Source organism: Candidatus Nitrosopumilus sp. bin_6a (assembly GCF_054095695.1).
Window position 1 is genome coordinate 57672 of record NZ_JBSWSR010000002.1, and the last position, 111851, is coordinate 169522.

Consider the following 111851-nt stretch of genomic DNA (forward strand, 5'->3'; position numbering starts at 1 on the left):
AGTTCCTGCAGGGGTAATATCAAAGATGTATGAAACTAAAATTCCTACAATAACTGAAAATATTGAAAAACTCATTGATATAATTGCAGTTTGTTTGAATCCTTTGCCATACATTATTGCAGTAACATTTGGAATTACAAACAAAGCCGAAATTAATAATACTCCTACTAGTTGAATAGATGTAACTACAGTGATTCCTGCCATAAACACAATCAAATAATTTATTTTTTCTACAGGAATTCCACTAACCTTAGCTTGTTCTTCATTAAATGTAGAATAGAGAATTTGTCTATAGAGTATCAAAATTACAATTAAGATTATACCAGTTAATGCCAAGATCAGTATTGTATCATCTACGCTAACAAGCAGAATACTTCCAAAGAGAAAACTAAAGATATCAATTGTAAAACCTCCAGATAACCCGATAATTACAAGGCCAACTGCTATGCCTGAAGATAACAATACTGCAATAGATGCATCTCCAGAAATATTGTATCTATCTTTGATTTTTGTTATAATTAATGCACTAGCTATTGAAACTCCATATGCTGTCCATAGTGGATATACACCTGCAAGTAATCCTAATGCAATTCCACCAAATGAGGAATGAGCAATTGCATCACCAAATAATGAATAACGTCTCAAAACTAGAAACAATCCAACTACTGAGCAAAGAATTGCAATGGCAATACCAGAAATTAATGCTCTATGCATAAAACTAAAAGTTAGAATTTCAAAAGACATGATCAGTGATGATGCATGTGTTCCTGCATCGAGGCCTCAGAATATTGTTTAACTAATTTATCATCAGAAAAGAATTTTTCAGATTCACCATGAAAAAATAAAGTTCGATTCAAACAGGCTACATGATTTGCTAGTTGATTTACTGCATCCAAATCATGAGATGACCAGATAATCGTAATTTTTTGTTTAGAGTTTAATTCTCTAAGAATACTGTAAAACAAATCAATGCTTTGTTGATCAATTCCTGTTACTGGTTCATCTAAGATCAAAATTTTGGGATTATTTACCAAAGCCTTTGCTATAAAGACACGTTGTTGTTGGCCCCCAGACAATTCCCCTATTCGTCTATTACGTAATTCATGAATCCATAACTGTTGTAAAATCTCATCAATTTTATTTTCATCAGATTCTTTTCTTAATCCCATTCTAACTACATCATTTACAGTGACAGGGAAATTTTTTTCAAAGATTGGTTTTTGTGGAACATACCCAAGTTCTTTTAGATAATTTTTTGATTTTCTTATATCTTTATCAAAGAATTTGATTTTTCCTTTGTATTTTGTATTTAGTCCAAGCATCGAAGCAAAAAGAGTAGATTTTCCAGCGCCATTAGGTCCAATTATGCCTAAAAAATCACCTTGATTGACAACTAAGCTTACATCATCAAGAGCCTTTACGTCTGGATATTGAACAGTCAAGTTATTGATTTCGACTATTTTCAACACAATGCCTCCTTGAGATTTTCAAGATTTTGAGTCATTTTTGAAATATAGTTATCTTCAGATACAATCTCAAGTGGAGATAAAACTAAGACTTTACCACCAATTTCATTTGCAATTATTTGTGAAGTTTTTGTGTTAACTGTTTCTTCGCTAAAAATTACTTTGATGTTTAATGTTCTAGCTTTTGAGATTACATTTTCTAATGTTTTTGCAGTTACTTCACCATGAGAATCAGTTGTTTGAACAATAGTATGTTGATTCAAACCATATTCATCTGCAAAATATGAAAATGCATCATGAAATGCAATGAAATCTTTACTACATGCAGATAACTCATTTCGTATTTTTAAATCAAGCTCATGTAATTCTTCACTATATTTTGCCGCATTGATCATATAGAATTCCCTATTTTCAGGATCTGTATTAGAAAAAGATAATGCAATGTTCTCAACTTGTTTTTTTGCATATACAGGATTTAGCCAGATATGTGGATCACCTGATTCATGTGAATCGTTTTCATCATGAACTGATTTTATAATTACAATTCCTTTACTAGTATCAACTATAGTTCCTTGATAATCATTTTCTGTTAAATCATCAACCCAACTTTCAAAACCAATTCCATTAATTACAATCAGATCTGATTTTTGCATCTGTTGCACATCTTTTATGGTAGGTTCCCAATCATGAGGTTCTACTCCAACTGGAACCAACAATGTTGCATCAATTTTTTCTTGGCCTACTATTTGTGAAAATTCATGTAGTGGATTAAAAGATGAGATAACTTTGAGCTTAGAATTATCATTATTTGTAAACAGTTGATTGGTATTAGTCGTATAAACAAAAACAGAAGTTAATGGAATTGCTATCAGAATTGCAATAATTGCCATCTTGGATTGAATGTTCACGCAGCAATTCAATCCAAATTATTAATAAATTTATAAAATCTTAATAAGATTAATTGCTAAACTTATAAGATAATTAATAACATTATGCATATGCCAATAGTCTCCATCTCATTAAATGATGAGATTCTATCAGAACTAGACAAACTCCAAACTTCCATGGGATTTTCCGGAAGATCTGAAGCAATTAGAGCAGGGATTAGAGCATTTGTTTCAGAAGAGAAACAAAAGGCTGATTTGGCAGGAAATATTCATGCAATTCTTTTAGTTGTACATAATGATGAGTTTGATCATGTTGTTTCAGGAATTACTCATAATTTTGAAGATCTGATTACGACACATCTTCATAGTAAAATTGAGAAAGAAAAATGCATGGAGCTTTTTCTAATTGATGGTGATGCTGAAAAAGTATCTACCATGACAAAAGATTTTCAGATAAACAAAAACATGGATACTGTTAAACTAGTAGCACTTTAGATATTAAGTAAAGATTTTCTTGTTACAAAAATTATACTTGTTATAGAAATCACTAAAACAAGTAGAGCAACACTTCCAAATTCAGGCACCACAACAAGTGCAAATTCAGTTTCCTGTCCAGTATTTCTAATATTTTCAAACTTGATTATTGTTGGGCCTGTTTGCTCTTCAGAGAATGTAAATTTCTCAAATTCACCACCAACTTGTGCCATTCCAGATACTCGATGAATCTCTTTGCCATTTTGAATGATTACAAATGTGTAATCTGAGCTTCTCAGAGGATCATTTGTTCTTCCATCTCTAATAGTAAAAATAAAATTCGTAGGAACCTCAGGTTCAACAATCAATGGATCCCAAGATAAATTTATTTTGAAATCTTCACTTTTTGTATAAGCTTCTAAAGGAAATGCTATATCTTCACTTGTTGATATTCTAAATACCATGTTATCAGGTAGAGGGTCACCAGATTTTTTCATTTCATTTTTCAAAAATCGTAAATGATCTTGTAATAAGACAAGATGAACTATTCTTTCATCGTCTTCTGTATAATCATCAACTGATATAGAGGAATTGAAAAGTTCAATTCCGTTTGCAAAAGCTGAATAGCTGGGAGGTAGGAATTCAACAAAATCTTTAGGAAAATGAGTTTCTACGTGAACTACATTCACATGAGACATTTGTTTTTCACTCCAGTCAAAAGGCATTTCAAATCTAACTTCTTTGGCATTAGGATCATATACGAAATTAATTACAGTGTCAAAATATGATTTAGATCGAAATTTAACATCATTATTTTCAAGATCTTTTTGCATGAAAGTGATAGTCTCAATTAGGCTCAAATCTGCATTATAGACGCCAGAATTTTCTATGATATTGGTAGGCTCATCAAGGGTTCGGACTTCAATCTCAAAATTGTACAAGCCACCTGTTTTGAACAAAGGCCCTGAAATTTCTACAGGGTTTGTTTCAGTTCCATGCCAAGCCCCAAGCAATGAATCTTGTTTACCATGAATTGTTATTTCAGGATCTTCAGTAGGAGTGAGAATTATTGGTAAAATACCATTTTCGGCAAAGAAATAGTTTCTAAAAATCATTTCATCTTTATGAAATAAACCAATAAGAAAAGTCACATTTTTTGCATTTTCCTTGGATTCATCTTCAATTGCAGTAATTGTAATTTGATCCTGTTGGTTTTCAAAATACATTGGCATTTCTACCATGATTGATAGTTTTTTTCCCTGAATATCTACTGCAGATATTGTATCAACACCAAATCCATGTCCATAAACATTACTTGCAGGAAACAACAAACATGCAATCATTACAAAGATTCCAAAATTTTTCAAAGACATCATTTTACTGCTAATAATTCCTCGACTCGTTTAATTAGTTCATCCATTGATCTGGCCTCTAAAACAGGTTGAAGTTCATTTGGATCCTTGGCGCCCAGTGCAGATAATGAATAAATGTAATCAATCGTCGGAGTATCAGTATTCAAATAGTATTGTTCCAGTACATGATCCAATGAATGTGAGTCAACAACTTGAGGCAAAGCTTGTTTGATGATTTTCTTTTTCCATAGTTCAACTAGAGACTCCCATTTTTCAAGAGAAATATTCTCATCGATTTCTGGAATCATTTCAACTTCAGCCTGGATATACATTTTTTCTCCTATTCCAATTTTCTCATGTAATTCAGAAATTTCTTGGTGTCCCTCTACTGAAAGAGGATCATAATTTTGAGGTTGAGAAATTGATGGTGGAATAATTCTTTTGATTTTAAACGAATTTCTTCCCAGAGTTTCAATGTGTAGTTGTAATCCATCCAGTTCTACATCTTCGCATTTTGAAATTTTAGCAATCGTACCTACCAATTTAGGTGAATTCCAACCATTGACAGAATTATTTTCATCAATCAAACATACGCCAAATTGACCATCACCAAGCATACAATCATCAACTAGTTGCTTGTATCTAGGCTCAAAAATTCGAAGTGGTAATTCTTGTCTTGGAAATAACACCAAGTCTAACGGAAAAATAGGAATAATTTTTGTTTCAGTCAACTAGTATTATTGGAATGTCTCTAGATATATGGAATACGGATATTCTTAAAAAAATTAAAATCCATTCTTATTGAGAATCATACCTAACAGAGCAGAACGAGTATGTTTTCCATATTCAGCTTGTTCAAAATATTTTGCATTTTTTGTTTTATCAACATCAGCTGAAATTTCATCTATTCTTGGCAATGGATGTAAAATTATGGCATCATCTTTCATTCGTTTTAGCATATCCAACCCAACAACATAACTTCCTTTAACTTTGAGATATTCTTCTTCATCAGGGAATCTCTCTTTTTGGATTCTTGTAACATACAAAACATCAAGATCATCTAAGTGCTCTTCAATGTCAGTAGTTTCAGTCAAGTCCAATTTCTTTTTGATTTCATAAGTTGAGTCTGATCTTATTCTTAGCGATTCAGGGGAAATCAATCTTACATCGACATCATAATTTCCTAGTCCATGTAATAGAGAATATACCGTACGTCCATACTTTAGATCACCGACTATTCCAATCTTTAGGCCATCAATCTTTTTCTTTTCTTTTTTGATTGTAAACAAATCTTGAATTGCTTGTGTTGGATGTTCTTCAGTCCCACTTCCTGCATTAATAACAGGTTTATCAGAAACTTCAGCTGCAAATCTACTTGAGCCATCTAAAGGATGACGCAAAACAAGGACATCTGAATAAATCGACATTATCCTAACAGTATCTGCAAGGCTTTCACCTTTCTGAGTTGATGAAGATGTAATATCAGAAATTCCCAAGGAGTTGCCACCAATTGAGGCCATGGCAGAGTCAAAACTCAAACGTGTTCTAGTACTTGGCTCATAAAACAGATATCCCAGAGTCTTTCCTTTACAAATCTCTCTTCTTTCAGAAGGACTTGATTGTATGATTTTATCAGTCGACGTAAAGATGGTTTCAAGTTGTTCTTTGGTATAGTCTTTAATTGAGAGGATATCTTTTTGGTAGAAATCGTTCATTCTTTCAATAATATATACAGGTGACTATACAAAGTATTCTGATGGAGCAGTCCGACCTTATGGTTCGACGAATTAAGGAGGGTACTGTAATTGACCATATAGATGAAGGTAAAGGTCTTCAAGTCCTCAATGCATTAAGAATTGACGGAAAAGATGGCAGTCTTATCACTATAGCACTAAATGTTCCAAGTGGTAAATTTAAGAAAAAAGACATTATCAAAGTTGAAAATAAATTTCTAAAAGATGATGATACCAACAAGCTAGCAGTAATTGCTCCAACTGCAACAATTAACATGATAAAAGAGTACAAGCTTGTTGAGAAGAGAAGAGTAGCATTACCTAACGAGATTGACAGAATTTTCAGATGCTCAAATCCTGATTGTATAACAAACAGTGCAGAACACATAGAATCAGTCATGGACGTAATTGACAAGGAAGGAAGAGTTCTCAAATGCAGATATTGTGCCAGAGTGCTAGATGTTAACAAGCTAAAATACAATTAAATAAAAATCTAAAAATTTGAAAAATTTGTAGTTTGGACTATTGTCCTAAGATGATAAACATCATAACTATACCGTAGATTGCGATTGATTCAACCATACCTACGAAGATGAATACCTTTGACTGTAATGCTGGATTCTCACTAATTACTGCAAGACCTGCTGCACCTACTTGACCAAGACCAATGCCTGCGCCAAATGCTGCAAGACCAAATGCTAAGCCTGCACCAAGAATTTTCAGTGAATCAGAACTAGCTGCTGCATCACCTTCTGCAGCATATGCAATTCCAGTGGATCCAGAGATGGATATTACTGCTGCTGCCAAAAGTAGTAAAACGATAGGTTTCATTTTATGATCACGCTTTCTCAAATCCTTATTTAAATCATGATAATAAAAAATCAGATTAACCTAATGTTTTCTTTTTGAAAGAGGCTAGATCGCTCTTGATAGATTTTGAGAAATCTTCATGATCTTGTTGTATTACTTTTTTAGAATTTTCAAGTAATTTCTTAATTTCGTCTTTAGCCATTATTTTCCACTTTCCATCTTTTCTTTCACTTTTTTTAACTTTGCGAATTCTTCTCTTTCTCTCTCTTCAAGAGTAGAGAGAATAAATCTAATATTTTCCTTGTATTGAGGAATAATCACATTTTCAAGAGCATTTAGTAATTTTTGTGTCTTTTCTAATGCTTTTGCAAGACTAAAGATGGAATTTTCATATTCTGCTGCTTTACAAATTTTTGGCATTAATTCTTTGATTTGTTTTGCAGCTCTATCAATTGATGAATTGGTATCTGCAAATCCATAAGGCATTGATTTAGTATCTTTTTCAGTAACTGTAAGTGCTGGAATTTTCACATCTACAACTCTTCTAACATGCACATCTACTTCCATTACAGGGGGAGTGGATTCTGCAACAGAATCAACAGTATTTGTTCCTAATGCAAGATAAGCTTCGTTTACTGATTTGTAAATATCTTGTAAAGGATCCCAAATTCCACCTCTTGCTTTAGATGCCTCTTGAATCATTTCCTCAATATTTTTTAAAAGAACTTTACGTTTGTCATCTAAAATTTGTTGAACCATTACGGCTATTTGGCTTGATTTTTTATATTTGAAAAGTTCAATTTTTGTTGCTGCAACGTTTTGTCCAAATGACATTTAGTTACTCTTCCTTGTAATATTGTTCTACGTACTTGTCTTTGATTTTGGTAATCTCATTTCTTGGGAGTTTTGATACAATCTTCCACATTAGACCAAGTGTTTCTTCGATAGTTCTATTTTCATCAGTTGCTTGTGTAAGGAATTCTTTTTCAAATGTATCTCCAAGTTCCAAGTATTTGAGGTCAATTTCAGTCAATCCTGCCTTACCTACAATACCAGCTAGTGCTCTTACTTCTTGTGCTCTAGAATATGCATCATAAACTTGGTTAGAAACTTCACTGTGATCTTCTCTAGTACTTCCTTCACCAATACCGTCTTTCATCAATCTACTAAGACTCATCAAAATATTGATTGGTGGATAAACTCCTTGTCTGAATAAATCTCTACCAACTACTATTTGCCCTTCTGTAATGTAACCAGTAAGGTCAGGAATTGGATGAGTGATATCATCAGAAGGCATTGATAAGATTGGAACTTGTGTAACACTTCCTTTTCGTCCATTGAGTTTTCCTGCTCTTTCATAAAGTGTTGAAAGGTCAGTGTATAGATAACCAGGATATCCTTTTCTTCCAGGAACTTCTTCTCTTGCTGCACTAATTTCTCTTAGTGCCTCTGCATAGTTTGTCATATCAGTAATTACTACTAGAACATGCATTCCTAAGTCAAATGCGAGATATTCTGCTACAGTTAAAGCTACACGAGGTGTGATAATTCTTTCAATTGCAGGATCATCTGCAGTATTTAGAAATAGAACACTTCTTTTGAGTGCGCCAGATTCTTCAAGACTTCTTCTGAAATATTCTGCTTCACTGTATTGCACACCAATTGCTGCAAATACTACCGCAAAGTCATCTTGTGTTCCAACAACACTTGCTTGTCTTGCGATTTGTGCTGCTAGAAGATTGTGAGACATACCAGAACCTGAAAAGATTGGTAGTTTTTGTCCTCTAACTAAAGTCATCAATCCATCAATTACAGATACGCCAGTTTGAATGAAATCTTTTGGATATTCACGTTGTTCTGGATTCATTGGTTCACCGTTAATGTCTACAAATTTATCAGCAATTGGATCTGGGAGGCCATCTTTTGGTCTTCCTAATCCATCAAATACTCTACCAAGTACCTCTTTTGATACTGGCATTTCCATTACTTTACCTACAAATTTTGCTTTAGTTCCAGATATTGATAATCCAGTTGTTCCCTCAAAGACTTGAACAATTGCTTTACCATTTCCTACTTCGAGAACTTTACCTAATCTTCTTTCACCTTCAGTAGTTTCAATTTCAACTAATTCATCAAATGCTGCATTTTCAACATCATCTACAACAACTAGAGGTCCTTTGATTTCTGCAATCTTACTATATTGTACTCCACCTTCTACTGTCAATTTGATACTTTCACTCCTGAAATTGATTTGAATTGTTCTTGCATATCTTTTTCTAATTGATCTAATTTTGGCATTTCGTCATCTTTGACATCCATTCTTGCTTTGAGTAAACTGCTTACCACACCTAATTCACGGATATCAGATAATGATGCACCCTCTTTGAGTGCTTGTTGTCCTTTATTGTAAAAGTCAACACATAATTTCATTAATTTGAATTGTTTTTCTGGGCTACAATAAGTATCAACATCATCAAATGAGTTTTGTTGTAGTAAAGCAATCTTTACCATTCTTGCAACTTCAAGAATTAATTTTTCTTCATCAGGTAATGCCTCTGGACCTAAGAGTCTGACAATTTCTTTGAGTGTATCTTCTCTTTGTAAGACACCATAAGTTTGACTTCTAATGCTAAACCAATCTTCACTAATGTTTTCACTCCACCATTTTGCAATATCTGCAAGATAACCAGAATAGCTATTCATCCAATTAATTGATGGATAATGTCTAGAGTATGCAAGTTTTGCATCCAAAGCCCAGAAAGTTTTGATGAATCTCATTGTGTGAGTTGTAACTGGTTCTGTAAAGTCACCACCAGATGGAGATACAGCACCAATCAAAGTAACTGAACCGTCACGTTCTGGACTTCCAGCTGCCTGAACACGACCTGCTCTTTCATAAAATTCTGCTAATCTTGATGCAAGATATGATGGATAACCTTCTTCTGCGGGCATCTCTTCTAATCTGCCACTCATTTCTCTAAGTGATTCAGCCCATCTACTTGTTGAATCTGCTACAAGTACAACATCTTTACCCATATCTCTGTAATATTCTGCAATTGTGACACCAGTGTAGATGCTTGCTTCTCTTGCTGCTACTGGCATGTTACTTGTATTTGCAACAAGAACAGTTCTATCCATCAATGGTTTTCCACTACGTGGATCTTTAAGATGTGGAAATTCAACTAATACTTCAGTCATTTCATTTCCTCTTTCACCACAACCAATGTAAACAACAACTTGAGAGTCAGCCCATTTTGCAATTTGGTGTAAAGTGACTGTTTTTCCAGTTCCAAATGCTCCTGGAATTGAACCAGTTCCTCCTTTTGCAATTGGGAAGAATGTATCAATTACACGTTGTCCTGTAAGTAAAGGCACAGTTGGATCATATCTTTTGTGATATGGACGTGGTTTTCTTACAGGCCATTTATGATACATTTTGATTGGAATTGATTGTCCGTCTTTCTCAGTATTTGCCAGAACAGTTTCTAAATCATAATCTCCTTCGGATACAATATTTGAAATTTTTCCACCTGCATGATCTGGTGGAAGCATAATAGCATGCTCGATAAGATCAGTTTCTTGAACAGTACCAATAATATTTCCTGCAGTAACTTCATCTCCATTACTAACAGTTGGGACGAAGTGATATTTTTTTGTCATATCTACAGCAGATGTTGTGATACCCCTTCCGATGAAGGAACCAGATGCTTTAGATAATTCTCTTAGAGGTCTTTGAATTCCGTCATAGAGTTGTCCAATAATTCCTGGACCTAATAATACACTCAATGGGTTTCCTGTACCAACTACAGGTTCACCAGGTTTTAGACCACTTGTTGATTCGTATACTTGGATAAATGCTACATCTCCTGTTAATCTGATTACTTCACCTACTAATTTTGAATTTCCTACGGTTACAGTTTCATACATTTTTGCATCAGACATTCCATTTGCTTTTACTGCAGGGCCACTCACCCAAACAATTGTACCTTGTGCTGCCATCTTAATTGTTCACTCCGAATTTTGCTGCAATATCTTTCCTAATTAAAGGCTTCAGACGTTCAATTCTTGCATCTAAAGTATTATCAAAAGTCATGGCACCGTCCTTTGATTTGATTTTTACACCACCAAGACATTCGATTGTTTCTGAAGATAACTCAGATCCCGGAAATCCTGACAGTGATGATTGAACTACGTCCTTATCTTTAGAATTTGTGAATACTATAATCTCAGATGTACCTAAAATTTTGGTTGATTCTTCTAATAATGATTTAATGAGATTGGCATAATCACCAGAGCGATCAGCGTTTGCAATTTGATCGAGGGCACTTTTAAAGACCTTATCAACTGACTCTTCTAAAGCCAAAAGTTGTTTGTTTCTTGCTTCAATATCAGCACCACCAGTAATCTGTTTTTCGATTTTATCGGCTTCTTTCTTGCCATCTGCTATAATTTTATCATATTCACGTTCAAGATTAGGAAGAGCATCATCAAGGGTTTTTTGAGAATCAGATAAAGCGGAACTGATATTGGATTCGATCTCTTTTTCTGTTTGACTTAGTATTTTATCAATAGTTTGTTCAAGAGAAGAATTCGCCAATAGTTGGAATTTATCCATAATAGATTTTAATGTTTGGGAACAAAAAAGCAAATTCAGAAAGATATTAAAATCAAAGAAATTACGAATGGATTATCTTGGTAGTAGCAGATCTAAAGCTCGGAAGTATAATTTTACCAAGAAGTGATTCTCCAAGGGCAATTTCAAGATTGACTGAATTTGAATGGTTTCATAAAATTGATACTGAAAGTGATCTAGTCACACCAGAAATTGATGATTTGTTGTTAGATGCTCAGCAAACATACCAATCCATTGATGATGTTGTCAAAGGGTTAGGAGTTCCACCAATGGTTGGAATTTTAGAAATCATGTTCAAAGGAACCACCATCAAAAAGAAAGACTATGAAATTGATGAAATTGAGGACATGATAAAAGACCTCAAGAAAAGGGCACCATCAATAATTGAAGAACCATCAAAATTATTAGAAGAACAAGCAACAACAAAACGTTCATTGGAAGAATATACATCTCTTAAAGAGACATTAGAGATAGCCAAAAAATTGAACATAGATATTTCAGGATTTGGATTAATGAAATATTTTTACGCAAATCTATTTGTGATAAACTCTGCAGACTATGAAGAAATTGCCAGAGCATTAGAAGGCATTACATTTTACAAATATGATCTTTCAAGTAAAGACAAAGCAGCTATTCTTGTAATTTCAAGCATTTCTGATTCGGATAAAACTCTCAAAATTCTAAGAGGATTCAATGCAAATCCATTTGTCATTCCAGAAGGAATTTCTCAAATTCCTTCAGAGGCTTATGCATTAGCAGAATCAAAAATTAAAGAATTAACTGAAAAACAAAAATCTAATTCTAAAAAATTGGCAGCAATAACTAAAAAAATTAGAAGAGATATTTTAGCAATTCATGAAGAAGCTTTGGTAGCAAAAGATGTTCTTGAAACAATCAGAAAACCAGGCGGAACAAAGCATTTCGCAGTAATTCAAGGATTTATCCCAACCAAGATGGAAGAGAAATTTAAAAATTCAACTAAACAATGGACATCAGTAGTAGAGGATATTACTGATCCGAAATTAAAAGAACAGGTTCCAACATTATTTGATAATAAAAAATTTGTACGTACTTTTGAAGTAATTACAGAAAGTCAGGGCATTCCAAAACATGGTGAAGCAGATCCTACGCCTATGATTGCTCTAATGTGGCCAATTTTCTATGGAATAATGTTTGCAGATATGGGTCACGGTTTATTGCTTATGGGAATGGGATTACTATTCAAAGTCAAAGGACAGGGTTCCCTTTCAAGATGGGGCATGTTAATTGCAATTTCTGGTGCCGCATCTGCAATAGCAGGTGTAGGTGCAGGTGAAGCGTTTGGATTCCACCTAGATCATATGGGACCACTAGAGGGTTTGCTAGAAAAAGGCGGAGCATTACATTCTGTAAGTTGGATTGTAGGTATTCTCAGTGTTGCAGAACTAACATTTGATCAAGTCATAAACATTCTCAAAGTTTCGTTATTCATTGGAATTATTCATTTAGTTTGGGCCATGGTACTTCGAGTAAAGAGATTAGCTGCTGAAGGTCACAAGTTTGTTATGTTTATGGAAGCAATTCCAAATATCACACTCTATGGAGGAATTGTAGTAATCATGATGTGTGCAATAGGTGCAAACTATGATGTGATGAATATGTATTCCAAAGTTCACACTGAAGCAGTTCCTTGGGTTACAATGTTCTTAGGCGAGTGGGCCGAAGTGTGGATTATTACAAGAATTGCAGTCGTGATAATCATTGCATCAATGGTATTGATGATGGTCGGTGGTGTAATGCATGCAAAAAGACATCCAGAAGAAGGAGGTTCTGCAGCAAATGTTGTCATGGAAGTATTCCTTGGAAAAACAGTTGAAAGTTTAGCACATACAATCAGTTATGCACGATTAGGAATTATGTTATTGGTTCACGCAGCATTGTTAATGACAGTAAACAATGCATATCATTCACTTGGTGGTGCTGAATCAGGTGGTGCAATGGCAATGATTATTGGAGGTAACTTAGGAATTATGATGATTGAAGGGTTAATTGTATACATTCAGTCTCTCAGATTGCACTTGTACGAATTCTTTACGAAATGGTATGATGGTGGTGCACAACCATTTAGACAAATTAGACCAGAATTGATTTACAATCAATTCATTTGGAAGAAAAAATAAAAAAGAAAATTTAATTATTTTTTAGCTTTGTCGTGTCCTTTTTTGGCAGCATCCTTAGTACCCTCATAACCTTTGGTTCCTAATTCAGTGCCTTTTTCAACACCCTTTTCAGCGGTATCTTTTATTTTCTTTAAAAATCCCATAAAATCACTTTAGTGTTATTGTAAATAAATGATCTATTTCTTTTCATAGAGATTTACTGTGACTTTGGTAGTCCATGGTTTTAGTTCATCAGGAAATATCACTAGTAAGCCACCATCTTTTTTGATGTTGCTACATGTGCCACTGTAACTTTGTTTGTTTTGTCCAAAACAACCAGGTTCTACATAATAATCAAATTTAGAATTTCCAAAGTTTTCACGTTGAACATATGAAGAAACAAAGTATACATCAAAACCCAAGTCTTTGTTATCAGTTTTAACACTATAATCATAGGATGTAATATTTTTTGATGTACAAATAGGGAAAAACTGTGCAAATCCATTTTTGATTTTTAATTGTTGATCTAAATTATCATAATTTCTGTTCTCTACATTTGGATAAACTGAAACACTAGGATCTGTGCTTAGTTGTTGCCCTTGAACATATTCTATCTCATGTCTAACTGTATCTACAGCTTTTCTATACAGCATTGGTTGCCATTCTTCTTCACAATTACTAAATTCGTGTTTTAATTCAACATATGATTTTCCATTTATTTCATGAAGTTGATTTATGTTGTATTCTTTAGATTCTGCATCAAAAACATGGTTGACATTACTAATTTTATCTGATTTGTGCCAAGAATTTGTTACATCAAAAATAATGTTCTTTGAATCACTTTCCCATTCTGATAACAAGTGAACATATACAGAATACTTGTTTGTCACCTCCTGAGTCTCTGTTGAAAAAATCATATGACCAAAAAATGCATTGATAAAAATTGTAGAAAATGCAATAATTGGAATAATTACATATAGAATTTTTTTCATTTCTTTTCTACTGGTAGTTCTAATTTATTTCCCCATTCTCCCCAAGAGCCAAGATAAACTCTAACATTTTTGAAACCCAATTTTTTCAAAACTAAAAAGGAGTTGGCGGCCCTATATGCGCCTTGACAATATGTCACAATTTCAGAATCTTTAGGGAAATCATACATTTTAGATAATTCTTCATCATTTTTGAAAGTCCCATCTTCTGAGATGTTTTGACTCCAATCAATATTGATAGCATTTGGAATATGACCGGATTGAGCGGCTCTAACTACACTTCCATCATATTCTCCGGGGGAACGGGCATCAAGAATTTTCACATTTTCAAGATTGTTTTCAACATACTCAAATCCTGAAATAACATCAGGATTGATTTTTCCTGAAAATACTGATGGTTTGAAGCCATTTGGTTTTGTTTCAAGGGATAAATTTTCTTTTTTCCATTTTGTAATTCCTCCATCAAGCATTGAAACATTTTGATGTGAGAAATACATCAACATCCAAACACCTCTGGCTGCTAGCATTCCAGAAACTGAATCATAAAATACGATTTTTTTCTCAGGTGTTACTCCAAGAAATGAAAGTAAATTTTGAGTTTGTTTATTAAAATTTTCAATTCCTTCTGATGTAGTATCAATCCAATGAAATGCAAAAAGATCAAGATGTACTGCTCCTGAAATATGACCTTCAGAATATTCTTTGAATGAACGAGTATCAGCAATAATGAGATTAGGATCATTTAGAATTGAATCGAGTTCTTTGGTAGTGATTAACACGATTTAGATAAAATGATCAAATGTAAATTTATTTGGATCAAAATAAAAAGAAGAAAAAAGGATTTTCTTATTCGTTAACGTATGCTCTTTCACCATGCTGTGCCAAATCGAGACCAATCTCCTCTTCTTTAGGAGTGACTCTGATTCCGCCAGGCCATACGGCATCCATTACCTTAAGGATTACAATTGTTACACCAAAGGCATAGCCTATTGATATAGCAGCACCAATGATGCTGATTGCTTGCTGTTCCATTCCTTCTGCAGTACCAGTCCATGCTCCGATACCGTCTCCAGTATCCCAAACGTGTGGGCTAGCTAATGTACCAGTCAAAATTGCACCTGTAAGACCACCCATTCCGTGTACTCCCCATACATCTAATGCGTCGTCCCATTTGCGTGCACTCTTGAATGCTATTGCTGCATAACAAATTGTACCAGCTGCAATACCGATTATAATCGCAGCCATTGGACCTACCCAACCTGAAGCTGGTGTGATTGCGACCAATCCTGCTACTGCTCCTGATGCAGCTCCTACAACACTTGGTTTTCCTGTATGTGCCCAAGACATGAGCACCCAAGTGATTGCAGCCATACCAGTTGCTGTATTTGTAACAGTCCATGCGCTGACGGTAATGCCGTCTACCATAACTTCACTTCCTGCATTGAAACCAAACCATCCAAACCAGAGTATTCCTGCTCCGAGGACTACCATTGGGATGTTATGTGGTTCCATTGGCACTTTACCGTATCCAAGACGTCTGCCAAGGACTAAGGCTCCAGCCAATGCTGCAAATCCTGAAGTAATGTGTACTACAGTACCACCTGCAAAGTCTAATGCATAAGATGGCGATAAGTCTGGATCAAGATCTATTGATCCTCCTCCTATGTAACCTCCTCCCCATACCCAGTGTGCTACTGGATCATAAACGAAGGTTGCCCATAAGAGTACGAATATGATTAATGCGCTGAATTTGATTCTGTCAATCAAGCCACCAATAATTAGAACTGGTGTAATGATTGCGAAGGTTGCTTGGAACATAGCAAAGAGTTGGTGAGGTACTGTACCTGGCCATCCTTGACTACACATATCGCCTTCCTTAAATTCATTCATCTGGTAAGCTGCAGACCATGTATCGTGACAAGGACCAACTTCACCTAAAGGTGCCCAAGCTGATACCATGTTAAATCCAACATAATCCAGGTTACCCATGAACAAATTTGCATCAGAATCTATTCCGCCAAATGCTAGTGAGTATCCCCATAGAACCCATTGTACTGACATCAGACCCATTACAATCAAGGTCATACCAAGTACGTTGACGATGTTCTTTGATCTGGCTAATCCGCCATAAAAGAAACCGACTCCGGGAGACATGAAGAGTACCAATGATGTTGCAGTTAGCATCCATGCTGTATCACCTGTGTCTATAAGACAAGGTAGCATGCCGCCTTCGCCATCATCATACCAACATTCGTTAGGATTGCCAGTGTAAATTCCACTGGTTCCTTTAACATATCCGTCCATACCATCTTCAACACTTTGTGCATATGCCTGAGACATTGCACCAGTTGCTGTGATAGATACTGCGGCTACAAGTAATAGAGCATACTTGTAGTTCCTAGAATTCATTAAATTAATCGAAATTGAAAATTATTTAAGCATTGAAGACTCTAAAGCATACAAAAAAGTAAATTCTTATATTTTACTATATCCTGATATCAACATAAAATATGAATATTGTGATAAAGGTGTCTAAATGAAAGTCAAATCAGATACCAAATTAGCAATTTTTGATACATTCAAAACAAAAGGGAATGATCTAACAGGAGAAGCAAATAGACAGAGAGCAATAATCGCCATACTTGGAAGTAATGCAAATCCTACAGAAAGAACAAGAACAGGCATATCTCAAAGAATTGCAAAAAAACATGACATTGCCTGGAAGAATATCTATTCTGGAATATTTCGAGATCTGGATGAAATCCTACTTCCCTTGAATATTGCTGAAGAGGATGGGAGATTGCCTTTGAAACGAGGTCCAAAAGCACTTCAGGAGAAAGGGATCCCATATTATCATCTGACCAAAGAGGGAATTTTAGTGGCATTATCAATATCAGAAGTGAAAAACAAAGAGAATCTATTGAAAGAATTTTTTTCATTAGCTGATGCTAGTGAAAAAGAGTTTGAAGGAATTCTTTCTAGTCTGATTATATCAAGTCCAAACTTTACTAATTCAATTTTTCAGAAATATGTAAAGGCATATTGTGAAAATGAAATTACCAAATTATTGCCATTTGAACTTTCAAAACTAAGTCAAATTTCAGATGAATCATTGGTTATCCAAAGAGAGATTTTGGAGGCATTTTTGAAATTTTCTAAACAGGATAAAGATGAGGCACTCAAATTCATAAATAAAATTATTCCAGAAAGGCAGTAGATCGCCAAACATTAAAATCCGTTGCTCATTAGGATTTTTCTTATGGGAAAGAATGTTTACGCATCCGTAAAATCATACAGCCAAAGGGGAAAATTACTCAAAAAGGATGATTTTCAGACTTTGGCAGAATCAAGAGATCTTGAGGAATTAATGACTAGAGTCAAAAATACAATTTATGGTGATGCGATTTCAGATGTTCAAAAACCATATACTTCACAAGGAATTGAATCCGCTTTGAGAGGCCATTTAGCAGATGTTCATTATTCAATTGCAAAGACAGCAGGAGATTCACCAATTTTAGATGCGTATTATATGAAATTCATTATTTCAAATTTGAAACAAATTCTCAAAGGAAAGGTTTTAGGAAAATCCCAAGAGGAAATTGAAACTCATATTAATCTTCATGCAGAGGAATTAATCAAACAGAGAGACATAATCATTAAAGCATTAGTTGCAAAGGATTTAGAAGAAACAGTTGCAAGTCTAAATTCTGTTCAATTCGGTGACGAAATATCAAAGGCATCTTCATTGTATAATGAAACAAAAAATATTCAAATTTTTGATACATATTTTGATAAAATTTTGTATCAACAATTAGGACGTGCGTTGAAGAATACTAGAGATAGAGAAGTAATAAAATTAGTTGGAATGGATGTTGATTTTTATAATTTACTGAGTGTGATAAGAGGAAAGTTTTGGGGATTAGATGATGCACAAATTGAAGACTTGATTGTTGCACAAACACCAACAATTCCAAAAGAATTACTTTCTAGAATGATGTCTGCAGCAACAGTCAGAGATGCATTTAGTGAATTAACAAATACAAAATACAAAAATTTGATTCCAGATACTGAAAATGAATTAGATGCTGTTGCTCAATTTGAAAGATCTTTTGAAATGATGCTTTACAATTCATCAGCAAGATCATTTACGAAAATGTTTAGTTTTGCAACAATCATAGGAATTACAAAATTGACTGGCTTTGAAGTAAGAAATTTGGCAGCAATTGCTTATGCAGTTGAGCAAAAAATTTCCACAGAAATTACAATGTCAAAATTGATTTTGGAAGAATAGTTTTCAAAATGATTAGATTTCCAAAGAAAAAACAAGATATTTCTACAGAAACAGTCATCAACACTATCTGGGTAAGTGCATTTTTGGCAATGATTTTTTCATTGCCCCCATTAGGAATATTTTTAGGGATTTATTTTGGTACTGGGAATCTAATTGTAGGTGCAGTTTTGGGATTTTCAGTGCATTTTGTGACTCTGGCATTTTCAGCAAGAATTTCAAAATTTTTGACTTTGATATTGAGCTAAAGTATAAGTGATCATACAAAAAAGATAATTCATCATGATGGGAGATAGAGATTTTCGAAGTATTGTTGAAAATGCATTAGATTCCATTGGAAAAGAATTAGAAATTGATATTGATGCAGCAGATATTCAGACTATACATCTGCATGAGGTTGTCAAGTGTCTAAGACGTTCATACTATGATAGAATTGATCCTCAAGAGGTTCAAAGAAGGGGATTTAATGAGCTTCTATCAGGATTACTGAGAAAGTTACAGTATGGAAGTGAGCCAAAAGAATTTGCCATAGATGATATCAAACTGAAAGGTCAAGTTGACATGTTAATTGATGATTCAATTTTCTTGTTCAGAGGAGCTACAAATGAGTTAGAAAATCCTCAATCAAATGATGTTCTTTATCTTAATGCATGTATGTGGATTTATGATAAACCAGATGGAATTATTGTTTACATCACTGGAGATCGAAAAGAGACAACATTTTCAATCTCACGAAATAAAAAAATGTTTGAAGAGGTGATTAGAAGAGTCAGGGTTCTAAATGATCTTCTCAAAGAACAAAAGACGCCCATCTTAGAACCTTCTACCGAATGCTCTGAATGTCAATATTATGAAAGATGTTTCATGAAGAAGAAAAATACTAAACAATTAGATCTTGCAGAAATGCTAGGATTTGGCAAGAAAGATTAGAAAAATCAGAAAAATGTTGTAAAGGAAAAATTCCTTTGTTTAATCTAGTGGTTCTGGATGTCCTTTACCACGAAGAGCGAAACACACTACTGCAAGTGCAATTGCGACTCCTGCTGCTGCGCCATATGCGGCCATACCTGCTTCTGCCATTTGATAAAAAACAATGAAACGGGCTTTTATAACTTTGCCAATATTTTTTCTCTAAAAACATATTATCATAATTTTAAAATATTATGATACATTAAGATTATTTTGTAAATTCAAAATGAAGTTCGTTTTCTTGACCGCTAGTCATTGAACTGAGATTGTAAAATACATCACCTGAAACTCTCCAGGTATTGGTATCGTCTTCAAATGCTTCCCATAAATCAGCAGTATTTCCAGAATTTTTGATTGTCTGAGAATCTCTTAGAATTATTGAATTTTCTCCAAGCAGAGTATAATAATTTGAACCAAACTCAACCATTCCTTGAGGCCTGCTACCAATCTGACCACCAGTGATCTGCTCAGTTTCTGAATAACCTGTTTCAAATAATTGATAATCCATAGTTTGTACAATCATTGCTCTAGGATTTGGATTAGAGAGTTTGAATGCTAAGTCAATGGTAACTGATCGCTCAGATATTTTTGATATTGAGATATCTTCTAATTCAATCTGAAGAGGTTTTACTTGAGGCATATTTTGAATTTCAGTATTTCCTTCCTGTGAAGATATCATGATTGTAGGACCTGATAAAAGAATCCCACCTAAAATTAAAGCTAATCCAGCAACTGCAGCACCAACAAAAATTTTAGGATTCATAGTGTTTGCATAACCTCTTGATATCTTAAATGTTGAGATAGTTATTATACCATTCCCGATTGAAAAAATTGTGCAATATTTTCAAGCAGTACAGCAAGGAAAACAAAGAGCAAGTAAATCACAGATGAAAATGTTCGAAGTTGCTGGATTTGGTATGCTTACTTTGACAACTAAAAAGATCGATGGTAAATTTCATCCAGTAGGAGAAGAAGAGTTTGCTGCAGTGATTAGTTCTCCAGATGGTCATGTTGCAGTGATTGTTGATAAAGATGGTTTTACAAAAGCTCAGTCCAAGGCTGTTGAGAAAGAAGAAGCCATATCAATTTACAAGAAGCTCAGAGAAACTGGAATTTTGGAATATCCTGAAAAAGAGATTCAGATATGGTCAGAAACAAGACCTACTATTCAGAACGATATAGAATAATTATTTTGAAGAGAGAATAATTTCGGTTCCCACATCGCTACCCTTTATTGCCTTTTCAATAGTTTTTGTATTAGCTTTTAAAATGCGTGTTTTAATTTTAGAACGTTCAATAATTTTTAGAGCGACAATATCCATCAGATCATAACCACCAGCCACAGAATCTTCATGGACTAACATATTTTTCAAATTTTTCATTTCGATTCGTTTGAATTTTTTGGCATTTTTGAATTTATTTGGATCCTTATCATAAACTCCATCAACATCAGTGGCATTAAGAAATTGTTCAGCTTGTACTTTTTCTGCAATCAATGCAGCAGTACCATTTGTACTTTGACCTGGATGTAGACCTCCTGTAACAACAATTAATCCATCATCTACTGCGTGTTTTACTTCTTGCAAAGTGGTTGGGGGATGTGAGTATGCCTTGTTTTTTAGTGCATAAATCAACAATTTTGCATTTAGTCTTGAAATTTCAATTCCCAATTCATCAAGTGTGGATTCATCAGCACCAGAAGATCTTGCATGAGAAATATAATGTCGTGCAATTGTACCTCCACCAGCAATAACAATAGGTTGACAAATCTTGCTGATTTTTACTAGAAATGCTGCATAGTCTTTTAGAGATTTGACATTATCCATGCCAAAAACTCTTCCTGATAATTTGATGACAATTCGTTTTTTCATTTTAGATCACCAATGATTGATTTTGCGGCAATTTCAACTTTTTTTCTGTTTTTTTGATGTGTATAGATTCTAAGTATGTTCATAAAGCCAGAAATAGCTGAAACTACAGGTATTTTAGAAATTGGCATCTCTTGTGCAGATGATTTTCCATCTTCGTTAGAAGTTAAAACTATTGATTTTGACTCATTTTTTGATGGTGCAAGTGGAATAGATGGAGTAACAGAACTATCTACAAAAATTTCATCTTCATTGATTTTAGATTTCTTGGAAAGTTCGATTCTAAGTTCATCGGTACGAGTTTTTTTCAAATTTGTCTGACTTGTAAGTATTCTCTCAAATACACATTTTAGTAATTTTCTATTTTGATAATCTTCAGCTAATTGCCTCGCTCGTTTTAGTTTAGTAGATTTTGAGGAAATTAGAGATGACAGGACAAATTCATCAGTTAGTTTCACAAATTCATTTAGGTTAAAAGATGTAAAACCAAATTCATCATCAGATAGTCTTAGTGCCTGAATGAGCATAACTTCTGCTGCACGTACAGTTTTATGAAAATATACTGCTTTGAACATTTGGTATCTGGAATGCATCATTGATTCAAAAGAGTATAATGCTGAACGCTCCAAAGCAAGTTTTTTCTTGTAAACATCAAGTGATTGTGTTATTCTTTTATGATCTACTTTTGCATGTTCAGCCCCTGTAAAATAACCATCTCTTAGTAAATAATCCATCATGTCTGCACTCAGAGCACCTGAAACAATTTCATTAAGATATTGAAATTTTGATTCTCCAAATGCGATTTTTGTGATTAATTTTTTGTCAAATCCAGTTTTTGATAAAACATCACCAATCTCAGAATTTAAAATAATTTTTTTTCCATAATCTTCATGTGAAATTTTTTTTTCTTGAATTACTTCTTCGAACAGATGAGAAAAAGGTCCATGACCAATATCATGCAACAATCCTGCAAGACGTAACATTTGAACATCATCTGAATTTAGAAATCCTTTTTCATTTAATGCAAATCCAGCTTGACTAGCAATATGCATCACTCCAAGAGAATGTTCAAATCTACTATGCTGAGCTGCAGGATAAGTCAAATGGGCACCAGAAAGCTGTTTTATTCGTCTTAATCTTTGAAAAATAGGACTGTCAATAATGGGAAGTTCGTAATCATATACACGAATAAAGTCATGTATTGGATCTATGATGTCAAGGTAATTTTTTTTCATATCCCAAGTTTCTTTGAAAATGTCTTTAGTATTTCTTCATGAATTTCAAGTTTAGATTTTGATGCATCGATAATTTTCCAATGCTTTTTCTTTGCAGTAGTACGATAGATTTGGGATATTTTCCTTGAAAATTGTTCATTTTTCTCAAATTTGTCTCTTTTCATAATTTTTCCCTTTTCATTCCTAGGTGATCTTGAAAAAGATTCTTTTTGTGTAACGTCAAGTAATACTACAAGATCAGCTTTTGGTAGACCATGATCAAGATTTTCAAGCCATTTTTGTTTTAAACCATTTGCTAAACCATATACCAAATTAGAATGATAATATCTATTCATAATCAAAACAGAATTTTTTTCTTTGGCTTCTAAAATTTCATCTAGTTTTTCCCATCTATTTGCTGCCAAAAGACAGTGAATTACTTGTGGTGGAAATTTTCGTTTTCCGTCTAAATATTTTCGAATTTCTTTGCCTATTGGAGTATCATAATCTGGAAAATGAAATAGTTTGGTTTTGATCTTTTGTTTTTTCAATGTTTTTTCCAACAGTGTTGATTGTGTTAATTTTCCTGCCTGATCTCCTCCTTCAATTACAATAATCATAAGTTAACAAAACTGGGAAATTAATTGATTAAAAATCTATCAAAGTTTATATCTAAAAATTGAGCATGTAACACAAAATGGGACTGGTAAAAGAGGTAATCAAAGAAATTGGAAACAAATCAAGAGAATTCTATGAATTTGTTTTACCTCCAATTGACATGTATCTTAATGCAGATAATCTAAAAATTGTTATTGATATTCCAGGATTTGCCAAAAAAGATATTGAATTATCTTTATGTGGAGATATTTTATCTATCAACGCCAAAAAGATTATTGATGAAAAAGAATCTGAATCTCTGATTTCAAATCAAAGACCAAACATAATTGATAAAAAAATCAGGCTCCCAATTGAAATTAAACAAGGTGAAGAGAAAATTGAATCTGCAAAATACGAAAATGGCATTCTAACACTAATTATCCCTGTAATAAAAAAAGGAAAAGATATCACTATAGAGTAATTTAGTATTTTTTAAACAATCCTGAAGTTACCATTACAATACCAGAACTAATCATTCCAATAATTCCAAGAGATTCATTTGATTGATACAAAAATACAGATCCCATAAATATTGCAGATGCAAATATGCTTCCACTTAGTAAAACCATTGGTTTTCTTTTTTTCATAAAAATTTGAGCTTCATCCATTAATTTTTGCATCTCAGGTCCTAAACGAATTGCAGAATCAATAGATTTTGAAAAATTTTCAAATGATATTTTTAATTCTTGTACATATGCTTGTGGAATAAGATTTTCTTCTTCAAGAATATTTTTTAAAACTTTAACAAATTTAAAATCAACGTCATGTGTTTTGTAAATTCCTTCAATGATTGATGCCATTCTCATATATAGCGCTAAATTTTTGGGCAACACAAATGGAAATTTGCTCATGGTTTGGTTTGCAAGTTCCATCAAACTTTGCACTTCCATTTCATCAGGTTTATTTCCATGCATTGCACGTATTGAAAGTTCAATTCCCTTTTCGATTACAGTTCTATTGTATCCAGGAGTAAGCATTGAAAGTTCATTCATGGCATTTACTACTCTTGGAGGATTTCTTTCGACTAGTGCAAGATAAAGTCGAATTAGTTTGAATCTTGTTTCATTATTTATTCTTCCCACCATTCCATAATCATATAAAATGAGTTTTCCATCATCAGTAACTGAAATGTTACCAGGGTGAGGATCAGCATGAAAAACAGAATGTTTGAGAAGCATTGTAAAAAAGATCTTGTGAACATCTATGACTAGTTGTTCTCTATCGATACCCTTCTCATCAAGAGCTTGTACGTTTGTTACCTTAATTCCTGGCAAATACTCCATTGTGAGTACATTTTTTGAAGATAAATTATCATATACAGATGGTATAACAACTTTATCTGAATTTGCCATATCATTTTTGATTGTTTTTAGGTTCTGTAATTCATTAGTGTAATCCATTTCTTCGTGTATTGTTTCAATGAATTGAGAAAGCATTGCTTTTGCAGAATAGCGTAAATTTGGATCAACAAATCTTAATGCTAGTGGAAGAACTTTTTTCAAAACACTAAGATCTTTTACTACAATTTTTTCTATCCCAGGTCTTTTTACTTTTACAACGATTTGTTGGCCAGAAACAGAGCCACGATAAACTTGTCCTAACGAAGCACCTGAGATAGAATTAGGATCAATTTCATCAAATTTTTTATCAATTGGGCCAAGTTCTTTTTCAATGATGGGTTTTACTTGATCAAATGGAACAGAAGGCACACTGTCTTGAAGTTTTGAAAGCTCTTCCAAGTATGGTTGAGGTAAAATATCCGCTCTTGAAGAAAGCCATTGTCCAAGTTTTATGTAGACAGGGCCTAGTGAGATAAAGGTAGTAAGGATCTTACGAGCATTTTTTCTAAATTGTTCTGAATCTATTTGATTTTTTTCTTGATTAATCCATTTCTTTCTATCTTTACGTAATGCAATAATAGACGGCAAAAGTTTAATGAGCACTTGGACGGTTCTAATAGTTGACATGATATTTACTCCAAATAATTTTTAATTTTTTTAGTAGCTAGATATCCTACATATCCGGAAATCATTGATGAAAGTAATCCAGAAGTAACAGTAAATTTTTTTGAATCTTTATTCATTATTTTTTTTGTAATTTCTGAACCTCCAAAGATTGCACATGCTAAACCAACCAAAACTTCAGGTGCATCATAAACCAAATGGCCTATTGGATCTTTTCTAGGATCTATTTTGTCATTATGAATTAAGAATTTATCATCATATTCTCTAATGTGTAAATTTCCATAACGGTATTGTTTTTTTGCACCATTTTTTTGTCCAAGGAATGTTTCTTCAGCATCTTCTAGCATAAATTCACGTAATTCCTTTGGAACTTCAATCTCATCTCCAGGCATGATCGCATGATCAAGTAATTGCTTATAATTCTACGGCAGCCACTAGCAACAGTGCAAAGCCAAAAACAGATCATGTTTTGATTATAAGAAAAGTATTTTGTAAACTAGTATGGTCTTACCGATTTCTGCATGTCTTTTTTAGAAAATATAATTTTTAGATAAAAATTAGAAAGAGAATTTTTGTATTCATTTATTGTCTAATAATTATAAATCAAAATTATTTTAGTTGGTTTTTTGTAAACATTATAAAACTAATTGAAAATGCAATTAGCATTACAATTCCTGGAACATATGCATAATTAAACCCGATGCCAGGATGATTTTCTTGATGATAGTAATTAATCAAAAAAGTTACAACCAACAAAACTAATCCAACAATTGTTAATTTTTGATGTATTTCCAACAACAATGACATTGTTAGTAACTATATGAATTTAGGAAGATTACTTGTTGCAATTACAGTAAAGGTGTAGTGATAAATCCTACAATACTACCCGCTAGAAATAGAAAGATGCCCTTTGCCATACCCAATAATATTCCCTTAAGATATGATATAATTATGATGTAAATTTCCCAAAAATGGAAATTAGAATTATTATGGATCAGATTCCATTTGAGACAATTTCGCAATTACTTGTTCAAGTTCTTCTTTATTTTCTTTAATTACTTGTTTTATTATTTTGATTTCTGTATTAATCTGATCAAGATGAACATCGTCAGAATTTTTTATTTGTTCTTCAAGATCTTTTAGTACTTGTTGATTATGTTGATTGATTTTTTCCAGTTCGTTCTTGTACTTTTCTAATTTTTCATATTGATTAGAAATTTCAGGAACGTCAATGTATTTTTGAGATGTTAGAAACCCTAGAGAAATTATTGTACTGCCTACAGACAAAACTACAATGAGAACAATAATGGTTAATCTCAATTTTGTTATTCCTTATTTCTCCATTTTAGATTCAAATTATATTCTTAACTTGCCTTAATTGCAGTTTTTTTACGCCTGCGAATTATGTAAATTGTGATTCCTACTATCAAAATAATTGGAATTACGATTATTGCAGGATTAGTTTCATTTTCATCATCATTTGATGGCTTGAGAACATTTATTGTTTGATCTTGAGTTAGAAATATCTCATCTCTAGTACTATCTTTGTATCTAACTGTAATTGTAATCTCATGTTCCCCATATCTTGGTTGACCGTCAAATTCGATTGGAACATTAAATGGTACAGGTGCATCAACTTCAATTTCATCAATGAATTGAGTACTTTGTTTAATATTAGAATCGCCTTTTGGTTTGATAGAGACAAAACCAAATAATCCATCTTCATTTCCTTCATTAATAATTTCTCCAACCACCATTTGTGTACCAGATAATTCGATCACTTCAACATTGAAAATTGTTAAATCAATTAGTCCTTTGATGTAAAAATCAACAATTTTTGAAATTGTTTGAAGATCTCCATGTGCATTATAATATGAAATAGATAATGGTATTCTTAATGTATCACCCTTTAGTGTTTCAGGAACGTATACGGTTGCAGTAAGATATCTTGATGATTTTGGATTAATATTTCCAATATCCCAGCTTGATTCTAAAATTACAACATTTTCAACATTAGTTGTTGATGATGAAGTAGATGCCAATTCTGTAGATGTATTTGTTGCAACAATATCTACACTAGAGATTGGTGCAGTTCCATCATTAGCAATCTCAATAACAACATTATTTGTTGTTAAAGATGTAAGAAAAGGTTCTTGTGCTTTAACATTTATCACACTATCTCCAGTGACCTTAAAATCAAAATCAGCAAATGCTGTTCTGACTCCAGATTCTCTTAATCTAGAATAATCAACTTTTACAGTTCCTGGATATTGTTGTATCTTAACATTGTTATCAATATTCACAAAAAATGTGATGTGAAAATTTTCTCCAGCCAATGAATTTGAATCACTGTCAGCACGAATAATTGATCTAGGACCATCAGATGCGGAAAAACCCATAGGTAAAGATAACTGACCTCTAATTCCCGTAATATCCTGAGTTCCAACATTTGCCAATACTACAGTAAACGGAACATTTTCATCTCCTGCTTCAACTTCAATTTTTTCATTGATTGTACCAAAGTACGCATCTAAAAATTTGACATCACCGAAATCTCTTTCAAATGGAGATTGACCAAATCCTCCAGAGGTAATTTGTGCAAAAGAATTATCAAAAACAAGTGGTAAAAGTCCAATTAAAAATAATAATAAAATAATTTTAGAACTCATTTTGTAACAATCTCCATTTCTGATGGTTGATCACCCTCAAATGCTTTACCATCTTTAATTGTAATTACTCTGTCAACATTACCAAAATGTTCTCTATCGTGTGTAACGATAATGAATGTTTGATTGAGTTTTTTTGCCATTGATTTCATTAATTCTACTATAGTTTGAGAGGTTATTGAATCAAGATTGCCAGTTGGTTCATCTGCTAATATTATAGAGGGTTTATTGATTAATCCTCTTGCAATAGCAACTCTTTGAGCTTGACCCCCAGATATTTTATTTGCACGTTTGTTGATTTGGTCTTCTAGTCCAACTGCTTTTAACAAATCTCTAGCATCTTTTTCAGCAGTGCTACTTGAACCTGCAATCTGGATTGGTAGTAATACATTTTCTAAAACTGAAAGATCAGTAAGTAAATTAGAAAATTGAAAAATAAATCCTAATTTTTTATTTCTAAATGAAGAAATTTGATCATCTCCAAGTGATGTGGTGTTTGTTCCATCAATGAAAATTTCTCCATTACTTGGAGAATCTAATAATCCAATCATGTTTAGTAACGTGGATTTACCAGAACCAGAACTTCCAACAATTAATACAAATTCTCCTTGTTTAATTGTAAATGAAACATTATCAAGAGCTTTTACTTGATTATCACCTTCTCCGTAAATTTTACTGAGATTATTTACCTCAAGTACACTAGACAGTTCTCATCGCCTCCACAGGTAACAACTTTGTAGCTCTATACGACGGATATAGTGATGCAATGATGGCTAAAGCAAATGAAGTTAAGGCAGTTTGGATGATTTTTTCCCAATTGTAACTAACTTCTAGAGGCAGACTATTGTTAAATGACATCTTTGTCTCTTTTGCATATACAGTATAACCTAAACCTGCAGCTGTTCCTACTCCAGCTCCGATTGCTCCGATTATCATACCTTGAAAAATAAAGATAATTAGAATGTCTTTTCTTTTAGCCCCGATTGCTCTCATTACACCAATTTCTTTTGTTTTTCCATTAACTAACATCATCTGAATTGTTACAATTGCAAATGCAGATGACATCATTCCAAAATATCCAATCATGTTAATCATTGCAATTCCAGATCTGAAACCAGCAAGCTGTTGTTCTGCTGATTCTTCTATTGTTTCTGCAAGAAAATCATCATTTGGAAATGAACGTAAAAAGAATTCTTTTACCTCAAATGCTTTAGAAGGATCATTTAGTTTTACCATAAATGAACCTGTGTCCCCATGTCTATTCATCATATCACGTAAAGTATCAATATGTACAACTGCAGTGTAATCAAATCCTTGACCTCCAGGAGATTTAGCAATTCCAGAAACAGTGAATCTCCTAATTTGATCTTGTCCCCATCTATCAACTACAAGAACTTTGACACTATCTCCAACTTGAGCTCCTCCAAGATCTTCTGCTACAGAGGTTCCTAAAACAATTGAATTTCTTGAAAATACATAACTTCCTTCAGAAACTGTTTCATGTACAGTTGATGCTAATATATCACGAAATGGATCAACTCCAACTATTGGAATTCTTGTTTCTTCGATTAATTTCCCGTTTTTAGTCATATTCATTTCAGCCGTCGATGAAAGCCGAGGTGTCGCCGCATCAACATATGGAATTCTTTCAAACCAGTTTACAATTGACAAATCGGATTTATCTATGAAGTCAGCTTCGTCAGTTACAAGAATATCACCATTTCTATAATCACTGATGTCTCTAACTATTGCATCAAACAATCCTTGAAAAATTACAAAGTTTACATGAATAACTAAAATTCCAATTGTTACCGCTAATACAGCCCCAATCAAACTGCCTTTTTTATTGAAGAGCATTCGTTTTGCTAGTTTTAATCGGTAATCCATAAAATAAGTCAAATAGTCTAATATTTAATGTCTATTATGTATAGTGCTAACAGTATAGACAATTTTATATCATATTAGTAATTTTTATAGTCATAGGAGTCATTATAGGTGATAAAATGGACAATTTAGATATGAAAATCTTCACTAGATTATTAAATAATTGTAGAGAATCAGACAGGCAAATAGGCATAGAATTAGGAATTTCCGGAGGAGCAGTAAGAGCCAGAATTAGAAAAATGCAGGCAAAGAAGATTATTGAAGAATTTTTCATCAAAGTTGAACCTCCTGTTTTGGGTTATGGTGTCTTGTACTTTGTTGTATCAGGTGAAAATACAAAAGAAATTTTAGAGCAAGCTAGTCTTGTAGGAGAACCGTATTTTGTTGTTCCATGTGTTGGAGGAATAACGGTTTGTGGCATTTCTGTAAAAGAGAACATGGAACAAAAAATAGAGTTAGCAAAAAAATTAATGAAAGATGTTAGAGTTTTATCAATTTTTGAAGCAGAGAATCCAGGATATGATTCAAATCTTACAAAAACAGATTTAGAGATTTTAGAAGAGCTAATCAAAGATCCTAGACAAAGAATAGAACAAATTGCAAGAAATACAGGAATGTCAACAAAAACAATAACAAGATGTATTGAAAAATTGCATGGAAATGATGGAATTCAATTCACATTAGTTTATGACCCTAAAAAAATTGAAGATTTTATTCCTCATGCCATATTAACATGGATAGAAGGAGACCTTAAAGAAACTTTAGAAAATCTCAATAATTCATTTTCTGAATCATACTTGCAAATTCCCTTTGTAGCAAAAAATCAAATTGTTCTGTTTATGTATAGTAATAATATTTACAAAATGGATGAATTAACACAAAAAGTAAGGAATATTCAAAATATAAAATCAGCTGATTTGTTCATTCCGAAAAAGATTTCATTTTATGTAAAATGGATTGAAGAAGCTATTAATAATTTTAGAAAATCTCCAAAATTACATTTAACATATCAAACAAATTAAATAATAACAATTTTCAGCATACTATATGAAAGAAACAAAGATCTATGAAGGAAAAATATTAGGTCTTAGTGTTTATGATGGAAAAATAGAAGGTAGAAAAGTTAAACGAGAATATATCAAACATAGAGGTGCTGCAGCAATGCTAGCTTTTGATGAAGAAAAAAAAGTAATACTAGTAAAACAACACAGATATCCACATGGTTATGTTTTAGAAATTCCTGCAGGAACATTAGAGAAAAAAGAAGAGCCAATAAAATGTGCATTTAGAGAATTAGAAGAAGAAACAGGATATAGAGCAAAAAAAATGACTCCTCTCATTACATATTATCCCTCAATTGGGTATAATGCCGAGATTATTCATTGCTTCGTAGCCTCAGGATTAAAAAAAATATCGGATTTAAAACTTGATGAGGATGAAATTTTATCAGTAGTAAAAATGGATTTCAAAAAAGCCCTGTCAATGATAAAGTCAGGTAAAATTCAAGATTCAAAAACAATATGTGCGATTTTAGCATATGCTGCAAAGAAAAAATTATACTAATTATTTATTGTAAATAGGTTGTACAAGATCGGCAACATCTGCCCAAGACTGTGCAATTCTTTCAAACATATATATCAAATCTAGAAAATCTAATGGGATTTGTTTTTTATTTCCTAATGAAGTTCGTAATAAACTAAGTTTTTCTTCATATTGTTTATGCATAGATATAGCTTCGATAGCCAATAATCTATCTGGTTTTGTAAATGCAATAATGGATTTTTCAGCAACTTTATTGAAATCTATTACTACATCATAGATTTTTTTTGAATATTCTTCTGATAAAGAAAAATTGAAAATAAACTCAGATAACTCTACAATAGAATCACCAGCATTTTCAAGGACATTTGCTGCAACTCTATAATCTAATACATCAATATTTTCTAAATTAAATACATTGGATAATCTCTTATCAACTAAAGTACTTCGAATTAAACGTACAAGTAGAAAATATTGTCTATTTACTTCAACATCACGTTTTGATAATGTTTGTAAATTTGATTTATCATCTGAAATTAATCCATTTAATACATCATCATACATTCCTAGTGCTATAGAGCTCATTCGTTTTAGAATTTTTGCTGGATTAAGAGTTGTTGCATCCAAAAGAAACTGCATGTTAATATGAGATGCATCCTCTTCAATTATTTCCATGCCAACCAAACGTCTCATAGAATTACGGATCTCTTCTCTGTCTTTACCAGGAATAATTGATTTTGAATTAATTACTATAACATCATATCCCAAAAGATAAGCCCCTGTGATATTAGCTACAATATTTTCTTCTTTAGGTAATGGATACGAGATTACAAGTTCTTTTGTAGGTCTAGTTTCTTTGTTTGCAGAGATTGAAATACTGTCTTGACCAGTTTCAATTTCAACTTGACTGCTTTTATCCAAATTGTTTGCATCTACCCATTCCTTAGGTAAAGAAACTAAGATACTACTTCCAATTCTTTGTAGGCGTCGAATGAATTTAGTCAATTTATACTAATATAATTAATTTAAGCCATATTCTTATATTTTGTGTAAAATTTAAACTCAGATCAATGGAAGCAACAGCATTTTGTCCTGCACATATCACAGGTTTTTTCAAAGCACATTTGGAAGATGAGCAGGGGGATTTAGAGAATTTGGGTTCTATGGGAGCAGGATTTTCAATTAAAGAGGGAGTTACTACTACAGTTAATGTTCAAGAAATAGAAAATCAAGAATCAAATTTTGAAATCACAACAAAAGGATATCAGGCAGACAAGACAGATGTTTCAGAATATGTATTAAATGAGTTTTTAAAATTAGGAGAATTTTCAACAAAGTTTTTTGATATTAAACATGAAATATCAATTCCAGTAGGATTCGGTTTAGGATCTAGCAGTGCAGTTGCATTATCATTGTCATTTGCATTAGATAAAGCACTTAATACAAAATTAGATAAAACAACCATAGGACAAATTGCTCATAATGCAGAGGTAAGTTGTAAAACTGGATTAGGGGATGTTTTAGCATCATATCATGGTGGATTTGAAATTCGTGTAAAACCAGGTGCACCAGGAATAGGTCAAGTCGAAAAAATCGCTACAGATAAAATTTCTGTTATCATGATTTGTTTTTCTCCAATATCTACAAATAAATTCATCAAAGAACGATTATCTCAAATCAATGGACTGGGAGGAAAAATGGTAAACAGATTATTAGAATCAAAAAATTATGAACATTTTCAAGACATGTCATTAGAATTTGCAAAATATGTAGATATCATGACTCCAAGAATGCAAAAGATAGTTAAAGAATTATCTGAAAATAATATCAAATGTGGAATTGCACTTTTTGGTGAAACAATTTTTTCAATGATTCCACAAAAAATTGAAACCAAGGTTTTAAAAATATTAGAGAAATATCCTGATGGAATAATTATTAAATCAGAATTAGATCGTAATGGAGCAAGAGTTCTAAACAATTAATCAGAAATTATGTCTTTAATTCCTAAATCTCATCCAAGAGCTAAATCATTATTAATTCGTGAAAAGCTCGTTGATGGGTTTGATAATGGATTAGTTGCAAAAGAAGGTCTTTTGGCTCAAGGGAGAGGAGAAGCCTTTGATTATCTTTTAGGAGAGAAAACAGGTAAAGCTGCATTACAAGCTATTAGAGCTGCTGCAGCACAATTACTAATAGCAAAAATGCCGGTCATCTCTGTAAATGGAAATATAGCAGCATTATGTCCAAAAGAAATTGTAAGACTATCTAAACAAGTTAAAGCAAAATTAGAAGTAAATCTATTTTATACAAATGAAAAAAGAAAACAAGCAATTATCAAAACTCTCAAAAAAAACGGTGCAAAAGAAGTGTTAGGCTCAAAAATTACTTCATCAAAGAAACTTCCAGGCATTGATTCAGCAAGAAGAATTGTAGATAAGGATGGTATTTTTGTAGCAGATGTAGTGGTAGTTCCATTAGAAGATGGGGATAGAACAATGGCACTTAGAAAAGCAGGAAAAACAGTCATCACATTTGATCTAAATCCCCTTTCTAGAACTTCAGAAACTGCCAACATTACAATTGTAGATAACGTAACACGCGCAATTGATTTGTTAATAGCAGAATCAAAAAAATTATCAAAAGAGAATCAAAAAACACTTCTAAAAATTATTAAGAATTTTGACAATAAAAAAAATCTTAGGAATAATGTCATACAAATAAAAAATAATTTATCAAGGAGAGCCAAAATTGCATAAAACTATTCAAGATATCATCAATATGAAAAAAGAGAAAAAGAAAATTTCGGTAATTACAAGTTATGATTATACTTTAGCTTCATTATGCGATAAATCAGGAATTGATGTGTTGTTAGTTGGAGATAGTGCTGGAATGGTGATGCTAGGATATGAAAATACAATTCCAGTAACTATGGATCAAATGTGCATGTTTACAGAAGCTGTGAGTAGAGCAAGAAAAAATTCCTTATTGGTATCTGATTTACCATTCATGTCATATCAAGCAAGTATTGAAGACGCAATTAACAATTCTGGAAGATTGATTAAAGCAGGAGCAGATGCAGTAAAACTTGAAGGCGGTTCAATAATGACTGAAACAATTAGTGCAATTGTAGATGTCGGAATTCCTGTAATGGGTCATATTGGATTACAACCTCAGACTACAATGCTTTCAGAAGGTTACAAGGTTCAGGGAAAAACCAAAGAAACTGCGATGAGGTTAATTGAAGATGCAAAAGAACTTGAACAAGCAGGAGTTTTCAGCATTACAATAGAAATGGTTAGTCATGAAGTTGCTCAAATAATTTCTGAAACAGTAAATGTACCAGTTATAGGAATTGGCTCAGGAGTAAATTGTGATGGACAGGTATTAGTTGTTCAAGATTTGCTAGGCATGTATGATAAAATTAAACCAAAGTTTGCTAAAAGATACATGAATTTATCTGAAGATATTGTAAGATCACTTGAAGATTATAAAAAAGATGTACAATCAGGGCAATTTCCTACTAAAGAAAATTCATTTTCTATGAATGATGAGGAATTAAAGAAATTACGTGAACAAATTGGTAGTTAAAACGAAAATAAAGAAAAAAGATCATCCGTCATTAGACATTGTCAGTTCACATGGAGTGGAATTATCTGGAAAACGTATTGTACTTTGTGTAGCAGGAAGTGTTGCTGCATACAAAGCAATTGAACTAGCAAGATTACTAATGAGACATGGTGCAGATGTAAAATGTGTGACAAGTAATGCAGTTACAAAATTAGTTCAGCCAGAATATTTTAAATGGGCAACAGGTAACGAAGTGATAACAAAACTTACAGGAGAATTAGAACACATAAGATTAGCAGATTACAATCAATCAGATTTGATAATAGTATATCCTGCAACTGCAAATACACTAGGAAAATTGGCCAATGGAATTGATGATACACCAGTATCAACAGTACTTACAGTAGGATTTGGTTCAAAAATTCCTATTTTGATGTGTCTTGCAATGCATGCATCAATGTATGAAAATTCTGCAGTAAAAAAGAATATAAAATTTTTAAAAAACAAAATTGAATTTCTTTCGCCTAAAATGATAGAAGGTAAAGCAAAATCTCCTGAACCTGAAGACGTTTTAGATTTTGTCTTAAATAAATTTGGATTTTCATCTGCATTAAAAAATAAAAAAGTGTTAATGACTGCAGGGCCTACAATAGAATACATTGATCCTGTTAGAATTATTACAAATTTGAGTTCTGGAAAAACAGGATCCCTTTTGGCATCTGAATTAGTTTCTGCAGGAGCTAAAGTGACTCTAATCTATGGCCCTGCAAATGAAAAACCACCATCAGGTGTCAAAATAATTAATGTTACAACAAACAAAGAAATGCTTGATGAAACAAAAAAAGAATTAAAGAAAAAATATGATATTGTAATTATGGCAGCAGCAGCTTCAGATTATACACCTCAAAACACATCAAAATCTAAGATAAAAAGCGACAAAGAATCACTTGTAATCAGGCTCAAAAAGGCTCCAAAAATCATTGATCAGGTAAAGAAATTACAAAAAGATACACTCCTGATTGGATTCAAAGCAGAAACTAATCTAACAAAAAATGCGTTAATCAAATCTGCACAAAAAAAGATGAAAGATTCTGGTGCAGATATTATTATTGCAAATGATATAGGTAAAAAATATCAAAAAAACACAAATTATAACCAAGTATTTTTTGTAGATAGAAAAAAAGTTATTGCATCTGGTTGGAAGAAAAAAGAAAAAATTGTAAAGTTTATCAGAAAAGAAATTGAAATGAAAATAAAATGAAAAATTCTGATATTAGAAAATTAATTTCACAATACAAAGAGACTATCATCAAACAAAAAAAGAAAAATACAGATAGTATCAAACTATCTGAAAAACTCAAAGAGATAGAACATAGATATTATCATGAGACCGGAAGAACATTAAAATCAGATTTAAAGGAATTTAGAGAAGATTGAGAATAAAATCATCTGAATACAAAAAACGAAATATGAAAATTTGGAATGAGGTTGCTCCACGATATCATAAAAGATGGGCTACAGCTAGTAAAGGTCCATTTCAAAGTACAAAAAAACTAGTTTCATTACTTGAAATCAAAAAAGGTGATCACGTTTTGGATGTTGCAAGTGGAACAGGTGTTGTTACTAAGTTATTAAAACAAAAGGTAGGAAAAGTAGGGTATGTTATTGGTGCAGATACATCAACTAATGCAATAAAGATTGCAAAAAAATGGAATGAAAAATCTCAAAATCTCTTGTTTGTAAATGCTGATGCAGAAAATTTTTCATTCAAAGAAAAATTTGATGTTATAACATGTCAATATGCACTGTTTTTTTTTCCAAATTCTCAAAAGGCTCTAAAAAACATGAAAAATAGCCTCAAAAAAGATGGAAAATTAGGCATTTCAGTTCATGGGCATCCTAATAGAGTGCCATATTTCGATTGTATTTTTGAGGCAGTAACTCAGTTTATTCCAGATTATGTGCCTCCAGGTACTCCAGATTTTGATAGATTTGGAACAAAAAAACAACTCAAAGATGAGATAAAAAAAGCAGGGTTTTCAAAAATCAAAGTAAATGATTATGATTTTCCCTACAGTCCTGGTACATTTGAGCAATATTGGAAAAATTATTTGAGATATATTGCAATGCCAGTAAAAGAAAAACTAGACAAATTAGAAAAGTCTCAGAGAAAAGAACTCAGAGATATGGTAAGGCATAACACAAAACCATACACAAAAAGAGATGGAACAATCAAATTTCCTTGGGAAGTTTTAATTTTAACTGCAAAATACTGAAAATTAAGAGAAATGGCAAAAGACAAGAAAAAGAAAGAAGAGAGCAAACCAAAAAAGAATGATTTTAAATCATTTCTCAAAAAGAGAGCTCCAATTTATCTTGCTTTGATCGCAATGTTGGTAGTTTTTGTAATACCTGAAATGACAAAAGGAACTTTGGAAAAAAGTTTGCCAGAATTTTCAGCTGAAGAGCAACAGATTGTAGATATTTTGATGAAATATAATGGTCCAAATAATGATGGACTAACTGTCTTTGAGGCATTAGAGAATAAAATTAATGAGGAATATCCTGATGAGAAAATTTTTGATCATAAAAAAACTACATTAGATCTAACTGTAACAAAGCTAAACCCTGAAGAATATAAAATAATTTTTAATTTTAAATCTCATAAGGGAGAAATGAATTATGATTGGAATGTTAATGCAAGTTCAGAAGAAATTACATCAAATAATTCAGAAGCAAAACACATTATTGATTTAGTAAACTATTACGATTAGCCTTAAACTGTGACTAAATCTTTGGTAAATTTGTGCATTATGATTGGTTGCTCTTTTACAATGAGTGAATCCTCAATCCTAATTCCAAATTTATTTTGAATATAGATTCCTGGTTCTACAGTAATTGCCATGTTTTCTTTTAATTTTGTATTACTTCTGTAAGAAACTGTTGGTAATTCATGTACTTCTAAACCAATTCCATGACCTGTTGAATGTATAAAATATTTACCATAATTTTGATCTTCAATGTATTGTCTACATGCAGAATCTACATCTTTACAATCAACATTTGGTTTGACAGCTTTTAGTCCAAGTCTTTGGGATTCTTTTACAATTTCATATGCCTCATTTGCATCTGAGGAAATTTTTCCAATTGCAAAAGTTCTTGTTGCATCAGAAACATATCCTTTGTATCTTAATGTAAGATCAGTAACTACAAGATCACCTTTTTTGAATTTTCTACTAGTTACTTGTGCATGTGGAAGAGCACCGTTTGGACCTCCAGCAACAATTAGCGGGTTAAGTGTAGATTTGTATCCAGTATCAAACATTCCCTGTTCCATTGCATATGTCATGAGAATTGTTTGTAATTCAGATTCTTTTTGGCCTACTTTCATCTTCTTTGAACAGATTTGGAACATTTCATCTATGATCTTTGATCCTTTTTTGAGAATTTGTATTTCTTTTTCATCTTTTATGATACGTGAATTGTAAAATGGTTCAGTGGAGGATTTTATTGTTGGAATTGATTTTTTTAGAGACATCATGGTAGAATAATTTTGGCAATCTGTACATACTTGATTTTTCTTAATTTTTTTAATCAAATATGAAATCAAACCTTCACCACGTTCAGCAGTAATCACATCACAGTCTTCAGATTCTTCTTTTGCTCTTTCAACTTCTAGTTCAGGAGCAATGATGGTAGTTTTTCCATTTTTTTCAAGTAATCCAATTGCCTCACCCCAAAATCCAGTCATATAAAACAGGTTTTCAGGCTCAAATGTAACCAGTGTATCACAATCAATTTTTTTAGCATGTTTTAGAAGATTCTTTCTGCGTTGCTTCATAAAGAAACATCTACAATTCTCAATTTATGTATGATGTAAAGTTTGTATATGGAAAATTGAATTAGATCGCAATGGCTGAAGAAAAAGAAAAGAAAAAAGTAGTCGCATTACTATCTGGAGGACTAGATAGTCAACTTGCAGTAAGAATGATGCAAGAGCAAGGATTTGATGTTTCAGCTGTTGCAATTAAAACTCCTTTTTGTGATTTTGATTGTGGAAGAGGATGTGGATTTGAAATTAGAGAAAGAGCTGATGATCTTAATGTGAATTTAAAAACAGTTTATCTTGGTGATGAGTATATTGAGATGTTAAAACATCCAAAACATGGAATTGGGGCAGGATTTAATCCATGTGTTGACTGTAGAACAATGATGTTTGATGCAGCAAAAAAACACATGGAAGAGATCGGTGCAGAATTTATTATTTCAGGAGAAGTTTTAGGACAACGTCCAATGAGTCAACATGAACCAGCATTACATCTTATTGAAAAGGAATCAAATTTGAAAGGAAAAATTGTTAGACCATTATCTGCAGGATTATTACCAGCAACTGATGCCGAAAAAGATGGTTTGATTAAAAGAGAAAATCTTGGAATGATTAGAGGTAGAACAAGAAGGACTCAAATGCAAATGGCTAAAGAATATGGAATTGAAAATCCTCCAAATGCAGGAGGTGGTTGTTTGTTAACAGAACCACAATTTGGAATTAAAGCTAAAGATTTGTTTGATCATGTTGAAACCCCGTCAATCAATGAAATAGATTTACTAAAAATTGGAAGACATTTCAGATTGGATGAAGAAACAAAATTTGTTGTTGGAAGAAAGAAAGATGAAAATGAAATGATAAAAGCATTAGCCTTGCCAGGAGATATTTTACTTGAAGCTAAAGATTATGTCGGACCGGTTTCAATTTTACGTGGTAAGAATGCAAAATCCCACATACAATTTGCATCAGCTGTAACTCTAAGATATTCTGATGCACCAGAAACTAAACATAGTATTGTTTCTGTCAAAAATGGAGATTCAATACAAGAAATTAGTTCAGAATGTGCAAAAGAACAATCTTACATTAAATTTAGAATGTAGGCGTGAAATTTTTTAAAAATCAGCGTAAATGAAGGAAGAGTTTTTGAGGAAGTAGATCTCATTTTCAACAAGGATGCAAAAACAAGAAAATCCAACATATCTGAAGGCTATAACGATTCGAGATATTAGCGATGTTCATTCTATTAAAGAAGACATCAAAAAAGATATGATTTTGATTTTGAGAGTTACACCACTAGCACAAAAAGATGTGGAACAACTTCGTAAAGTAGTAGAAGAATTGTATTCTATTGCAAAAGCAGCTAATGCAGAAATTGCAAGATTGGGAGAAGAGAGAATTATTGTTGCCCCATCTAGTATAAAGATCTGGAAACCAGAATACGATCTAAAATAATTTTATAGCTTCTTGAACTTGTGGATAGTGTGCAGGAACTTTATACATTCGTCTAATATTCATAGCAAGATTTTCTGATTTTTTACGTTCTCCATGATTAACTAATACACGACGAAGTTTTGGTCTTAGTCTTTGTACAAATGACATTAACTGATTATAATCACTGTGACCACTGAAACCATCTAATTTTTCTACGCCACAGTTTATTGAAACAACTTCAACTTTACCTTCTTTACCTAACATAGTTGCTTGTTTTGAGCCATCTAGAACTCTTCGTCCTAAAGTTCCGTTTACTTGATATGAAACGAATAGAACCTTGTTCTTTTTATCAGGTGCAATATTTTTGAAATATTCTAAAACAGGTCCACCTTCAAGCATTCCAGATGTTGCTAATATTATACATGGAGAATTATCTCTCATAGGTTCTTCCCTAGCATCGGCATGTTCAATATTAGTAAAATATTCTGAATCAAATGGATTATCATCAGTTTCCAAAATCTTTTGTTTTAATTCCCTTGCAAGATATTCTGGGTATGATTCATGTATTGCTGATGCTTCTGAGATCATCCCTTCTGTAAATACAGGTGCTTCAACCATTTCTCCAGATTTCATATAATGATCAATCACCATCATAATTTCTTGTGCACGTCCAACAGCAGGAATTGGAATCAGAACTTTACCACCATCTGCTAAAGTGTTGTTTACTGCATTAATGAAAGCAGATTCAACTTCTTGTCTAGTTGGTTGAATGTCTTCTTTAAGACCATATGTACTTTCGATCAATAATGTTTCTACTCTTGGGAAATTCCAACTAGCAGCTTCAAACAGAATACTTTTTCCAAATTTAATATCACCAGAATAAACAAAATTATGATCACCATTTCCAATATGGAAGTGGCATAAAGCTGAGCCTAATATATGACCTGCATTTGCAAGTACAAGTTTGATATCAGGAGAAATATCAGTTACAGTTCCATATGGTAAAGTAATTGTTTGTCTCATTATCTGTTTTACATCTCGTTCTGAATAAATTGGAGTTCTACCTTGAGCAGAAGCTACTTTGATTGCATCTAACTGAATCAAATTCATCATTGGAAGTGTTGGCTCAGTACAATATATTGGTCCTTTATACCCATATTTACAAAGTGTTGGCAAGAATCCAGTATGATCCAAGTGTGCATGTCCAATAACTATTGCATCAAGTTCATCTAATGTTATGTTTAGAGAATCCAATCTTGGAAATGCATCCATAGGAGATCGTGCACCAGGGTTAATTCCACAATCAATTAGGATCTTACTTTCAGGAGTTGATAATAATAGCGAGGATCTTCCTACTTGGCCAAATCCACCAAGAGTATAAAGTGACACCTCTGTTCTTTGAGATAATCTAGGTCTGAAAATTTCATCACCTACCTGTTTAAGCTGTTTGCTTCTTTCCATTGATGCTTGCTTTAGAGTTGCATTAATTGTTTGAATTGTGCGTGAAGGAATGGTGGTAGATTTTCTGATACGTAATCTCCAGCCTATTTTCTCAGTAACTTCTGCATGATTGAATTCTTTAGCATTCCTTTGTAATAGCCAAGGTCTTTTTGCTTCAACTGATACTTCACCAGTTGCTGTATCAAAAATAGTTCCTTCTAGCTTTGCTTCTTTTGGAACACAATCTGCTAAGATTTTTCTAGCTTCATCTTCAGGTTTTCTAATAGATTCATCAGTTCTGACAACAATTCTTTTTTTAATTATATTTACAAGATTTGAAATGGTATCATTATTTTCCATCAGATATCTAGGAGAGTTTGTATAAAGAGCAATTCTTGGTCCTTCATATTCTATCTTAGTAACACTCGCTTCTTTAGGTATACTTTGCAGTATGGTGGCCATTATATTCTGGCTAGTAGGAGGTAATTCTTTTGATTGTTGTTTTCTTTGCATTAAATCACTAAAGTTCGATGACGGCTTTTTTTTGTTCATCGGTTAATAGACGGAAACCATCTTTGTCCATAATTGCGATGTTGATTCCATCGCCTGTACCAATGTTTCTAACAATTGCGGCTTTAACAGCTCGTAGAGCTACTTGTTTTGCTTCTTCAATAGTAAGATCTTCTCTATATTCTTCTTCGAGTAAACCATAAGCTACTGGAGAACCGCTACCAGTTGTAACATATGATTTCTCTTCAACTGAACCAAACATATCGACATTAAATAATGAAGGACCATTTTCATCATATCCTCCAAGCAAGATATCTGCCATGAATGGATATCCTCTATTTTGATGGAAAATTAATGAACAAAGTCTTGCTAGTGAATGAATTGAGATGGAACCTTGTTTTTCAACTCTGTGAAGATTAGAATGATAACGTAAAATATCTACAATATTTTGTGCGTCTGCAACACCGCCTGCCAATGTTAGTCCTGCATGTTGATCAATTTGTTGAATTTTCATGGTATTATTATTAGCGATAAAATAGCCTGCACTGGCTCTCATATCAGCACATAATACGACACCGTCCTTAGTCTTGATACCTACAGTGGTAGTCCCATGCAAAATTTTTTCTTCAACGTTATTTGACAAAATACACCTACTAAGATAATGTGAAGTGAATCTATCCCTTTTAAATAACTTTTTGATCCATTGAAATCATAAATAATGAGAAAAAATCAAGATCGCATGGATTCACACACAATGGAATTACCTAGACAAATTGTTGTGGGTGAAAAGAACATTAATGAATTTGCAGGATTTCTACAAGATTTAATCAAGCCTAAGAAAGTATCGTTAATTTCGGGAATTCATGTAAAAAAAATTCTCAGACAAAAAATTGAAAAATCATTAGAAAATAAAAAAATCAAATTTGTTTGGCATATATCAAAAGATAATCAATTCAGCAGTTTAAAAAAAATTCAGATGGATGTAAAAAAAGATCATAGTGATATTATTGCAGGAATAGGTGGCGGTCGTTCTGTAGATACAGCAAAAATGGTTGCTTTTAATTTGGATATTCCATTTGTTAGTGTACCAACAGCTGCTTCACATGATGGAATAGCTAGTCCATTTGTTTCTATAAAAAGTGATAAACCTCATTCAATTGTTGCATCTGCACCATTAGGTGTTTTTGTAGATATTGACATCATCAAAAAAGCACCATCAAGATTACTTGCAAGCGGATGTGGAGATTTAGTAGCAAATATCAGTGCTGTTAAAGATTGGAAATTAGGACGAGATAAAACAGGAGAATATTATGGAAGATATTCAGCTAATTTAGCAATTATGAGTGCAGAAATTGTTATGGAACAATCTAGTCAATATGCTAAGAAAGGTCTAGATGCAAGAGTAATAGTTGAAGCTTTGATTAGTGCAGGAGTTGCATCATGTATTGCAGGAAGTAGCAGACCATGTTCAGGTGCAGAACATCTTTTTTCACATGCATTAGACAAAATTGCACCAGGCAAAGGATTGCACGGTGAAAAATGTGGATTGGGTGCAATTATGATTGCAAAACTTCAAGGACAAAACTGGAAAGAAATCATTAAAACATTAAAAGATGTAGGCGCTCCAACTACTGCAAAACAAATTGGTGTAACTCCAGAACAAGTAGTGGATGCATTAATGATTGCACAAGATTTACGACCAGAAAGATATACAATTCTAAAAGAAATTGATATGACAGAAAGAAGAGCTAAAAATCTTGCAAAGAGTACTAAAGTAATTTAAGCGGTTTTTTGTTCAGGAGTTTTTTCTTTTGTTTCAGGTTTTTTTGTTTGAGTTTGTTTGTTGATATGTGTTTCAACAAAACTAACTTTTTCTAAAGTAGGAACAAATTTGAAAATATCCAACTGAATAAAATGTTTCATTATTTGTAGTCCATCAGCACGTAAAATTTCTTCAGGAATTGTAATGCTTACTTCTTTATCCTTTAAGTCAAATGCAATTTTTGTATCCTCAACAGGCAATCTATTTTTGAGAATTCCATCAACTTTGTCATTTGGAGAATCAAGTGATTTGATGACATTAACATCAAACAAAATTGTTTTTCCTGCATATCTGTGATTATAGTCAACTTGAACTCTGCCAGAACCAATAAAACGAATAATTCCTCTTTTGTTATCAACTTCAATTGTATCACCAACTGTTACTTTTTCTGCATCTTCTCCTAATTTTCGAATAGGAATCATTCTAACTTTTCCAGAATCTCTTTCACCGAAACCTTTGTCTGGTGTTACTTCTACTGTAAGTTTATCTCCCACTGCTGTTTTTGCAAGGGCCTCATCAAGTCCTTTTAGAACAGGATAAGAAACTTCTCCAATAGAAACTAGTTTTGGTTGATATTTGACATTTTGTTCATGAATAGAATGTTTTTTTGCATCTTCTTCAATAGTGGTATCAAAAATCTCTTCAGTATCTTTTACTTTTGCAGTATAATCAACTAGAATTAATGATCCTTTATCAAATGTCAATGTGATCGGTCTCGAATTTCCTTATATTAAGTTAACAGGGTTTAGAGAGCTTTAAGTTTTTCTTCAGCAATATTCAGACCTGCTTTAGCATCAACATCATAACCCATCATATCTAATGTGGATGCAATTCCAGAAATTGCTCTCATAACATGATATCCATTCACTTCTCCCATACATCCAACTCTGAAGACTTTACCTTTTAGATTTCCAAAACCACCTGCAACTAGAATTCTAAATTTCTTGGCAAGTGTATCACGGAAAATTTTGTCTTGTAATCCATCTAGATAGTTTAATGCAATTACTACTGTTGAACGTGAATTTTCATCAGCAAATGGGCTTAATCCAATAGCAGATAATCCAGAGTATAATGCATCTGAACAAACTCTGTGGCGTTGAATTCTTTTTTCCATTCCTTCTTCAAGAATAATTCTCATTGCTTCTCTATATGCATAGAGTACAGGTAATGCTGGTGTAAATGGAGTATGTTTTGATTCATCATAATATTTGAAATATCTTGGCAAATTGAAATACATTGTACTTGGTGGATTTGCTTCCATGTATTTTCTAGTTCTTGCATTAACACAAATTGGTGAAATTCCTGGTGGACATGCAAATGCTTTTTGAGCACCAGTCATTGCAATATCTATTCCCCATTTATCCATGTGTAATTCTTCACCACCTACAATAGATACTCCATCTAAAACATAGTAAGAGTCATTTCTAGAGGTCAAATCCTTAATTTTATCAAGATAGTTAAGCATAGTTCCAGTTGAAGTTTCATTCCATACAGCATAGAATGCTTTAACATCTTTGTTGTTATCAAAGGCCTCCTTAATTTGATCATATGTAGCATTTACACCTGGTTCAGTTTCAACACGAATTGTTTCTCCACCTGCCCATTCTATTTGCTGTGCTAATCTAGAACTGAATTCTCCATTAACTGGAACAATTACTTTATCACCTTTTTTGACTAAATTTACAACAGAGCACTCTACAGCACCAGTACCAGAAGCCGAAAGACAAACTGCATCTCCTTCAGTCTCGAAAATCTTTTTTGTATTATTAACACATTCTTCATAAAGTTCTACGAAATCATCACTTCTGTGATTGATTGATGGTGTTATCATTGCTCGGGTTACTCTTTCAGGAACGTTTGTGGGTCCAGGGAGCATTACTAAATATTCCAAATCTTATCTCAGTTTGACATTTTATTGAGGCTTATTTATAATTAAAGAATTTTTAATAGATCTTTTACATTTGATTTTTTTAAAAAATTTCTAGTCCCAGTAGGTACAAGATCATCCCATTTTTGATCGCGAATTATAAGATCGCGAATATTGGTTCCAGATAATGATTCTCTATTCAAAAATGGAATAGAAATAACCTGAGTATTTCTTTTTGAATAAAGATGCTTTGTTAATTCGTCATTTGAGAAAATTATATCAAATTTTGGTACAATGGTATCTATTTTTTCAATCCATTTAATGTGATTATCAACGTCTGGAATAAAATAAATTGAAATTCTCTCTTTCATTGAATCATCAATAGAAGATAGAATCATTTCTTTTCGTTGTTCAGGGGTAAATGGATTGCTTTTGTCGATTGGTTTATTGGAACTACCTAAACCTATCCATAATTTATCAACTTTTGATAATGCAAATTGTAGTGCTTTAAGATGACCTAAGTGAAAAGGTTGGAATCTACCTATCAATAAACCATTCATATCAACTATAGAAAATTTCTTTTTAAAAAACTATCATAAAGAGTAGGTATTGGAGGAAAATATGAATTTTTTAAAAATTAATGGAGCACATGGTGAAGGTGGAGGACAAATAATTCGTTCAGCAATTTCACTTTCATGTATTACAAAACAACCAATACATATAGAAAATATTAGAAAGAATAGAAAAATTTCTGGATTAAAACCACAACATCTTACAGCAATTACTTTACTTCAAAAAATTGCAAATGCAACAGTGATTGGAGCAGATGTAGGATCAACAGAATTGAAATTTATTCCAGGTAATATTGAAAATCTAGATTTACAAGAAGATGTAGGAACTGCTGGAAGTATTCCATTAATTTTACAAGTTTTGATTCCAGTAGTTGCAGTTTCGAAAAAAAAACTAAATTTGAAAATTAAAGGAGGTACAGATGTTCTTTGGAGTCCAACAATTGATTATACTCAATATGTTCTAAGAGATGCATATTCAAGAATGGGAATAAAATTTTCATTTGAATTATGTAAACGTGGTTATTATCCAAAAGGGGGTGGAAAAATTAATTTACAAATTAATCCATCTAATGTTAAACCAATATTATTTTCAAAAAGAAAAACAAATAATGTAAAATTAATTTGTACATATTCAAAACTAATAAGAGAGGAAATTGAAAATGGAGTAAAAGAAATAGTAAAGAAATTAACTACCGCAAATTTTATTGTGGATGTAGAAATTAAATCAGAAGAAGCATTAGATTTAGGAGCATCATTGTTAATCTATAGTACGGATGATAAATCAGTAATAGGATTGGATGGATTGTATAATAATAAAACACATAATTTTGATTTGAATATTAAGAAATTTATTGAAAGTTATTCTATAGATGATAATTTGGCAGATATGATAGTAGTTCCTGCAAGTTTAGCTAATGGAAAAACAATTTTCCAAGTAAGAGAAATTACAAAACATTTGGAGACAAATTTGTTTGTTACATCAAAAATTACAGGTTGTAAATATGGAATTGGGAAAACAAGTTATGGGTATGATGTAATTATTGAGGGAATTTCAGACTCCAGCATCAAGCAATGAGGCAAAAAAGAGAATTGCAACCGACAAAACTACTGTAATTTCTCCTAGTATGATAATTTTTTTTCTTAATTTTTGAATTTCCGGTTCTGACATTTGATTAGACATGATTTTTTCTTCTATATCTTTACGTATCACTCTTACATGAATAACATATGTAACAATTAATGCAATTACAAGAATGATTTTGATGATTAAAAATACGCCATAACTTGTGGAAACAAGAAGATCAGGTTTGCTGAGTAATACATGTGAAGTATACAATCCTGTGATCATTAGAATAATCAATGATGGAACAGCAATTTTGTTAAATCGTCTTCCAACACGAATCATTATTTGCATCCTTTCTTCAATAGAATTTGTCATTGTTTTCAAAAGAGGAGAAAATACAATTCCAATGAATAAAGAACCGCCTACCCATATTGCAGCTGCAACAAGATGAATCCAAGTGATAATTGCTTGTTCTATTGCAGTCATAGCTTATGGTGTTTTAAATCAAATATTATGTATTTGGATTTTGACAACCTTTTTTAGTTGTACAACTCTCAAATCAATAAAATGGCACTTCAGAGTAAGATGACAGTTTATCTAGCAATAGCTGGAGTGTTTGCTTTAATGGGCGGAATTATTTATTATGCAAGTTTAGACAACGTAGGACTGGAACTAGTTGAAATTGAATTAACAAATGTAAAATTAAAAGAAATTAACACAGTAAACAATCAAGCAAAATTTGATGTTACATTTCTAGTAAAGAATCCAAGTGACAAGACCTTGACAGTTTCACAAATTGATTATCAATTGTATGGAGATGGAAAATTATTAGGCAAAGGTATCTATTCCACAGCAGATATTGCCCTTCCAGGAAGAGCATTATTTTATTCAGGGGCTGAAATTCCTTTAAAAAATATATTTGTACTAAGTAAATCTGAAACAAATTCAGAACTTTATGAAGATGCAATAAATGAGAGATTCGTTAGTTTTTCTGCTGAAGGAAAAATTACTACACAGACTTCGTGGAGTGAAACTGATAAAGATTTCAAGACAGGTTATTAATTAAAAAGTGGGCCTAATGAGATTCGAACTCATGATCACCGCCATGTCGAGGCGGTATCCTAACCAGCTAGACTACAGGCCCATTGAAAAATAAATCAAATAATTGACATTATTAACGTTTAACAAAAGAAAGAAAGAAGGTAGAAAATAGATGACAGAGAATTTTACTGATGAAGAAAAAAGAGGCTTCTATAAGGCGATTTATTCAAGAAGAGATGTAAGATCTCACTTTACCTCAAAACCAATAGAGGATGATATTTTATCAAAAATTCTCAATGCTGCACATCATGCACCATCAGTGGGATTTTCTCAACCATGGAATTTTATTTTGATAAAAAATCCTGATACAAAAAGGAAAATAAAAGAATCGTTTGAGAAAGAAAAAAATCGTTCATCACAACTAGTTGAAGAACCAAAAAGATCAAAATATCTTTCATTTAAGTTAGAAGGAATTTTGGAATCTCCAATCAATCTTTGCGTTACATATGATCCTACGAAATTTGGACCATTTGTGATTGGTAGATCAAGTATTCCAGAAGCTGGTCTCTATAGTGTATGTTGTGCAATTCAGAATTTATGGCTGTCAGCTAGAACAGAAGGAGTAGGTCTTGGATGGGTAAGTATTCTATCAAATGAAACATTAAAAGAAACTTTAGACTTACCAGAGCATGTAATTCCTGTAGCATACTTGTGTTTAGGATATGTTGATGAGTTTGCTGAAAAACCTGATCTTGAAACTAAAGGTTGGTTACCAAGATTAGAATTGAAAGATGTTGTATTTTTTGAAAAATGGAATGATAAAGAAAACAAAGATTGGGAAAAAATTCAAAACCTGATCAAAGAGAATCTTGATTACGCTTAAATAATTAAGAATGTTTTTTTTGCTGGGCTTGTAGCGCAGAGTCAATTTGACGCGCAACATGGATAGCGCAGTAGCCTCCTAAGTTACAGGTCGAGGGATCGAAGCCCTCCAAGCCCGTTTAAGTTTAAAATTTTTAGAAATTTAAATACAAAGACAAACGGTTGATGTTATGAAAATTGTAGTTATCTCTGGAAGTCCAAGAAAGAATGCAAATACACAAGTGTTAATGAAATATGTTTTTGAATATACTAAATCAAAACATCAAGAGACAAAATTTATCAATCTTTCAGAAGGTCAAATTGAATACTATAGAGGCCCAGACATACAATATAATGAAACAACAAAAACTGCTGCAAGAGATATTATGGATGCAGATGTATGGTTAATAGGATCACCAATTTATAATTCATTTTTTAGTTCAGCATTAAAAAATCTGTTTGAATATATTGATTATAAAAAAACTCCAGGAAAGGTTGCGGGAATCACAATCTTGGCTGCTGGAAATATTGGTTTTACTAATGTTCAAACATTGATCACACAATTATTGTCATATTTTAGAGTAATAACAAATCCTAAAGCCGTGTTTCTAACCACTGAATCTGTATCAGAAAATTCTATTACAGATGATGATACTCGAAATAGATTAAAAGAAATGGTAGATGAGACATTAGAGATTGCTTCCAGATTACATCAAAATTAATTCAATTATAATTTAGTATTTTATATGATAACCATATCTAGTTTAATCTCAATTTTCCTTGATCAAGCCAAGTACTGTAAATTTATTCAAAAATTATTGTCATTTTCTATAGTATACAATACATGATTTTTCAAACTCAAATATATCATTACAAAAAAATGGATTATGGTTTTGCATAATTATTAATGAATTCTTTTCAAAATTTATTATATATTTGAGATATATTTAGAGAATCAATTGATATGAAATCAATTATCTAAAATTATAATAATTAATTCAGTAAGAAAATAAAATGTAAAAAGTTGTCAAATAATAATTGATATGTTTTCAACAAAATGTTTCACATTAAAAATCATGTTACTAATTCGGAATTAAAGATTTGTTACGATTTATTATTGTTTAATGTGTAAAAGTCAAATACTAACATCAAATAGAACTTGTATTAATGAGTGTAAAAAAAGATCCTACTGAATTATGTTCATGTAAATGCCATTTTGGTGGAGCTGTTAGTTGTCCAAGTTGTAAAAATAATCATGGAGAAATTTGTTGTAACTGTAAAGATTAGATTATTTACTCTTGGTTTTTTTTCCAGAAGCCAACATTTTGAGATTAGCTAGTTCAGTTTTTAGCGATTCGATTTGTACAAGAGTTTCAAGATTAGAAATTTCTTGATTTAATCTTTCAATCTCGCTATCTTTGAGTTTGACTGATTCTTTTACGTTGTTTAATTCAAGTAACAATTCATCTTGAATATGTTCAATTTCTAAAAGATTTACTTGTGAAGTTGACGTAGTTTGAATAGTTTGAGTATTACTCAAGCTTTTTTTTTCAGAGTGTGATGGAGCATGTTTATGCATGTAATCAGTACTCTTCTGGGAGATCCAGCAAGTAAAAGTCAAGAACCATGTTATTGGTACTGCCATAATGAAGACGAAGTTTAGTATAGGTGCAAAGTCAACAAAGTATGGCCATAATGCTGTCAATATAGCTGCAAATACTCCAGTTACGATTGTTGCTAAATGGTTACCCAAGTATCCCATAATTATTTGAAAATTTCATTATTTATAACAGTAATGCTAAAAATCAGAAAATAATATAATTAAAAAGAAAAAAGAGCCGAGTTTATTCGTCTTCTTCAGGGATAGTAGTTGCTTTTGGCATATCAGATTGTAAGATTTGGATTTTTTGCAATAGTTCGGTTCTTAGATCTCTTGCAACTCTTCTTACGGTTGGTCTTGGAACACCAAGTTCATCAACGACTTTGGTGTAGATATCCTGCTTGTCGGTTACCCCTTTGTCAAGATAAGAATTAATCGCTTCTTTAATTATCGTGCTTTGGTTTGTACGATTCAACGAATTCTAAATTTTAATTGTTCTATATAAGACTATAACTTTTGAAATTTCAAAATTGTTACATCTTACCCATTCAGATTTTTTATATAATTACGAATCAGAAATATCTATAGTCTACAACAATAAATTTTCTAACGAAAAACGTACTAATCATTATGAATTTTTCAATATTGTTAAGATATCTGAAGTAATATTCAAAACTAAATTCGCAAAAGACTATTAAGATGTGTTTGCGGATTTATCCTATTGGCTACAGTAAATATTGAAACTAATTTGGGAAACATTTCATTTAAACTTCTTCCTGAATTAGCTCCAGAAACTGTAAGAAATTTTCAGAAATTAGCTAAAGATGGATTTTATGATGGGACACTTTTTCATAGAGTTATTCCAGGATTTATGATTCAGGGAGGCGATCCTAATACAAAGACAGATAACAAAGGTTCATGGGGAATGGGTGGGCCGGGATATAGTATCAAGGCTGAATTTAATTCGAGATCACATTTGCGAGGCATAGTTTCTATGGCTAGATCACAAGATCCAGATAGTGCAGGTTCACAATTTTTCATTGTTACTTCTGATAGTGTATTTCTAGATAGGCAATATACGGTATTTGGAGAAGTAACCCAAGGAATGGATGTTGCAGATAAAATTGTTAATCTAGATAGAGATGGTAATGATTGTCCATTAGAAAAAGCAACAATGATTCATGTTACTGTGGAATAAATGAATACAAAGATTTGTAGTCTTTTAGTGATTTTAATGATTATATCATTAATTCCACTTGCAGATGCTCAGATTTCAATTGGTGAAAAAGCTAGGCAAGAATTAGTTGAGATTTCGATTTCTCAAGAGGGAAAGGTTCATGTCAAACACATAACCCGTGCATCAAATTTGCCAGTAGATCTTGAATTGATTTCTGGTACTGTTTCAAATATTTCAGTATTAAATAGTCAAGGAGAAGAAGAGCTTTTTTCTACAAATGCAGATAACACCATATTATTACTTCAACCATCAAGTGAGAAATTGATTATAGAATACGAACTTGAAGATGCACTTTCTAAGATAGATGATGTATGGACATGGAATTTTAGATATCTTGAAAAAACATCTTTTATTATTTCAGAAAGAGTTGATCTAATTTTTGTTAATGAGAGACCAGTTTATCTAGATGATAAAAAAGGATTTGTTTGTCATGGATGTCAAATGATTTTGGAATATTCAACAGATGAACCAAAAAATATAGAATATGTAAATTGGGAAAATATGAAATTTGCAGTTGAGGTTAAGACATTGGCAGAAATAGATGATTTTAATTTTAGCCAACATAATAAAGAAATTAGTTTTGAAATAAATAACGAAAATAGATTTGTTACAACTATAGTACCTCTAGAATTATTGTGGGGACCATATGAAGTATTTTTGAATGATGAGAAAATTTTTTTCCAGGAATACATCAATAATGGAACACATGTTTGGATTAACATGAAACCAGATACTACAGGTAAAATAACAATTATTGGTACAACTGTAATACCTGAATTTCCAATATTTGCACCTATGGCTATTGGGTTTTTGATGATAATGATTATTCCTTTAGTAAGAAAATTTAGTCTCCGCTAGAACCACAAGAACAAAAACCATATTCATCAATCCTGACGTTACAAATAACACATTTTTCACCATAATCTACTTCCCATGGTTCCTTGCCAAAGAGTCTGAAATGATCATCGATTTCTATTGGTATCTCTCTTTTCTTTTCCAATGATTTGTATAGTCAATTCATGTATACATACATTGTCGGAGAATAGTCATGAAAATTGAATGTGGTTGTCATTGTATAAAGTGTAAAAGTACAGATCTAGAATCAAATAGAATTGGAGAAATTGAAGAAGATGGATATTATGACATGCATCACACATGTAAAAAATGTGATACACATTTTGATCATTTAGACGGAGAAATTTTTCTTATTTGTGAAAAGTGTGCTTATTCTTCTAGTTAGTCACTAATGATTGTTGAACAAAATAATGAGTTCTATTTTCTTCAGAGTTTTTCAAGATTTCTTTATTAGATGCCATTTTTGCTAATGCTTTTGATACATCTAAAGGACTAGTAGCCCAGCCATACTCTCTAAGTTGTTGAACAGTTTCAGTAACCGTTCTAGGAGAATCAAAGAACCTACTTGTTTCTAAAATTCGTAATTTTGATTTGATTTCATGTGGAGCTATGTATTTTGGTTCGTTGAATTCTGGTTCGTAAGCTTCGGCATCATCAAGGTATTCTAAACCGAATGGAACTTCTGATTGTTCTACGTAAGTGGGTTTTTGAGTATCTTCAGTTTCATATACTATTTTTGCCTGACTTTCAGGTAAATGATTAGAAATATCATCAATGATTTCACCTAATGTTTGATTATCAACATAGAAATCTCTAGAATCAACCTCAATTTCGTTTTCGCCTATTTTCAGTTTAATTCTAGCCAATGCTAAATTATCGTATAATTTTGATTTATTCTGTTAGCTCTAAGGAGGTTTAAGATTAGATCAAAACTTTTACACAATTTATTGGGATTTTTTTCGTTTTTGATTAAAATGTAAATTTGTTAAAATTAGTCATGAAATCATCTAAAAAAGCAGGAATTATTGTTTTATTTGTATTAGCTGTTAGTATTTTTGGTTATTCACAATATGCATTTGTTTCAAAAATAGGAGTAAGTATTAGTCAAAGTGAATTATTAAGTGAGGATGAAAAAGGATCAAACTATAATGTAGAATTGAGATTTGAAAACCCTTCATTGTTGATTTTAACAGCTGGAGAGACTGAATTTTTTGTAATTTCTAATGATGAAATTATTGGAAAGGGTAACTTGGAATCATTTACTTTACAACCATTAGATAGTAGTTATGTCAAAGGTACATTCCATACAGATGCAAATTCAGATGAATCCAAATCAATTAGAATTTCAGGTATAACAAAATATGATATGATGGTTACATCAATTGATGTTCCATTTGTGTACTATCCAACAGAAGAACAAGCAAGAGAATTTATACATCAAAATTAATTTTTCATTTAATGCTTACTGTTTTTGGATCTACAGCATTAGATACCATTAGAACTCCAAAAAAAACACTAAAGAATGTTTTAGGTGGAGCTGCTACATTTGCAGCTATTTCAGCTAGTAATTTTGTAGATACAGGATTAATTGCAGTAGTTGGAAAAGATTTTCCCAAATCACATCATAAAATTTTATCTGAATATCTAGATTTGCAAGGATTGACTATCAAGGAAGGTAAAACATTTCGTTATGATGGAAAATATGACAATACACTAAGTACAAGATCAACTTTAAAAACTGAACTAAATGTACTTGAAAATTTTAAAGCAACAGTGCCAGAAGCTTATAAAAAATCTCAGTTTGTATATCTTGCAAACAATGATCCAGAGCAAAATACCAAATTGATTAAAGAATTTGATAAAGTGAAATTTTCTATGTGTGATACAATTGATTTTTGGATATCCACTAAACGTGATGCAGTGATAAAAATGATCAAGGCAGTTGATGCAGTTGTAATTAATGATGAGGAAGCTAAACTTCTAACAAAAGAATTCAATTTGATAAAATGTGCTAAAAAAATGATGCAGTGGGGGGCAAAATACGTTATAATTAAGAAAGGAGAACATGGTTCGTTGATGTTTTATGATGATGTAATTTTTCCAACTGCAGGATTTTCATTAGAGGATGTAGTAGATCCAACTGGAGCAGGAGATTCTTTTGCAGGAGCAATGATAGGATATCTTGCAAGTAAAAAATCTACAAAATTATCAGATATTAAAAAAGCTGTAGTGTATGGAAATGTTTTAGGTTCATTTGCAGTTGAAAAATATGGTTTGGATGGATTGTTAAAAATTAAAAATGCGGACATTACAAAACGTGTCAAAATTTATGAAAAGATGATTAGGTTCTAAAAAGACTTAAGTTCGATAATTTATCAAATCAATTTATCATTGTCACATACAACGTCAGAAAAAGATCGACTAGAAACAATTTTCAAACTTCAAAAAGGTCTTTCAGAAATGATGAAGTTGGATAGATATCCAAAAGATTCTGAAGGAAGAATTTCTGCTTTATGTACGGCCATTATGCATGAGGCAGTTGAATTGCAACGCACAACAAACTGGAAATGGTGGAAAACTCCAGTTGAATTTGATGAAGCAGAAGCAAGAGAAGAGTTAATCGATATTTGGCATTTTGTTGTACAAGCATCATTAGAATTGAAATTAACTCCTGATGATATTTTAGAAGAATACAAAAAGAAAAATGAAATCAATCGTGAAAGACAGAGAAATGGATATTAAAAAATTTGGGATTTTTTTAAAATTAATTCAAATCTAGTTTCATTGATCAAATTTACAAGATTTACATTTTGTTGAAAATATCTGATTTCTGATTTTGACACTGTTAGATATGGATCAGGACTAGTGGAATTAATTATTCGATTTTTTTGATCAATTCCATTTTTGTGTAATTCAAATAAAGAATGACCAGATTTATGCCCCCAAACCTCTTTTCCACAAACAATGATTGTGTTTATTTGAGGATTTTTGTTAACATGTTTGATTATGGAATCAATCCCTTTATTTTCAGAAAGTAGTCGTCCCACAATCGATATTTTGTTTAGAATTTCAGAATTTGCAAAGTTTTTGAGTAAATTCATGCTTGAAAGTGTACAAACTGCTATTGTGGAATTTGGATTTCCAAGATAATATTCCTCATGAATTGGTAAAAATACCTTACAAAGTTCTCCAATTACTTCACCTATAGCATTCACAGAGTATCACGAATAGTTTTAGCAATAAATTCAATGTTTTTTTGAGTAACTTTTGGATGAATTGGTAATGAAAGGACATGTGATGATGCCCAATCAGTAACAGGAAGTTTTGTATCAAGTTTGTAAAATGGTGTCTTGTGAACAGGTGTAGGATAATATGATGCAGCACCTATTCCTTTTTCATTTAGTTTTTTCAAAAGTTTATCACGTTTCTCAAGGGCAATTGTGTAAAGATACCAATTTACATTTTCATTTTTTCGTTGATGAGGTAATGTAATTTTAAGATCAGAAAGCAATCTTGTTAGCAATTCGGCATTTTGTTTTCTGATTTTTAAAAAGTTAGGAAGTTTTTTCATTTGTACAGTTGCAATTGCAGCATTAATTTCGGGTAATCTTAAATTTAATCCAAATATCTTAGTATCATACCCATGAATCATTCCGTGATTTCTAATCATCAATAATCTATCTTTGAGTTTTTTATTATCAGTCACAACAAACCCACCTTCACCTGCTGTCATCACCTTTGCAGGATACATGCTGTAACATCCCATTTCAAAAAAAGTACCAGAATGTTTTCCTTTATACATACTACCTAAAGATTGAGCAGAATCTTCAATTATTGGAATATTATATTTTTTAGAAATTTCATTTAATCTATCTACATCAGCCATATTTCCATAAAGATGAACAGGAATAATTGCACGGGTTTTTTTTGTAATTTTTTTTTCTAGTTCATCTGGATCAATAGTATAATTTTCTTTCAAAATATCAACAAAAATAGGTTTTGCTCCAGTTGAAATAACTGCATTTGCAGTTGCTACAAATGTAAACGAAGGGACTAAAACTTCATCTCCATTTTTTATATCCAATGCATAAAGTGCAGCCTGCAAAGCAGAAGTCCCAGAATTTACTGCAACTGCATATTTTGATTTTACAAAAGATGATACAGATTTTTCAAAATTTTGCACATGCTTTCCACCTTGATTTGAAGCTGATGTTAAAGCACCATTTTTTAGAATAGATGTAACTGCAGATATTTCTTCTTTGCCTATTAGAGGAACGTTAATTGGAATTTTCAACGTTATTTCTGTTAATAACTAGTCTATAAATTTCAATAATGAAACATGAATTTTTATATTTCAAAATTTGGCAAATCGCATAATGAAACCACGACATCTTGAAAAATCAGATACAGGTTACAAAGTTTATCTGTATATTTTCTATATTTGTGGATTCATAATGGCATCATCGCTGGTTTTTGGGGTATATGTTACCATGATAGAATGGATTGAAAATGGAACTTATGTTATGGGTGAGGCAATTCACAATACAACTATTCCGTTTGAAAATTTTGCAAGAGTGACAACTTGGATATTTTTCTCTACAATCATTGGATGGTATTGTGTTTCAAGAATTGGATGGAAAAGAACCGCAGGAAATAAAATTGTAGGTGCAAAAATGGCATTATTACAACTGATGTTACTAGGTTTTGCAATAATCACTTTGTTCGAGGTATTGTACAATTCTACAGTATTAACTGCTCAAATCTCTGGAGGAATTGTTGATGGAGTACTTCCTGATATTGACAGATTATCAATTGCATACCCAGATCCTGAACGTCCATGGAATACAATTTTTGCTATCAAAATGTTTCTTGCAGCATTCATAATTAGTGCTCATGCATTCTATCTAAGCACAAAACCTAGAAAAACTCTAGATGAAACAGAAATTTGAATCAATAGTAAATTTTTAGGTAAATCTTACAAAAAAACTATTTCTAGTATGTTTAGATGTCTTTATCATGGGATTATTTGGTTCAAACAAAGATGAATTAAAATGTAAAAAGTGTGGAACGGTTCTTCCTGATTCTGAGAGATTAAAAAAACACCAAGAGAAAGCCCATAATAAGAAAAAGGAGAAATGCAGAGTATGTGGAACAGAATTTGATTATTCAGAAGATTTGCGAAAGCACAAAAAAAATTGCAAGTAAAAATTATTCAGATAATCCAGATTGATATTTTGGTTGTCGTTTGAGTGCTTTTTCAATTGCTTCTAAATTTGCAATTTCATTTTTAGAATTCATTGATAATGTTTGGATCATTTCTGAGCCTAATTGAACTGATTGTTCAGGTAATGTTTCCAAAAATTTCTTTAGAGCCTTTTTGTAATTTTCAATTAATTCCAATCCTTCTTCTAGAGTCATAAATAATAAAGAGATTATCCTATATTCAAAGCTTCCAAGTTCAAATTAAATTTTTGAATAACTTTATACGTTTATTCTCAAAAGTTGTTTTGATTTGGACATTATAGAAAAAGTAAATTTGATTCAAAGACCACCAACAGAAGAAATAGTAACACAGGAAGAATTAATTGAATTATTCAAAACAAATTCATCCCCAAATCACTATATTGGTTTAGAAATTTCTGGTTTTTTACATCTTGGCAGTCTAATAAGTACTGGATTCAAAATCAATGATTTTGTCAAGGCTGGTGTAAAATGTAAAATCTTTCTTGCTGATTGGCATACTCTGATAAATGACAAACTAGGTGGAGATTGGGAAACAATTGCAAAAGTCTCAAAATATTATCAAGATGCATTCAAATTAGTTTGTCCTGATGCTGAAATTGTATTAGGTTCAAAATTATATGAAGACAAAACAGAATACTGGTCTGATCTTGTTAAATTTACTAAACATATGTCAATTGCAAGAACAATGAGAACTTTAACAATAATGGGAAGATCAGAAGATGATAAAAAAATTGATGTTGCAAAGTTACTTTATCCTGCAATGCAAGCAGTTGATATTCATTCTTTAGATGTAGATATTGCACATGCTGGAATGGATCAAAGGAAAATCCACATGCTTGTAAGAGAAATTTTTCCAAAAATGAAATGGAAGGTTCCAGTTGCTGTTCATCATAAATTACTTCCAGGACTTTCAAAGCCTGTGGATTCAAACGACGATAAAATAGTGGGCAAAATGAGTAAATCAGATCCAAATTCAGGTATTTTTGTACATAATACTGATGATGAAATAAGGAAAAAAATCAGTAAGGCGTGGTGTGAAGAGGCAAATATAGAAAATAATCCACTATTAGAAATTTCAAAAACAGTAATTTTTCATGAATTTGATGAAATTAAAGTTGAAAGGCCAGAAAAATTTGGTGGTAATGTATCATATACAAATTACAAACAACTCGAAAAAGATTTTGTAGAAAAAAAATTACATCCAGGAGATTTGAAACAAACTGTTGGAAATTATTTAGTCAAGATCATTTCCCCTATCAGAGAAAAATTAAACCTAAATGATGAATTAAGCGAAGCAATCAAGAAAAGCTTTTAGACTTTGAGATTTGGATTGGTTTGTTCTTCTAAATTATATTTTGATTTGTAACCTCTTGGATTAATCATCAAATCTTTGTAAGTGTATGTTGATGAATTTCCAATTATTACGGTACAAGTCATGCCTAATTCATCTGAATGATTAGGTAGATTCTCTAAATCAGTCATTACAATAGTTTGAGATTCTCTAAATGCACCGTTAATTATTGCAACAGGAGTAGTGGGTTTTCTATATTTTAGAAGAACTTTTCGTGTATCTTGTAATTGATGTGTTCTTTTCTTACTTGCAGGATTGTAAATGACCATAACAAAATCACCTTGTGCTGCTGCCTCTACCCTTTTTGAGATTACTTCCCATGGAACTAACAAATCACTCATACTAACAACTGCAAAATCACTCATTAGTGGAGAACCAATAATTGATGCACATGAATTAAGTGCAGATACACCTGGGACAATTTCAACTTGAAGATCATCTTTAGGACTCCATCCAGATTCAGCAAGAGTTTCATAAATTAAACCAGCCATTCCATAAATTCCAGGATCACCACTTGAAACAAGTGAAACTATTTTTCCGGATTTAGCAAGATCAATACACTGATGAGCTCTTTCAACTTCTTGTGTCATAGCATAACGATGAACAGTTTTTCCTTCAATTAGATCTTGGACTAAATTTACATAAGTTTCATATCCTACAATTGTATCACTTTCACCGATCACTTGTTTTGCTCTAAATGTCATATGATCATGATGTCCGGGTCCGACACCAACAATGTAGAGTTTACCAGTCAATTTTAAAAGAAATTTTTTCTCAAGTAATTTATCCGTTTAGCGGTGCTCTATTGAAACGGATCAATAAATGGACAATTAACTATATGATCACTATTAGTTGGTCTTGCAATAGTTACTGATATCAAACCATCTGCACGAAATGAGTCAATATCTGACTTTGTTTCTAAGATTTTTGCAGAATTTGGATCATTCCATTCAACAAGGTAAATTCTCCACATTGGACTATAATTCTCATCATCAAGGGAAGCGCCAGCAATTCCTGCTTGAAAGCCTAATGGGCCAGAACCGATGATTCCATTTTTAAATTGGAAAAGATCAACTGCTCCTGAATGAGCTATAAGATTTGCAGATTTTGGTGATGAAACTACACCCATTGATTCAGCTGGTCCTGATGGTGTAGCATCAGTAACAATGTAGTAAATTGTTCTACCATCTGGTCCCCAACCTCTATGAGCCACAAAAGTTACAGACATTTCTTCTTCATTAATTTCTGTAATTTGACCACCGCTGTAAGACATTTCATCAGATATTTCTTTATCTGAACGAACTGTCATTTGTCCATCAGGCCAAACAATTTGAGGTGTATTTAGCACAATACCTGTTTCATTAAACTCAACTCTACCACCTTCTTCTGCTGCAATAACATCTGCTGCAGATTTAAATTCAATTTCTTTTTGGCCAATCTTCCATGTAACTTCGATAATAGAACTCAAAGCACTATATTTTGATTCTTGAGCAGGTGTACTGGAAAATACATCATTTTGAAAACCATAGATTCCATCACCTTTTACTCCATTTTTAAAAACAAATAATTTCTGAAGAGTGTTTTCTGGAACATTAGCAATTACAGGAGCATGTTCTACATTCCATTGTTGTTTTTCTGTAATTGTTTTAGCATAATCTTCATCACTTCCATCAGTTATGATATAAAGAACTTGATCTCCTTCATAGATTCCTTTGTGCATTGGGATTGTAGCTGGAACATTAGTTCTTGAGAGTAATTGTGATGGTTCTTTTTGTAATTCTAATTTTTGCATAATTACTTCAGTTGGTTGCCCTCTAATCCATCCATCTACACTAACAGTTGCGGTGAATTCTTTTGAATTTGGGGAATGTAATGCAAGTGCAGCACCTGTAAACTCAAATGAACCTGAACTTTTTTGTAAATCTACTAGAGATAAACCATAAATCGTTTTTCCATCTACAGTCCATATTGGCTGACCTTTTGATTCTTGAGAATTAATTTCATGTAGAATTACAATCTGTACAGGTTCGCTTGAAGTAAATGTCATAGAACCATCATATATTGTTCCCTCATTTGGAGACAAAACTAATGCCAATTGATGATTATTGTGTCCTTGACCTGGATCTTGAGAGGATGTTATGGTTTGAGTAAAATGAATTTTTTTCCTAGAACCTGCATCAACAAATTGATCAGACGTTGAGGAAACAAGAATTATACTAACTACAAAAATTGCAATGAATACCAGAGCTGGAAATTTTTTCAATAAATTATCTGAAGATTGTTCCCTTAAATGATTTGTCTTAGTTGATTTTATCTAGTGCAAATTCATTATGCAAAGCACGAACAGCAGCGTTTGTATCAGAATTTTTTACAACAAATGCTAGATTAAGTTCAGATGAACCTTGTGTGATCATAGATACATTTACTTTATTTTTCTCAATTGCTCCAAATACTTTTGAGGCAACTCCAACAGTTCCTCTCATTCCTGAACCAATCAATGCAATGATGGCAACATCTGTAGTAACATCTAATTTTTTGATTATTTTACCCAATAATTCCAGTTCTAGTGCACTCACAGCTTTGTCAAGGTCAGTGTTTTTCACTACAATTGTTATGCTTGATTCAGAGGGATTTTGAGAAATCATCATTACATTGATTCCAGCTTTTGCCAATGTCGCAAATATTTTTGCTGCAGTACCTGGAGTTCCAACCATACTGCCTCCTTGGACATCAATTAATCCATTATTTTTTACATTACTTACACATTTTACAGTATTTCTTACTGCTTGTGAGGTTGTTGCTGAAACTAGTGTTCCTTCATTTTTAGTATTAAAAGAACTTCTAATTTTCATTGGGATTTTTTTTGTAATTAGAGGTTCAAATGTTCGTGGATGTATTTGCTTTGCACCAAACAAAGCCATTTCAATTGCTTCTATGTAAGAAACTTCTTTGAGTAATTTTGCATTCTTTACAATATTAGGATCTGCAGTCATCAATCCATCTATTTCACTCATTAACCAGATTTCATCTGCTTTGATACAAGAGCCTATAATTGTTGCAGAATAATCAGAACCACCTCTACCAAAAGTGGTTATATGTCCATGTTGATCAGCACCTACAAATCCTCCTACCACTGGGATTGTTTTCTTTGAGAATAAAGCATCTATAGTTTTTGATACTCTTAACCTAGTTGTATCAATAAGCGGTTTTGATTCACCAAAATTAGAATCAGTAACGATGCCTACTTCCTTGCCAGTAAGAGGAATTGATTTTTTTCCAGCATCATCAATTGCAGATGAAACTAATTTTATCGAAAGTCTTTCTCCAAATGAAAATAGATAATCCATTGTTCTTGGTGTAACTTCACCTAGCAACACCATACCGTCAATTAGTGCAAGGAGTTCAGTAAAATCTTGATCAAATTTTGCAAGTAACTTTTTCCTTATGTCAGGTTTTTTGATTGTCTGTTTAGCCAATTGTTTGTGTCTATTGGTAATTTTTGATGCAAGTTGTTCTGCTTTTGATTTATTTTCTTTTTTTATTGATTCTGAAATTTCTATTAAATCATCAGTGGTTCCAGTAGTTGCAGAACATACAACAACAATATGATTTTTCTTTGATAATTCATTAAGGTGTTTAGCTACTGCTTGGATGTCTTTTGCAGCAGAAATTGATGTTCCACCATATTTTATTACGAGTCTCAATTCAAAATACCTGAACTAGTTAATCTTTAAATGCTTTAACTTTCGACGCGTGGGGCCAAGTAAAAGTGAATTCTGCCAATATTTGCTACCTTGAATTCGATTCTAAGCGGTTTTGCGCTTGAAAATTCACATGTGATTGAGCCTGCATTGGAACCTACTGCTTTTACTACCGGATTTAGATATTCTAGGCTATAGGTACCAACACTGTCTTCTTTAGATGAAATTTCTTCAATTTCTTTATCATCTTTATCTAAATCTATTACAACTTCTCCAGAGTCTCCTTTTCCTGAAAAGTCTCCTTTTGAATCAGACGTATGAATAGTTAGATAATCAGATACAACTTGTACATCACCTAGTATTTTATCAAATTTTGAAGAAGTCAAAATAATTTTAGAGTCATATGGAATTTTTGGTAATGGAGTATCAGTTGCAGAACTTTCAATTAGACGCATTTTGTATTTTTTATTTTTTCCAACTGTTACAAGCAACATATTTTGTTCAGATATACTAATTTCTATGCTGTCTTTTTTATCAGCTCTTTTGATAAGTTTTGAAAATTCATCAATCCTTACTCCGAATTTAATATCACTGTCACATTCATATTTTTCAAATGCAGAATTAGGCCAAGAAATATCAATTAAAGCAACATGTGATGGATCCATTCCTCTGAAAGTAATTCCTTCTGCGGTTGCAACAAAAGTTGCTTCTTCAACTAGTGTAGATATTGCAGAGATGATAGCCTTTAGATCGTCTGAACCACTTGTTTTTGCTCCAAAAGTCAAATCAATTTTCTTCTCTTTAAGTACAAGTTAAACGTTATGTGTAATCACGCCAGGTGTATTTGCATTTTTGACACCTATAAAATCTAGTTGTAGGTTCATCAGCACTTCTAGTTTGAAACATCCAACCAACTGCTTCATCATGTCCACATTTTTCACAATCAATTTTTACTGTTGGGTTAGTGTCTTCACCTTCATCTCCTTCAAAAGCAAGAAGTGAGAAATCAGGTTCTTCTTCAGTAGTTATTTTTTTTGTTGTTTTAGCTTCTCCTCCTTCAGAATATCCACATTTGGAGCATTGGAGGCCAGAACCACTATTTTTTAATTTAACCTCACATTTGGGGCAAAATTTCAATTTAATTTACCTTAATTTTAGAATTGAATAGTTGTTTGAACTCTTCAGCCATTTTAATTGCTGAATCTGTTGCTTTTTTGATCTCACCAAGTGGCTTTGAACTAGAATTGATCCTCATCCAACATTCGTTGGTAAGAGGATGTTTTACTATAACACCTGCAAAATCGATATTTGATGCTTTTAGTAGCTCATGCTGAATTATGTACAAAATTCCAATATCAGTTTCAGTGATTGAAAGGCTGATTTCTTTAGGCTCGGAACTGATCACTTGCGCGTTCATGTATTCAGAAAAAGCACTTATTGCGGATATAAATCATTATGAGCGGTAACAATGGGAGAAAGCAGGATTTCAGCAATTGAACTAGTAAAATCCAAGGATACGTACTCTTCTGATGAAAATATTGAGATAAATGTCCAATTTTTAGTTGAAGGCGACATTAGAGATGCCTTTAATGAGGCTAATTGGACAAAAGCATACAACAATAACGATGTTTCATTCAAATTGAAATACGGTATAAAATTGACATCTGGTGGGTTCAGAAAGAAGGAATTAGGAAGAACCATTGATACGTATAGAAAGGCATCAATATTTTGGACAAGGAATCCAAAACTAGTCAATCCAATGAAGGACAGACGAATTTGGGTTCAAGTAGCCAAAAATTTTGAACCATTTATCAGACTAACAGAAGAAGAAGTTAGGCAAGAATTGTTTGATTTTAATGAAAAATTTGTATTCAAAGCATCTGATTTAGGATCAGGCAAACATAAGATAGGAGCAGAAGCTTTTGCATCCTGGCAAAAACATGATTTTACAGAAACTGGAAGTATCAAAAATAGTTCTAGTGAAATTGAGATAACAATCAATTAGGGATATAAGGAACTTTTTTCTGGAAATATCAATGGCAAAATACGATGGTCTGCTAGGACAACCAATACTTGAAGTTGAAGAACCAGATAAAGAAGGAGGAATCACCTTTATCTTCAAAGACAACAGGTTTATGTTCATTAAAGCAGTTGATGGTAAAATTGAGACCGTGTCAATTCCAGAATAGGTGATATGAATGGAAAAATTTGATCCAATCAAAATGCTAGAACTTGTAAAAGTAGAAGATCCTGATTCAGACGGTGGATTAACTTTGTTTTTTCAAGAAGATAAAACCTTGAAGATTAAAGTTGTAGATGGAAAATTAGTTTCAGAATTTGTTTAAACTAATTTCTTACATGTTTTTCATAAAATCCGATAGCTAATTCTTGTACTTCAGATTGAATTGAACCTGGTCTTTCATCTCGAATTTTTTTAATTGCATCATCTGCAGAAAATTTTTTGTATTTAATGAAATAACATGCCAGTATTGTTCCTGCTCTACCCATTCCAGCTGCACAATGAACCATTACTGCCTGATCATTATTGATTTGTTCATGAATAAAATCTACAGCAGAATCTATTCTGTCCATATCAGGTGCAGTAAAATCAGGAGTTGGCACATGTAGATAACCAATATTTTGTACCCAATCATCTGGAAGTGCATTTTCAGTCATTGTCACAATTGATTTTACTCCTTGATTTAGAAGCCAATCAAATTCATCATAACTGGTCGGAATGCCAGAACCAGCTAATTTTTCTTCAATAAGCCAAGAAAAGTTTGTCGGTTTTTTAGTGATTTTCCCATGAACTTTTCTCCAAATATTACCAGGTTTGCTCATAATGAAATTATAATTATTCTACATTTTTAGTATTACGAAATGATAGGTTATGTTGCTACTGCGCGAACAGGTGAGCCTGTAGCGTCCTTTAGCTTTAATGGAAGAATTGTGAAGTTGAATTCCCTAGACTGTATTTTGTTCATGTTTGTCAAATTCTCTACAATCAAAATATTATTTTTTGATAAAATTTTATGAACAGTGAATGATTCATCTTTTCCAAGATCTATACTAGGAGAGTCTATACCAACAAGGTTGGTTTTTTTTGATGCAAGGTATTTAGCTGAAGATGAATCTAGGCCTGGATTTTCGGTAAAATAATTATCATTTTTTAGGTTTTTTTGCCATTCAGTATAGAAAAAAATTGATGAGTGCTTTGGAATCTTGCCATTCTTTTTTTCAAACAATGTAATATCAGATTTTGTAATAGGAGAGTTTTTGATTTTTTTTAGTTTTATTAGAATACCCTTTCCAATGAGTCTATCAAGTGGAATTTGGTTGATTTTATTACCATTTTTGACAAAATGAAATGGTGCATCAAGATGTGTTCCTGTATGTGAACTTAGGAACAAGAGTTCAAGATTATACCCATCAGTATTGATGTCTGACCATGTAATGAATTGTGGTTTTGGGGATCCTGGAAAGGTGGGAAGAGATTCAGATATGGAAAGTGAGAGATCTATTGGTTTCATATCAAGATAACATATTAGTGATTAATCAGTTTTTGAACAATGAAAGGTTAAATACTGTTTATGAAAAAACTTCTTGTGCCTACAGCATATGTTCTATTGAATTCGGATTTAGGAACAGACGAGTCAATAATAGAGGAAATCAAAAAAATTCTTGCCGAAGAACAAGTCAAGTTTGAAATTCAGGGAGTTTATGGCGTATACGACATTGTCTTGAAATTATCCTCTGATGATGCTGAAAAATTACGTGGAATCATTACCAACAAAATCAGAAGAATCGCTAAAGTTCAATCAACATTAACGATGATGGTAATTGAAGAACAAGAAAATCTATAGTTTCTTTATTGCATCAATTACTTTAAGAATTTGAGATTCAGTATTGAAAAAGTGAGGAGATGCACGTACAATTTTCTTTTCCATTATTTCTCTAACAGCTAAAACAATATTTTGTTTTTCAAGTTTGTCTACAATTTCTTGTGAATCTGATCCTTTGATATTAAATGAGATAATACTGGTTCTATCATTTGGATCTTCTGGACCATATAGAATGACATTTGGTATTTTTGACAATTCTTCTCGAAATAGATTTGATAGATATTGATTTTTTTCACGAATGTTCTTTATCCCAAAATTTAGTAAATAATTTGCAGACGATTCTAGTCCTACTATTCCTACATAATTTCTAAATCCAGTTTGAAATTTATCTGGTAATTCTTTGTATGCTATTTTTGAGTCCTCATAAATCATTGCAGATTCTCCACCAATGGTCTTAGGTTCTAACAATTCACTTGATTTTCTATTACAGTAAAATAATCCTGTGCCCATAGGACCACAAAGCCATTTGGAACCGTTAAAAGACATAAAATCACATTGAATTCGTGATACGTCAACGTCTTCAACGCATCCTATAGATTGTGCCCCGTCAATAAAAAATGGGACTTTGTTATGAAGAATTTTTCCTATTGTTTCAACAGGCAATATGGAACCTGTGTTGTATAATGCATGACTAACAGCAACTAATTTTGTATTATTATCGAGGGATGATTCTAAATCACCTAATTTGAAAAAGCCATTGCTATCAATTGGGAGATTTTTTATAGAAACTTTTTCTTTTAATTTAATCCAAGGATAAAAATTTGCATGATGTTCATGTGACATTCCTCGAATAATTATGTTAGAATCATTTTCAAAAGACAATCCATTTGCTACAAAATTTATTCCATCAGTTGTACTCTGAGTAAGAATTATCTCATCAGGTTGGCATGAAATAATTTCTGAGATGGTTTTTCTAACATTACGAAGTTTCTCAGTTACAAACGGTTCAGAATCTTTTGAGTCTGGACCTATAGAGTTGTATGTAACAAGGAATTCTTTCATGGCCTCAATGCTTTGATTAGGCATAAGAGATACAGATGCATTGTTAAGATAGATTTTATCTGAGATTGGAAAATCAGATGAGATGTCTTTTGATACTAAATTCATTATTATATCTGTAAACTCCTAAAGCAGTGTTGGATAAAAATCCTGAGCTGTCTGTAGATGATATGATAAAAATTCAAATTGAATTTGAACAAAAAAATCCCAATATCATATTATGCTCAAAGCCTTTTCATAAAACTGAATTTCTTAATAGATTGATCAACACTGTTGAGAATTCTATAATTATTGTGGATATGGATTTACTTTATACAGGATATGTACAATCGGGAATGATTCAAAAAAAAGAAAATGTTATGATTTTTTGTCCTGATAAATTAGATTGGAAAAAAAGATTAACTGATATTATTTCCAAAGTATCAAAAGAGCGATTTTTAATAATTATTGACTCTTTTAATGGGGTTTACAATCTGTTTGATGAATTAGAGTCTGCAAGATTGATTAATTCCTGTATTATGTTGTTATCATCTATTGGAAATCAAACTAAATCATCTGTAATTATTACTGGTATGGCAAGAAAAAAAGACGATGAGTGGGTACTATCTCCAGGAGGAAAACATATCATTACATCAGAAAATACTGGAGTTTATTTTCTGAAAAAAATCCAAAATGATTTGGTAATTACCACTTTAGAGAAAACAGATGCTGATTCAAGGAAATTCATTATAAAGCAAGAGAATATTTGATTTTGAGAGCGATCAATTTTAAAACGTCGTTATAAATTATCAAACGCCGTTATAAGACCATAATTTTAGGCAAATTATATTAATGCCAAATCAAGAATTAATTTTGTTATGCCAGTAGGAATTATTCCAGACATCAGCGAACAAATGTGTATCGGATGTGCACTATGTGTAGAAATCTGTACCACACTTGGACCAGATGTCCTTAGAGTAAAACCAGTTGAAGGCTGGAAGAGAGGTAAAGCATTTGTCTTTTACCCAGAAAGATGTATTTCTGATGGTGCATGCATCGGTGTATGCCCAACAAAAGCAATCTTCTGGATGAGACCAATGGACTTTACTGTTGGACAACCAGTTCCACTCTACAAGAACTCAGTCTTCGTCAAAGGTTGGACTGAATTAATCGATTAGATTAGTTCAATCAATTTTTAATTTCTTTTTATTATTTTAGATTTTAATAGCACCAGGTTTTTCATCAGGGATTTTTGGTTTTTGTTTTAACCAAAGCAATGCAATGATGAACATTATGCCAGGAATCAAAATGATGAACAACATTAATTCGTAATAAGTTGTTAGTCTTTGGGCGGGTTTTATATGATAAGTTTCATGAGATGTTTTTTCAGGATTATCATAAACTGCACTAGTAAAATCAACAGAACGTTGTTCTTTAGTTTGTACATCACCAAAAACAGTAACACTTTCCTCAGCAAAAATTGAAGGTGATTGAATTCCTTCTATTCTTATTATAATTGATCCAGAATCGCTAAAAACAAAATTGCGGTAATCTCCACCAATTTGACTCAGACCCCCATCACGAAAAATTTCTTGTCCATTTTGAAAAATGATAAAATCATATTTCATTTCAGCTAAATTTGAATTTGTTTGTGGATCATAGAATTGATAGACAAATTGAATTTTTTCATGAGTTTTAATTACAGGCGGATCCCATGCCAGATTTACTTCTATACTTCTATCTGGGGTATACTGTAATAATGGGAATTCTAATTTTTTACCAGTTGCATCATGTGGATAATCAGGAATAAGTTTTTCAACAATTACAATTCCCTCCATCCATGGATGAATTGTACAATAATAAGAAAATGTTCCAGATTCCTCAAATTTGTATGACCAAGATTCTCCTGGCATAAATCTACCACTGTCAAAAATTCCATTTGCTTTTCCAAAGTTATCACTCATCCAACCAAACCTACCAGAACCCTCACCGCTTGTAACTGTGTGACCCTCTTTGTCATCATTATACCATGTAATAGTATCTCCAACAGTTACAAACAATTGAGGTGGATCATACCATACCTCTGCAGGAGTATTTAGTTCAGGATTATATGCTCCGTGTGGAATATCAATGATATATTCATCAGCATAAGCAAATGATGAAGACGCTAAAATTGTAAATATTGTACACAGTATGAAAAATTTCATATTCTAAAGACGTTACTGTGTTAATTAAATACTTGATGTTATTTTCATCATAAAGAATCATTCTTTTAACGAATCTAATTTAGGCACAAACCTAGATTTGTTAATCATGTTTTGGATTCTTTTCTTTTAATTTCAAAAATACTATAACCGTATTTTTGTTTGATTTCAATTGAACAGAATTGCATAAATTCGTATTCTTTACAGTCTTTTAGACTTTCATACATGTTATTGTCAACTACTATACTATTTTTTGGACAAAATGAATTAATTTTAAAACATCTATTAACTGTAGGGCCAAAAATGTCTGAAATTTTCGAGGTTGTACTTTCAGCTACCTTAACAGAACCATATGTTGCACTAATTTTGTAATCTAACGCATCTATATTTTCTGCATTAAGTTCTTTTTTTAGTTCAGCATGAGATTCAATCATAGAAAAACAACATTCTACTACATTCTTCATTGCTGCAGAATCCTTGGGATCAATATTTGCAAATCTGAACATCAATGCATCTCCAATATTTTTTACAACTTCACCATTGTATTTGAGAATAATTTTAGCCATAAAATTTAGAAAGATTTCATACATTTTACTAACATCACTGTCTGAAAGTTTAGATGATATTCTAGTGGAATCACTCATGTCAATTACACCCACACAATCATTTTCCTCATGTTGAGAAAACTTTAGAAGCATACCTCCCTCAAGTTGCTTGATAACTTCTTCTTTCTCTTTGATTTCAATTAATGACTCTTCTAGTTTTTGTGCCATTGAATCAAACGCACGAGATAATTCACCAATTTCATCACCAGTTGTGATATTTGTTCTTACATCAAACTTACCATTTGCAATTTTGTTTGCAGCGTTTTTGAGGGCTTTTAATGGATGTGATAATGATTCTGCAGCAAAGTATGCAAGTAATCCCATTAACATTGTTATGAGTAAACTGGTTAGGAAAATTCTAGTTTGTAAAATTTTGATTGGTTCAACGAGTTCTTTTTCATCAATTTCTGCAAGTAAAACAATTCCAAGTTCAGGCATACAGTTAGATGCACCATATATTGGAACATTCCTATAATCTGGATAGAATCCTACATGGTTTTCTTTTTCATTGAAACATTTCTGTACACCAATTGTGTCTACTTTTTGATTAAACACTGCATTTTCAAAGAATCTAGATTCAGATAGCATCAGATAGTCACCATTTACAATGTAAACTTCGCCAGTTTCACCCAGTCCACTTCTGTTAAGCAAAATATTGTCAATTGATGTAGTTCTAGTTTTTGAAATAATTACTCCAATTGATTCATCTCCTTTTTTACTGTCATCTGCAAATATTTGAGAAACAACAACCAATCTTTTACCAGATTCTGTTGGTTCAAATACAATAAACGATTTTTTTAGACCTTTTTGAAATAATTCATTTTGAATATAATCTTCATCTGCATTACCGCTAAGAGAAAAGAAGACTTTGCCGTTATTACCAATTATTTTTGTATCTTCAAATCCAATTGAAAAACCAATTAATTCCTGAAATGCTTGAACCTGAATTAAAAAGTCTCTACGATTATTCTCTTGATATTCTTTTAATTTGTTATTTGGAATTTTGTTCATTTCTAAAACTAGTGATTGGATCATAGGATCGCTTGCAAGAATATTATTTTGTTCAATTCTTGATTCAAAAGATAATCTTAGAGATTCTCCTCTAATAGAAGATTCTCCAATTAGTAATTCTCCACCTCTTTCTTTGAGAGTTTCAGATGCATAATCAATGCTCATGTATGATGTAATTCCTAATGCAATAATTGTAACTAACATTACAAGTAAAACGAGTTTTTTTCCAAGATTGAATTTGATTGACATTTTTATTCTAATTTGATTTTATGTGAATATCAACTCTTCTTAGGAAATTATGCCTACAGCAGTTATTTTTGAGAATTAAGTTCTGAATGAACAAAATCAATAATTTTCAAATAATCTGCTCTTGGTTCTGTACTTATCATAAACAAGTCGTTGGAATTTATTGGAATACTAATCATTGTAACTTTTTCGTATTCTGTTATTGATGATAATTCTGAACCAATTTTGTATGCTAAATTGGTGTAAAGATCCCGCTTCTGTAATGCATAATGAATTGACATTTTGACATTATCACCGTCTAAAATCTTTTCAACACTATCTTTTTGCCCACCAGCAATCATTTCACCTTTACTATTTGCAACACCTGCAAATCTTACTTTATTATCTAATTCAAGGACTTGTTTTGTTAATTGGTCATAATTGACTGTCATTTTTTACCGCTAGTGGATTTCTTCTTGAATAGTATTTCATCCTTTTCCTGCAAATCATCTGTATATTCATCCATGCCTAACAAGAATTCCTCCTCATCAGAATATGCAGATTCAGCATGTTCGCTAATATCCAATCCAATATCTTCCACTTCAGGTGAGACCCTAATTCCAATAAGATGCTTAAGTATTTGTAAAATTATCCAAGTTCCACCAAAGCCCATTGCAGCTGCCACAGCAACACCTACTGCTTGAATCCAGAGTTGATCAGGATTTCCAAAGAGTAAACCATCAACGCCTCCAGGATTAATTGCGGTACTTGCAAAAATTCCTATAGCTAATGCACCAACAATACCAGCAACTCCGTGAACAGAGCTTACATCAAGTGCATCATCAATCTTTAATTTTTCTTTGAATAATACCACACCAGAGTATGAGATTACACCTATTGCAATTCCTATGACAAATGCGTGTTCAGCACTAACGAATCCAGATGCTGGAGTAATACCTGCTAAACCTGCAATTGCACCATTAATTGTTGCTACAACAGATGGTTTTCCAGTTCTAATCCAAGAAAGACCAGCCCAAATTAAAGCAGAAACAGAAGAGGCCATGTGAGTTACAATTACAGTATTACCTGCAACACCACCAGATGCGGATAGAGCACTACCAGCATTAAATCCAAACCATCCAAGCCACAATAATGAAGAACCTAGAACAGCAAGTGGAATACTGTGAGGAATCATAATGGCAGGACCATAATTTCTTCTTTTACCAAGTACTATTGCTGCAGCAAGTGCTGCCATACCGACACTTGTGTGAATTACAATACCACCAGCAAAGTCAACAACACCTAATTGTGCTAACCAACCGCCACCCCATACCCAGTGTACAAGAGGATAATAGATCAGCATTGACCATGCAGCGATGAATATGATAAATGAGCTGAATTTCATTCTTTCAGCAATTGTTCCTGTTAGCAAAAGCGGAGTAATTGCTGCAAACATCAATTGGAATTTGACAAATAACACACCTGGAATTGTTGGGGCATATTGTTCCAGTGGAGCATCAGATGGAACTCCTTTAAGGAATACCCATTCATTGTTACCAATAACACCCATGGTGGATTCACCAAAGGATAAACTAAATCCAAATACAAACCACATGACACTCAAAAGTGCCAAACCAAAGAAGATCTGCATAAAAATTGATGCTGCATTCTTCTTTCTCAAAAGGCCAGATTCAAAGAGGCCTAATGCAGGGATCATTAAAAGTACGAGACTACCAGCGACAAGCATCCATGCTGTATCTCCAGAATCCAGTACCATGATAAAAAATTTAATTTTAAATTAATAACAATGTCTAAATTTGATTATCAAATGATTATCATTTGATTATCAAAATCAGAAATTATATTTGTGTAAATTGTCATACAATATCTAAATGCTCAAAATAGAAGTAATTCTAGGAGAAAATGACGTAATGGCAATTAGTGAAGGATTAAAACAAATTGGCATTGGTGGTCTAACTATCTCCAAAGTAAGAGGAAGGGGAAAGAAACCAGGTCCTGAAATTCACGCCTCAAAGGGAAGTGAAATTTTCGTGCCACAATTCAGTGATAAATACAGATTAGAAGCCATAATTTCAGAAGCAAAAGAAGACGAAGTCATAAACATCATTAAAGAACATGGAAGAGTTGGTAAAATCTTTGTCTCACAAATATTACGTGCAGTAGATATTGCTACAGGTGAAGAAGGGGATAAAACAATCTAAAGATATGAAAATCGACTCTCTTCGTAAGAACAAATTGTTTCATAGAGAAGAGATGAAACCACTAAGTCGTAATGATTTTCTTAAGATTATTGTCATGTCAGGAATAATTATTGTACCACTAGTTGTGGGTTTAGTTGTATGAAAGTATCCAAAATTTTTATCGCTAAACTGGCATTGGCAGCTATCGGAATGACATTAATTGGATTATATCTTTTCAATGATTATATTTTTGTATAATTAATAATCGCCAAAATTATTTTCATATATCATTGTAGGATTCTTTAGTTGCTTTTCTAGAGTTGGTAATGATTTCATGATACAATAGTTTACAAAGTCACTAAATGATTTTATTCTGTAATCATCATGAAGTGTTTCTTTATTTTCTTCATAAATGATTTGTAATTTGTTTAATGTAAATTTTTGTAAAGGAACAAATCTACTTCGTTTAGATAGTGTTTTTCTTTCTGTTTTTGATTCTGTTCTTGGCTGTGTAGTAATTTCAAGATCTTGTTGTGCATCAAGAGTTTCCATGTCTACAACTTCTTCCATTTCAGAAACAAAGATTTTTCCTCCATGAAATGATGGTAAACCAGAATTTTTTGAAATCATTTCAACTACTTTTCTAGCATCTTTGTCAGAAACCACCATTTCGATTTTTGCAAGAGGTACTGACTTTAATCCAGTTGCCCCCGCACGAGAACCTTGTGATTCGTCATAGATTTGACTGTCATCTAAGTTTCGTTTATCAATAATGTATGTTCCAAGTATGTTCAAATCTGCTTTAATTGTAGGAAAATTTCTTCGTTTGATTACAGCCTCTATCTTTTTCATTATTATTTTCAAAAAAGAGGCTTATTTATGAGAAATGGTCATTTTTACGCCTAAAAAGTGATTTTAGGAGATATTATTTTTTAAAAAAACCAAATTTTGATCCCCATCCCTGTTTTTGTTTTGCAGGTTTCAGAGATAGATTATCTAGCATTTCATATGTAATGGTAAATCCATGTCCAACCATTGTAGCATCTTTGTTGTAATTTTCTTTATTTGGTACAAATTCATCTGCCAAGTCTTTGATTTTTTTAGTTTTTAGATCAAACAATCTAATTTTTTTACCATTTTCAAGTTTGATAATCGCATCACCGCTTAAACCCTGAATAGAAAAATTTTCAAAAAATCTGATTATTCCATCTTTTTTTAGTTCAATTACAGAATCATAAGTGAGTTTTCCACCATAAAATAAAACCTCTCTTGCAGAGATTATTACATCATCTTCTACATTCAAAACAATGACTGAATCTGCTTCAACTGATACTGTGTTAACAAGATTTTCTGCAATAATTTTTCCTTTAGGAGCTGAGATTTGAGTTCTATGTTCTTGAATTTGGAAAACTCCTACACGTATAGGATCTTCAACTCTAAATTTTCTACCATAAACATTTCCGACTATAACATCACCATTGTGGACAATGATTTTAGCACCGTTATCAATTTTGTATTTATTTTCTAACGGGTTTACAAATTTAAAATCTCCATTAGTTACTCGAATGTTTGTTTGATATTCTTGTGTCCATGATGGACTAGTAATACTTCCTTGCATTATAATAGGACCATCATAAGTAAATTTTCCAGCCATAAAATTTCCTTTAATCGATAATGCGCCAGTTGCTTTTCTTTCTAGTTCAATTTCTCCAAGAGTTTTTGAACCAAATAATCTAATTCCTGTAGTGTTTGTGTTATTTAGAGATGAAGCCCAATCTTCAGCAGTTTTCATTTCTTTAGATAATTCTTGGCCTAAAATCTGATTTTTTCTCCTAACATCAGCCTCAGAATCTTCAGAATATACTTTGGAATTTTTTAATTTTTCATGATCAGTTTCTGGATATTTTTTTCCAATTTTTAGATCATCGTATGCTTGTTTGATTTTGATAAATTGTTCATTTTCACCTCCACGATCTGAGTGAAATTGGAGAGCTAATCTTCTAAAAGCATCTCGAATTTCTTTTTCTGTTGAACCTTCTACAATTCCTAGAATATCATAATTATTTTCAACCATATACTATACCAAAATTATTTTTTCAAAGTCTTATACTTTTACGTTGTCACACATAAAATATCAGTGATATTGAAAAATATGATAGTGAGATTACACTATTTCACTACTAAAACTGGAATATTGGTTTTGTGCATTACATAGTTGGATGTACTGCCAAGAAATGCTTCTTTTGCACCTCCTAATCCTCTTGCACCTATTACAATCATGTCAAATTTTCCATTTTTAGCAAATTTGACAATTTCAGAACCAGTATTTCCTCCACTTGTTTTGTATTTGAAAATTGCACCAGCTTTTTGTGCTTTGTTCATGGCAGGGCCAATAGCTTTGACAGCTTTTCTTTGTGCATCTTCTTTCATTTTTGCTGTATATTTTATTCCTGCAGCTAAAGGCAAATGGAATACATAAAATCCAGTAATTTCAGCACCAGTACCTTTAGCAATCTCAATTGCTCTATCTAAACCACGAGTAGCATTTGCAGAACCATCAAGCGGAACAAGAATTTTTTTAAATTTAGCCATGTACAAAAATTACAGTTATTCTAATATAAAATGACTATTAATTTCCAAAATTGAAAACTAAATTGCAATCAAAGTTGGAAATTATAACTCTAATTTTTATAGAAAAAATCTGAAAAATAGACAATTGTCAATTAACAAATTTTCAAAAAAACCTATTTCCATTATGAAGAAATCAACAATTTCAGATGCTATTAGAATGCTATTAAACACAAAAATTAGTAGATTAGTTGTTGTAGAAAATGGAAAGCATATTGGAATAATTACTGAAAAAGATATTGGATTATTTTTATTTTCAGAGAATACAAGACAAGGATTAGATGAAATTCCTATAACAAAAATAATGAAACCGATAGAATTTGTAAATCAAGAAATTACTCCTGAAAACTCTGCAAAAATAATGATTGAAAAAGGTATTAGTTCATTAGCTATTGGTGAAAAGGATGAAGTGAAAAGAATTTTCACAAAAAGTGATCTTGTTAGTTATTATGCTGAAAACATTACAGATGGAAAAAAAGTTGTAGATTTTATGACTCGTGATTATGAATTTACTCATACAGCTGCACCATTATACAAAGTTGTACGAAAAATGCTAGAAAAGAAAATCTCCAGACTTGTTGTAAAAAATCAAAATGAAGAACCAGTCGGAATTATTTCATTTAGAGATCTGTTTAGAATTGCAATTGAGCTTGGAGATGAGAAAGATGACCTGGGATATGGGATATCAGATCAAATTAGAAAAGGATTTCTTTCAAAAGAAGGATTTGGAAATATCTCATTAGCAAGAGAAGTTATGACTGAAGGATTGATTGCTATAAAATTCAATCAAAGTTTGATAGATGCATGCAATCTAATTTTACAAAACAATGTTAGTGGTTTAGTGGTACTAGATGGTAATGAATCAATTACAGGAATAATTAGCAAGACGGATATTACGAGGGCAATTGCAAAATTATAATTCTAAATACATTAAAACAACAAACAGAAAATCATTGTGATATAATGAAATGGCATTTTGATGATTTTATTTATGGTTCTATAGACGGTGCTGTCACAACTTTTGCTATTGTTGCAGGAGTAATGGGTGCTTCGTTACCTGCAACAATTATCTTAATTTTGGGTTTTGCAAATTTGTTTGCAGATGGGCTTTCTATGGCTGCCTCAAATTATCAAGCATCAAAAGCACGAAATGAGTTTATGGAAATGAAAAGAAAACAGGAAGAATGGGAGATTGATAATTTAGAAGAACAAGAAATTGAAGAAATCAGAGAAATTTATAGAAAAAAAGGTTTCAAGGATCAATTGTTAGAAGATGTTGTGCGAATTATAACATCAAGAAGAAAAGTATGGGTGGATACAATGATGAAAGAAGAATTAGGATTGATGGAGAATGAAAAAAATCCATTAGATAGTTCTGTCAGCACATTTGTTGGTTTCAATCTTGTAGGATTAATTCCATTGATTCCGTTTATGATTTTCATGATTGTTGGAATTGAATTAAATTCTGAGGCTTTTGTTTATTCTATTGTATCTGTATGTTTTGCGTTCTTTCTTGTTGGAATGATTAAAGGAAAAATTGTAAAAAAATCAATGATACGCTCAGGAGTTAATACACTAATTATTGGTGGAATTGCTGCAATTGTTGCATATTTGATAGGATTTGGATTAAATTTCTTGGTTACAGGTTGATGGTATATGTCTGAATTAAAGCGCCACATGGGTCTTTTTCAACTCACTATGTATGGAACTGGATTAATTCTTGGTGCCGGAATTTATGTTCTAATTGGGGAAGCTGCAGGTTTTGCAGGTGATTCTGTATGGCTTGCGTTTGTGTTAGGATCTATTGTCGCATTATTTGCAGGATTTAGTTATGCAGAGTTATCATCAGTATTTCCAAAAGCAGCTGCAGAATATGTTTTCATAAAGAATGCTTTTAAAAATAATTTTTTTGCTTTTCTCATAGGTTGGTTAACAGCAATTACATCTATAATCACGGCTGCTACAGTTGCATTAGGATTTGGGGGATATTTTGCAGAATTTGTAAACATTCCTATAATTATTTCAGCTATTGGTTTGTTATGTATCCTATCAATAGTAAATTTTGTAGGGATAAGAGAATCATCATGGACTAATACAATTTTTACAATTATTGAAGCCGCTGGATTGATACTAATTATTGTAATAGGTTTTACATTTGCTAGCCCCGAACCTGTAGATTATACTGCAAGTCCAACGGGATTATCTGGAATTGTTATTGCATTTGTGTTGATATTTTTTGCATTTATTGGATTTGAAGACATGGCAAATATTGCAGAGGAAGTAAAAAAACCTAGGAAAACACTTCCTAGAGCAATTATTCTATCAGTTATAATATCAGGTGTTTTGTATGTACTAGTTTCATTAGCTGTAGTTCGAGTTGTTAATTGGGAAGAACTTGCAACATCAGCAGCACCTATGGCATTAGTCGCAGAAAGAGGATTAGGATCAGAAGCGCATATTTTGCTTTCATCAATTGCACTTTTTGCCATTACCAATACAGTTTTGATTACACTTGTAGCAGGTTCTAGGATTTTTTATGGAATGGCAAAAGAAAAAGTATTTCCTGCAATTCTAGAAAGAGTTCATTTTAAAACAAAAACACCTTGGATAGCAGTGATTGTAATTCTAATAACATCAATTGCTTTTTCATCAGTTGGAGATATTGTAATTGTTGCAAACATAACAGTTTTTGCAATTGTAATTACATTTGCTGCAGTAAATTTGGCAGTGATTGTTTTACGTTATACAGAACCTGACATTGAGCGAAAATTCAGAGTTCCAATTAATATTGGAAAATTTCCAATTCTTCCTTTATTTGGATTAGGAATTTCAGTCTATATGGGATTTCAATTTGAAATTGAGGTTGTGCTTGTAGGAATTACAATCATAGGAATTGGAGTTATTTTCTATAAAATTTCTAAAAATTCTAGATTCAAATCTAAATGAAATATCAAATTCTAATTAGTTTTGTTAGACTTTACAAATGCTATAATCGCAATTGCAATTCCAATCAGTCCAACTCCAATACCTGTATATCCTACATTATCTGATTGTATCTCTTTTAGATTACTTACTGTTTCTTTAAGATCACTTACATCTTCAATCAATGCAGTATGTCCATCAATCATTTGTGTTATTGTAATATCTGATGGTTCAGGAAATTCAATGTATGAACGTTCTGCAACTTTTGGTGGATGCATTGACAAGCTAATTGTAGTATCTATTATTGTTCCTAAAATATTTGCTTGATAAAATCCAGAAACAGTTGGATTTACAAATGCATAATATTTTCCTGGAATATCATGATCAGGAGAAAGAGGAAGTGTAATACTTTGATCTTTATAGATCAATTTCATTTTGATTGTTTTGTTTAAATCAGAAATTCCATTTTGAAATTCTTGAGACTCTGCACATTTGATTGGTTTAGGAATATCAGGACATGGAATTAACGGGCTAACATAAAATTCAATTGCATTGGTTTCTCCAGATACAACAGGTTCATTCATCCATCCAATTTCTACTCTATATTCGCCTACAGAATCAATAGTATGCCCATGAGCAATTCCAGCCAAGCTAGGTATGATTAACAAAAATATCATCAATAATTTTAATTTCATACTAAAAAAAACAAATCTAATTTTAAAAATGTTCTACTAATTTTCATTAAAAACAATGATTTTTAGAATATTTTGATATTTGTACCAATTAAGCATCAGCATACATTGAAACTTCCCAAGCTGTAGGAGTTTGTGCAAATGCAGTATATTCTTTGTATTTTAATTCAGAATAAGCATCAAGAAAATCTTTTGTAAAAGTTTCTTTTAAGAAATTTGAATCGCTTGCTAAAGAATCAAGTGAATCTTTTAACGATACTGGTAATGATCCAATCTTATACTCTCGCTTCTTTTCTGAAGAAAGTTTGTACACATTTTCTTCAACAGGATCACCAGGATCAGTTTTGTTTTTGATTCCATCTAATCCTGCTAACAATAATGCAGCTTCTAAAAGATAGATATTCGCAGTTGGATCAGGTACACGATATTCAATTCTTTTACTTTTTTCTTGATTTCTATTATACATAGGAACCCTAATAGCAGTTGAACGATTTGCTAGTCCCCAACAGACATTGACAGGGGCCTCAAATCCAGGAACAAGACGTTTGTAAGAATTTGTTGTAGGATTTGAAATTGCACATAATGCTGATGCATGATCTAGAATTCCTCCGACATAATACCTTCCAGTTTGGCTCATTTGAGCTACATTATCATCTTTATCATACATTACATTCGAATTTTCTTTCCATAAACTTTGATGTGTATGCATTGCAGATGCATTATCACCAAAAATTGGTTTTGGCATAAAAGTTGCTACTTTGTTTTTTCTTTTAGCTTTTACCTTTACCAAATTTTTAACTGCAATTACATTATCTGCCATAGAAACCATTTCATCATAGACTAAATTGATTTCACATTGACCAGAAGTTGCTACTTCATGATGTTCTGCTTCAATTTTTATTCCAAAATAATTATACAAATCATCACATACATCTTTTCTAAATCCTTCAAGAGTATCCTTTGGTTGTGCTGGATAATACCCTTCTTTGATATCTATTGCAGTACTTACATTTCCTTTTGCCCAGGGAGATTCTTTAGATTCAATGGAATATCCAGAACCACCTCCAGAATGGGTTGCACCATAAGGAGAAGGATAAACATTGATAGCGTCAAATACAAAAAATTCTATTTCAGGTCCCCAGTTGGTATGAGTTAAACCAAAATCATGGAGTTTTTCTGATGCCTTTTCTGCAATTCCTCTTGAATCTCGATTGTATCGAGATTCTTTGTTTATGCTTCCGTCATAGAGATCACAAAAGATTCTTGCATTTTTTCTATTGCCAGGATCATAATCATTTGGGAGAATTTTAAATGAAGTTGGATCAGGCATTAAAATCATATCAGAATTATTAACAGATTTGAATCCAACAATTGAACTTGCATCTAATTTTTCAAGACCATTTGCAAAACTATTTTCGTCAATGGCATAACTCGGCATTCCAACATTATGTAATTCACCAAAAATATCTACAAACCAAAAATCAATGAATGAAATGTTTTCATTTTTAATAGCTTGTAATACTTGTTCTACATTCAATTTTGATATTTGTTATTTTTTATTTTACTAATATGGTCTTGTAAGTTAGAGTTGTCAAGTTAGTCAGGTTAATTCTAAGATTCAGGATAATCTTCAGTTGGATGTTTTGTTTTGAAATTTTTCATTTCATCATCAAAGAAGAATTTTTCAGTCAATGCAGGCTTTAGATCATCTAACCAAATTGCATTTTCATCATATTTTGCAAAGAATGGAACCTGTACCCAGTCAGGATTTCTACCCTGCAAAAATCTCAAAACAATTACTTTTTGATCATTTAGGTCTGCGGTTCCAATAACGTGTACTTTACCTGGAGTAGCAGACATGCTAGGTCCACGAACAGTTCTTGCTAACCCACTAACTGAAGAATATGCTTTTCTAAAAATTTTGTATGCTTTTACCAATGGAACTCCAAAATAGTGTTGTGCACCTGTATCTCTTACTACAAACATATAGTATGGTATACATCCAAGCTGAACTTGTTTAGTCCACATGTTTTTCCACATTTCTGCATCATCATTAATGTGTGCTAATAATGGAGATTGTGTTCTAATTTCAGCACCAGTATTTCTGACAGCTTTGATTGCATCTTTTACAGCATCTGTTGATAATTCGTTTAGATGATTAAAATGCGCCATGAATGCAAGATGTAATCCGTTATCTGTAATTTTTTTGAATATGTCTAACATTTCCTTAGAATCAGAATCTGTTAAAAATTTGTAAGGCCAATAAGCAAGGGATTTTGTTCCAATTCTAATTGTTTTAAGATTAGGTAATTTTGCATCAATTAATGTATCAACATATTTTGAGAAAATTTTTGCTTTCATAATCATCGGATCACCACCAGTGAATAAGACATCAGAGATTTCTGGATGTTCTCTAACATATTGAACTAGTTGTTCTCCTTCTTGCATTGCAAATTTCATTTCATCCATTCCTACAAATTGTGGCCATCTAAAACAAAAGCTACAATATGCATGACATGTTTGACTTTGACTAGGGAAAAAAAGACAAGTTTCTTTGTATTTATGTTGCATTCCATAAAGTTTTGTCCCATCTTTTAGAGTAGGAACATTGAGTTCCATTTGACCTGCAGGATGTGGATTAAGTTGTAAACGTATTTCATTTGCAATAGATGTAATTTCTTTTTTATCCAAATTATTTTTTAATGCATTAGCCATTTTTTCATAATGTTCTGGCTTTAACATTCCTTTCTGAGGAAATGTCAGTACAAAGATAGGATCATTAGGGATATTATTCCAATCAATTAATTGTTCTACAACATAATTATTTGCTTTAAACGGTAAAACATTTCCTACAACTTCCATTTCAAATTGAACTTCTTCACCAAGAGCCTGAATCTGTGGGAGAGTACGAAAATTTGATAATGTATATGATTTTAATGAGGGTGAATTATTCCATACAGTCTCTTGATAGGTCATTTCATAAATAATACAATTCCCCTTGATAAAAGTTACAAACTGTTCAGGCGTGAAGATTTGACTGCAAAAATGATTTGTTCAGAATTTTAAATAATAATATGTGTTAACCTTTGTATTCTAGAATAGATTTTGAATAGAATGGTGATTAATTATGGCTGAAGAAGACTTGACACAAATTTCTGTAGGGGAATTTGAAACAGTAGGACATCTTTTAGCATCATCTGAATCACTTCAAATTGCATTTTTCATAATGATTGCAGGCATTGTTGGGATAGCTCTTAGTTATAGAAAATTTTCATCTTGGGTAGGATCACAGAAATTTTATTATCAAAAACCTCATTTTTCAAGATTTCTACGTAGAGCAGTTCTTCCAGTTTTTGCGATTATGTTTATCACGGTAATCAATGTTCACATTCAAAGTGGTCTTTTGTTAGGAGAAGATTCATCATTAGTCGAGGACAAATATATGTCACCTCAAGAAATTTTTGCAAAAATTCTCAATACATTCAATATTTTGGTAATTGGTTATACAATTTCTCATCTTGTTCCAATTGCTCTAAATAAACATGAAAAAACTGGATTAGAAAAAGAAGATTTTGATAATTGGTTTGAAATGAGAGGGTTCATCGATGACAAAGGTGATCTGTTTCATAAATTGTACAAGTGGGTTCCACCAAATATTGCTCCAGAAGATATTGAAGAAAAAGAATTCAAAGAAAAACTGAAAACAAAAGAAGGCATGTTAGAATTAGAAGCATTTCGAACAACTAGAGGAAATCCAATTGGAGGATATGAAAAATTAGTTGATAATCCATTTGAAGAGTGGAAAAAATCTGAACGAATGAAATATGAAAAATATTATCATAACTGTATTACAGGTAACAATCAATCTGGAAGAAAGTTAAGACCTGGAGCAAAACCTGATGAAATTTTTCCAATCGATGTTTGGAGAGAGGAAAAAAGGACAAATAGTTATGAACCAATAATTCCAAGTTCTCGCCCTCCAGGATATGCAAAAAAGAAAAATGAAAATATTCCAAAATCTGCAAAACAGATTCTTCCGGTTGGAATTTTTGTTGCAACAATTTTAGGGGTTGTTGCTTGGTGGGGAGTTGATTTGATCGTACTTGCCACAGCTACAGGTGGATTAGCAATTGGAATGGGACTAGCATTACAAGAGACTATGCAAAATTATTTTGCATATATTTTGATTAGAAAAGATAAGATTTTCGTTGAAGGTGAGCGAATTAAACTTGATACAGGATATAATGGATATGTCCACAAAATTACGCCTAGAGTTACATATGTTAAAGATGCATTAAATGAATCAATTGCAATTATTCCAACAAGACAACTAGTTAATGCTCAGATAGTCAATTATACGCAAGGAAATAAGATGGTACCCGCTATTGTAGATGTAGGTGTTTCTTATCTTAATGATCCTAAACAAGTTGCAGCTATTCTTGTCAAGGTTGGAAAACGTGCAATGAATGAAGTTGTAGATAGTAAGGGTAAACATCTTGTTCGACAAATTAGATGTCCATACTTGAAAAATAATCAACCTAGTTGTGGTTGTGATAAAGATATTCATGTTGATATCAATCAACCAGTTGTAAGGTTTAACCAATTCAATGATTCTTCATTAGATTTTTCAGTATGGGTTTACGTAAGAGATTATGGTTCACAGTTTAAAACAAAAACTGACATGAGAATGATAATGTATGAAGAGTTTAAGAAATACGATATAAGAATTCCATGGCCAATTAGAACAGTATACCAAGGAGATGAAAAACGTGAACAAAAGGAGATTGATAATCTCAAAGATGAGAGAGATAAAGTAGTTGATGAATATGGCATAGGAGATCTTGGTCGCGGTAGTGGTGGAGAAGAATGATCTTCTCAAAACTTAAGAATCCCATTAATTGACATTTCTTGTTGAATAAATTATCAGTAATTGCAGGTAAATCTTCTGAGGACATAGCAAGAAAATTATCTAGAAAAATGAAGGCAAATTTTGTTAAATCACAAGTAAGAGTATTTGAGGACGGAGAAAGTAAAATTACTCTTAGTGGAAAAATTTCAAAGGGAAAATCTATTGTTGTGCAATCGATTTATCCTCCAGTTGATACAAATCTAATTCAAGCGTTATCATTAATTTCAAAAGCCAAAGAGACATCATCTGAGGTTATTGCTGTGATACCATATTTGGGATATGCAAGACAAGATAGAGAGTTTTTACCAGGAGAAATTATTACAATGAAAGTTCTTGGCAAATTATTCAAAGGAGCTGGTGCATCAAAAATTATTGCTGTCGATATTCATAGTATGATGGGATTCAGACATTTTACAATAAAAGCAGAGAATGTATCTGCAATTCCTGAACTTGTACGATTTGTTAAGAAATTGAGCCTAAAAGATCCTCTTGTTGTATCACCTGATCAAGGAGGAAAAGAAAGAGCAAAAGAGTTTGCAAGAGAATTAGGTTCGGAGTATATTGCCTTGGAAAAAAAGAGAGATAGAAAGACGGGAAAGGTTCAGATAAAAACAAAGAATCTTGATGAAGTTGCTAATAGAGATTTAATTTTAGTTGACGATATGATTAGTACTGGAGGAAGTATTGTAAAAGCTACTCAATTTCTCAAAAAACAAAAATGTAAAAAAGTGTATGTTGCATGTACACATGCATTATTAATGAATAATGCAGAAGAAAGAATTAGAAAAGCAGGAGTAACAAAAATTATTAGTACAAATACTATTCCAGGTAAAACATCTATTGTTGATATTTCTAATATCATTGCAAAGGCAATTTCATAATGCCAGAAAGTTTTTTTGTCTTATCTAAAGATTATTTAGAACTTGCAATAGATGAAATTACAGCAATTACAAAAATGTATGATAGATTTTCAAAAATTAAAGTGATTTCTAATTTAGTCATTGTTCAATCTAAAACAAATTGGAATGAAATAACAAAACGAGCAACATTTGTAAAAATTTCAGGGCAAGTTTTAAGAAAAATGTCAGGATTGTTTTTGGATGAAGAGAATGTAGGAGTGTTAAAAAATGCAAAAACATTTGTTTGTAGAGTAATAAACTTGTCATCAAATCAATTTAACATTCCAGAATTAGAAAGTTCCATGGGAGATATGATATCAAAATTTTCTCATGCAAAAGTAAAATTAGATAATCCAGATATTACAGTATATTTGATTTTTACAAATAATGAAAACTTTTTTGGATTTTCAAAACGTGTCAAAAATCAAATAAGGCCCAAAAAGATCAAAACATTTCCTCATGAATTGGATTGGAAATTAACAAGACTGATGATAAATTTGATAGGATTAAAGAAAGGAGAAACTGTTTGTGACCCATTTTGTGGGACAGGCACTACACTTCTAGAGGCAGAATCAATGGGAATTCATGGTATTGGTCTTGATTTTGATGAAAAAATGTGTGAGATAGCCAAAGAAAATCTAAAAGCTAACAAATATCATTCTGAAATTATAAAATCAGAATTTCAAGGATTATCAAAAATATCAGAAAAATTTGATGGAATTGTGACTGATTTACCATATGGAATAGCCTCAAAAACATCAGATAAACCTCAAGAAATACTAAAGAAATTCATTTCAATTCTGCCTAAACGAAAAAGAGTAGCAATAATGTACAAAAAAGAATTAGATTTCAATTTAAAATTGACTGGATTAAAAAAGTACCATATCTATAGGCATAAAAGCTTGACAAGAACAATTTTGATAAAATGAAACTAGTATTCTTAGGAACATCAGCAGCACAGCCTACTGAAAATAGAGGATTATCATGTATCTGTTTGGAAAAAGATGGAGAGATCTTAATGTTTGATGCAGGTGAATCTGCACAGATATCATTTATGAAATCAGGTTTAGGATGGAATAAAAAAATGAAGATATTTGTTACACATTTGCATGGAGATCATTGTGTAGGAATCTTAGGATTATTGCAAACAATGTCTATGCAAAATAGAACTGAAAAATTAGAAATTTTTGGGCCTAATGGTATTGATGAATTTATTGGTTCTAACATCAAAGTATTAAATTTTGGATTATCATTTCCTGTAATGATTACAACTATCACCGAAGGTAAAATTTTTGAAGATGAAAAATTTTCTATACATGTAGGTAAAGCAAGTCATTCAATAGATGCATTTTCATATTTATTTAAAGAAAAGGATAAGCCAGGTAGATTCAATTTAGAAAAAGCAAAGCAATTAGGAATTCCTGAAGGAAAGTTATGGAGTGAATTACAAAAAGGTCATGAAATAACAATTAATAAAAAAACAATAAAACCTGAAGAAGTTTTAGGTGAAAAACGACCAGGTAAAAAGATTGGAATTTCTGGAGATACAATGCCTACACAATATCTAGAAAAATTCTTTGAAGATTGTGATTATTTAGTATTTGATTCTACATTTTTGGATGAAGAAAAACTAAGAGCAAAAGAAACATGTCACTCTACTGCAAAACAGGCTGCAACATTAGGTAAGAATGCTAAAGTAAAAAATTTGATTTTGACACACTTTTCAGCGAGATATAAAGATGAAATTGGACATTTGAAAGAAGCACAAGAAATACACGATTCAGTGATTACAGCTAGAGATCTTTTAGAAGTAGAAATTAAGTAATATGTTTGATTTAATTGAAGATAATATTCGGAGATTTAAAAAAATAGTTTTTGTTACTGGAGCTGGAATTTCACAGGAAAGTCGAATTCCTACATTTAGAGGAAAAGATGGATTATGGAGAAATCATGATGCAATGAGATTAGCCACAATTGATGCATTTTATGATAATCCAAAGTTAGTTTGGGAGTGGTATAATGAGAGAAGAGAGAATATTTTTCAGGCACATCCAAATGCGGGTCATAAGGCAATAGCTGAATTAGAAAAATATGCTGAAGTTGTAGTTTTAACACAGAATATTGATGGATTACATCAAAAATCTGGTAGCTCAAGAGTTTTAGAACTCCATGGAAGTATTGTAAAGATCAAGTGCTCAGTTTGTGACTATAAAGAAGAAATCTTTAGAGAGATTTCTAAATTACCGCCTTTGTGTAAATGTGGTAATGTACTCAGACCAGATGTTGTTTGGTTTGGAGAATTATTACCTCAAGAGGTATGGAAAAATGCCATTAATTTTGCAAATAACTGTGATTTAATGATTATTGTAGGAACATCGCTTGTTGTATCTCCAGCAAACACACTTCCAATCTATGCAAAACAAAACAATGCTACATTAATAGAAATTAATCCAGAACATACAGTTATGTCAGAAAATATGGATATTATAATTAGAAACACTAGTGCAGAGTCAATACCAAAACTAGTTTCTTTATTTAAAAATAAATCATGATTGATAAAATATGCCATTAATTTTTGTATCAGATGAGTCGCCAGGATTATAAACTGATGATGTTACGGTTCCATAATCTTCATGATCAACGATCATATCAATATAATATGGAATTCCAGTTGTGTTATTAACATTTGTCTCAAATATTGAAGTATGAAATGTTCCCGTAAAAATTTCTTTGTCTACAGTTCTAATTACAACGTTTACACTTTTTGTTTTTCCACTTGTATCAATATATTGAAGAATGATATTTTCATCAGATTGTTTAGTTGATAAAGACAAAGTTTCAGAAGGTATTGAAATAGAATCTTGTGTAGAAATATTATTTTGTGATTGAGTTATTGAATTAGAATCACCTGTAAAAATATTTTGAATTAACTCTATAGGATTAAAATTTGAAATTTCTTTTTTTATCACTTTTTGAGAAGATTCCTTTACTTGAGAAAGTTCATTTGTCATTTTATTTCCAGCTTCACTAATTTCTTCAGATATGGATTCAGTTGTCTTATCTGTAATTTTATTAATAGATTCATCAATTCTTTGCTCAACAGAATCAGAAGCCTTAGATCCAAAATTACTAACGTCATTTTTTAAGGAATCAAATACGGTTGCAGATGTTGAAGGGAATAAAGTATCAATTTCATTAGAAAATATCATGGCTCCCAAAATTACAATACCTACAATTATGCCTAGTTTAATGAACATCAATCAATAATTTAAAAAAATAGATTTTAGATTCAAACTAAAAAAAATAGTCAAAAAAGAGTTAATTTTCTTAGCTAATTTTTATCAATTTGGAAATGCAATCCAATCTATTATTTCATCAATGTTTGACGATGTTAGAATTACTTTGATTGGGCCTAGTGGAGATTCCTCTGCCTCGTCACAAATAGCTACTTTTTCAACAAAAGCTGCTTGTTTATTTAGAAAAAACCAAGTTTTGTTATTTTCCAGATTATTTTCTAAATTTCTGGTATAACTTTTATGAGATTGTCTAGATGTAATTGTTTCATAAATTTTTTCCAATGATCTTAATTCATTTGATTGAGCCTTTATTGAAAAATTTTCATTTTTTATATATGAAAATGGAAAAATATTAGAAATTGCTAATTCGACTTTTTTTGGATCTTCAGATAGATTTACTGGACAGATCATTTCAATTTTACAATTCATGTTAGGAATTTTCATTCTATCCAACTTTGAATAATTTTGAAAGTTTGTTCAATTAATTCTTCCTTTGTCAAGCCAACATTTGATATTGCATAATCAGATAATGCGATTGAATTACTTATACCAACTCCTAATTCACGATTATCTCTTTCTTCAAAATGTTCTTTAGTTTGTGGATCATCAGATCTTCCTCTTTTTTGTAAAAAATTAAATCTTGTATCAGTAGATGCATGAACGGCTAATAATTTTACAGTACCAAATTTTTTTAATACATTAATTTCATCATTTGATCTTACACCGTCTATTAGAATTACGTTTGATCTAGAAGACTCGATTTGGGGTTTTACCAATTCTGCAATTGCACCAGGTCCGTTATTTTCTCTTAATTCTAACATTAATTTTCCAAGATTTTCTCTAGTAGATTCTAAATTTCGTTTTTTTGCTTCCTCTCTTACAGCGTTTCCCATATTGATAATCTCATATCCTTTAGATTTGAGTCCATCTGCAATTGTGGACTTGCCAGCACCAGGCATTCCCGTTAAACATACAATTAATTTTGTCAACATATATCAAAAATAAAGCAAGTCTATGAAGTTACCGGAAATAATTATAAACATTATTTAAAAAATATCATGATGCGTGTTTTTATTGCGATTGAAATAACAAACGATGAAATCATTGAATCAATCAAAAAGTTCCAGAATGAAAGCAAAATTGATGTAAAACCAGTTGAATCAAAAAATTTTCATTTCACTTTACAATTTATTGGTGACATATCAGAAAAAATGAATAGTAAAATCAGTCAATCTCTTCAAAAAATTGAGTTTTCAAGTTTTGATGTATTTTTAAAAGGAGTCGGAGCATTCCCAAAACCCAAATTTCCAAGGGTGGTTTGGATCGGTACAGATGAATATGGAGGCAATATGCTCATTCAACTATCAAAAAAAGTAAACGAGGTATTAGAGCCACTTGGATTTTTTCCTGATAAACCATTCAAACCTCATATCACAGTATTTAGAATTAAAAGGCAGATTGGTGACATATCAAAAGAATTGGAGAATGGAAAAATGATTAATTTTGGATTGCAACACATATCTAGTATTAAATTAAAAAAAAGTGAACTTACTTCTAATGGACCAATTTATTCAGATTTGATGGAGGTTAGTGCAAAAAAATGAAACAAATAATTTCTATAGTGTCTAAATCCGTAGTTCCCCCAAAAACAATAGAAAGATCAAAAAAAGAAATTGCAGATATAGCTTTTTCTTTGGTAGAAAAAGAAATTAAAAAGTATTCTGAAGTGATCGGGTTAGAATTTGGAGGTTCTTTTGCTAAAGGTACATGGTTATCAAAAGATGCAGATGTTGATATTTTTATCAAATTTAAAAAGAATACATCTGAAGAAAAGTTTGAAAAAATTTCACAAAAAATTGGTTTTGATTCTTTAAAAGAATATTCACCGTATGTAAGATTTTCCCAGCACCCATATGTTGAAGCTAAAATCAAAAACACAAAAATCAATGTGGTACCATGTTATGATGTAAAAATTGGAGAATGGAAAAGCGCTGCGGATAGATCATCATTTCATACAGAATTTATGAAGAAATCATTGACATTAAAAATGAAAAATGAAGTCAGAGTTTTGAAGACATTTTTAAAATCAAATAAAATTTATGGTGCAGAAATTGCAAAACAGGGGTTTAGTGGTTATATTTCAGAAGTTTTGATTTTTGAATTTGGAAGTTTTGAAAATTTAATTAAATCAATTTCAAAAATCAAAGAGAATCAAATAATTGGAAAAACATCAAGATCATTTGATACTTCAATTGTAGTAATTGATCCAATTGACAGTAACAGAAATTTGGCAGCTGCTATTTCCAACGAGAATATTGGAAAATTTATTCTAATTTCCAGAGCATTTAAGAATAAACCAAGTTTAGGGTTTTTTAAAAATAAAAAACCTAGAATCGCAAACAAGTTTTGGAATAATTTACTAGTTATCAAATTTGATTTCAAAGCTAGAAGTCCTGATATCATTTGGGGACAAATCAAAAGAGCTACATCTACAATAAGTACACAATTAGAATTGGGAGGATTTACAGTATTAAGAAGTAAATCTTATACTGATCAGCAAAAAGAAGCCTATCTTTTCTTCTTTTTAGAATCTACAAAAATTAGTCAAGTATATCAAAAAAAAGGGCCAGAATTCTTCAGGGAAGATAGTTCTTATAGTTTCATTTCTAAAAATCTTAGAAATGCAGAATTAGTATGGGTTGGAGATGAAAGAAAGGTAATTTCATTAGAAAAAAGAATTCATACTGATGCAATAAATTTCTTGAAAGAATTTTTGAAAAAAAATCTTCAGACAGGAATACCAAAAGGTCTTCAAAATGATTTCAAAAAAGGTTTCAAGATATCTATAGGAAATAAGGCCCTAAGCAAATCAATTAAAGAGGAAGCCGCTGAATTAATCTCAGTAGATGGTACACTCATTCATTTCAATTAAAAAATTTTCAGAAAAACCTTATTCAAATATTTTAGGGTATCCAAAAGCAACTGATCATCAAATTAAATTAAGAATTAATGAATTGGAAAAATTAAAAATTAAATCAATTTCTTTAACAGGACCTACTACACTTGGAAATTTAGCAATTTTAGGAAAGGGATACGTTGGCGTTGTAGTTATCGCAAAAAGAGGAAACAAAGAAGTTGCTCTAAAAATTAGAAGAACTGATTCTCAAAGAAAAAACATGAAAAATGAATCAGAGTTTTTGAAATTAGTGAATTTTGTAAAAGTTGGTCCAAAAATAATTGATGTTAGTAAAAATTTTTTAGTGATGGAGTATCTAGAAGGAGAAAAATTTAGTGAATGGATCAATTCATTGAAAGGGACTGGTAGCGCAAAAAAATTAAAAACAACAATTAAAAGTATTTTGGAAGATTGTTATAGATTAGATCAAATTGGATTTGATCATGGTGAATTAAGCAATATTTCAAAACATGTTATTGTAGGTAAGACAAAAGCTTCCATAATTGATTTTGAAAGTTCTAGTACTAAGAGAAAACCATCTAACGTTACATCAATTACCCAAGCATTTTTTATTGGATCAGGAATTTCCAAAAAAACTCAAAAAATTATCAAAATTCCATCTAAAGAAAAAATTATTTATGCTTTACAATTATACAAACAAGACAAATCTCAAAAAAATTTTGAACAATTGCTTAAAAATCTAAAATTGTAATGGGAACGGCAGGAATTGAACCTGCGACCACTAGTCCCCCAGACTAGTATCATACCAAGCTAGACTACGTTCCCTTGATTCAGAGGCACAAAATGAAATTATTAAATCGTCCTATCAATAAAGGAAAGTAATGAAACTTTGTAAGATTTGTCACAAAATTTCTGCAACAGATGAAGATCATTTAGATTGTATTCAAAAAAGAAGTATAGAAACAGAATCTGAAGATTTTAAAAATGGCCTTCCAGAAAAACTTAATCTATCAAATAACAATCACGAATTAAGTGTTGGGATTAGAGCCATTTTAGAACATATTTCAAAAAATAAAAATTCGGATGAATAAACTAGAGCCATTTTGATAATCTTTCTTTTTCAAATTCAATTTTTTTAGAAAGATTATCAGCTGTTAATTCTGTGAGATTTGTTGATGGTTTATCATTTGTGAACATATCGACCTCAATTACAGATGCAGTATCTCTTCCAGATTCAATAAAACATCCACCTTTTCCATCAAATAATGCAAAATCTTCTTTTGATTGAATTTTTGATATAATATTTTTTGCAACTGTAATTCCTTCCCCTTCTGCAAAAACTCCAGCCTTTGGAACTGTTATTTTTTCTGCAACAGTCAAACTAGTAACATCACCTACTGCAAAGACATTTTCAAATGATGTCTTGCAAGATCTATCTATTGGAATAAACTCAGATCCTTTAGCTAATCCAGAATCATAAATTACTTTTGGAGCAATATGTGGAGGTATAGCTAAAAGTAGATCAAAATCAGCTTCACTGTTTTCAAAAATTAATTTCTTTGGCTCAACAGATTTTATTTTGGATGAGTTATGAAAAACAATTTTTTCAGAATTCACTAATTCAAGAATTCGTTTGCTAACTTCAGGTCCAGCCGCAGGTAGTGTTATTGGAGCAGGACTGTAAAAGTCAATTTGAACAGAATCACGAATACCACGTTTTCTAAGCATGGAATCTATCAATAAGCTAGCCTCAAATGGTGCTGGAGGGCATTTGTAAGGCATCCCCATAATACAAATTGCTATTTTTCCAGATGTGATATTCTGAAGTTTGTCATGAATTTCTGAAAGTTGTTCATGATCATATAGATTGAATCCGTTTTCTACCAATCCAGGAATTTTTTGGGGAGCTAAAACTGCACCCATTGAAATAATTAGAAAATCAAAAGAAAATTTTTGTGATTTAGTTTCAACATGATTACTTTCAAAATTTATTGATGTAATTTCATCTTTAACAAAATCAATTTCTTTTTTTTCTAATTCTTTTAATGAACCAATAGAATTTTCAAAAGTTCGTGTCCCATTCATTATCCATAATTTTGCAAATCCAACCATAAACCAGTCTTTTTTATCAATTACAGTAATTTTTACTTGAGATGACGATAGTGTGTTTCTTAATTCATTTGCAGCTGAGAGTCCACCAAATCCTCCCCCTAAAATAACAACATTAGGAATATTTGTCAATTTAGCGTTCTTGTGTTGTAGGTCGAATTAGAATTTCATTCACATTGACATATGATGGTGAATCAACTGCATACAAAATTGCATTTGCAATATCTTCTGCTTGTAAAGCTTCCATTTTCTTTGTATTTTCTACAAATCCTTTTAGAGATTCATCAGTAATGGTATCATTAAGTTCTGTTGCAACTACTCCTGGCTCAATACTAGTTACTCTAATATTAGAACGAACACTAAATTCCTGTCTTAATCCTTCACTAAATGCAGCAACTGCATGTTTTGTTGCACAGTAAACGCTGCCAGCAGGAAAAACAATTCTTCCAGCTACAGATGAAAGGTTAACTATATGACCAGATTTTTTTTCTTTCATATGAGAAATTACAGCAGCTGTAGAATACAAAACGCCTTTAATATTCACATCAACCATTCTATCCCATTCATCAACCTTTAGGCTTTTGAAGAAACTTAATGGCATCAGTCCTGCATTATTCACAAGAATATCAATAGAGCCCCATTTGTCCAAAACAGCTTTAGCAAAATTTTCACATTCAGATCTTTGTGTTACGTCTAATTTTTGATAAAATACTTGTCCACCTTCTGCAGATATTTTTTTTGCAAGTTCTTCTAATCTGTCAACTCGTCTAGCACCTATTGCAACTTTTGCTCCCGCTTTTGATAAGGTCAATGCAGTGGCAAATCCAATTCCGCTACTAGCTCCAGTAATTATTGCAACTTTGTCTTTGATCATTTGATATCTGAATCAATCTAAATTTGAACATCGTAAAAACGTTTAGTCATTTAGTAATTTTAGAATAAAAACTAGCACCTTTATTAAAAGAAAAATAGTAATTGAAAATATGCAATCAGAAAAATGTGCATATTGTGGAGATCTGACGGATATGCCGTTTCAATGTAATTATTGTAAAGATCCTTTTTGTTCTGAACACAGACTTCCTGAGGAACATAGATGTGTGAAACTTAGTCAGATCAGGGCAAAAAGATTTGGTGAAAAAAAAGTTATTCGGGATGGCGGGCGTAATAAACCAAATATTTTAAAACGAATTTTTGGAAGATTTTAAAATCAATAAGGACTTTTATCAGGAGAAATTTTTGCACGTCTTCCTTGATAAATCAGGGCAATAGCAAGTGCAAACATTACCATAGCAGTTAACGGAAAATTTTGTGGTGCAGGTAAAATAAACCAATAGTAAACTCCAAAACCAATTGATACAATTGCTTGTATCCACAATTTTATCCATTTTGGAGATTTTACAACTCTGCTAATAATTTCTATCATAAAAATTCCAATTACAGGATAAATTGTATAAAAAAGAAAATCAATCACATCAACACCTGTATGAGACATGTATTATGATGATAAAAGGTATAATTTCTATCTAATCTTCTAAATGAACCTTAGTTGCAACATTTTTGGCAATTAAAGCCTGGGCATTTTCATATGGGATTGTAGCAATATCTTCAGTTTTAAAAGGTCCATATTTTTCAAGATCAGCACCCACAATTTCATCTACTTCGTGAAGGAATCTAATTACAATTTTCTTAGTTTTGTGACTCTGAGATAATGATTCTAAAAATTTTGATTTTCCATTTAGTGTAGCTGAAAGAATCATTTCAGTTCTTTCTTTTTGTTTCTCTTGAGAATCAAGGATGAATTTTTCTTCATCTAACAAATTACTTATTTCTAAATCAGAGGAACTTGAAATTTTATCTAATCTAATTTCTATCAATAATGATGTTAGTTCTGTAACCATTTCTATCATAGCATCTTTAATTTTATTTTCAATTCCATCAAATTCTTGTTTTTGTAAATTTCCTATGAAATCAGCTAGATTTCTATAAAAATTTGGAGTAATTTCTAAAAGTGAATCACTTTCAGTTTCACGCAAAACTGTATGATGCAATGTGATAATATCAATTTGATTTTCTTCTGACATTTCTTACCTAATCCTTAAATGACTGATGTATTTGTGTTTGATTGAAGAACAAATTGCCATATAAAGTCAGTCACGGTAAAGCAATCCAAGTAACATATTCACCAGACGAAGTTTTTTCGAGAATTCAACATGAAGGAATTCAATTTATTGATCTACAATTTACAGGCCTAACAGGACATTTTCACCATACTACAATTTCAGCAAATACATTTACTCCTGAACAAATGCGAGATGGATTACCAAAATTAGATGGTTCATCAATTATTGGATTTGCCAGTATCGATGATTCCGATTTACTTTTAAAACCAGATCCAAATACTTTTGCAATTATTCCTTGGTTAACTGAAAATAAAACTGCCAGACTTCTATGTGATGTTTATTGGGGTGAAAACAGAGGAAGACTATCAAGAGATCCAAGAGGAATTTCTCAGAAAGCTGAAGAATATATCAAGTCTCAGGGATTTGACTTTAGTACATGGGGTCCAGAAGTTGAATTTTTTGTATTTGATAAAGTACATTGGGATGTTTTAACGCCTTACAAAGGCCAATCATATTCAATTGAATCAAAAGAAGCTCCATGGAGTCAATCAGGAGATGGATATCCTATGGGACTACAAGAAGGATACTATCCAAGTACTCCAGCAGACACTCTTACACCATATAGAAATGAATGTGTTAATATCTTAAACAAAAATTTTGGTATCTTATGTGATAACCATCATCACGAAGTTGCAACAGCAGGACAATGTGAGATAGATATCAAATATGATTATATGACAAATGCTGCAGATGCTGCACAATCTTACAAGTATGTAATTAGAAATGTTGCACAAAAATATGGAAAAGTTGCAACAATGATGCCAAAACCAATTGCAATGGATTCTGGTTCGGGTATGCATGTTAATGTTAGTTTATGGAAAGGAACTGAAAATGCATTTTATGATCCAGATGATGAAATTGAATTAAGTCAAATTGGAAGATATTTTTGTGGCGGTATAATTAATCATGCAAAAGCATTATCAGCAATTGGCAATCCAACAACTAATTCATATCATAGATTAGTACCTGGATATGAAGCTCCTGCATATATTGCTTGGAGTTCTGGAAATCGTTCTGCGATAGTGAGAGTTCCAAAACATCTCAAGGGCAAAAATTATTCTAATCTTAAAAGACTTGAATTTAGAGCACCAGATCCTTCATCAAATCCATATCTTGTATTTGCAGCTGTAACAGCAGCAGGAATGGATGGAATAAAGAAAAAGATGGATCCTGGTGATCAAGTTCGTGATGATATTTTCAAAATGACAAAATCAGATAGAGCTAAGAGAGGAATTGGTGTTCTTCCAAAAAGTCTTGGTGAAGCATTAGATGAGTTAGAAAGTGATAGAAAGTTCCTTAGTCCAATTTATACAAATGACGTTATTGATAAGATTATTGAACTAGAAAGAAGAGATCAACGTGAGATTGCAATTAGACCACATCCACATGAATTTTATCTTTATTTTGATGTCTAGGTTCTTCCAGTTAACTGAAAAATATAATATAATGAAATAGACATTAAAGCAAATCCACTCCCAAGAAATATTGCTCTTTTATTTTCAGATGTTGCAGCTCTGTATAACAAAACACCTCCTGCAAGTCCTACAAATAATACCAACACTCCAATAACAACTCCATCAAAACTTGTATTGGTAATAAGGGGATGAAAGAATCCTGCTAGTAATGCAAAAAATGCAATCAGGTAAATGTATTTGAAACCAGTGAGTGCTTTAGAGGTAATTTGATTCAATGTTGTTTGTAATTTTGATTAACAATTAAAGTTTTGAAATTTTTCAAAATAATTTACATCATTCCGCCCATGTCAGGCATTCCACCCATTCCAGGCATTCCACCCATTCCAGGCATTCCACCCATTCCAGGCATTCCACCTTCACCACCAGGTGGACCACCTGCAGATTTTTGAGTAGCAATAACATCATCTATTCTAAGAATCATACATGCAGCCTCAGCAGCTGCAGAAACAATTTGAAGTTTGACTGCAAGTGGTTCAATAATATCACTTGATTTCATATTACCAATCTTTGCCTTCATTACATCAATTCCAGTCCATTTTTCTCCTTTCTGTTGTTTTGAACGAAGAAGTGTAAGTGTATCAATTGGATCCATTCCAGCATTATCAGCAAGTGCCATTGGAATTTCTTCTAAAGCATCTGCAAATTTTTCTGCTGCAAGTTGTTCTCTGCCTTCCAAAGACTTTGCCCAACCTCTAATTTTGGTTGCAGCATATGTTTCAGGAGCTCCTCCACCTGCAACTATTTGTGGTTTTAACATTACGTCTTTTACAACCATTAAAGCATCATGAACAGAACGTTCAACTTCATCAACAACTCTTTGTGAACCTGCACGAAGAAGTAATGTTACAGATTTTGGATGTTTACATCCTTCAACAAATACCCATTTGTCTTCTTCAATTTTTTTCTCTTCAACAACCTCAGCAGAACCAAGATCTTTTTCAAAAAGATCATCGAGATTTGTAACTATTCTAGCACCTGTTGCTTTTGCTAATTTTGTAAGATCACTTTCTTTAATTCTTCTAACAGCAATAATTCCTGCTTTTGCAAGATAATGTTGAGCCATATCATCCAATCCTTTTTGACATAAGACTACATTAGCGCCAGAGCCGATAACTTTGTCAACCATTGTTTTTAGCATTCTATTTTCTTCATCTAAAAATGATTTTAGTTGTTGAGGATTTGAAATATTGATTTTTGCATCAGTTTCAGTTTTACTAATTTCTAATGCGGTATTGATTAATGCAATTTTAGCATCTGTAATTTTTCTAGGCATTCCACCATGAACAATTTCTTTGTCAAGAACAATACCTTGTATAATCATAGAATCTTTAATTGAGCCACCAGCTTTCTTCTCAACTTTGATATCATCAATATCAACATCAAAAGATTCGCCAGTTTTTTCTGAAACAGCAAGCACCGATTTTACAATAATATCTGCAAGAAGATCAGAGTCTTTTCTAACAAGTTTTGTTTGCATTGAAGTTTTTGCGATTTTATTTAAAATATTTTTATCATTTGCAGAAATTGTATCAGCAATTTCTTCCAAGAATTCTTTTGCTTTTCTTGCAGCCTTTCTATATCCATCAACAATAATTGTTGGATGTACATCTGAATCAATTAATGATTCTGCTTGTGATAATAAGGCACCAGCTAGAATTACAGCAGATGTTGTACCGTCACCAACTTCATTATCTGTGGTTTTTGAGATTTCAACTAGCATTTTTGCTGCTGGATGTTGTACATCAATTTCTTTTAGGATGGTTGCACCATCATTGGTAATTGTAACGTCGCCTAATGAATCGACTAGCATTTTATCCATACCTCGAGGTCCAAGGCTGGTATGAACGATTTCGGCGATAATTTTAGCTGCTGCTATGTTATTTTTTTGGGCTTCTCGTCCTTTAGTTTCAGAACCACCCTCTTTTAGCAAAACAACGGGCATAGTTCCCTTTGAAGTTGCTTGCATTCCCATAGATGCCAAAACTTCGGATTCCCCTTTTATACCTTCCAGATCAGGATGGATCATTTTGAGATCATATCGGTGTTTTTAAATTGGGAAAATCAAGATGCCAAATATGGCTAAATCACAAAATAGAGAAGCTTATGATAAAATATTTACAAAATTAAAGGATCATCACAAATGGTTTGAGAATTCAATTCCATTGATTGCAAGTGAAAATATTCCTAGTCCTGCAGTCAGAGAAGCAATAATTTCTGATTTTGGAAATAGATATGCTGAAGGATGGCCTGGAGAAAGAGTCTATGCAGGTTGTGTCTACATTGATGATGTAGAGTTTGAATGTATGAAATTAGCTAAGAAATTATACAAAGCAAAATTTGCTGATGTCAGACCAATTTCAGGAGTTGTTGCAAATTTGGCAATATATTCTGCATTTACCAATCCTGGGGATATCATGTTAGCACCTTCAATTCCAGCTGGTGGACATATTTCACATGGAAAAAAGGAACATTCAGGAACTGCAGGTTTAGTTCATGGATTAGAAATAGAATTCTATCCATTTGATGCAGAAGAAATGACAATTGATGTAGATAAGACAAAACAAAAAGTAAAAGATCTCAAAAATGAAAACCGTTTACCAAAAATGGCAATGTTTGGCGGTTCATTGTTTCTGTTTCCTCATCCTGTCAAAGAATTATCAGATTTCCTCAAAAGTTATGATATGCATATCAATTATGATGCTGCACATGTTGCAGGATTAATTGCAGGTGGAAAATTCCAAGATCCTCTTCGAGAAGGTGCAGATACCATGACTATGAGTACTCACAAGACTTTGTTTGGCCCTCAAGGTGGACTTGTTTTAGGTTCAAAAGAACATGAAGAAGTAATCAAAAAAGCAACTTTCCCTGGACTCACAAGTAGTCATCACATTCATCATATGGCAGGAAAAGCAGTTGCATTTGCCGAAGCTTTAGAGTTTGGTAAAGATTATGCTACTGCAGTGATCAAAAATGCAAAAGCATTTGCTGAAGCATTAAGCGATATGGGATTCAAAGTATTAGGAGAAAGTAGAGGATTTACACAATCACACCAAATTGCAGTTAATGTTTTAGATTATTCAGATGGTGGAAAAGTAGAAGCTGATTTAGAAAAAGCAAACATCATAGTAAATAGACAATTAATTCCAGGAGATATCAAAGCTGGAAGAAACTATTTCCATCCAGGTGGAATTAGATTGGGAGTTTCTGAAATTACAAGACTTGGAATGAAAAAGAACGAGATGCAAGAAATTGCATCATACATTAAACAAGTTGTAATTGATAAAAAGGATCCAAAGAAAATTCTTTCTAAAGTCAAAACATTCAGAAAAGATTATCAGAAAGTTAAATTCTGTTTTGATAATAAATTAGGTGCTTACGAGTACGTCAAATTAAGATAAATTTACGAATAATCTGTCAGTAAGGATTGATCTCCTCTGCTTTTACCAAATACTAATTCTATTTCATCGGATAAAGCAAGAATTCTTCCCCGTTGATATTCACCCACATCATATTTTTCAACCAATCTTTTTGCAAGTTTTAGATATTTCTCTACTGAACCTCTAGTAATTGTGGCAATTAATTTGTGACCACAAACACAAGTTTGGATAAGAGGCATTCTACGAAATGATTTTCCACATGCAGTACATCTAAAGCTCTGTCTAGCATATGCTCTTAAGTTTCCCATTAGATCTGGAACAAGATGTGTTGAAATTACATTCGAAACAATCTCTGATGTATTTACAGCGTTGATTAATTCAGCATTTCTAACTTGCATGTCAAATTTGTCAAGCATTGAACCAAGTGTGGAATACGCGCTTCTTGATTTTGAAGTTGTTAATGATGAAGTTTTGTGAGTAAAATGATAATCATAAAATTGTCTTTTAGTTTCAAGTCGAGATTTAATAATTTCAATCGAGGTCACATCAGAAGCTTTTACTTGTTTAAATGTAGATTCAAAGAATTCCAAAGGAAGTATTTTTGTGACTTCAAGATTATGTGCTTGTGGTTGAGATTCGTGTGGTAAAACATGAGGTTGAACAAGTAATGGTGCATCCATTAATCCACCTATTCTATCAGATAGAAATTGTCTTGAGAAATTAAGCAGGCTATCCATTAATAGCATTATTGAATCAGCATCACCATCAGCATCTCTTCTTTTTGCAGAATGCCAATTAGGAGTTCCAAAACAAACATGAGTTTCAGTATATCCTATGATTCTTCCTACTATTCCTACAGATGTATGAGGAGCTAAACCGATTATCAAATGCCCAATAAGATCTTTTGAATTCTTTACATTGTAAAATGAAGATTTACCATAGAATTTTTCTAATAAGACATCAATGTATTTACAAGTTGAGACTAGATAATTTCCACTTTCGTATGGTATAATCACATCTTGCATCCGAAGTTCTATAATTTGTTCTTCAGATTCAATTGGATTTCCGTCAATGTCATGAGTATACCCGAGTTCTTTTAGTTTTTCAATTGATGTACCAATCCATGATGGTCTGAATTGTGTTAATGGGGAATTTGTCGCATCAAATCTTACGGTTCCATCCTTGAAAGTGGTTAATCCAAAGTTTTGTCGTACAAGTCCTTTTTCAAGAGGCTCTGCAATTTTATCCTGATTGATGAGTTCTTTTACTCCTTTGAATGGTTCTTTAGCTCGAAGTCCCATTTTTTCTTGAGCTAAAAGTAACCTAGTTTTTAATGGAAATTCTTTATGTGAATGAGCAGGAGATTTACGCTTGCATTTTTCGCAAAATGGTTCTTTAAGAGTATCTCTACAATTTGTACATCTGTATGTGATAGAAGTTTTTGTACCACAAATAGAACATTTAATTCCAATAGATGGTTGATTGCATTTTTTACAATGTCGATTGTAAATATTAGCAAAAAAGTGTTCATTTCTAGAAGCTTTAAGAAGATCTCTAGTAGGTCCACCTTTCTCACCAACTGGAAACAATACATGTGTTGCAGGTTTCATTTGTCTAGCTGCTGCTTTTTCTGGCCTTCCTATTCTAACTCCAATACTTGTTGAGAATTTATTATTAATTTTAATGCCAGATGATTTAGTTAGAATTTTCGGTACTGATAAATCATCAATGGATGGTTTCTTTCTAAATAAAAGATTAAAGAAAATTTTTGCTTCTTGATGTTCAAGAATAATTGAATCATTTTCAATTTTATGAGGGGTGCCTAAATCTTCAAGAATTTTTTTTACATCATTTGAATATTCGATTGATGTTTCATTGACATTTTTAGGTTCTAAAAGTTTGAGGAGTTCTTCAGATGATATTTTATCCCAGAAATATAGATAATGTGGATGAAGGGGAATTTTAAAATCAAGTGAAATTTTTAATGCTTCATCAATTGTTGGAATTCTATTTAAAAATTGATTTAGATACTGATCGTTTGGTTCATATTTTTCAATTTTTTGTTTTAGTTCCTCTGTCCAAAATTCTTCTACATATGCTGAGGGTACCAATTGTGCGTTATTTTCTAAAAAATCACCAAATGAAATTAAAATATCACCTAAGTGTAGGATTTTTTCAATGTCATCTTTGATTTCTAATCCATGTTTTACATCTCGAATCTTTACAACATTTCCGTTATTGAGACGAACAGTTGGGGTATCAATTGAATCAACAAATGCTACTGTTGCTCCTTTACCAGGAATGTCAATTTTGATTTGAGTACCTACTGCTACAGTATGATCAAGAATTTCTGCAATTACTGGGTGTATTCCTACTGCTGCAAAACCCGTATTACATGCTCTTCCATATCTCAGTCTAAATCCGCCTAATTTGTTAGGCATGGACAATACAGATCTACCTGTAATCACTTCACGCATTCTTTTTGCAGCTGCATCTTCCTGATTTTCCCCAGTCTGAACTGCTCCTTTAAGATCATTGAGCCATTCCCAGCCATCCAGATTATACAATTCGATTCTTTTGAGGAGTTTTTTTGATCTTCCAATCAATCCATCATTTAAAACACGTAAGGCACCTCCCCTTACTCGGTCTGTTTGGATTCTAGCCATGGATTTATGATTTACAACCTCATATGGATCAGTATCAACACCAGTTAGTTCAACTGGAAGATTAGAAATTACATGTTCAATATCTTCATCTAAAATATGAAATTGAAAGCTACTAGCTTCTCTTTCATAGATTCTTAATTCCTCAACAAATCTACCAGTTTCATCATCAAAAGAATTTGCTTGAAATTTTGAAAGGCCAGCAATCTTTCTAACATGATCTGCAATTAGCAGAGTAACTGCAGATTCAGTTCCACCCGCTGAACGCATTGGTCCTGCAATAGAAACAGAAAGATATTCTGTTCCATCTTTATTTTTTTTTATTTTTACTTCACTAATTCCTTGTAATGGTGCAATAGTTACTCCTTCAGTAATTATCGCCAATCCTACACGTACTGCAAGATCTAGTTTGTCTTCTAAAGTAGCATCTGGAAGACAATATTTGCCTAAAGCAATCTCTTTTGCTAAAATTAATGCCGAGAGTTCTTTTCCATTGATTTTTAGAATTTCTCTTAATGGTTCGGCAATATCGATCTCGTGCATTTTTGCAACTCTATCAGCCAAATCAAATGCTATTTTAGGCTCAATATTACCTGAGGAATCTGCAAGACTGGATTTAGCTGATGCCGCATGCTCAAAAATTGAATATACCTCATTTGAGAGGCTAGAATAGTAATCAAAATAGTAGTCAGGCATCTCGACATTACTAATTCGAGATGTTGAATCATTTTCAGACATAATACAGTCCTTTTACTTGCTTCTTTGAATTGCTTTTGCTATTTGTTCGAGTTTTTTGATACTTCCTCCCTTTTCTAGGAAGGTTCCTATTACTAGAGCATCTGCTCCTGCTTTAACTAGACTTTCAGCAGTTTTTTCATCTTTGATTCCTCCACCTACAATCAAAAATCCATTAAATGCATGTCTGACTGTCTTTACCATTTCAGGAGTAACGTTAGTTTTTGCACCAGAACCTGCTTCAAGATATACAAATCTCATGCCAAGGAATTGAGCTGCAAGAGCATAAGCTGCAGCAATTTTTGGTTTTTCAAATGGAATTCCTCTTGCTGAACCAACAAACCAAGCAGAAGTTCCATCTCCAATCACTAAATATGCAGTTGGGAGTGGCTCTAATCCAAATTTAAGGACACTTGGAGCTCCTAAAGCCTGTGCTTGTGTTATAAAATATGGATTTTCAGAATTCATTAGTGAACTAAATAAGATTGCATCAGCATCTGGTACAACACCAGTAACATTGCCTGGAAATAGAATAATTGGAATTTTTAGACCTTTTTTGATTCCTTTTACTACCTGAGCCATTTCAATTTGATCGGTTGCTGATGAGCCTCCTACTAAAATTGCTGAAGCCCCGATCTTCTCCACATCTTTAGCAAGCTTGCTTGATGCCTCTAGATTTGACACTTCAGAGTCGATTAATACAAACAATAATGCATTTTTCTTTTTTAATTCTGATTTTAGGAATGATTCTACTTTGTTTCCAGTCATAAAGAATGTCTGTGGATGTCTCTTTAAAGTTTAATTGGAATGCTGTATACAGATTTGTATAGCTATGGACAAGTCTGAAGGATCTAATTTTAACAATATTATACGTAAAATTATCAAAAAATCATTGTTTACAGAGCGACAAGTTGAAATTATTTTAAATCAGAAAGATCTTCTAGAATCAAGTTTTCCTATTAGTAAAGGTGCGTATTATAGGCAAGTTGGTCAATCTAGAGACAAATTAATCGGATTATTCTATTCAATCATACTTTTTCGTGGTTTAGGCATACTTTTACCTGATGATATAGATGTGATTTCAAAACTTTCTGAGCAAATTAGTGTGATAAATGAGAGTGATATTTTTCCTGAAAGAGAAGATGAAGTGATAAGTGTGATAGATAGGCTCATTCGTCAGGCATGTAATATGTGATGTATGTGATTACCTAGTCAAGTAACAAAATGATTTTGTTTGTGATTATGTGTGAGTTTGTTAATCTAAAGTGTGAAATAATGTTGTTCTATCACGATAAATCACAATGTAGGCATAGATGTTGTGATGTTAGTGGAAATTCCTGAACCTGAAGTGATTTTATCTGTGATTTTAGCATTTATTGTGGGGATTTTAGGTTTGTATGCATATTTCAAGATAAGTCCATTCGTGAAAATTAAGAAGGAAGTATTTGATGCAACCCAAACTGAACGATTAGAATATTACGAAAGGCAGTTGATAGATATGAAAATACGCCTAGATGCATTAGAAATTCAAGGTATAGAACAAAAAGCAGAGGATCCTAATTTGGAATTAAAGAAATTCTTAGAAAAATTGGCAAAGAATGAGGCTTCTGAAAGACCTATTGAGGTTGTTAGCAAACCAGAAGTTGTGCCTGAAAAAGTGATTTCAACACCAAAAATACCAACTATTACGCCTGCAAACCCAATTGATTATGTGTTGCATCTAATCACAAACAAGGCTATGACATCACGTGACATACAAATCACATTAAAGAAAAGTAGGGAACATACTTCACGCCTGATGAAAAAGTTGTTTGAAGATGGATATGTACAAAGAAACACAGAATCAAAACCATATACTTATTCAATTACTGAAAAAGGAATGGCAAAAGTTGGAGAATTAGAAGTCAATCCAATTTTAGAATAGAATAATTTTAAGAATTTTTCATAGTGAATTTACAATTTTTTGAGTAATTTAGCCATATTTTATAATGAAAATATAATTAGATAATTTAATAAATTATATATATTATTAATTTATAATGGTATTATGTCAGTCCAAGACAATGAAGTGTTGGTAAAAATCACTTCTGCAGGAACAATTTCTATTCCAAAACAGTTTAGAAAGTATATGGATATTCAAAAAGGGGAATATGTCAAAGTAATTTTGGGAAAAGATCGATTATTGATTAGAAAAGTTACTATTTCTTGATTAGTTATTGTTGTTTTTGCGCTAGTTTAATGGTTTGATATGTCCATTCTCGGCCTGTTCTGGTCCTATTTACCCTACCTTTTGTGGAAAATCTTGACAAATATGTGGAAATTACACTTAGTTTGACAGGTTCATTATATTCATCTTCATATTTTTCAAGAATGTTTGTAGAGGTAAATTTGCCCATTGGGAAGAATTTATCCACAATATTCCAAATTTTGGAGCCTACAGAATCCATATTTGTAACCTCTTGTTCTTCTTCAATATTCATCAAGTCCATCATTTCAAAGATTTTGAGGACTTTGTCTCTTGTAACATTACCCTCTAATTTGATATCATAACGAGCTCCATCAGAGTCTTCCATGTCTATTCTAATCCTTTTTTTAGCCATCTTTGAGATCTAATGGATCGAATGTTAACAGTTCAAATGATCCAAGAATGTTTGTTAACTAAATGGTTTGTTAACATTGACTGCCTAGCCCGTGCCTAGCCTATTTTTTGTTATTAACAGTTAACTTTCAATAAATCCTTTAATTTAATAGGTTTTCATACCTGGAGTGGAAATAAAGGGGTTATTTTCATGATATTCACAGTGTTAACATTCACCTTAACGCCTGGAATGGAAATAAAGGGGTCAAAATTGGGTTTTTTTGGTTTTATTTAACACAAACTTAACAAAAATGTTAACTCATTCTCAACCAAAGAAACCCACACACCGATATTTCCACTCTATCTTTTTCTTTAATTTTTTTTATTAGAAAATCTAAAACTAACTAAAAATAATTAATTACAAACTAAACTACAATTACTATTCTATACTATACTCTCTTAATTCAGATATGATTGTGTTAGTATTGAGAGGAAACAAAGGTGTGTGAGTATGTCTGATCCTATAGATGATATGTTAGATGCTGCAGAATCAGGAAAATCAATAATAAAAAATCGAGATATTCTTCATTTTACATATATTCCAGAAATTATTTTACATAGAAAATCTGAACAAGAACAAGTTACTCAATCATTATTACCTATTTTAAAAAAATCTAGACCATCAAATCTTCTAGTATATGGAAAACCAGGTACAGGTAAAACTTTGGTTGTGAAAAAAGTTCTTTCAAAAATTCAAGAAAGGGTAGAAAAATCAAACTTTCCAATTAAGTTAGTATATTCTAATTCTAAAGAAGAAACAACCCTTTATGGATTATTAGTGAGTTTAGGCAGGCAATTAGGCCTAAATGAGAAGGAATTACCCTCAAATGGACTGGCAATCAGCGTGGTATTCAAAAGATTACTAACAAAAATAGATGAAGAAAAACTTAACGCAATTTTTGTAATTGACGAAATTGATTATTTAGCCCAATTAGTAGCAAAAACAGGCAAGGATATTCTATATCAACTTACTAGAGCAAATGAGCGTCTAACACAAGGTTCTCTAACTTTGGTTGGAATTTCAAATGATTTGACATTTAAAGAAAGATTGGATCCTAGGGTAATCAGCAGCCTAGGAGAAGAAGAGATTGTATTTACAAACTATAATGTTGAACAAATAAAAAAAATTCTTGAAGAAAGAATCAATGAATCATTTGTTGCAAATTCAGTAGATGAACCCGCACTAAATCTCATTGCCGCACTTGCTGGAGGAGAACACGGTGATGCCAGACGAGCAATAGATTTACTTCGAGTATCAGGAGAACTTGCTGAACGTCAACAATCAGAAAAAGTCACTATTGAACATGTGAGAGAAGCCTCTCAAAAAATGGAAGAAAATAAAGAGGAAAAATCTCTCAAATCATTTCCACTACATGAAAAACTAGTCCTTATTGCAATAATGAAGGCAAATGGTTCTTCTACAGGCGAGATTTATTCATCTTACAAAAATCTCTGTAAGGCAGTTGGAAAAGACGAGCTAACTCAAAGAAGAATAACACAAATGCTCAGTGAAATTGAATTATCTGGAATAATTTCAGGAAGACTAATTCATCAAGGAATTCATGGCAGGACAAAAAAATACAAACTTACAATATCATCTGAAATGATAAAAAAAACATTCAAAGACGATCTAACTTTGCAAGATATTATCTAAATTAGAACTATAGTTTTGATGGAAAACTTGGAAAGTTTTGAGATTTACTAAAATAGCAATTCCTGGATTTGGTGTCATCCCAACACTGGCTTGAAATGGTGTTTGCTTCTGCCATGAACCTGAGTTTATCAATAAAATTCCTTTGTACATGTCTAGTTGTGCTCTATGGACATGACCGACGTGAAAAATATCTGGAATATCTTGAATTACCATAAGATCTTCCATCTCAGGTGCTATCGGTGTCTGGCTACCATAAATTGGACTCAAATGTCTTGCTCTAAGAAGATGTTTCATCACATCTGTAGGTCTATCATAACTTAGACCTGGGGTGGTCTTTACAATATCATCTATACTTTGTCCGTGAAACATTGAAACCTTAACTCCATTTAATGAGACTACGGCAGGATTACCCACCATAAACACATTTTCCCTTTCCCACAAACCAGAATTATATTTTTGAGGTATGGCTGGCTGTGGTAGTGCTCTTCTTCCAGGATCATGATTTCCAGGCATTATAATGATCTTTACATTTTTTGGGATTTTGTCAATCAAATCCTCTGCTTTTTTTAACTGTTCTTGGATTGTTTGACATACCAGTTCTTTATTCTGATTTGGATAGATTCCTACTCCATCTACAACATCACCTCCAATCAAGACAAACCTAATTTTCTTTGCAATTGGATCAGGACTAGAGATCCATGATACAAAATCTGAAAACTCTTCTTCCATGAAATATCTGCTTCCTATATGTAAATCAGAAAGAAATACGGCATATGCTTCACTTTCTGACTTGTTTTTAGCCTGTTCTGGAATATCTGGCAAAATTAAATCCTTGATGATATATCCAGAGTTTTTAGCCGAACCTACTCTTGCCATTACAAATTGATCCAATAACAGAGTACCAGCAGTTTTTTGTAATTCCTCATCAAAAATAATGCCTTCAAATGAGCCTGATGGGTCTTCAAGAACGATTTTTGTGATGTTTCTCTCAGAACTTCTAACTGAAACTAGTCCACATACATACAAATCATCTTCAATTTTTGTATTTTTTAGAGATGCTGCAGATTTGAGCATTTTTGACTCTGGTCTGTCTGAAATAATTCGTTTAAGTTTGTTAAAACGACTAGAAAATAATGCATTGTATCCTTTTACTCCTTCACCTGAAGTTATCTTACTTGTAGGATCTGATAATATTTTAATTTCATTTTGTAATGAAAGATCGTCTTTAATTCCAAGATATGTTTCTAAATCATCTTGATTAATCTGGAATAATTTTTGTCTAGTTTTCTCTCTGACTATTTCTTTTATTATCTTCTCTAATTTTTTTACATCTATATCTTCTAAAATTTTAAAAGCGTCCGGATGAATCTGGAATCCCTTGTTTAACGCATAATTTAATGCAAAAGTAAGTTCCTTTTTCATATCAAAAAGTACAATCTGGTTTAATTAAATCTGCGCCTGCACCAACCCTCAAATATTGTTCATAATATTATGCTGTGTGAATAAACTTAGAATTATCTCATTCTTTGTATTTTTAGGGCTTTTTGCAGCTTTATTTCAAATCGGCTCATTATCTACTGTTACTGAAGAGGAAGCAGATGCATTTATGGCAGAATTTGAAGCACTTGTTTTAGATATTGATGCATTTGGAATATTTACACATAATTTGACTATAGCTCTTCCAATGTTTATTCCTGGATTTGGGATTGTATGGGGATTATTTGCTTCATGGTCTACAGGATTTGCATTTGCATCAATAGCCTTTACTGCACCAGAAATTGGTGAGATTCCACCACTGTCAATTCTTTTCTTTTCTCCGTTTGGTTTAATGGAACTAGCAGCATATTCTCTTGGAATTTCTAGGAGTTTTATTTTGATCAGAGCAATTCTCAAAAAATTTGATTTGATGCCATTTATCAAACCAACATTAATTGAAATAGGAATTGTTACTGGTCTTCTTTTAGCTGGTGGATATATTGAATTTTACATGATAGAAATTGCTCAAAAAGAAGGTCTAATGAACATGCCTGAACTCTGATCTTTAATTCCTCTCGTTTTGCCTAATCAGTCTAAAATAATTTAGTAGCAAATTATAAACCAAATTAGATGAGA

General features: G+C 32.1%; 135 protein-coding genes and 3 tRNA genes (1 of these 138 only partly in view). 62 read left to right on the top strand and 76 right to left on the bottom strand.

Features of this window, described 5'->3' with window-relative positions; all coding sequences use genetic code 11:
* The 3 genes in view from ACW9XA_RS02885 to ACW9XA_RS02895 are tightly spaced (at most 32 nt apart) and all read right to left on the bottom strand, a layout consistent with a single transcriptional unit that may run on beyond the window.
* Window positions 1-714, bottom strand: the 5' portion of a protein-coding gene (locus ACW9XA_RS02885) for a metal ABC transporter permease (protein WP_457763083.1). It extends 75 nt beyond the left edge of the window; 714 of the gene's 789 nt are visible here — the first part of the coding sequence; the start codon lies at window positions 712-714; its stop codon lies off the left edge, out of view.
* Window positions 715-746: 32 nt separating this feature from the next.
* Complete coding sequence (locus ACW9XA_RS02890; protein WP_457762915.1) at window positions 747-1469, bottom strand: metal ABC transporter ATP-binding protein; 723 nt, start codon at window positions 1467-1469, stop codon at window positions 747-749.
* A complete protein-coding gene (locus ACW9XA_RS02895; RefSeq protein ID WP_457762916.1) occupies window positions 1463-2374 on the bottom strand; it encodes a metal ABC transporter substrate-binding protein in 912 nt (303 codons plus the stop codon). The genes ACW9XA_RS02890 and ACW9XA_RS02895 overlap by 7 nt, the downstream gene beginning before the upstream one ends.
* A 90-nt stretch (window positions 2375-2464) precedes the next feature.
* On the opposite strand from ACW9XA_RS02895, the gene ACW9XA_RS02900 reads away from it, so the two are divergent.
* The gene (locus ACW9XA_RS02900) at window positions 2465-2848 is read left to right on the top strand and encodes a CopG family ribbon-helix-helix protein (RefSeq protein ID WP_457762917.1); all 384 of its coding nucleotides are present in this window, start codon (window positions 2465-2467) and stop codon (window positions 2846-2848) included.
* Here ACW9XA_RS02900 and ACW9XA_RS02905 read toward each other — a convergent pair.
* The 3 genes from ACW9XA_RS02905 to pyrB are packed head-to-tail and all read right to left on the bottom strand — an operon-like array spanning window position 2845 to window position 5894.
* Window positions 2845-4203 carry a PEFG-CTERM sorting domain-containing protein gene (locus ACW9XA_RS02905; RefSeq protein WP_457762918.1) on the bottom strand — a complete coding sequence of 453 codons (1359 nt, stop codon included), beginning with the start codon at window positions 4201-4203 and terminating at the stop codon, window positions 2845-2847. The genes ACW9XA_RS02900 and ACW9XA_RS02905 overlap by 4 nt on opposite strands.
* Window positions 4200-4910, bottom strand: a complete 711-nt coding sequence (locus tag ACW9XA_RS02910) for an LON peptidase substrate-binding domain-containing protein (protein ID WP_457762919.1) — start codon at window positions 4908-4910, stop codon at window positions 4200-4202. The genes ACW9XA_RS02905 and ACW9XA_RS02910 overlap by 4 nt, the downstream gene beginning before the upstream one ends.
* A gap of 54 nt (window positions 4911-4964) precedes the next feature.
* The gene (gene pyrB, locus ACW9XA_RS02915) at window positions 4965-5894 is read right to left on the bottom strand and encodes an aspartate carbamoyltransferase (RefSeq protein WP_457762920.1); all 930 of its coding nucleotides are present in this window, start codon (window positions 5892-5894) and stop codon (window positions 4965-4967) included.
* Window positions 5895-5935: 41 nt separating this feature from the next.
* Here pyrB and pyrI point away from each other — a divergent pair, with 41 nt between their 5' ends.
* A complete protein-coding gene (gene pyrI, locus ACW9XA_RS02920) occupies window positions 5936-6397 on the top strand; it encodes an aspartate carbamoyltransferase regulatory subunit (protein ID WP_457762921.1) in 462 nt (153 codons plus the stop codon).
* 37 nt (window positions 6398-6434) lie between these two features.
* Here the strand turns inward: pyrI and ACW9XA_RS02925 are convergent, their stop codons facing one another.
* The 6 genes from ACW9XA_RS02925 to ACW9XA_RS02950 are packed head-to-tail and all read right to left on the bottom strand — an operon-like array spanning window position 6435 to window position 11337.
* Window positions 6435-6743: an ATP synthase subunit C gene (locus ACW9XA_RS02925; RefSeq protein WP_300323943.1), complete on the bottom strand. Its 309-nt coding sequence runs from the start codon at window positions 6741-6743 to the stop codon at window positions 6435-6437.
* A 55-nt stretch (window positions 6744-6798) separates the two neighbouring features.
* Entirely contained in the window at window positions 6799-6924 is a 126-nt protein-coding gene (locus tag ACW9XA_RS02930) for a hypothetical protein (protein ID WP_457762922.1), read from the bottom strand.
* Window positions 6924-7556, bottom strand: a complete 633-nt coding sequence (locus ACW9XA_RS02935) for a V-type ATP synthase subunit D (protein WP_457762923.1) — start codon at window positions 7554-7556, stop codon at window positions 6924-6926. The genes ACW9XA_RS02930 and ACW9XA_RS02935 overlap by 1 nt, the downstream gene beginning before the upstream one ends.
* A 4-nt stretch (window positions 7557-7560) precedes the next feature.
* Entirely contained in the window at window positions 7561-8946 is a 1386-nt protein-coding gene (locus tag ACW9XA_RS02940; protein WP_300323937.1) for a V-type ATP synthase subunit B, read from the bottom strand.
* Window positions 8943-10721: a V-type ATP synthase subunit A gene (locus tag ACW9XA_RS02945; RefSeq protein WP_457762924.1), complete on the bottom strand. Its 1779-nt coding sequence runs from the start codon at window positions 10719-10721 to the stop codon at window positions 8943-8945. Before ACW9XA_RS02945 ends, ACW9XA_RS02940 begins: the two co-directional genes overlap by 4 nt.
* Before the next feature lies 1 nt (window position 10722).
* Window positions 10723-11337, bottom strand: coding sequence for a V-type ATP synthase subunit E (locus ACW9XA_RS02950; protein WP_457762925.1), 615 nt, complete (start codon window positions 11335-11337; stop codon window positions 10723-10725).
* Window positions 11338-11414: 77 nt separating this feature from the next.
* Here ACW9XA_RS02950 and ACW9XA_RS02955 point away from each other — a divergent pair, with 77 nt between their 5' ends.
* Entirely contained in the window at window positions 11415-13514 is a 2100-nt protein-coding gene (locus ACW9XA_RS02955) for a V-type ATP synthase subunit I (RefSeq protein WP_457762926.1), read from the top strand.
* A gap of 14 nt (window positions 13515-13528) precedes the next feature.
* On the opposite strand, the gene ACW9XA_RS02960 is transcribed toward ACW9XA_RS02955, so the two are convergent.
* From ACW9XA_RS02960 to ACW9XA_RS02975, 4 genes are all read right to left on the bottom strand, one after another.
* Window positions 13529-13657: a hypothetical protein gene (locus ACW9XA_RS02960; protein ID WP_457762927.1), complete on the bottom strand. Its 129-nt coding sequence runs from the start codon at window positions 13655-13657 to the stop codon at window positions 13529-13531.
* Between the two features lie 33 nt (window positions 13658-13690).
* The gene (locus ACW9XA_RS02965; protein ID WP_457762928.1) at window positions 13691-14485 is read right to left on the bottom strand and encodes a hypothetical protein; all 795 of its coding nucleotides are present in this window, start codon (window positions 14483-14485) and stop codon (window positions 13691-13693) included.
* Window positions 14482-15261, bottom strand: coding sequence for a sulfurtransferase (locus tag ACW9XA_RS02970; protein ID WP_457762929.1), 780 nt, complete (start codon window positions 15259-15261; stop codon window positions 14482-14484). Before ACW9XA_RS02970 ends, ACW9XA_RS02965 begins: the two co-directional genes overlap by 4 nt.
* Window positions 15262-15328: 67 nt before the next feature.
* Window positions 15329-16891 carry an ammonium transporter gene (locus ACW9XA_RS02975; RefSeq protein ID WP_457762930.1) on the bottom strand — a complete coding sequence of 521 codons (1563 nt, stop codon included), beginning with the start codon at window positions 16889-16891 and terminating at the stop codon, window positions 15329-15331.
* A gap of 127 nt (window positions 16892-17018) precedes the next feature.
* Between ACW9XA_RS02975 and ACW9XA_RS02980 the strand changes: the two genes are divergently transcribed.
* The 4 genes from ACW9XA_RS02980 to ACW9XA_RS02995 are packed head-to-tail and all read left to right on the top strand — an operon-like array spanning window position 17019 to window position 19700.
* Window positions 17019-17699, top strand: coding sequence for a hypothetical protein (locus tag ACW9XA_RS02980; RefSeq protein ID WP_457762931.1), 681 nt, complete (start codon window positions 17019-17021; stop codon window positions 17697-17699).
* 42 nt (window positions 17700-17741) lie between these two features.
* A complete protein-coding gene (locus ACW9XA_RS02985; RefSeq protein WP_457762932.1) occupies window positions 17742-18773 on the top strand; it encodes a V0D/AC39 family V-type ATPase subunit in 1032 nt (343 codons plus the stop codon).
* A gap of 8 nt (window positions 18774-18781) precedes the next feature.
* Window positions 18782-19018, top strand: coding sequence for a hypothetical protein (locus tag ACW9XA_RS02990; protein WP_457762933.1), 237 nt, complete (start codon window positions 18782-18784; stop codon window positions 19016-19018).
* A gap of 34 nt (window positions 19019-19052) precedes the next feature.
* Complete coding sequence (locus tag ACW9XA_RS02995) at window positions 19053-19700, top strand: hypothetical protein (protein ID WP_457762934.1); 648 nt, start codon at window positions 19053-19055, stop codon at window positions 19698-19700.
* 247 nt (window positions 19701-19947) lie between these two features.
* On the opposite strand, the gene ACW9XA_RS03000 is transcribed toward ACW9XA_RS02995, so the two are convergent.
* Window positions 19948-20502: a hypothetical protein gene (locus ACW9XA_RS03000; protein WP_457762935.1), complete on the bottom strand. Its 555-nt coding sequence runs from the start codon at window positions 20500-20502 to the stop codon at window positions 19948-19950.
* 70 nt (window positions 20503-20572) lie between these two features.
* On the opposite strand from ACW9XA_RS03000, the gene ACW9XA_RS03005 reads away from it, so the two are divergent.
* The gene (locus ACW9XA_RS03005; protein WP_300323904.1) at window positions 20573-20926 is read left to right on the top strand and encodes a hypothetical protein; all 354 of its coding nucleotides are present in this window, start codon (window positions 20573-20575) and stop codon (window positions 20924-20926) included.
* On the opposite strand, the gene pyrH is transcribed toward ACW9XA_RS03005, so the two are convergent.
* From pyrH to tmk, 3 genes are read right to left on the bottom strand one after another with little or no spacing between them, the layout of a single operon-like run.
* Window positions 20927-21610: a UMP kinase gene (gene pyrH / locus ACW9XA_RS03010; protein ID WP_366523024.1), complete on the bottom strand. Its 684-nt coding sequence runs from the start codon at window positions 21608-21610 to the stop codon at window positions 20927-20929.
* The gene (locus ACW9XA_RS03015) at window positions 21607-22842 is read right to left on the bottom strand and encodes an HD domain-containing protein (protein ID WP_457762936.1); all 1236 of its coding nucleotides are present in this window, start codon (window positions 22840-22842) and stop codon (window positions 21607-21609) included. The genes pyrH and ACW9XA_RS03015 overlap by 4 nt, the downstream gene beginning before the upstream one ends.
* Entirely contained in the window at window positions 22839-23441 is a 603-nt protein-coding gene (tmk, locus tag ACW9XA_RS03020) for a dTMP kinase (protein WP_457762937.1), read from the bottom strand. Before tmk ends, ACW9XA_RS03015 begins: the two co-directional genes overlap by 4 nt.
* Window positions 23442-23518: 77 nt before the next feature.
* Between tmk and hsp14 the strand changes: the two genes are divergently transcribed.
* Entirely contained in the window at window positions 23519-23899 is a 381-nt protein-coding gene (gene hsp14 / locus ACW9XA_RS03025) for an archaeal heat shock protein Hsp14 (RefSeq protein ID WP_300323895.1), read from the top strand.
* A 1-nt stretch (window position 23900) separates the two neighbouring features.
* Here the strand turns inward: hsp14 and ACW9XA_RS03030 are convergent, their stop codons facing one another.
* The 7 genes from ACW9XA_RS03030 to ACW9XA_RS03060 form a co-directional block, all read right to left on the bottom strand.
* Window positions 23901-25445, bottom strand: a complete 1545-nt coding sequence (locus ACW9XA_RS03030) for an ABC1 kinase family protein (protein ID WP_457762938.1) — start codon at window positions 25443-25445, stop codon at window positions 23901-23903.
* 5 nt (window positions 25446-25450) lie between these two features.
* Window positions 25451-25834: a hypothetical protein gene (locus ACW9XA_RS03035; RefSeq protein ID WP_300323889.1), complete on the bottom strand. Its 384-nt coding sequence runs from the start codon at window positions 25832-25834 to the stop codon at window positions 25451-25453.
* Between the two features lie 217 nt (window positions 25835-26051).
* Window positions 26052-26237: a hypothetical protein gene (locus tag ACW9XA_RS03040; RefSeq protein ID WP_457762939.1), complete on the bottom strand. Its 186-nt coding sequence runs from the start codon at window positions 26235-26237 to the stop codon at window positions 26052-26054.
* Between the two features lie 192 nt (window positions 26238-26429).
* Window positions 26430-26762: a hypothetical protein gene (locus ACW9XA_RS03045; protein WP_457762940.1), complete on the bottom strand. Its 333-nt coding sequence runs from the start codon at window positions 26760-26762 to the stop codon at window positions 26430-26432.
* Window positions 26763-26806: 44 nt separating this feature from the next.
* Window positions 26807-28111: a COG1361 S-layer family protein gene (locus tag ACW9XA_RS03050; protein ID WP_457762941.1), complete on the bottom strand. Its 1305-nt coding sequence runs from the start codon at window positions 28109-28111 to the stop codon at window positions 26807-26809.
* The gene (locus ACW9XA_RS03055; RefSeq protein WP_457763084.1) at window positions 28108-28779 is read right to left on the bottom strand and encodes an ABC transporter ATP-binding protein; all 672 of its coding nucleotides are present in this window, start codon (window positions 28777-28779) and stop codon (window positions 28108-28110) included. The genes ACW9XA_RS03050 and ACW9XA_RS03055 overlap by 4 nt, the downstream gene beginning before the upstream one ends.
* 28 nt (window positions 28780-28807) lie before the next feature.
* Window positions 28808-29995, bottom strand: a complete 1188-nt coding sequence (locus ACW9XA_RS03060) for an ABC transporter permease (RefSeq protein WP_300323881.1) — start codon at window positions 29993-29995, stop codon at window positions 28808-28810.
* 116 nt (window positions 29996-30111) lie between these two features.
* Between ACW9XA_RS03060 and ACW9XA_RS03065 the strand changes: the two genes are divergently transcribed.
* Together ACW9XA_RS03065 and ACW9XA_RS03070 are read left to right on the top strand one after the other, a co-directional pair.
* Window positions 30112-31014, top strand: a complete 903-nt coding sequence (locus ACW9XA_RS03065) for an AsnC family transcriptional regulator (RefSeq protein ID WP_457762942.1) — start codon at window positions 30112-30114, stop codon at window positions 31012-31014.
* Between the two features lie 25 nt (window positions 31015-31039).
* Window positions 31040-31555 carry an NUDIX hydrolase gene (locus tag ACW9XA_RS03070; protein ID WP_457762943.1) on the top strand — a complete coding sequence of 172 codons (516 nt, stop codon included), beginning with the start codon at window positions 31040-31042 and terminating at the stop codon, window positions 31553-31555.
* On the opposite strand, the gene ACW9XA_RS03075 is transcribed toward ACW9XA_RS03070, so the two are convergent.
* Entirely contained in the window at window positions 31556-32536 is a 981-nt protein-coding gene (locus ACW9XA_RS03075) for a PhoU domain-containing protein (RefSeq protein ID WP_457762944.1), read from the bottom strand.
* A 65-nt stretch (window positions 32537-32601) separates the two neighbouring features.
* Between ACW9XA_RS03075 and ACW9XA_RS03080 the strand changes: the two genes are divergently transcribed.
* The 7 genes from ACW9XA_RS03080 to ACW9XA_RS03110 are packed head-to-tail and all read left to right on the top strand — an operon-like array spanning window position 32602 to window position 37872.
* On the top strand, window positions 32602-33513 hold the full coding sequence (locus ACW9XA_RS03080) for a pantoate kinase (protein ID WP_457762945.1): 912 nt from the start codon (window positions 32602-32604) through the stop codon (window positions 33511-33513).
* 9 nt (window positions 33514-33522) lie between these two features.
* Window positions 33523-34287 (top strand): 4-phosphopantoate--beta-alanine ligase, encoded by a 765-nt coding sequence (locus tag ACW9XA_RS03085; protein WP_457762946.1) that lies wholly within the window; start codon window positions 33523-33525, stop codon window positions 34285-34287.
* Complete coding sequence (panB, locus tag ACW9XA_RS03090; protein WP_457762947.1) at window positions 34280-35119, top strand: 3-methyl-2-oxobutanoate hydroxymethyltransferase; 840 nt, start codon at window positions 34280-34282, stop codon at window positions 35117-35119. The genes ACW9XA_RS03085 and panB overlap by 8 nt, the downstream gene beginning before the upstream one ends.
* The gene (coaBC, locus tag ACW9XA_RS03095) at window positions 35100-36359 is read left to right on the top strand and encodes a bifunctional phosphopantothenoylcysteine decarboxylase/phosphopantothenate--cysteine ligase CoaBC (RefSeq protein ID WP_457762948.1); all 1260 of its coding nucleotides are present in this window, start codon (window positions 35100-35102) and stop codon (window positions 36357-36359) included. The genes panB and coaBC overlap by 20 nt, the downstream gene beginning before the upstream one ends.
* The gene (locus ACW9XA_RS03100) at window positions 36356-36535 is read left to right on the top strand and encodes a hypothetical protein (protein ID WP_300323855.1); all 180 of its coding nucleotides are present in this window, start codon (window positions 36356-36358) and stop codon (window positions 36533-36535) included. The genes coaBC and ACW9XA_RS03100 overlap by 4 nt, the downstream gene beginning before the upstream one ends.
* A complete protein-coding gene (locus ACW9XA_RS03105; protein ID WP_457762949.1) occupies window positions 36532-37374 on the top strand; it encodes a methyltransferase domain-containing protein in 843 nt (280 codons plus the stop codon). The genes ACW9XA_RS03100 and ACW9XA_RS03105 overlap by 4 nt, the downstream gene beginning before the upstream one ends.
* Window positions 37375-37386: 12 nt before the next feature.
* Window positions 37387-37872: a hypothetical protein gene (locus tag ACW9XA_RS03110; RefSeq protein ID WP_457762950.1), complete on the top strand. Its 486-nt coding sequence runs from the start codon at window positions 37387-37389 to the stop codon at window positions 37870-37872.
* A gap of 2 nt (window positions 37873-37874) precedes the next feature.
* On the opposite strand, the gene ACW9XA_RS03115 is transcribed toward ACW9XA_RS03110, so the two are convergent.
* Entirely contained in the window at window positions 37875-38939 is a 1065-nt protein-coding gene (locus tag ACW9XA_RS03115) for a M24 family metallopeptidase (RefSeq protein WP_457762951.1), read from the bottom strand.
* 71 nt (window positions 38940-39010) lie between these two features.
* Here ACW9XA_RS03115 and ACW9XA_RS03120 point away from each other — a divergent pair, with 71 nt between their 5' ends.
* Together ACW9XA_RS03120 and sepF are read left to right on the top strand one after the other, a co-directional pair.
* Window positions 39011-40024 (top strand): tRNA (5-methylaminomethyl-2-thiouridylate)-methyltransferase, encoded by a 1014-nt coding sequence (locus ACW9XA_RS03120; protein ID WP_457762952.1) that lies wholly within the window; start codon window positions 39011-39013, stop codon window positions 40022-40024.
* 73 nt (window positions 40025-40097) lie between these two features.
* Window positions 40098-40376, top strand: coding sequence for a cell division protein SepF (gene sepF, locus ACW9XA_RS03125; RefSeq protein ID WP_300323840.1), 279 nt, complete (start codon window positions 40098-40100; stop codon window positions 40374-40376).
* Here sepF and ACW9XA_RS03130 read toward each other — a convergent pair.
* Complete coding sequence (locus tag ACW9XA_RS03130) at window positions 40368-42308, bottom strand: beta-CASP ribonuclease aCPSF1 (RefSeq protein ID WP_457762953.1); 1941 nt, start codon at window positions 42306-42308, stop codon at window positions 40368-40370. The genes sepF and ACW9XA_RS03130 overlap by 9 nt on opposite strands.
* A 7-nt stretch (window positions 42309-42315) precedes the next feature.
* Entirely contained in the window at window positions 42316-42948 is a 633-nt protein-coding gene (gene psmB, locus ACW9XA_RS03135) for an archaeal proteasome endopeptidase complex subunit beta (RefSeq protein ID WP_457762954.1), read from the bottom strand.
* 75 nt (window positions 42949-43023) lie between these two features.
* Between psmB and ACW9XA_RS03140 the strand changes: the two genes are divergently transcribed.
* A complete protein-coding gene (locus ACW9XA_RS03140; protein WP_457762955.1) occupies window positions 43024-44088 on the top strand; it encodes a sn-glycerol-1-phosphate dehydrogenase in 1065 nt (354 codons plus the stop codon).
* Here the strand turns inward: ACW9XA_RS03140 and ACW9XA_RS03145 are convergent.
* From ACW9XA_RS03145 to ACW9XA_RS03155, 3 genes are read right to left on the bottom strand one after another with little or no spacing between them, the layout of a single operon-like run.
* On the bottom strand, window positions 44085-44831 hold the full coding sequence (locus ACW9XA_RS03145) for an FKBP-type peptidyl-prolyl cis-trans isomerase (RefSeq protein ID WP_457762956.1): 747 nt from the start codon (window positions 44829-44831) through the stop codon (window positions 44085-44087). The two genes, ACW9XA_RS03140 and ACW9XA_RS03145, sit on opposite strands and share 4 nt — an antisense overlap.
* A gap of 41 nt (window positions 44832-44872) precedes the next feature.
* Window positions 44873-46018, bottom strand: coding sequence for a pyridoxal-phosphate-dependent aminotransferase family protein (locus ACW9XA_RS03150; RefSeq protein WP_457762957.1), 1146 nt, complete (start codon window positions 46016-46018; stop codon window positions 44873-44875).
* 41 nt (window positions 46019-46059) lie between these two features.
* Window positions 46060-46554, bottom strand: a complete 495-nt coding sequence (locus tag ACW9XA_RS03155; protein ID WP_457762958.1) for a nicotinamide-nucleotide adenylyltransferase — start codon at window positions 46552-46554, stop codon at window positions 46060-46062.
* Window positions 46555-46615: 61 nt separating this feature from the next.
* Here ACW9XA_RS03155 and rtcA point away from each other — a divergent pair, with 61 nt between their 5' ends.
* Window positions 46616-47641 (top strand): RNA 3'-terminal phosphate cyclase, encoded by a 1026-nt coding sequence (gene rtcA / locus ACW9XA_RS03160; RefSeq protein ID WP_457762959.1) that lies wholly within the window; start codon window positions 46616-46618, stop codon window positions 47639-47641.
* Here the strand turns inward: rtcA and ACW9XA_RS03165 are convergent.
* Complete coding sequence (locus tag ACW9XA_RS03165) at window positions 47618-48115, bottom strand: CopD family protein (protein ID WP_300323271.1); 498 nt, start codon at window positions 48113-48115, stop codon at window positions 47618-47620. The two genes, rtcA and ACW9XA_RS03165, sit on opposite strands and share 24 nt — an antisense overlap.
* Window positions 48116-48214: 99 nt before the next feature.
* Here ACW9XA_RS03165 and ACW9XA_RS03170 point away from each other — a divergent pair, with 99 nt between their 5' ends.
* Complete coding sequence (locus ACW9XA_RS03170; protein WP_457762960.1) at window positions 48215-48691, top strand: hypothetical protein; 477 nt, start codon at window positions 48215-48217, stop codon at window positions 48689-48691.
* Window positions 48692-48699: 8 nt separating this feature from the next.
* Here ACW9XA_RS03170 and ACW9XA_RS03175 read toward each other — a convergent pair.
* A tRNA-Val gene (locus tag ACW9XA_RS03175) sits at window positions 48700-48773 on the bottom strand.
* 69 nt (window positions 48774-48842) lie between these two features.
* On the opposite strand from ACW9XA_RS03175, the gene bluB reads away from it, so the two are divergent.
* From bluB to ACW9XA_RS03190, 3 genes are all read left to right on the top strand, one after another.
* A complete protein-coding gene (gene bluB, locus ACW9XA_RS03180) occupies window positions 48843-49553 on the top strand; it encodes a 5,6-dimethylbenzimidazole synthase (protein ID WP_457762961.1) in 711 nt (236 codons plus the stop codon).
* A 24-nt stretch (window positions 49554-49577) separates the two neighbouring features.
* A tRNA-Arg gene (locus ACW9XA_RS03185) sits at window positions 49578-49670 on the top strand.
* A gap of 52 nt (window positions 49671-49722) precedes the next feature.
* Window positions 49723-50253: an NADPH-dependent FMN reductase gene (locus tag ACW9XA_RS03190; protein ID WP_457762962.1), complete on the top strand. Its 531-nt coding sequence runs from the start codon at window positions 49723-49725 to the stop codon at window positions 50251-50253.
* Window positions 50254-50819: 566 nt separating this feature from the next.
* Here the strand turns inward: ACW9XA_RS03190 and ACW9XA_RS03195 are convergent.
* On the bottom strand, window positions 50820-51293 hold the full coding sequence (locus tag ACW9XA_RS03195; RefSeq protein WP_457762963.1) for a hypothetical protein: 474 nt from the start codon (window positions 51291-51293) through the stop codon (window positions 50820-50822).
* 82 nt (window positions 51294-51375) lie between these two features.
* Window positions 51376-51606, bottom strand: a complete 231-nt coding sequence (locus ACW9XA_RS03200) for a hypothetical protein (protein ID WP_457762964.1) — start codon at window positions 51604-51606, stop codon at window positions 51376-51378.
* A gap of 246 nt (window positions 51607-51852) precedes the next feature.
* Between ACW9XA_RS03200 and ACW9XA_RS03205 the strand changes: the two genes are divergently transcribed.
* Window positions 51853-52329, top strand: a complete 477-nt coding sequence (locus ACW9XA_RS03205; protein WP_457762965.1) for a peptidylprolyl isomerase — start codon at window positions 51853-51855, stop codon at window positions 52327-52329.
* 36 nt (window positions 52330-52365) lie between these two features.
* On the top strand, window positions 52366-53226 hold the full coding sequence (locus ACW9XA_RS03210) for a hypothetical protein (RefSeq protein WP_457762966.1): 861 nt from the start codon (window positions 52366-52368) through the stop codon (window positions 53224-53226).
* On the opposite strand, the gene ACW9XA_RS03215 is transcribed toward ACW9XA_RS03210, so the two are convergent.
* Window positions 53213-53368 (bottom strand): hypothetical protein, encoded by a 156-nt coding sequence (locus ACW9XA_RS03215; protein WP_457762967.1) that lies wholly within the window; start codon window positions 53366-53368, stop codon window positions 53213-53215. The two genes, ACW9XA_RS03210 and ACW9XA_RS03215, sit on opposite strands and share 14 nt — an antisense overlap.
* 48 nt (window positions 53369-53416) lie before the next feature.
* Here ACW9XA_RS03215 and ACW9XA_RS03220 point away from each other — a divergent pair, with 48 nt between their 5' ends.
* Entirely contained in the window at window positions 53417-53608 is a 192-nt protein-coding gene (locus ACW9XA_RS03220; RefSeq protein WP_457762968.1) for a hypothetical protein, read from the top strand.
* On the opposite strand, the gene ACW9XA_RS03225 is transcribed toward ACW9XA_RS03220, so the two are convergent.
* Window positions 53601-54089, bottom strand: coding sequence for a hypothetical protein (locus ACW9XA_RS03225; protein WP_457762969.1), 489 nt, complete (start codon window positions 54087-54089; stop codon window positions 53601-53603). The genes ACW9XA_RS03220 and ACW9XA_RS03225 overlap by 8 nt on opposite strands.
* A gap of 131 nt (window positions 54090-54220) precedes the next feature.
* Here ACW9XA_RS03225 and ACW9XA_RS03230 point away from each other — a divergent pair, with 131 nt between their 5' ends.
* Genes ACW9XA_RS03230 through ACW9XA_RS03240 form a run of 3 tightly spaced genes read left to right on the top strand, consistent with a single transcriptional unit; the run spans window position 54221 to window position 55965 of the window.
* The gene (locus ACW9XA_RS03230; RefSeq protein WP_457762970.1) at window positions 54221-54670 is read left to right on the top strand and encodes a hypothetical protein; all 450 of its coding nucleotides are present in this window, start codon (window positions 54221-54223) and stop codon (window positions 54668-54670) included.
* 11 nt (window positions 54671-54681) lie between these two features.
* Window positions 54682-55575: a PfkB family carbohydrate kinase gene (locus tag ACW9XA_RS03235; protein WP_457762971.1), complete on the top strand. Its 894-nt coding sequence runs from the start codon at window positions 54682-54684 to the stop codon at window positions 55573-55575.
* Window positions 55576-55614: 39 nt separating this feature from the next.
* A complete protein-coding gene (locus tag ACW9XA_RS03240) occupies window positions 55615-55965 on the top strand; it encodes a dUTPase (protein ID WP_457762972.1) in 351 nt (116 codons plus the stop codon).
* Here the strand turns inward: ACW9XA_RS03240 and ACW9XA_RS03245 are convergent.
* Window positions 55962-56438: a tetrahydromethanopterin S-methyltransferase subunit A gene (locus ACW9XA_RS03245; RefSeq protein WP_457762973.1), complete on the bottom strand. Its 477-nt coding sequence runs from the start codon at window positions 56436-56438 to the stop codon at window positions 55962-55964. The two genes, ACW9XA_RS03240 and ACW9XA_RS03245, sit on opposite strands and share 4 nt — an antisense overlap.
* Window positions 56435-57517, bottom strand: a complete 1083-nt coding sequence (locus ACW9XA_RS03250) for a DegT/DnrJ/EryC1/StrS family aminotransferase (protein ID WP_457762974.1) — start codon at window positions 57515-57517, stop codon at window positions 56435-56437. Before ACW9XA_RS03250 ends, ACW9XA_RS03245 begins: the two co-directional genes overlap by 4 nt.
* 82 nt (window positions 57518-57599) lie before the next feature.
* Here ACW9XA_RS03250 and ACW9XA_RS03255 point away from each other — a divergent pair, with 82 nt between their 5' ends.
* Window positions 57600-58172 carry a hypothetical protein gene (locus ACW9XA_RS03255; protein ID WP_457762975.1) on the top strand — a complete coding sequence of 191 codons (573 nt, stop codon included), beginning with the start codon at window positions 57600-57602 and terminating at the stop codon, window positions 58170-58172.
* 67 nt (window positions 58173-58239) lie between these two features.
* A complete protein-coding gene (locus tag ACW9XA_RS03260) occupies window positions 58240-58428 on the top strand; it encodes a C2H2-type zinc finger protein (RefSeq protein WP_457762976.1) in 189 nt (62 codons plus the stop codon).
* A 3-nt stretch (window positions 58429-58431) separates the two neighbouring features.
* On the opposite strand, the gene ACW9XA_RS03265 is transcribed toward ACW9XA_RS03260, so the two are convergent.
* Window positions 58432-58641 (bottom strand): hypothetical protein, encoded by a 210-nt coding sequence (locus tag ACW9XA_RS03265; protein ID WP_457762977.1) that lies wholly within the window; start codon window positions 58639-58641, stop codon window positions 58432-58434.
* A 94-nt stretch (window positions 58642-58735) separates the two neighbouring features.
* On the opposite strand from ACW9XA_RS03265, the gene ACW9XA_RS03270 reads away from it, so the two are divergent.
* Entirely contained in the window at window positions 58736-59782 is a 1047-nt protein-coding gene (locus tag ACW9XA_RS03270; protein WP_457762978.1) for a tyrosine--tRNA ligase, read from the top strand.
* On the opposite strand, the gene cobJ is transcribed toward ACW9XA_RS03270, so the two are convergent.
* From cobJ to ACW9XA_RS03300, 6 genes are read right to left on the bottom strand one after another with little or no spacing between them, the layout of a single operon-like run.
* Window positions 59779-60573: a precorrin-3B C(17)-methyltransferase gene (gene cobJ / locus ACW9XA_RS03275; RefSeq protein WP_457762979.1), complete on the bottom strand. Its 795-nt coding sequence runs from the start codon at window positions 60571-60573 to the stop codon at window positions 59779-59781. The genes ACW9XA_RS03270 and cobJ overlap by 4 nt on opposite strands.
* 47 nt (window positions 60574-60620) lie before the next feature.
* A complete protein-coding gene (locus ACW9XA_RS03280; protein ID WP_457762980.1) occupies window positions 60621-62081 on the bottom strand; it encodes a DUF7482 domain-containing protein in 1461 nt (486 codons plus the stop codon).
* 37 nt (window positions 62082-62118) lie between these two features.
* Window positions 62119-63522 (bottom strand): aspartate kinase, encoded by a 1404-nt coding sequence (locus tag ACW9XA_RS03285; RefSeq protein ID WP_457762981.1) that lies wholly within the window; start codon window positions 63520-63522, stop codon window positions 62119-62121.
* 35 nt (window positions 63523-63557) lie between these two features.
* Window positions 63558-64304: a proliferating cell nuclear antigen (pcna) gene (pcn, locus tag ACW9XA_RS03290; protein ID WP_014966024.1), complete on the bottom strand. Its 747-nt coding sequence runs from the start codon at window positions 64302-64304 to the stop codon at window positions 63558-63560.
* Between the two features lie 34 nt (window positions 64305-64338).
* Window positions 64339-64656, bottom strand: a complete 318-nt coding sequence (locus ACW9XA_RS03295) for a transcription factor S (protein WP_457762982.1) — start codon at window positions 64654-64656, stop codon at window positions 64339-64341.
* A 1-nt stretch (window position 64657) separates the two neighbouring features.
* Window positions 64658-64936: an RpoL/Rpb11 RNA polymerase subunit family protein gene (locus ACW9XA_RS03300; RefSeq protein ID WP_014966026.1), complete on the bottom strand. Its 279-nt coding sequence runs from the start codon at window positions 64934-64936 to the stop codon at window positions 64658-64660.
* 51 nt (window positions 64937-64987) lie between these two features.
* On the opposite strand from ACW9XA_RS03300, the gene ACW9XA_RS03305 reads away from it, so the two are divergent.
* Genes ACW9XA_RS03305 through ACW9XA_RS03315 form a run of 3 tightly spaced genes read left to right on the top strand, consistent with a single transcriptional unit; the run spans window position 64988 to window position 65864 of the window.
* Entirely contained in the window at window positions 64988-65524 is a 537-nt protein-coding gene (locus ACW9XA_RS03305; protein WP_457762983.1) for a hypothetical protein, read from the top strand.
* Window positions 65525-65555: 31 nt separating this feature from the next.
* Window positions 65556-65708 carry a hypothetical protein gene (locus ACW9XA_RS03310; protein ID WP_179362696.1) on the top strand — a complete coding sequence of 51 codons (153 nt, stop codon included), beginning with the start codon at window positions 65556-65558 and terminating at the stop codon, window positions 65706-65708.
* A gap of 9 nt (window positions 65709-65717) precedes the next feature.
* Complete coding sequence (locus ACW9XA_RS03315; RefSeq protein ID WP_457762984.1) at window positions 65718-65864, top strand: hypothetical protein; 147 nt, start codon at window positions 65718-65720, stop codon at window positions 65862-65864.
* Window position 65865: 1 nt separating this feature from the next.
* Here the strand turns inward: ACW9XA_RS03315 and ACW9XA_RS03320 are convergent, their stop codons facing one another.
* Together ACW9XA_RS03320 and ACW9XA_RS03325 are read right to left on the bottom strand one after the other, a co-directional pair.
* Window positions 65866-66360, bottom strand: coding sequence for a dual specificity protein phosphatase 23 (locus ACW9XA_RS03320; RefSeq protein WP_300323200.1), 495 nt, complete (start codon window positions 66358-66360; stop codon window positions 65866-65868).
* A 47-nt stretch (window positions 66361-66407) separates the two neighbouring features.
* The gene (locus ACW9XA_RS03325) at window positions 66408-67049 is read right to left on the bottom strand and encodes a cyclase family protein (RefSeq protein WP_457762985.1); all 642 of its coding nucleotides are present in this window, start codon (window positions 67047-67049) and stop codon (window positions 66408-66410) included.
* 60 nt (window positions 67050-67109) lie between these two features.
* Between ACW9XA_RS03325 and ACW9XA_RS03330 the strand changes: the two genes are divergently transcribed.
* Window positions 67110-67382: an Lrp/AsnC ligand binding domain-containing protein gene (locus tag ACW9XA_RS03330; RefSeq protein ID WP_457762986.1), complete on the top strand. Its 273-nt coding sequence runs from the start codon at window positions 67110-67112 to the stop codon at window positions 67380-67382.
* Here ACW9XA_RS03330 and ACW9XA_RS03335 read toward each other — a convergent pair.
* Window positions 67377-68528 (bottom strand): aminotransferase class V-fold PLP-dependent enzyme, encoded by a 1152-nt coding sequence (locus tag ACW9XA_RS03335; protein WP_457762987.1) that lies wholly within the window; start codon window positions 68526-68528, stop codon window positions 67377-67379. The two genes, ACW9XA_RS03330 and ACW9XA_RS03335, sit on opposite strands and share 6 nt — an antisense overlap.
* 26 nt (window positions 68529-68554) lie before the next feature.
* On the opposite strand from ACW9XA_RS03335, the gene ACW9XA_RS03340 reads away from it, so the two are divergent.
* The gene (locus ACW9XA_RS03340; protein ID WP_457762988.1) at window positions 68555-69169 is read left to right on the top strand and encodes a hypothetical protein; all 615 of its coding nucleotides are present in this window, start codon (window positions 68555-68557) and stop codon (window positions 69167-69169) included.
* Window positions 69170-69277: 108 nt separating this feature from the next.
* Window positions 69278-69577, top strand: coding sequence for an ATP-binding protein (locus tag ACW9XA_RS03345; protein ID WP_007402606.1), 300 nt, complete (start codon window positions 69278-69280; stop codon window positions 69575-69577).
* A gap of 36 nt (window positions 69578-69613) precedes the next feature.
* On the opposite strand, the gene ACW9XA_RS03350 is transcribed toward ACW9XA_RS03345, so the two are convergent.
* The 4 genes from ACW9XA_RS03350 to ACW9XA_RS03365 all read right to left on the bottom strand — a co-directional run bounded on the left by ACW9XA_RS03350 (window position 69614) and on the right by ACW9XA_RS03365 (window position 74221).
* On the bottom strand, window positions 69614-70606 hold the full coding sequence (locus tag ACW9XA_RS03350) for a cupredoxin domain-containing protein (protein WP_457762989.1): 993 nt from the start codon (window positions 70604-70606) through the stop codon (window positions 69614-69616).
* Between the two features lie 104 nt (window positions 70607-70710).
* The gene (locus ACW9XA_RS03355) at window positions 70711-72468 is read right to left on the bottom strand and encodes a cache domain-containing protein (RefSeq protein ID WP_457762990.1); all 1758 of its coding nucleotides are present in this window, start codon (window positions 72466-72468) and stop codon (window positions 70711-70713) included.
* A gap of 62 nt (window positions 72469-72530) precedes the next feature.
* Window positions 72531-72896, bottom strand: coding sequence for a DUF6659 family protein (locus ACW9XA_RS03360; protein WP_457762991.1), 366 nt, complete (start codon window positions 72894-72896; stop codon window positions 72531-72533).
* Window positions 72893-74221: an ammonium transporter gene (locus tag ACW9XA_RS03365; protein WP_457762992.1), complete on the bottom strand. Its 1329-nt coding sequence runs from the start codon at window positions 74219-74221 to the stop codon at window positions 72893-72895. Before ACW9XA_RS03365 ends, ACW9XA_RS03360 begins: the two co-directional genes overlap by 4 nt.
* A gap of 115 nt (window positions 74222-74336) precedes the next feature.
* On the opposite strand from ACW9XA_RS03365, the gene ACW9XA_RS03370 reads away from it, so the two are divergent.
* On the top strand, window positions 74337-74666 hold the full coding sequence (locus ACW9XA_RS03370; RefSeq protein ID WP_457762993.1) for a P-II family nitrogen regulator: 330 nt from the start codon (window positions 74337-74339) through the stop codon (window positions 74664-74666).
* 237 nt (window positions 74667-74903) lie between these two features.
* Here ACW9XA_RS03370 and ACW9XA_RS03375 read toward each other — a convergent pair whose 3' ends face one another.
* From ACW9XA_RS03375 to ACW9XA_RS03385, 3 genes are all read right to left on the bottom strand, one after another.
* On the bottom strand, window positions 74904-75497 hold the full coding sequence (locus ACW9XA_RS03375) for a P-II family nitrogen regulator (RefSeq protein ID WP_457762994.1): 594 nt from the start codon (window positions 75495-75497) through the stop codon (window positions 74904-74906).
* A gap of 73 nt (window positions 75498-75570) precedes the next feature.
* Window positions 75571-76719: a J domain-containing protein gene (locus tag ACW9XA_RS03380; protein WP_457762995.1), complete on the bottom strand. Its 1149-nt coding sequence runs from the start codon at window positions 76717-76719 to the stop codon at window positions 75571-75573.
* A gap of 95 nt (window positions 76720-76814) precedes the next feature.
* A complete protein-coding gene (locus ACW9XA_RS03385) occupies window positions 76815-77237 on the bottom strand; it encodes a universal stress protein (protein ID WP_457762996.1) in 423 nt (140 codons plus the stop codon).
* 124 nt (window positions 77238-77361) lie between these two features.
* Between ACW9XA_RS03385 and ACW9XA_RS03390 the strand changes: the two genes are divergently transcribed.
* Genes ACW9XA_RS03390 through ACW9XA_RS03400 form a run of 3 tightly spaced genes read left to right on the top strand, consistent with a single transcriptional unit; the run spans window position 77362 to window position 80219 of the window.
* Complete coding sequence (locus tag ACW9XA_RS03390; RefSeq protein WP_457762997.1) at window positions 77362-78192, top strand: CBS domain-containing protein; 831 nt, start codon at window positions 77362-77364, stop codon at window positions 78190-78192.
* Between the two features lie 44 nt (window positions 78193-78236).
* Complete coding sequence (locus tag ACW9XA_RS03395; RefSeq protein ID WP_457762998.1) at window positions 78237-78923, top strand: VIT1/CCC1 transporter family protein; 687 nt, start codon at window positions 78237-78239, stop codon at window positions 78921-78923.
* 6 nt (window positions 78924-78929) lie between these two features.
* Entirely contained in the window at window positions 78930-80219 is a 1290-nt protein-coding gene (locus ACW9XA_RS03400) for an APC family permease (protein ID WP_457762999.1), read from the top strand.
* A gap of 11 nt (window positions 80220-80230) precedes the next feature.
* Here the strand turns inward: ACW9XA_RS03400 and ACW9XA_RS03405 are convergent, their stop codons facing one another.
* The 3 genes from ACW9XA_RS03405 to ACW9XA_RS03415 all read right to left on the bottom strand — a co-directional run bounded on the left by ACW9XA_RS03405 (window position 80231) and on the right by ACW9XA_RS03415 (window position 83863).
* Window positions 80231-80890, bottom strand: a complete 660-nt coding sequence (locus ACW9XA_RS03405) for a hypothetical protein (protein WP_457763000.1) — start codon at window positions 80888-80890, stop codon at window positions 80231-80233.
* A gap of 88 nt (window positions 80891-80978) precedes the next feature.
* On the bottom strand, window positions 80979-82424 hold the full coding sequence (glnA, locus tag ACW9XA_RS03410; protein WP_457763001.1) for a type I glutamate--ammonia ligase: 1446 nt from the start codon (window positions 82422-82424) through the stop codon (window positions 80979-80981).
* A 74-nt stretch (window positions 82425-82498) separates the two neighbouring features.
* On the bottom strand, window positions 82499-83863 hold the full coding sequence (locus ACW9XA_RS03415; RefSeq protein ID WP_457763002.1) for a KamA family radical SAM protein: 1365 nt from the start codon (window positions 83861-83863) through the stop codon (window positions 82499-82501).
* A gap of 151 nt (window positions 83864-84014) precedes the next feature.
* Here ACW9XA_RS03415 and ACW9XA_RS03420 point away from each other — a divergent pair, with 151 nt between their 5' ends.
* From ACW9XA_RS03420 to ACW9XA_RS03440, 5 genes are read left to right on the top strand one after another with little or no spacing between them, the layout of a single operon-like run.
* Complete coding sequence (locus tag ACW9XA_RS03420) at window positions 84015-85757, top strand: mechanosensitive ion channel family protein (protein WP_457763003.1); 1743 nt, start codon at window positions 84015-84017, stop codon at window positions 85755-85757.
* A gap of 41 nt (window positions 85758-85798) precedes the next feature.
* Window positions 85799-86677: a ribose-phosphate diphosphokinase gene (locus ACW9XA_RS03425; RefSeq protein WP_457763004.1), complete on the top strand. Its 879-nt coding sequence runs from the start codon at window positions 85799-85801 to the stop codon at window positions 86675-86677.
* Window positions 86677-87624, top strand: coding sequence for a TRM11 family SAM-dependent methyltransferase (locus tag ACW9XA_RS03430; protein ID WP_457763005.1), 948 nt, complete (start codon window positions 86677-86679; stop codon window positions 87622-87624). The genes ACW9XA_RS03425 and ACW9XA_RS03430 overlap by 1 nt, the downstream gene beginning before the upstream one ends.
* The gene (rnz, locus tag ACW9XA_RS03435) at window positions 87621-88520 is read left to right on the top strand and encodes a ribonuclease Z (protein WP_457763006.1); all 900 of its coding nucleotides are present in this window, start codon (window positions 87621-87623) and stop codon (window positions 88518-88520) included. The genes ACW9XA_RS03430 and rnz overlap by 4 nt, the downstream gene beginning before the upstream one ends.
* A gap of 1 nt (window position 88521) precedes the next feature.
* Window positions 88522-89247: an SIR2 family NAD-dependent protein deacylase gene (locus ACW9XA_RS03440; RefSeq protein ID WP_457763007.1), complete on the top strand. Its 726-nt coding sequence runs from the start codon at window positions 88522-88524 to the stop codon at window positions 89245-89247.
* Here the strand turns inward: ACW9XA_RS03440 and ACW9XA_RS03445 are convergent.
* From ACW9XA_RS03445 to ACW9XA_RS03455, 3 genes are all read right to left on the bottom strand, one after another.
* On the bottom strand, window positions 89242-89952 hold the full coding sequence (locus ACW9XA_RS03445) for a hypothetical protein (RefSeq protein ID WP_457763008.1): 711 nt from the start codon (window positions 89950-89952) through the stop codon (window positions 89242-89244). The genes ACW9XA_RS03440 and ACW9XA_RS03445 overlap by 6 nt on opposite strands.
* A gap of 84 nt (window positions 89953-90036) precedes the next feature.
* Entirely contained in the window at window positions 90037-90435 is a 399-nt protein-coding gene (locus ACW9XA_RS03450) for an RNA-binding domain-containing protein (protein ID WP_457763009.1), read from the bottom strand.
* Entirely contained in the window at window positions 90432-90983 is a 552-nt protein-coding gene (locus tag ACW9XA_RS03455; protein WP_300323146.1) for an AAA family ATPase, read from the bottom strand. The genes ACW9XA_RS03450 and ACW9XA_RS03455 overlap by 4 nt, the downstream gene beginning before the upstream one ends.
* 69 nt (window positions 90984-91052) lie before the next feature.
* Here ACW9XA_RS03455 and thpR point away from each other — a divergent pair, with 69 nt between their 5' ends.
* The 3 genes from thpR to ACW9XA_RS03470 are packed head-to-tail and all read left to right on the top strand — an operon-like array spanning window position 91053 to window position 93659.
* The gene (gene thpR, locus ACW9XA_RS03460) at window positions 91053-91595 is read left to right on the top strand and encodes an RNA 2',3'-cyclic phosphodiesterase (protein ID WP_457763085.1); all 543 of its coding nucleotides are present in this window, start codon (window positions 91053-91055) and stop codon (window positions 91593-91595) included.
* Window positions 91592-92923 (top strand): CCA tRNA nucleotidyltransferase, encoded by a 1332-nt coding sequence (cca, locus tag ACW9XA_RS03465; RefSeq protein WP_457763010.1) that lies wholly within the window; start codon window positions 91592-91594, stop codon window positions 92921-92923. Before thpR ends, cca begins: the two co-directional genes overlap by 4 nt.
* Window positions 92898-93659 carry an RIO1 family regulatory kinase/ATPase domain-containing protein gene (locus ACW9XA_RS03470; protein ID WP_457763011.1) on the top strand — a complete coding sequence of 254 codons (762 nt, stop codon included), beginning with the start codon at window positions 92898-92900 and terminating at the stop codon, window positions 93657-93659. The genes cca and ACW9XA_RS03470 overlap by 26 nt, the downstream gene beginning before the upstream one ends.
* On the opposite strand, the gene ACW9XA_RS03475 is transcribed toward ACW9XA_RS03470, so the two are convergent.
* A tRNA-Pro gene (locus ACW9XA_RS03475) sits at window positions 93660-93733 on the bottom strand.
* A 56-nt stretch (window positions 93734-93789) separates the two neighbouring features.
* Here ACW9XA_RS03475 and ACW9XA_RS03480 point away from each other — a divergent pair.
* Window positions 93790-93999 (top strand): hypothetical protein, encoded by a 210-nt coding sequence (locus ACW9XA_RS03480; RefSeq protein WP_457763012.1) that lies wholly within the window; start codon window positions 93790-93792, stop codon window positions 93997-93999.
* A gap of 1 nt (window position 94000) precedes the next feature.
* Here ACW9XA_RS03480 and ACW9XA_RS03485 read toward each other — a convergent pair whose 3' ends face one another.
* Both ACW9XA_RS03485 and ACW9XA_RS03490 read right to left on the bottom strand, forming a co-directional pair.
* A complete protein-coding gene (locus ACW9XA_RS03485; RefSeq protein WP_457763013.1) occupies window positions 94001-95149 on the bottom strand; it encodes an NAD(P)/FAD-dependent oxidoreductase in 1149 nt (382 codons plus the stop codon).
* A gap of 1 nt (window position 95150) precedes the next feature.
* Window positions 95151-95891, bottom strand: coding sequence for an SDR family oxidoreductase (locus ACW9XA_RS03490; RefSeq protein WP_457763014.1), 741 nt, complete (start codon window positions 95889-95891; stop codon window positions 95151-95153).
* A gap of 109 nt (window positions 95892-96000) precedes the next feature.
* On the opposite strand from ACW9XA_RS03490, the gene ACW9XA_RS03495 reads away from it, so the two are divergent.
* Window positions 96001-96222 carry an AN1-type zinc finger domain-containing protein gene (locus ACW9XA_RS03495; RefSeq protein WP_300323134.1) on the top strand — a complete coding sequence of 74 codons (222 nt, stop codon included), beginning with the start codon at window positions 96001-96003 and terminating at the stop codon, window positions 96220-96222.
* 2 nt (window positions 96223-96224) lie between these two features.
* Here ACW9XA_RS03495 and ACW9XA_RS03500 read toward each other — a convergent pair whose 3' ends face one another.
* Both ACW9XA_RS03500 and ACW9XA_RS03505 read right to left on the bottom strand, forming a co-directional pair.
* Entirely contained in the window at window positions 96225-96509 is a 285-nt protein-coding gene (locus ACW9XA_RS03500; protein ID WP_300323132.1) for a hypothetical protein, read from the bottom strand.
* A 31-nt stretch (window positions 96510-96540) separates the two neighbouring features.
* Window positions 96541-97098, bottom strand: a complete 558-nt coding sequence (locus tag ACW9XA_RS03505; RefSeq protein WP_457763015.1) for a DNA replication complex subunit Gins51 — start codon at window positions 97096-97098, stop codon at window positions 96541-96543.
* Window positions 97099-97151: 53 nt separating this feature from the next.
* Between ACW9XA_RS03505 and glnA (ACW9XA_RS03510) the strand changes: the two genes are divergently transcribed.
* Window positions 97152-98612, top strand: coding sequence for a type I glutamate--ammonia ligase (gene glnA, locus ACW9XA_RS03510; RefSeq protein ID WP_457763016.1), 1461 nt, complete (start codon window positions 97152-97154; stop codon window positions 98610-98612).
* Here glnA (ACW9XA_RS03510) and ACW9XA_RS03515 read toward each other — a convergent pair.
* Both ACW9XA_RS03515 and thsB read right to left on the bottom strand, forming a co-directional pair.
* A complete protein-coding gene (locus tag ACW9XA_RS03515) occupies window positions 98609-98887 on the bottom strand; it encodes a hypothetical protein (RefSeq protein WP_457763017.1) in 279 nt (92 codons plus the stop codon). The genes glnA (ACW9XA_RS03510) and ACW9XA_RS03515 overlap by 4 nt on opposite strands.
* Before the next feature lie 53 nt (window positions 98888-98940).
* Window positions 98941-100644 (bottom strand): thermosome subunit beta, encoded by a 1704-nt coding sequence (gene thsB / locus ACW9XA_RS03520; RefSeq protein ID WP_457763086.1) that lies wholly within the window; start codon window positions 100642-100644, stop codon window positions 98941-98943.
* 103 nt (window positions 100645-100747) lie between these two features.
* Here thsB and ACW9XA_RS03525 point away from each other — a divergent pair, with 103 nt between their 5' ends.
* A complete protein-coding gene (locus ACW9XA_RS03525) occupies window positions 100748-102070 on the top strand; it encodes a serine hydroxymethyltransferase (RefSeq protein WP_457763018.1) in 1323 nt (440 codons plus the stop codon).
* Between the two features lie 2 nt (window positions 102071-102072).
* Here the strand turns inward: ACW9XA_RS03525 and ACW9XA_RS03530 are convergent, their stop codons facing one another.
* Both ACW9XA_RS03530 and ACW9XA_RS03535 read right to left on the bottom strand, forming a co-directional pair.
* Window positions 102073-105450, bottom strand: a complete 3378-nt coding sequence (locus ACW9XA_RS03530; protein ID WP_457763019.1) for a DNA polymerase II large subunit — start codon at window positions 105448-105450, stop codon at window positions 102073-102075.
* Window positions 105451-105462: 12 nt separating this feature from the next.
* Window positions 105463-106215 (bottom strand): phosphoglycerol geranylgeranyltransferase, encoded by a 753-nt coding sequence (locus tag ACW9XA_RS03535; RefSeq protein ID WP_457763020.1) that lies wholly within the window; start codon window positions 106213-106215, stop codon window positions 105463-105465.
* A gap of 64 nt (window positions 106216-106279) precedes the next feature.
* Between ACW9XA_RS03535 and ACW9XA_RS03540 the strand changes: the two genes are divergently transcribed.
* The 3 genes from ACW9XA_RS03540 to ACW9XA_RS03550 all read left to right on the top strand — a co-directional run bounded on the left by ACW9XA_RS03540 (window position 106280) and on the right by ACW9XA_RS03550 (window position 107656).
* Window positions 106280-106642 (top strand): hypothetical protein, encoded by a 363-nt coding sequence (locus tag ACW9XA_RS03540; protein ID WP_457763021.1) that lies wholly within the window; start codon window positions 106280-106282, stop codon window positions 106640-106642.
* Window positions 106643-106768: 126 nt separating this feature from the next.
* Entirely contained in the window at window positions 106769-107371 is a 603-nt protein-coding gene (locus ACW9XA_RS03545; RefSeq protein WP_457763022.1) for a winged helix DNA-binding protein, read from the top strand.
* Window positions 107372-107494: 123 nt separating this feature from the next.
* Window positions 107495-107656, top strand: coding sequence for an AbrB/MazE/SpoVT family DNA-binding domain-containing protein (locus tag ACW9XA_RS03550; RefSeq protein ID WP_109877580.1), 162 nt, complete (start codon window positions 107495-107497; stop codon window positions 107654-107656).
* A gap of 4 nt (window positions 107657-107660) precedes the next feature.
* Here the strand turns inward: ACW9XA_RS03550 and ACW9XA_RS03555 are convergent, their stop codons facing one another.
* Complete coding sequence (locus ACW9XA_RS03555; RefSeq protein WP_300323113.1) at window positions 107661-108047, bottom strand: hypothetical protein; 387 nt, start codon at window positions 108045-108047, stop codon at window positions 107661-107663.
* A gap of 489 nt (window positions 108048-108536) precedes the next feature.
* Between ACW9XA_RS03555 and ACW9XA_RS03560 the strand changes: the two genes are divergently transcribed.
* Window positions 108537-109739: a Cdc6/Cdc18 family protein gene (locus ACW9XA_RS03560; RefSeq protein WP_457763023.1), complete on the top strand. Its 1203-nt coding sequence runs from the start codon at window positions 108537-108539 to the stop codon at window positions 109737-109739.
* Here ACW9XA_RS03560 and ACW9XA_RS03565 read toward each other — a convergent pair.
* The gene (locus ACW9XA_RS03565; RefSeq protein ID WP_457763024.1) at window positions 109716-111161 is read right to left on the bottom strand and encodes a DNA-directed DNA polymerase II small subunit; all 1446 of its coding nucleotides are present in this window, start codon (window positions 111159-111161) and stop codon (window positions 109716-109718) included. The two genes, ACW9XA_RS03560 and ACW9XA_RS03565, sit on opposite strands and share 24 nt — an antisense overlap.
* Window positions 111162-111345: 184 nt before the next feature.
* Here ACW9XA_RS03565 and ACW9XA_RS03570 point away from each other — a divergent pair, with 184 nt between their 5' ends.
* Window positions 111346-111777: a stage II sporulation protein M gene (locus tag ACW9XA_RS03570; RefSeq protein WP_457763087.1), complete on the top strand. Its 432-nt coding sequence runs from the start codon at window positions 111346-111348 to the stop codon at window positions 111775-111777.
* The last annotated feature ends 74 nt before the right edge of the window (window positions 111778-111851 follow it).

What these genes read in the sequence shown, in the direction of transcription:
- ACW9XA_RS02900 (WP_457762917.1), top strand. Translation starts at nt 2,465, where the DNA reads ATGCCAATAGTCTCCATCTCATTAAATGATGAGATTCTATCAGAACTA.
- ACW9XA_RS02905 (WP_457762918.1), bottom strand. Translation starts at nt 4,203, where the DNA reads ATGATGTCTTTGAAAAATTTTGGAATCTTTGTAATGATTGCATGTTTG.
- pyrB (WP_457762920.1), bottom strand. Translation starts at nt 5,894, where the DNA reads ATGAACGATTTCTACCAAAAAGATATCCTCTCAATTAAAGACTATACC.
- pyrI (WP_457762921.1), top strand. Translation starts at nt 5,936, where the DNA reads ATGGAGCAGTCCGACCTTATGGTTCGACGAATTAAGGAGGGTACTGTA.
- ACW9XA_RS02925 (WP_300323943.1), bottom strand. Translation starts at nt 6,743, where the DNA reads ATGAAACCTATCGTTTTACTACTTTTGGCAGCAGCAGTAATATCCATC.
- ACW9XA_RS02930 (WP_457762922.1), bottom strand. Translation starts at nt 6,924, where the DNA reads ATGGCTAAAGACGAAATTAAGAAATTACTTGAAAATTCTAAAAAAGTA.
- ACW9XA_RS02935 (WP_457762923.1), bottom strand. Translation starts at nt 7,556, where the DNA reads ATGTCATTTGGACAAAACGTTGCAGCAACAAAAATTGAACTTTTCAAA.
- ACW9XA_RS02945 (WP_457762924.1), bottom strand. Translation starts at nt 10,721, where the DNA reads ATGGCAGCACAAGGTACAATTGTTTGGGTGAGTGGCCCTGCAGTAAAA.
- ACW9XA_RS02950 (WP_457762925.1), bottom strand. Translation starts at nt 11,337, where the DNA reads ATGGATAAATTCCAACTATTGGCGAATTCTTCTCTTGAACAAACTATT.
- ACW9XA_RS02960 (WP_457762927.1), bottom strand. Translation starts at nt 13,657, where the DNA reads ATGGGATTTTTAAAGAAAATAAAAGATACCGCTGAAAAGGGTGTTGAA.
- ACW9XA_RS02965 (WP_457762928.1), bottom strand. Translation starts at nt 14,485, where the DNA reads ATGAAAAAAATTCTATATGTAATTATTCCAATTATTGCATTTTCTACA.
- ACW9XA_RS02975 (WP_457762930.1), bottom strand. Translation starts at nt 16,891, where the DNA reads ATGAATTCTAGGAACTACAAGTATGCTCTATTACTTGTAGCCGCAGTA.
- ACW9XA_RS02980 (WP_457762931.1), top strand. Translation starts at nt 17,019, where the DNA reads ATGAAAGTCAAATCAGATACCAAATTAGCAATTTTTGATACATTCAAA.
- ACW9XA_RS02985 (WP_457762932.1), top strand. Translation starts at nt 17,742, where the DNA reads ATGGGAAAGAATGTTTACGCATCCGTAAAATCATACAGCCAAAGGGGA.
- ACW9XA_RS02990 (WP_457762933.1), top strand. Translation starts at nt 18,782, where the DNA reads ATGATTAGATTTCCAAAGAAAAAACAAGATATTTCTACAGAAACAGTC.
- ACW9XA_RS02995 (WP_457762934.1), top strand. Translation starts at nt 19,053, where the DNA reads ATGATGGGAGATAGAGATTTTCGAAGTATTGTTGAAAATGCATTAGAT.
- ACW9XA_RS03000 (WP_457762935.1), bottom strand. Translation starts at nt 20,502, where the DNA reads ATGAATCCTAAAATTTTTGTTGGTGCTGCAGTTGCTGGATTAGCTTTA.
- pyrH (WP_366523024.1), bottom strand. Translation starts at nt 21,610, where the DNA reads ATGAAAAAACGAATTGTCATCAAATTATCAGGAAGAGTTTTTGGCATG.
- ACW9XA_RS03015 (WP_457762936.1), bottom strand. Translation starts at nt 22,842, where the DNA reads ATGAAAAAAAATTACCTTGACATCATAGATCCAATACATGACTTTATT.
- tmk (WP_457762937.1), bottom strand. Translation starts at nt 23,441, where the DNA reads ATGATTATTGTAATTGAAGGAGGAGATCAGGCAGGAAAATTAACACAA.
- hsp14 (WP_300323895.1), top strand. Translation starts at nt 23,519, where the DNA reads ATGGGACTGGTAAAAGAGGTAATCAAAGAAATTGGAAACAAATCAAGA.
- ACW9XA_RS03030 (WP_457762938.1), bottom strand. Translation starts at nt 25,445, where the DNA reads ATGTCAACTATTAGAACCGTCCAAGTGCTCATTAAACTTTTGCCGTCT.
- ACW9XA_RS03035 (WP_300323889.1), bottom strand. Translation starts at nt 25,834, where the DNA reads ATGCCTGGAGATGAGATTGAAGTTCCAAAGGAATTACGTGAATTTATG.
- ACW9XA_RS03050 (WP_457762941.1), bottom strand. Translation starts at nt 28,111, where the DNA reads ATGAGTTCTAAAATTATTTTATTATTATTTTTAATTGGACTTTTACCA.
- ACW9XA_RS03060 (WP_300323881.1), bottom strand. Translation starts at nt 29,995, where the DNA reads ATGGATTACCGATTAAAACTAGCAAAACGAATGCTCTTCAATAAAAAA.
- ACW9XA_RS03065 (WP_457762942.1), top strand. Translation starts at nt 30,112, where the DNA reads ATGGACAATTTAGATATGAAAATCTTCACTAGATTATTAAATAATTGT.
- ACW9XA_RS03070 (WP_457762943.1), top strand. Translation starts at nt 31,040, where the DNA reads ATGAAAGAAACAAAGATCTATGAAGGAAAAATATTAGGTCTTAGTGTT.
- ACW9XA_RS03080 (WP_457762945.1), top strand. Translation starts at nt 32,602, where the DNA reads ATGGAAGCAACAGCATTTTGTCCTGCACATATCACAGGTTTTTTCAAA.
- ACW9XA_RS03085 (WP_457762946.1), top strand. Translation starts at nt 33,523, where the DNA reads ATGTCTTTAATTCCTAAATCTCATCCAAGAGCTAAATCATTATTAATT.
- ACW9XA_RS03100 (WP_300323855.1), top strand. Translation starts at nt 36,356, where the DNA reads ATGAAAAATTCTGATATTAGAAAATTAATTTCACAATACAAAGAGACT.
- ACW9XA_RS03110 (WP_457762950.1), top strand. Translation starts at nt 37,387, where the DNA reads ATGGCAAAAGACAAGAAAAAGAAAGAAGAGAGCAAACCAAAAAAGAAT.
- ACW9XA_RS03115 (WP_457762951.1), bottom strand. Translation starts at nt 38,939, where the DNA reads ATGAAGCAACGCAGAAAGAATCTTCTAAAACATGCTAAAAAAATTGAT.
- ACW9XA_RS03120 (WP_457762952.1), top strand. Translation starts at nt 39,011, where the DNA reads ATGGCTGAAGAAAAAGAAAAGAAAAAAGTAGTCGCATTACTATCTGGA.
- sepF (WP_300323840.1), top strand. Translation starts at nt 40,098, where the DNA reads ATGCAAAAACAAGAAAATCCAACATATCTGAAGGCTATAACGATTCGA.
- ACW9XA_RS03130 (WP_457762953.1), bottom strand. Translation starts at nt 42,308, where the DNA reads ATGCAAAGAAAACAACAATCAAAAGAATTACCTCCTACTAGCCAGAAT.
- ACW9XA_RS03140 (WP_457762955.1), top strand. Translation starts at nt 43,024, where the DNA reads ATGAGAAAAAATCAAGATCGCATGGATTCACACACAATGGAATTACCT.
- ACW9XA_RS03155 (WP_457762958.1), bottom strand. Translation starts at nt 46,554, where the DNA reads ATGAATGGTTTATTGATAGGTAGATTCCAACCTTTTCACTTAGGTCAT.
- rtcA (WP_457762959.1), top strand. Translation starts at nt 46,616, where the DNA reads ATGAATTTTTTAAAAATTAATGGAGCACATGGTGAAGGTGGAGGACAA.
- ACW9XA_RS03165 (WP_300323271.1), bottom strand. Translation starts at nt 48,115, where the DNA reads ATGACTGCAATAGAACAAGCAATTATCACTTGGATTCATCTTGTTGCA.
- ACW9XA_RS03170 (WP_457762960.1), top strand. Translation starts at nt 48,215, where the DNA reads ATGACAGTTTATCTAGCAATAGCTGGAGTGTTTGCTTTAATGGGCGGA.
- bluB (WP_457762961.1), top strand. Translation starts at nt 48,843, where the DNA reads ATGACAGAGAATTTTACTGATGAAGAAAAAAGAGGCTTCTATAAGGCG.
- ACW9XA_RS03190 (WP_457762962.1), top strand. Translation starts at nt 49,723, where the DNA reads ATGAAAATTGTAGTTATCTCTGGAAGTCCAAGAAAGAATGCAAATACA.
- ACW9XA_RS03195 (WP_457762963.1), bottom strand. Translation starts at nt 51,293, where the DNA reads ATGGGATACTTGGGTAACCATTTAGCAACAATCGTAACTGGAGTATTT.
- ACW9XA_RS03210 (WP_457762966.1), top strand. Translation starts at nt 52,366, where the DNA reads ATGATTATATCATTAATTCCACTTGCAGATGCTCAGATTTCAATTGGT.
- ACW9XA_RS03220 (WP_457762968.1), top strand. Translation starts at nt 53,417, where the DNA reads ATGAAAATTGAATGTGGTTGTCATTGTATAAAGTGTAAAAGTACAGAT.
- ACW9XA_RS03230 (WP_457762970.1), top strand. Translation starts at nt 54,221, where the DNA reads ATGAAATCATCTAAAAAAGCAGGAATTATTGTTTTATTTGTATTAGCT.
- ACW9XA_RS03235 (WP_457762971.1), top strand. Translation starts at nt 54,682, where the DNA reads ATGCTTACTGTTTTTGGATCTACAGCATTAGATACCATTAGAACTCCA.
- ACW9XA_RS03255 (WP_457762975.1), top strand. Translation starts at nt 57,600, where the DNA reads ATGAAACCACGACATCTTGAAAAATCAGATACAGGTTACAAAGTTTAT.
- ACW9XA_RS03260 (WP_457762976.1), top strand. Translation starts at nt 58,240, where the DNA reads ATGGGATTATTTGGTTCAAACAAAGATGAATTAAAATGTAAAAAGTGT.
- ACW9XA_RS03265 (WP_457762977.1), bottom strand. Translation starts at nt 58,641, where the DNA reads ATGACTCTAGAAGAAGGATTGGAATTAATTGAAAATTACAAAAAGGCT.
- ACW9XA_RS03300 (WP_014966026.1), bottom strand. Translation starts at nt 64,936, where the DNA reads ATGAACGCGCAAGTGATCAGTTCCGAGCCTAAAGAAATCAGCCTTTCA.
- ACW9XA_RS03305 (WP_457762983.1), top strand. Translation starts at nt 64,988, where the DNA reads ATGGGAGAAAGCAGGATTTCAGCAATTGAACTAGTAAAATCCAAGGAT.
- ACW9XA_RS03310 (WP_179362696.1), top strand. Translation starts at nt 65,556, where the DNA reads ATGGCAAAATACGATGGTCTGCTAGGACAACCAATACTTGAAGTTGAA.
- ACW9XA_RS03315 (WP_457762984.1), top strand. Translation starts at nt 65,718, where the DNA reads ATGGAAAAATTTGATCCAATCAAAATGCTAGAACTTGTAAAAGTAGAA.
- ACW9XA_RS03320 (WP_300323200.1), bottom strand. Translation starts at nt 66,360, where the DNA reads ATGAGCAAACCTGGTAATATTTGGAGAAAAGTTCATGGGAAAATCACT.
- ACW9XA_RS03325 (WP_457762985.1), bottom strand. Translation starts at nt 67,049, where the DNA reads ATGAAACCAATAGATCTCTCACTTTCCATATCTGAATCTCTTCCCACC.
- ACW9XA_RS03330 (WP_457762986.1), top strand. Translation starts at nt 67,110, where the DNA reads ATGAAAAAACTTCTTGTGCCTACAGCATATGTTCTATTGAATTCGGAT.
- ACW9XA_RS03335 (WP_457762987.1), bottom strand. Translation starts at nt 68,528, where the DNA reads ATGAATTTAGTATCAAAAGACATCTCATCTGATTTTCCAATCTCAGAT.
- ACW9XA_RS03345 (WP_007402606.1), top strand. Translation starts at nt 69,278, where the DNA reads ATGCCAGTAGGAATTATTCCAGACATCAGCGAACAAATGTGTATCGGA.
- ACW9XA_RS03350 (WP_457762989.1), bottom strand. Translation starts at nt 70,606, where the DNA reads ATGAAATTTTTCATACTGTGTACAATATTTACAATTTTAGCGTCTTCA.
- ACW9XA_RS03355 (WP_457762990.1), bottom strand. Translation starts at nt 72,468, where the DNA reads ATGTCAATCAAATTCAATCTTGGAAAAAAACTCGTTTTACTTGTAATG.
- ACW9XA_RS03360 (WP_457762991.1), bottom strand. Translation starts at nt 72,896, where the DNA reads ATGACAGTCAATTATGACCAATTAACAAAACAAGTCCTTGAATTAGAT.
- ACW9XA_RS03365 (WP_457762992.1), bottom strand. Translation starts at nt 74,221, where the DNA reads ATGGTACTGGATTCTGGAGATACAGCATGGATGCTTGTCGCTGGTAGT.
- ACW9XA_RS03370 (WP_457762993.1), top strand. Translation starts at nt 74,337, where the DNA reads ATGCTCAAAATAGAAGTAATTCTAGGAGAAAATGACGTAATGGCAATT.
- ACW9XA_RS03375 (WP_457762994.1), bottom strand. Translation starts at nt 75,497, where the DNA reads ATGAAAAAGATAGAGGCTGTAATCAAACGAAGAAATTTTCCTACAATT.
- ACW9XA_RS03380 (WP_457762995.1), bottom strand. Translation starts at nt 76,719, where the DNA reads ATGGTTGAAAATAATTATGATATTCTAGGAATTGTAGAAGGTTCAACA.
- ACW9XA_RS03385 (WP_457762996.1), bottom strand. Translation starts at nt 77,237, where the DNA reads ATGGCTAAATTTAAAAAAATTCTTGTTCCGCTTGATGGTTCTGCAAAT.
- ACW9XA_RS03395 (WP_457762998.1), top strand. Translation starts at nt 78,237, where the DNA reads ATGAAATGGCATTTTGATGATTTTATTTATGGTTCTATAGACGGTGCT.
- ACW9XA_RS03400 (WP_457762999.1), top strand. Translation starts at nt 78,930, where the DNA reads ATGTCTGAATTAAAGCGCCACATGGGTCTTTTTCAACTCACTATGTAT.
- ACW9XA_RS03405 (WP_457763000.1), bottom strand. Translation starts at nt 80,890, where the DNA reads ATGAAATTAAAATTATTGATGATATTTTTGTTAATCATACCTAGCTTG.
- ACW9XA_RS03415 (WP_457763002.1), bottom strand. Translation starts at nt 83,863, where the DNA reads ATGACCTATCAAGAGACTGTATGGAATAATTCACCCTCATTAAAATCA.
- ACW9XA_RS03420 (WP_457763003.1), top strand. Translation starts at nt 84,015, where the DNA reads ATGGCTGAAGAAGACTTGACACAAATTTCTGTAGGGGAATTTGAAACA.
- ACW9XA_RS03430 (WP_457763005.1), top strand. Translation starts at nt 86,677, where the DNA reads ATGCCAGAAAGTTTTTTTGTCTTATCTAAAGATTATTTAGAACTTGCA.
- rnz (WP_457763006.1), top strand. Translation starts at nt 87,621, where the DNA reads ATGAAACTAGTATTCTTAGGAACATCAGCAGCACAGCCTACTGAAAAT.
- ACW9XA_RS03440 (WP_457763007.1), top strand. Translation starts at nt 88,522, where the DNA reads ATGTTTGATTTAATTGAAGATAATATTCGGAGATTTAAAAAAATAGTT.
- ACW9XA_RS03445 (WP_457763008.1), bottom strand. Translation starts at nt 89,952, where the DNA reads ATGTTCATTAAACTAGGCATAATTGTAGGTATTGTAATTTTGGGAGCC.
- ACW9XA_RS03450 (WP_457763009.1), bottom strand. Translation starts at nt 90,435, where the DNA reads ATGAAAATTCCTAACATGAATTGTAAAATTGAAATGATCTGTCCAGTA.
- ACW9XA_RS03455 (WP_300323146.1), bottom strand. Translation starts at nt 90,983, where the DNA reads ATGTTGACAAAATTAATTGTATGTTTAACGGGAATGCCTGGTGCTGGC.
- thpR (WP_457763085.1), top strand. Translation starts at nt 91,053, where the DNA reads ATGCGTGTTTTTATTGCGATTGAAATAACAAACGATGAAATCATTGAA.
- cca (WP_457763010.1), top strand. Translation starts at nt 91,592, where the DNA reads ATGAAACAAATAATTTCTATAGTGTCTAAATCCGTAGTTCCCCCAAAA.
- ACW9XA_RS03470 (WP_457763011.1), top strand. Translation starts at nt 92,898, where the DNA reads ATGGTACACTCATTCATTTCAATTAAAAAATTTTCAGAAAAACCTTAT.
- ACW9XA_RS03480 (WP_457763012.1), top strand. Translation starts at nt 93,790, where the DNA reads ATGAAACTTTGTAAGATTTGTCACAAAATTTCTGCAACAGATGAAGAT.
- ACW9XA_RS03490 (WP_457763014.1), bottom strand. Translation starts at nt 95,891, where the DNA reads ATGATCAAAGACAAAGTTGCAATAATTACTGGAGCTAGTAGCGGAATT.
- ACW9XA_RS03495 (WP_300323134.1), top strand. Translation starts at nt 96,001, where the DNA reads ATGCAATCAGAAAAATGTGCATATTGTGGAGATCTGACGGATATGCCG.
- ACW9XA_RS03500 (WP_300323132.1), bottom strand. Translation starts at nt 96,509, where the DNA reads ATGTCTCATACAGGTGTTGATGTGATTGATTTTCTTTTTTATACAATT.
- ACW9XA_RS03505 (WP_457763015.1), bottom strand. Translation starts at nt 97,098, where the DNA reads ATGTCAGAAGAAAATCAAATTGATATTATCACATTGCATCATACAGTT.
- thsB (WP_457763086.1), bottom strand. Translation starts at nt 100,644, where the DNA reads ATGGGAATGCAAGCAACTTCAAAGGGAACTATGCCCGTTGTTTTGCTA.
- ACW9XA_RS03525 (WP_457763018.1), top strand. Translation starts at nt 100,748, where the DNA reads ATGGCTAAATCACAAAATAGAGAAGCTTATGATAAAATATTTACAAAA.
- ACW9XA_RS03530 (WP_457763019.1), bottom strand. Translation starts at nt 105,450, where the DNA reads ATGTCTGAAAATGATTCAACATCTCGAATTAGTAATGTCGAGATGCCT.
- ACW9XA_RS03535 (WP_457763020.1), bottom strand. Translation starts at nt 106,215, where the DNA reads ATGACTGGAAACAAAGTAGAATCATTCCTAAAATCAGAATTAAAAAAG.
- ACW9XA_RS03540 (WP_457763021.1), top strand. Translation starts at nt 106,280, where the DNA reads ATGGACAAGTCTGAAGGATCTAATTTTAACAATATTATACGTAAAATT.
- ACW9XA_RS03545 (WP_457763022.1), top strand. Translation starts at nt 106,769, where the DNA reads ATGTTAGTGGAAATTCCTGAACCTGAAGTGATTTTATCTGTGATTTTA.
- ACW9XA_RS03550 (WP_109877580.1), top strand. Translation starts at nt 107,495, where the DNA reads ATGTCAGTCCAAGACAATGAAGTGTTGGTAAAAATCACTTCTGCAGGA.
- ACW9XA_RS03555 (WP_300323113.1), bottom strand. Translation starts at nt 108,047, where the DNA reads ATGGCTAAAAAAAGGATTAGAATAGACATGGAAGACTCTGATGGAGCT.
- ACW9XA_RS03560 (WP_457763023.1), top strand. Translation starts at nt 108,537, where the DNA reads ATGTCTGATCCTATAGATGATATGTTAGATGCTGCAGAATCAGGAAAA.
- ACW9XA_RS03565 (WP_457763024.1), bottom strand. Translation starts at nt 111,161, where the DNA reads ATGAAAAAGGAACTTACTTTTGCATTAAATTATGCGTTAAACAAGGGA.
- ACW9XA_RS03570 (WP_457763087.1), top strand. Translation starts at nt 111,346, where the DNA reads ATGGCAGAATTTGAAGCACTTGTTTTAGATATTGATGCATTTGGAATA.